Raw genomic sequence first — 86889 nt, 5'->3', positions numbered from 1 at the left:
ATCGCGAACTCTTTGGTGGCTGAACTGACGATCGTGCGGGTCATCTCTTTGCGTCTCCGGATAAAGGCTTCTGTTTTGAAGCCTGTAATTTAATTAATAATAACCATGAAAATTTCATGGGTTTTCATTATACATAAAGATAGGCAGACAGCCTTACAAACGCCTGCGCGACACTTTGTAGCTCAATAACGCTCTTGGTGCAAAAGAGTCCTAAATTAAAAATATTACAAAGCATTCTATTCGTCTGTTTTGGTAGAATTCTGGTTACATTAAATCAGGAAGATCAGCCTCAGCAGGGTTTTGCGCCCAATCATAGCTATCACCGAAACGCTCAACCAAAAAATCAATAAAGATTTTTACTTTCGGTGGAATAAAACGTTGATAAGTATGAACAGCATATAGAGCTGTCATTGCAGGAAACGGAGAGTAATCAGGTAAAAGATCCACAAGCTCACCCTTTGAAATCGAAGGGCCGAGCAGCCAGTCCGGTGATAAAATTAATCCCCGACCATGACGCGCTGCAGTCACAAGCATATTTCCGCTATTTGCACTAAAACCTCCAGAAGCCTGAACTTCAACCACCTTGTTATTATCCGTGAATTTCCAAGTATTGTAACCCGGTTTTCGGCTAAGAGTTAAGCAGCTATGCTTTCCAATATCTTGGGGGCAATTTAACTCAGGAGCCGTCGTTAGGTACTGGGGACTTGCGCACAATCTGCGTTTGACTTCAGCAATTTTACGTACCTTCAATCTTGAGTCAGCTAGATTACCCGCCCTAATTGCGACATCAATCCCCTCCGAAACCAAGTCAGCTTGGCGATCTGTCGAGATAAGTCCAAAACTAACATCAGGCCAACGGCATTGAAAAAGGGAAATAGCAACAACAATATGTTGCTCCAGACTTGCTGGAACAGTGACACGTACAAGTCCAGAGGGATGGCCCTCCATATTTGCAGCGAGCACCCGCGCCTCCTCAAGATCAAGAAGGATTCCTTGAGTTTTTTCATAAAACAGTCGACCAACTTCGGTTAAGTTTAACTTTCTTGTTGTTCGATGAAATAAAGACGCGCCTATCCATCCCTCCAGATCGACAATACGCCGAGAAACAGAGGATGGTGCCAAGTTTGATTGCCTTCCCGCCTCAGAGAAAGATCCCGTTTCTACAACTTTACAAAACAAGGTAATGGCGCCGAGGTGATCCATGATTATCTTCTATTATCAATAAGCAAAATTATTTATGCGTAAACCGCAATAATCATTTCCACATTAGTGATCTAATAACAATCGTAATTTTGACTTAACTTATCGGTTATCAATTACACCACGCTCTCATATACGGTTTCAAAGTAATTATGGAAATTTAATAGGATAACAAAATCATGCCATCCTTCTCAACTAAGCCTCAAATTAAAATTGAAATGATCCATGACATTGTCTGTTCATGGTGCCCAATTGGATACAACAACATGAAAGCGGCATTGGGTCAGGTGAACGGAGAACTGGATGCAAAAATCAATTTTCTGCCCTTTGAACTTAATCCTGACATGCGTCCTGAAGGTGAAGAAATTGAATCACATCTCACACGCCGTAGCGGTTGGACGAAAGAGGAGTTCTTACGCTATCGTACCAACCTTATAGAAACTGCAAAAAAAGCAAATTTGACGTACGATTTTAGTAAAAGAACGCATTACTACAACACATTAAATGCACATAAATTAATTCACTGGGCAGAAAAATTCGACAAGCAAGAAACCGTTAATCAAGCCCTGATTGAACAGTATTTCACCCATGGTATGGATGTTGGAAATATAGAATCTCTTCTTGATCTCGCCGTATCACAAGACCTTGATCGGCAACAAACAAAAGAAGCACTCAGTTCAGATAAGATTGTAAGAGAAATACATGAAAAGCAACTCAGGATAAATCGTCTAACTGTTCGCAGCGTTCCGACCTTTATCATAAACGAACAACACCTTGTCCCAGGGTCAAATTCCAGAGAATTCTTTGCTCAATATTTCACTGATTATATTAACTCAAGCCCCGCACAAAAAGAAATACTCAGTATTTAATACGGCATTTAATTAGTCGCTTATTTCGATAATATCGAGCGTCAAAAAAACTCGTTTGCTAGTTTTAAAGATGAGAGAATAAAAATCTGCGACAAAATATTCATTGCAAGTAAAAACATATATATTATATTCACCTTAATTAATTGGTAGCAGGTTTTTTGAAGATGAATATGCCCTTTGATACCATCACAGATCAAAACATCCATACGATGGTTCATACTTTTTACGGTAAAATTAGAAAAGACGAATTATTAAAGGATGTTTTCAACAACACCATTGGTGATAATTGGGATCCCCATCTAGAAACCATGTGCCGATTTTGGTCTTCTGTATTACTGACATCCGGCCAGTATAAGGGAAACCCAATGATAGCCCATATGAAAATAAAAGGTATCGAGCGACACTTCTTTGAAAGATGGCTGGAGCTATTTCTAGAAACCAATAAAGAGCTCTTCCAATCAGATATCTCTGCTGAGATTCAAATTAAAGCAGAGAGGATTGCCCAAAGTCTGATGTTAGGCATGTTCTATAGACCAGAGAATATCACTTCTAAAAACAGTAAAAACCGTTAAATGCCAGGACGATTTGGCCTTCAAGTTAACCTCCTTAGCCTTATAACGTTTACGAAACAATGGCGCTGATTACATATGTTCAAATCAGCGCCATTGTTTTTATCCCAAATAAATCTTATCCAGCCCTGACTTGTACCAAAAATGTATCAAGACCACTTTGTAATTGCATTGCCTGATCTGACAGAGAACCAGAAAAATCTAACAATGTTTGCGCAGTTTCACCCGTTAAAGACGCGGCTTTTGTCACCTCCTGAATGTTACGTGATACCTCTCTAGTTCCAGCCGATGCTTGGTCTACATTACGGGCAATTTCCTGAGTAGCCGCGGCTTGCTCCTCGACAGCGATCGAAATCGCGCCACCAATTTCATTTACGTCGCGAATTGCATTACCGATTGCTTCCAGTGCTTTTGCAGCTTCCTCTGTAACAGACTGAACGTTGGAGATTTGTCCGCTGATCTCTTCAGTTGCTTTAGCTGTTTGGTTTGCAAGATTTTTTACTTCGCTTGCTACCACGGCAAAACCTTTACCTGCCTCACCAGCTCTTGCTGCTTCGATCGTTGCGTTCAGGGCCAACAGATTAGTTTGTTCCGCAATGCCTGTAATCAGCTCAACAACCTTTCCGATCTCATCCACAGAGCTCACAAGCGTACCCACCGTTTCATGTGCAAGACTTGCCTTATCCACGGCTCCAGCAACAACGTCAGAGGATCGACCTACATGACGACTAATCTCCAATTCGGAGGCCGTCAATTCTTCTGCAGCCGCAGCAACAGTCTGCACATTTGAAGCAGCTAGATCAGAGGCCGTGGCAACAGATGTAGCTTGTTTGGAAGTTGTTTGAGCTGTCGAGGTCAAATTTTGCGCCGAATTTTGCATGCTTACCGCCGCATTGCTGACTTCTCTTATTGTTGAACCGACCTGACTCTCAAAATTATTTGCCAATTCCTGGATAAAGGCTTTTCGTTCTTGCGCAACACGCTCTTCATTCCGTCGTTGATCAGCCTCCATATCACGAATTTTGACGGCATTTTCTTTAAACACCAATACAGCCTTTGCCATCTGCCCAATTTCATTTTGCCAACCGACGGCAGGAATACCAACAGAAAGATCGCCATTCGCCAAGCGAGTCATTGTACTGGTTAATGCCGTCATAGGTTTGGTTAAATGCTTTCCTGACCACCATAAGTTCATTCCTGACATGGCCAGTAAGAACACAAAGATAGAGGTTAACGCGATGCCATTAATATTATCCATAAACGCGATTGACTGTTTTACAGATATATTCACAATCTGGCTCCTCTTAAAGATTTCTGTCCTTAATATTGAAATCGCCATTAGGGCCGTGCCATCATCTATATTTACTGCAGCATCGATTTCACGAGCCGTTTTCCCTGCCGCGGCCATCTTCTGTACTACTGAAATCTTACTCGCATAAATATTAACGACGAATGTTATGTTTTTAAGAGCATCAGCTTCACTTTTATTCACACCAAGCTTTTCGTAAACAGATAATGCCTTACGCGCGTTAGATATATTTTTTTTAATCTTCTCAATGCTGGTGACATCCTGACGGAGGACATAGTTCTTAAACTGGTGAACCATCCCCCCAAAACCCATTGCGCTTTGTAAATCGGTAACCAACTCTAGTTTTGCGTAATCTACTTGATGAAATGTATCCCAGTGCTGACCTACTTCATCGTTGCCATGATGACTTAAATACGTCGTAGTGCCAACAATCCCGACAACGACTAACAAGAGTACAGAAAAAATCATACCCAAATGCTTTATTTGAAAATTATTAATGAACATATGTCACTCTCAATGAAAAATAATACACACTCCATCAGGCGCGTTGTTAAGGCGCATGATGTTCCACGACTTTTCTTCACACCTCAAAGGTGTAAAAAATGATGCAGAACATTCTTTGTTTATAATCAAGGAAAGTATTAATCTTCATTAAAAAATCACCGTGTCACAATGCGACAAAAACATCTTAAAAATTAATATAATTGATATATTTCAATAACTAGTATTAAATTTTTAATATCACAGTATTTTATCCGTGCTCTTTTGCCACAGATAAAAAAGTAAAAAAATTGCTCTGTTTGGAGATTAATATCCATGTTTCAGAGCAATCTTAACGAGAAATCATGCGTTACGATTCAGCAAGTAACTCATCTGCTTTTCGCCGTGATTCTGAGCGCCTGGTAAGATAAGAGGCAACCAAAACACCGATTGTTACAATACCAATCAATATCGTTGATAGAGCATTGATTTTAGGCGTAACCCCCAAGCGTACCTGGCTATATATCTTCATTGGCAATGTCGTCGCTCCAGGCCCAGAGGTGAACGAAGCTATGACCAGATCATCAAGCGAAAGGGTAAAAGATAATAACCAAGCAGAGATAATTGCAGGTGCCATTATGGGTAATGTCACCTTTATAAATGACTGAAAAGGTGTACACCCCAAATCAGTTGCAGCCTCCTCAAGAGAAGTATCAAAGGTAACCATACGCGACGACACTACAACAGCAACATAACACATCGAAAAGGTTATGTGAGCCAGAGTTATTGTCCAAAATCCACGGCTAACACCCATTGCCACAAAAAGAAGAAGTAGAGACAATCCAGTAATTACTTCTGGCATGACAAGAGGTGCGTAAATCATCCCTGAGAACAAAGTACGGCCTTTAAAGCGCCCTGCCCTAACCATCACTACAGCAGCCAACGTTCCGAGAATTGTTGCACACGTTGCAGAAAGCAATGCAACGCGAAAAGTTACAAGAGCAGCATCGAGAAAGGCTTCATCCTTAAAAAGCTCAACATACCATTTGGTAGAAAATCCAGCCCATACTGTCACGAGCCGGGATTCATTAAAGCTAAAGAACACCAATAATAGAATTGGTAGATACAAAAAAACAAACCCAACGGTTAAAGAGGTCGTATTGAACCATGTAAAACGGCCATTCATTTTTCGGCCTCCTGAGCACGCTCTTGTTGTTTTTGAAAGAGGACTATTGGAATGATTAATAACAACAGTAGCAGCACAGCAACTGCTGATGCGACAGGCCAGTCTCTGTTACTAAAGAATTCAGCCCAAAGCGTTTTACCAATCATCTTGGTGTCTGACCCGCCAAGAAGGTCCGGGATAACAAACTCACCAATCGCTGGAATGAAGACAAGAAAAGAACCCGCTATAACCCCAGGTAGCGACAAAGGAAATGTTATCTTCCAAAAGGCTTCGATACTTGTACAGCCAAGATCCTGAGCAGCCTCCAACAATGACCCATCCAACTTTTCCAAAGCTGAATACAAAGGCAAAACCATAAAAGGAAGGTACGAATAGACAATGCCAATATAAACAGCAGTATCCGTGTTCAAAATCTGCAAAGGCTCATCAATCACCCCAACAAACATTAGGAGTTGGTTAAGCAACCCTTCTGTCTTCAATATCCCAATCCATGCGTAAACACGAATAAGAAAGCTTGTCCAGAAAGGTAGAATGATCAGCATCAACAAGGTTGCGCGCCATTCTGAAGGCGCCTTTGCCATGGAATATGCAAGCGGATAACCAACAAGAAGTGTAAAAATAGTAGATATACCGGCAATTCTCAAACTAGATAAATAACTTGTCCAATAAATATCATCTTCTGTCAGCCAAATATAATTCTCAAAGTCCAATTCCGCGATTAAATTTAAAACCCCTTCCCATCCCGCGCTTAAATCAAAAGACGGTGTATAGGGAGGAATAGCGACGGCAACATCTGAAAGAGAAATCTTAAAAACAATACCAAAAGGCACGAGAAAAAGCACGAACAGCCAAACGTAAGGCAGTCCAATGAGAAGTAACCGTCCAAATTTCCTATCCATGATATCCCTCTACTAATTCAGGTATTAATTGGGTCATTAGTCTAGAAGGACACCCGCGGTATTACGCCAGGATAACCAAACCTTGTCTTCCCATGTAAATTCGCGATTAGCTAAACGTCGGCGATTAGATTCCTGAGCTTTGAAAATTTTTCCATTCCCAAGTTTTACATAATAAGTCGATAAATTTCCGACATAGGCAATATCATGAATTTCGCCCCGCACTCTATTATCCGCATCCATTGGCTCTTCACGTGTGACATGGACTTTCTCAGGACGAATTGCAAAACAGGCATTTTCGTCCGCATGACGATCTATATTATTGGCGATAAAAATGTCATCTTGTCCCTCGGCCCACGAAAGTTTAATTCCCTGTTCAGTACGAGAATTAAGTCGGCCTTCGATAATATTCACATCGCCGATAAAATCTGCGACATATCGACAGTTAGGATACTCGTAGATCACCTCTGGTGTAGCGACTTGAATGATCTTTCCATCATCCATCACAGCAATACGACTGGCAACAGTCATAGCCTCTTCCTGGTCATGCGTCACAATAACAAAAGTCATTCCAAGTTTTTCTTGAATATCCATCAGTTCGAATTGAGTACGTTCCCGAAGTTTTTTATCCAGTGCGCCCAAAGGCTCATCAAGAAGAAGTAATTTCGGCTTTTTCGCCAATGAACGAGCGAGAGCAACACGTTGGCGTTGTCCTCCAGAAAGCTGATGCGGCTTTCGCTTGGCAAACTTAGTCAATTGGACGAGCGAGAGCATTTCTTCAACGCGTTCATTAATTAAATTTTTGGGCCACTTATCTTGCTTAAGACCAAAAGCAATATTTGCTTCAACTGTCATATGAGGGAAAAGCGCATAGGACTGAAACATCATGTTTACAGGCCGTTTATAAGGTGGCACCGACCCAATATCTTCGTCACCGAGGAATATTGAGCCTTCGCTTGGAGTTTCAAACCCCGCCAGCATCCGCATCATCGTGGTTTTCCCACATCCGGATGGACCAAGAAGAGCAAAAAATTCTCGCTCATAAATATCCAAGCTGACATTATCGATGGCTGTGAAGGACCCAAATCGCTTGGTCACATTACCAAACCTGACCAGAGGCTCCTGTGCAGGATCTTCCCATGGCTGAAATTTGGTCGATGGTTTTTTAGCAGGTGAGATATTCATGACGTCCTCAATCAGAAGCTCTATGCATACATTAAAACGCCGCCTAAATTTTCATTAGGCGGCGTTTTATTTTAGACTAGCTGCCGCTCTTAACCTTTGTCCAAGCACGTGTAACAACACGTTGAATCTTGGGCTCGTAAGGTGTCAGAGTATAGAGTTTTTGCATAGTACCTGAATCGGGATAAATTGCAGGATCGCCAATAACATCTTCTGCTAACAATTTTTGCGAAGCTAGGTTTCCGTTAGCATAATAAACATAATTTGAAGCTTTTGCCATTACGTCATCACGCATGATGTAATTAATAAACTTGTGCGCATTATCTGAATTTGCAGCATCCGCAGGGATTGCCATTTGATCGAACCACATCAAGGCACCTTCATTTGGGATAGCATAATCCACTGTAACGCCGTTATCTGCATCAGCTGCGCGATCGCGTGACTGAAGAATATCACCAGACCAACCGACAGAAAGGCAAATATCACCATTTGCAAGCGCCGAAATATTTTCAGAAGAGTGGAACTTCTGAATATAAGGGCGGATTGTCATCAATAAGTCTTCAGCAGCTTGAATATCAGCTTTATCATGACTATCCGGATTTTTGCCAAGATAGTTCAAAGCTGCTGGAATCATTTCATCGGATGCATCTAGTAAATAAACACCACAATCTTTTAACTTAGCTAGTTTTTCAGGATTAAAAACAACATCCCAACTATCTATACGATCAATGCCTAAACGTTCTTTAATCATATCAACGTTATAACCAATGCCCGTGGTGCCCCACATATAATTGACAGAATACGCATTACCTGGATCGTATTTTTCAACGCGCTCAGAAACTACATCCCAAAGATTACCGTTATTACTTAACTTGGTTTGGTCAAGTTTTTGAAAAACACCTGCTTGTATCTGTCGTGCCAAAAATGTTCCCGAGGGGACAACTACATCATAACCTGAACTCCCTGCTAGAAGCTTGGTTTCTAAAACATCATTTGAATCAAAAACATCATATACAACCTTAATGCCTGTTTCCTTTTCAAAATCCGCAAGAATTTCTTCGTCGATATAATCTGACCAGTTAAAGACATTCACGACCTCTTCAGCACTCGCTTGAGCACTCAATGCCATCCCCAATGCAACAACACTGGTCAACAAACCACTTCCAAAACTTTTCACGATGTAGCCTCCATTATTTTTAAATTTATCCAGAAAAGCTATGTGGGTACCGAGATCTGTTTTTATGACTCTCCAATACCCACTCCCAGTTATAACTTTCCGAGATCCTTTGCCGTCAAATCAAGGCAATACTTTACCTTATCAAACAACTCATCAATTTCCACCTTAGACATTATTAATGGTGGTGAAAGTACCATTCGGTCCCCACAGGCCCGCATTATCAGCCCATTATTAAAACAATGATCACGACAAATATTACCGATTTCGGAACCATTTTCAAAGAGTTCCCTCGTTTCCTTATTTTTGGCAAAGACAAAGCCAGCAATGAGACCACAACCAACAACTTCACCAACCAACGGGTGTTCTTCAAGCTCCCTTAAACGCTTCTGGAAATAAGGCCCGGTTTCATCCCGTACGCGATCAATAATACCCTCATCACGCAACAAGCGAATATTCTCGATAGCAACGGCACAAGAGGCAGGGTGACCCGAGTAGGTAAATCCATGATAGAATTCACCACTTTTCTCGATAAGGGCATCTGCAACACGATCCCCAACCATCACGGCAGAAATAGGGAGGTATCCAGAAGACATCCCTTTTGCCATAGACATAAGATCTGGCTTAATGCCAAAAGTTTCAGATCCAAACCAATTTCCAGTTCGGCCAAAACCGCAAATAACCTCGTCCGCAACTAACAAGATTTCATACTTTGTACAAATGCGTTGAATCTCTGGCCAGTAGGTTTCCGGCGGCACGATAACTCCGCCTGCTCCTTGGATCGGCTCGCCAATAAAAGCAGCTACTTTTCCCGGTCCAACTTCTAGAATACGTTCTTCTAAAGCCTGTGCTGCTTTTAAACCAAACTCTTCGGGAGAAAGGTCACCACCATCCTTATACCAGTATGGTTGCATGATATGCTCGATACCCGGCATCATAAGGCCACTTTGTTCGTGCATAGGGTCCATTCCACCAAGTGACGCACCGGCGACTGTGCTTCCATGATAGGCATTATTTCGGCTAATGATCACATTACGGTCAGGTTGGCCTTCTACTTGCCAGTAACGGCGGACAAGACGGATAATAGTATCAACGGCTTCTGAACCTGAATTGGCAAAGAAAACCCTGTTTAATCCCTCAGGTGTAACCTCAGAAAGTAACTTAGCAAGTTCTGTTGCAGGAGCATTGGTTGTTTGAAAGAACGTGTTGTAATAGGGCAGTTCCATCATTTGACGCTGTGCCGCATCAACCAATTCTTTTCGGCCATAACCAATATTTACACACCAAAGACCCGCCATGCCATCAAGGACACGGTTACCATCAGAATCCCAAAGGTATATACCGTCCGCCTTTGTGATTACGCGTGTGCCTTTTTCATTCAGACTTTTGGTATCGGTAAAGGGGTGCAGATGGTGCTCCCGATCTAGGTCCTGCCAATATTCTGTACTTTTATTAATATGCTTCATAACAGCCTCTTCACTGCCAAATTTAAAAAATTATTGGCTTTAGACATTTAACAACAGATGTTCGCGTTCCCACGAACTGATAACTTGGTGGTAATTATTGTATTCAACTTCTTTGGTCGCACAGAGCGCTTCCACAAAACGATCTCCGAGAATATCCTTAATCGGCTTACAATCCAGGAGAGACACTATTGCGTCAGATAAATAAAGGGGAAGTCCTCTTGGAAGATCATAAGCACTACCCGTTGTTTCAGGTTCGGCCTTAAGACCTCCAGTCATTCCCAAATAACCACACAATAGACTTCCTGCGATGGCAAGATATGGATTTACATCAGACCCACATAGACGGTTCTCGACACGGCGGCTAATAGGGCTAGAATTTGGCACCCTAAAGCCACAGCTACGATTATCCACCCCCCAATGCGTATTAATCGGCGACTCATCATATCCAAATCGACGATAAGAATTCACGTTAGGGGCAAAGAATGGCATCGCAGCACTAGAGTAACGTTGTAATCCAGCAATAAAATTCTCAAAGAGTTCCGTTGCATTACCATCAGCATCGCTAAAGATATTATCACCCGTTTTAGCATCGATTACAGAATGATGAATATGCATTGAGCTTCCTGGCTCATTCTCCATCGGCTTGGCCATAAAAGTCGCATAGATATCATGTGACAAAGCCGTTTGACGTACAGTGCGTTTAAACAAGAAGACCTGGTCAGCCAAAGAAAGAGGATCTCCGTGTAGGAAATTAATCTCTATCTGCGCGGCGCCCGCTTCATGATTAAGAGTATCAATATCCAAACCTTGCGCTTCGCAATAATCATACACATCTTCAAATACTGGATCGAACTCATTTACAGCATCAATACCATAGCACTGCCGCGCAGTCTCAGGACGGCCATTTTTACCAATCGGAGGCTTAAGTGGTAGATCCGGATCTGTATTTTTTTGAACAAGATAAAACTCAAGTTCTGGTGCAATTACAGGCTTCCATCCTTTTTCTTCATACAAACCAAGTACAGTACGAAGTATCTGGCGGGCATAAATATCAACTGGCTTGCCATCAGGATAAACACAGTCGCAAATAACCTGCGCAGTAGGTTCTTTGTACCATGGAACCGGGCGTATCGTCGAAGCATCAACTTCAAGGATCACATCGTGATCAACAATATTAACCCAAGTATCTTCTTCGGGCCATTCACCTGTAATGGTTTGAATAAAAATACTTTCAGGAAGACGATGCCCGCTACTTCCTATTCCTCGCAAGAATTTTTCTGTAGGCAGGATCTTGCCGCGTGGAACACCCGAAATATCCGGTATCATACACTCGACTTCCGTAATACGGCGATCACTACACCACTGTTCTAATTCCTCAAACGTCATAAATCACCTATTATAATGGCTATTGGCTTTACTTACCGTCGGGTCGCCCGCTCTCGGCATGCATTTCCAAAAGCTCTAAAGATAGCATTGGAAAGTTTGTTATCACTGGCGTTCCATTCCGGGTGCCACTGCACTGCCAGCGCAAATGCAGAAGCCCCGGAGACACTGACGGCTTCGACCAACCCATCTGGGGCATAAGCTTCAACTGCCAACCCCTCTCCCAACTGATCTATACCTTGTGCGTGCACAGAGTTTACAAGAACTTTTTGATCAGGCATCAAACCAGCCAATACGCCACCGGGCACCAGCTCTATTTCATGAGCAAGAACAAAGCGGTCTTCTATAGTCCCCGTCATATCTGCTCTATGATCCATCTTGCCCGGTTGATTTTGAACCTTTTGGTATAGAGTTCCACCAAGAACAACATTTAATTCCTGATACCCTCGACAGATAGCCAGCATAGGTATGCCTTTATCCAATACCTTTTTGATCAAAGGCAAGGTTGTCGCATCCCGTGCGGGATCATGTTGCGTACCTTCTTCGCTGGGCGCACCCCGATAATGATGAGGTTCAACGTTGGAAGGGCTGCCTGTAAAGAGGAAACCATCCAACCGATCCAATAACGCATCGTTATCTAATTGATCACCTAAAGCCGGTATACCCAAAGGCATTACACCCGCAACATTAGCTGCCGCCTCAGAATAATAACGGCTCACACTGTCATACTCATTACCGTTTTTGGGCATACGACAGGTGGAGACCCCAACAAAGGCTTTACCAGTACTCATATTAGAAATAGTCCGACTAAAGGTTGATCGTTATTCTGAACAAAATACTAGTTTGCATTTATGAAAAAGAGAACAAAAAAATGAAACGAACTACATAATAATTTCAATCAGTGACATTATATCGTTATACAACAGAACCTTAATTGTAGTAAAAAATATCGATCAAAAATTAACCACACAAACAAACATCTCATTATAAGCTCTTTTTTTTGGACAAAGCTTGACAAATAGCTGCCGAAAGTGTGCATAATTTCAAAATTCTGGTTTCCATAGGCGTTAAATATCATGACAAGTACAACTGATCATAATTCTGAACACTCTAGTTTTCTTGAGACTCACCCTGAGATTGGGCTCATTGAACTCCTTATCGCAGATGGAAACGGCATCCTACGAGGCAAACGCATTACGCGCGATAAACTCGCCTCTGTTTACGAAGAAGGTATTTTACTTCCCGGCTCCTTGTTTTGCCTAGATACATCAGGCGCGAATGTTGAAGGTGCAGGTTTGGTTTGGACCGATGGTGATGCCGATCGTGTATGTCAGGCTGTTCCCGGCACTTTGAAACCCGTTCCTTGGCACAAAAAAGGATTGGCTCAGATCCTCCTTACCATGTACGAAGAAGATGAAACCCCCTTCTTCGCTGATCCGCGCCATGTCCTAAAGGGTATTATTGATCGTTTTACCGCCATGGGGCTAAAGCCAGTAACCGCAGTCGAACTTGAATTTTATCTTATCGACAAAGAGAGAACCGGAGCAGGTTATCCTCAACCCCCTGTCTCGCCGATCTCTGGACTGCGCCACTCCGCCCCTGCCGTTTACGGCATTGATGAGCTATATGATTACGATGACTTCCTGGAAGAAGTTGCTTCTATGGCCAAGGCACAGGGCATCCCTGCTGATACAATGGTCGCGGAATATGCACCTGGTCAATACGAGGTTAATTTACACCATGTGGACGATCCTCTTCTCGCTTGCGATCAGGCTGTTCTCCTTAAAAGGCTGGTAAAACACGTCGCTCAACGCCATGGCATGGAAGCAACCTTCATGGCAAAGCCCTACACCCAAGAATCAGGCAACGGAACACACATTCACGTCAGCCTTCTTGATGAAAGCGGTAAAAATATTTTCCAAGGTAAAGGCACCAACGAAGAAGACCGCCTTAGTGATGAAATTAAGTGGGCCATTGGCGGTCTTTGTGAGTCTATGGCAGAATCTATGGTACTTTTTGCACCAAATGCGAACTCTTATCGTCGCTTTCAATTAGGATCTTACGCTCCCCACACACCTTGCTGGGGTATCAACAATAGGACTGTTGCTCTACGTATTCCAGCAGGTCATCCTGCAGCAACACGCATCGAACATCGTGTTGCTGGCGCCGATGCCAGCCCTCATCTTGTTATGTCAGCTGTTCTTGCGGGAATGCTGCACGGAATGGAAAATAAAATCGATCCAGGCCCGCGTATTACCGGAAATGCCTACAAACAGAAAGAAGCCACTCTTCCTAATATCTGGCCAGATGCAATTGACGCCTTCGACAATGGGAAAATTTTACCAAAATACCTTGGCCAAGAGTTTTGTAATGTTTTTAGCGCTTGCCGGAAAACTGAGCGAGAAAGGTTTAACAGCTACATCTCGACAGTTGAATTTGACTGGTACCTAAGGACCGTTTGAGATGAGCGCCCAAAACGATACGCCCTCTAGTTTTGATTATACGCCTTCTTATTATACAGAAAGCATGAACCCGTGGCAGGATCATCCAGAATTACAAGGGGAACATGAATGCGATGTCTGTGTCATAGGAGGTGGAATGACAGGAACATCCGCCGCACTTCATTTAGCCGAGCGGGGATATAAAGTTATCTTGCTGGAAGCCAGCAAAGTTTCGTGGGGTGCATCTGGGCGAAGTGGCGGACAGATGATCATCGGCTACAACCAATCTTACCAAGACATAAAAAAGATGGTTGGTAAGGATGATGCAAAAAAACTTTGGGCCATGGGCGAAGAAGCCATGTCTTTGGCCAAGGAACAAATTAACAAACACACCATCCAATGCGATCTCGCCAATGGTCACTATCATGTCAGTACAAAAAAACGGCATATTGCTGAGTTAGAAGAATACCTAGAAGACCTAGAATCTGCCGGCTACCACGGCTGTAAAATCCTCAACAGGGAAGAAGTTCGAAGCACGATTGGCAGTGAAAAATACTTCTCAGGCCTGTATGATCCAAACGGGGGACACCTACATCCCTTGAATTATACACTTGGAATTGCTGGTGCAGCAGAGAACGCAGGCGCAATAATCCATGAACACAGCAAAGTAACCCACATCAACCACGGCAAAGCACCAAAGGTTCATACCGACAAAGGTATCGTTAATTGCAAACACGTTGCTCTGTGCGCCAACGCCTATCTGGACGGTTTGGAGAAAAAAATTGATAACAAGATCATGCCTGTTGGCACTTACATCTTAGCAACAGAGCCCCTTTCCGAAGAGGAAGCAAACAATCTTATTTCCGATAACGCAGCGGTTGCAGATATTCTCTTTGTTCTAAATTATTATCGTCTTTCCGGTGATCGCCGCATGCTGTTTGGGGGTGAAGTAAACTACTCTGGAAAAAATCCAGCAGATATCAGTAAGATTATGCAAAAAAACATGCTAGAATACTTCCCTCAACTCACTGATAAGAAAATTGATTATGCTTGGGGAGGCAATGTTGCGATTACCGTCAACCGACTTCCACAATTTGGTAAAATTGGCCCAACAACATATTTTGCACACGGTTTTTCGGGACACGGTGTTGTTTTGACTGGCCTAGCGGGAAAATTAATAGCCGAATCAATCGCTGGTTCCGAAGAACGTTTTGATGTGTTCAGCAGAATACCGCATAGATCCTTCCCCGGTGGTAACTTATTACGGACCCCAGCCCTTGTCCTTGCCATGGCATATTATCGTTTACGTGACTTACTTTGAGAAAATCTAAAATTGACCCTACGACAAAACACAAGAGGTGAAACCGAAGAGATGTCAACAAGTGTTGGAAAACGTTTAAAAGCACTCCGTGCCATGCATGGCCTATCCCAACGAGAGCTCGCCAGACGAGCTGGCGTAACCAACAGTGCCATCTCTATGATCGAACAAGATCGTGTCAGTCCTTCTATTGATTCTATGACAAAAGTTCTCTCAGGCTTTCCCATTACCATGATCGAATTTTTCTCCATGGAAGCAGAAGACGAAGAGGAAAAAATATTTTTCTCTCGTGATGAGCTTGTTGAAATGTCCGACGGAACAATGTCCGTTCGTCTTGTAGGTGCTACAAAGAAAGATCGCAAGATGCGCGTTCTTCATGAAAAATATCCTGCACAAGGTGATACTGGCGAGAAAATGATCGTCCAAAAAGGTGAAGAAGCAGGCGTTATTATAAGTGGTCAACTTGAAATAACAGTTGGGAATGAAGTTAGCGTGCTAACCGCCGGTGAAGCTTATTATTTTAATGCTGAGATTCCTCACCGTTTTAGAAATCCTGGTGATGAAGAGTGTGAAGTTGTCAGTGCTGCTACACCGCCGTCCTTCTAATATCCCTTGATACTGACAATACTCTCAATTATGGCTTTTATTACCTGACAATAGTCATGTAATAAATCTGTATGTGCTGTGGGTTAAAATAGAACCAAGCTCAAAAACAACCTGGATCAATCTGGAAACAAACAATGACCGATATTTCTGGAATTAACTCTGAAGGCGATCACGCCTTCATGTCGACAAGTCTTTTGGGTACTGAAGTCGAGCCAATGTACTCAGGTGCAACTTCTTTCATGCGTCGCAAATACACGCGCGATCTTACCGAAGCAGATGTCGCAATCTCTGGCATTCCATATGATTGCTCAGTAACAGGCAGATCCGGAACCCGGCTTGGCCCACGCGCTGTTCGTAACGCCTCCGTCAACTTAGCTTGGGCACCCCATTTCCCTTCCGGGCTGGATGTTTTTGAAGTTCTGGCCGTTGCGGATTACGGTGATCTTGTTTTTGATCCCGGTCAGCCAATGTCTGTTCCTGAAGCCATCGAAGCTCATGCCAAATCTATTTTGGACACAGATACCGCCATGGTCACTTTGGGCGGGGATCACTTTGTTACCTACCCAATCCTAAAAGCTCATGCTGAGAAACATGGTCAGTTAGCTCTGATCCAGATTGACGCTCATTCTGATACCTGGGAAGAAGATCAACAACGTATTGATCATGGCACCATGTTCTATCACGCTGCCAAGCAAGGCATCATTGACCCAGCAAGCTCAGCTCAGGTTGGTATCAGGACGCATAATGACAAAACCCACGGCTTTAACATTATTCATGCTCCTTGGGTTCACGAAAAAGGTCCGGAAGCCGTTGTTGCTGAAATCAGACGTATCGTCGGCGACAGAAAAGCCTATCTAACGTTTGATATCGACAGTCTCGACCCAGCCTTTGCCCCCGGCACAGGAACCCCCGTAACCGGCGGCCTCACTCCTCATCAGGCTCTGACCATTTTACGTGGCCTTGAAGGCCTGAATATTGTCGGCGCGGATGTGGTCGAAGTCTCCCCCGCCTATGATGTCGGCGAGATCACAGCCCTTGCAGGCGCAACAATGGCGTTTGAAATGCTCTATCTACTAGCAAGACAAAAACAGGCGAAGGGTTAATCCCGTACGAAGAAAGAATGCAGGTGCAAAAACACGCGCCTGCGTTCTTTCTGATAAATCACATAAAATTCAAGCTTAGCGCTTTTTGTAATCCAGATCGGTTAACCATCAGATCTTCCAGAGTGTATTTTGAAAGCACATCAAAAAAGGCGATAACCGCTTCTTCCAAAATACCTTGAAGCCGACAGTAGCCATCGATCTGGCAGCAGCCTTTTTGTTTATCGAAACACTCAACAATATCTAGGTTATCTTCCATATCCCGAACAACATCACCCAGATTAATTTCAGGTGCAGGTCGAGAAAGTATCATCCCACCGTTCTTTCCCCGGATTGTCTTGAGATAACCATCTTGAGATAACTGGTTCACAACCTTCATCAGATGATTACGGGATATATTATATCTCTCAGCAATTTCCGTGATCGTCGTGAGGTTTTCTCCCTTCAATCCAACAAAAATTAGAACACGTAAAGAATAATCAGTGTAAGTTGTTAACCGCATTCCGGATCTTAGGCCTTTAAAAGGTTAAGCTTCATAAAGTAGCATTTTGAATATATGTATATACTCTAACCAAACAAAAGAAATAATACAACATTGATTTAACCTCTCCTCCCTTCAAGGCTATCCCTTTAGGAAAAATGGTTCCGTGCGCTTTCCAACCACCCCAGACCTGCTTTGGTTTCAACCTTGGGATTATACTCGCAGCCAATCCAACCATCATAAGAGCTTTGCGAAAGCTCAGAGAATATCCAGTTGTAATCCACTTCGCCCCCAGAAGGTTCAAATCTATCTGGTATCCCCGCAACTTGAATATGTCCGACATAGTCGATTTGATGGCGGATAAGAGTTGTCAGATCCCCCTCCATAATTTGAGCATGATAAAGATCCATCTGCAGTTTGAGATTTGGTTGCGCAAGATGGTCGATAACTTTACGCGCCTGCGCCTGATGCGAAAGGAGGTATCCAGGGAAAGCACGCGTATTAATCGGCTCTATTAAAAGCGTAACGCCTGCAGAGTTTGCCTGCCCACATGCATATGCAAGATTACCGAGGTACACTTCGAAACATTGCTCAATCTGCTCTCCTTCGGGGCAAACACCTGCCATAACGTGGAGCCGTTTACATCCTAAATACTCTGCGTACTCAAGCGCAAGCTCAACACTATGTTGAAATTCGCTTTCTCTACCCGGCAAAGCGGCTATACCACGCTCTCCCTTTTCCCAATTCCCCGGTGGCAAGTTGAATAGAACTTGCGTTAATTGCGCCTCATCAAGTTTTTCACGCAATTGCACTTTGGAATAATCATAAGGAAACAAGAACTCCACGCCTTCAAAGCCAGACGCTTTTGCTTCTTTAAAACGATTGAGGAACGGCACCTCGCCAAAGAGCATGCTGAGATTGGCAGCAAATTGAATCATTTATTTTCCTTTTTTACGTTACTTAAGCTCTCAATGGAGCAAATAAACCCGGCCTGATCCAGATCTCCCATATCTGCATCCACCATGTTTTGCCACAGCTCTTGATTTTTCTCCAGCCCAGGCAGGTAAGCGCCGTAATACTCAGCTAACTCCATAGCCTGATTGACATCCTTAAGCTGGACAGTTGCACGCGCTCCCGGATCAAAGGCGCGTTCAATCATTCGCTGTCCATGTAAGTCCAAAATACGACTATCCGCAAATCCACCCATTAATGCCTGACGAACCTTTGATGGATCAGCTCCAGCCGCAGCAGATAGAACCAGCGCCTCAGCGACTGCATCTATTGTCATCGCAACAATCATTTGATTGGCAGATTTAGCAATCTGTCCGGCACCAATAATTCCAATAAGATTTATATTTTTTCCTAAAGCTTCAAATACAGGTCGGGCACGTTGGAAAACGGCTTCTGTGCCACCCACCATAATAGAAAGTGTGCCTTTCTCTGCACCAATAGCCCCACCGCTAACCGGAGCATCAAGATAATCAGCCCCCTTGCCACAAACCAAATCAGCAAAAATACGGGTACTCATCACTTGCGTTGTTCCCATATCAATCACTAACGCGCCAGCCTCAAGCCCAGCCAACAACCCCTTTTTATCTTTTATCACGGCCTCTACGGCGGGAGTGTTGGTGACACAAATGATCACGATACCGGATCCCACTTTCTCAGCGAGATCTAATGGTGAATCACAATATAGAAGCCCCAACTCCTCAAGATCAGCAGCTTTTTCACGGGTCCGTGTATGAATAAACACTTGAGCGCCAACAGCCTTTAAACGGGATGCCATATGCCATCCCATATTTCCCAGACCAATAACACCGATCTTACTGGTCGAAGATATTTTAAAGGTATCTGTCATAAAATTATTTGTCTCTTCAATGCTGTACACCTTCATCGGGTCAAAACATTTTGAAAGAGGAATTATTGAAGGTCAAAGCTTTTAAAGGAAAAACTTATCCAACTCGAGCAACCCTGTCTTCTCTTGGGGTTGAGCCAAAATACCCTCGATAAGCTCTTGAAAAATAAGAAAAGGAGGTAAAGCCGCAGGCTACGGCGACTTCGCTGACAGGAAGAGCCGTCTGACGCAACAAAGAACGGGCCCGTTTTAAACGTAAACGCTTGTAATAACGTTTGGGGCTACAACTTAAGTGACGGGCAAATAAACGCTCAATTTGCCTTTTTGAACTTCCAATTTCATTAGCAATTTCTTCAGCCGTTAATAGAATTTCGAGATTTTCTTCCATGATACGAACTGCTTCAGCAAGCTTCCCAGACATTTTTTGAAGAGTAAGATTGCGTTGTCGCAAAGGTATCGAAGCTCCACCACGAACTTCATAATTAAAAGCCTCGGCTACTTGCCCGGCAATCTCGGTACCACACTGATGCTCAATCACATTGAGCACCATATCAAGACAAGCAGCACGCCCCGTACAGGTGATCCGCTTCCGATCCCAGGAAAACAAAGCGTCCCTGATATCCACAGAAGGATAAAGTTCCTTGAAACTATCATGATAAGCCCACGGCACAGCACATTGGTAACCACTCAACAATCCCGCATTGGCTAACTCGTAACAGGCTCCACCAATTGCACCAATATAAACCCCTTGCCTATCAAGTCTTTTGAGCCAACTGGAAAAGATATCTGACCGTCCTGTACCAACACCCCATTCCCCAAAGACAAGGGTTAAATCTATTGCCTCATCTTCACCGACAGCCATTTGAGGATGAAGAATAAAGCCATCTTCCAAATCAATGGATTCCCCGTCAAGTGTGGCAATCCGCCAATGAAAAACGGCATACCCAGCAACAGCATTTGCACTTTTTAACGCCTGAATAGTTAGGCTCGCATCAAGGGAAGCTGTTCCAGGAAGGACAACGATTACCACACGCTGTAAACGACGTTGCGGGGCTAATCTTTTAGTCTGTGGCTCTGCACTATACACCTTGAACTGCATATTGCTTTCCTCCCTACCTTGATACACTGAAACCTTAGTTAATCGAGACGATTAATAAACTATAACCCAAGAAACATGAGTATTTGACTTGCATCTCTTACCAAACACTCCTTACAAAACATATAAAGAAATCTTTATTTCGTCAACTAAATAAAGATTTCTTTATATTGTAGGTAATTGATATTATTTCTTATATTTTTCAGTGTGTTATATAAATAACAGATAAATTTTCATTTTTTCAGTGTTATTTATTTCAATCAAAACCGACATAATACCAACCAATAACGCCAAATTTATTCTAAAAAATTCCAATTTGAAAATGTTGCGGCTTGCCCATCTGGCTCCGACCCAATAGCAGGCACCGCCCAAATAACAGCATTCTTAATCATAAAGCGTCGTCCAGTACTTGAAACTCTGATACCTTCATAATCGTCAATAAAACCTTTTATACGGGCTTGCTCTAACATAGCAGCACGACCTTCCCTAAACTCACTTTCTGCAGTAAGGCGAGAAGGCGTACCAACAAAGCTGTCCCAAGTCATCTGCCATAAATCCAACGCCACCTGATTGCCGTAATTTAGCTTTGGGTCAGAACCGCCACTATGAGAAACCACAACAAAGGGAGATTCAAATAAACGCTCCCCCAAAGACAGTCCTTCTTGAGCCATACTTTGGAATGGTTCAAGCAAGTCCCGTCCAGTAACAAACTTAAAGCTCTGTACCAAACGTTTGGCATGCTGTTCTTGAAAGTTATTAACTTTTATCAAAGCAGGGTTACCTTCTATTGCTTTACCTGTATTTTTGCCTTACAAGGGTCTTCAAGAGACTTCGGATTATAAGAATACCCACAGTCAATAATTTAGCTGTCAGGTGTTTTTTTGGATGGTTCGTATCTATAGCTAACCATCCATATAATAGCCGATAATATAAAGAATAGTGTCTCCCGAGTACTACGACGTATTAAGATTATTACAAATGAAAATTGTTGTTTAATTTTTATTTTGTTTCTAATAAATTGTTACATTTTGAGATAGATCTCTATTATTTTCTTATTTTTCGTAAGTTTTTAATAGATTTTTTTGGTACGAAAACAAGACGTATTTTTGAATTTCAACAATTCAAAATGCTGTTTCTACTTGACTTTTCCAGAAAATCATAGATAAAGCAAATATGGTTTTAAAAGTCCCGGCCTCCTCTGCCTGCCCTACACTGGTCACTAAAGAAGATTCCCGGCCTTGCCGAACTATTTACCCACGGCCCTTGAGGGTCGTTACTTAAGATATGTAAATTAGGAGTCTCTTTAAATGGCGACTGGCGTAGTAAAATGGTTTAACTCCACTAAAGGTTTCGGCTTTATCGAGCCTGATGCTGGTGGAGACGATGCTTTCGTTCACATTTCTTCAGTTGAGCGTGCGGGCCTACAAGGTCTAAACGAAGGTCAACGCGTTGAATTCGAACTAGAACGTGGCCGTAATGGCAAAATGGCAGTTTCTTCAATCGCGGTTGCAGAATAATGCCATGCATCAATCATTAATTTGATTGATCATACGAAAAAAAGGGTGCCTTTTAGGCGCCCTTTTTTTATTGAGAAACCATTCAAGCTAGGCAGGCTCGTCCCGGCCGAACAGTCAGTGGCATATCTCCGGGGCATAACCCGTGCCTTGATAGGGTAATATTATTCCCAAAGATTAGGCACTTTCATGTGAAGCAAAGCAGGTTGGCCACTTCCTCTTGCTCGCTCAAAGGCCGCCGGAAACTGATCCGCACTATCAACGGTTTCACCGTACGCACCGTAGGCACGCGCCAGAGCCCCAAAGTCAGGATTGTTAAGCCGAGTTGATATTACACGATCGGGATATTCTCTTTCCTGATGCATCCTTATTGTTCCAAAGCAGCCATTATCCACGACAATGATGATCACATTGGCACCATACTGAACAGCGGTGGCAATCTCCTGCCCGTTCATCATAAAGCAACCGTCACCGGCAAAAGTAACAACCACTCGATCTGGTTCGGCTATTTTTGCACCAATCCCCGCGGGTACTCCATACCCCATCGCCCCAGAGGTTGGTGCCAATTGGCTCGGATAAGAGGTAAACTGATAAAACCGCTGCCCCCAAACAGTATAATTACCCGCCCCATTTGTTATAATAGCGTCCGATGGTAAATTCTCACGCAAATAAGAGCTTATTTTGTGCATTGGGAAATCTTTAATTCCCATTTCAACGCCCATAAACGTCAGATAACTTAGCCGCAACGAAGCAACAGCATCTCGCCACACAGGATCGACGACAGGCTTTAAAGCAACAGCCGCTTTGGTAAAGGCTGTCAAATCACTTAAAATAGCAAGTTCCGCACTATAAACCCGGTTCAACTCTTCTGCTCCGGGCAGGATATGTACCAATTTTTGCTGAGTATTGGGACTATTGAGTAAAGTATACCCGCTCGTTGTCATCTCCCCCAAACGTGGCCCCACGGCAATTAACAGATCAGCATTTTTCACACGCTCTGCAAGTGTCGGGTTTGGAGCGATACCAACCTCACCAACATAAAGTTCATGATGGTTATCGAAGGCATCCTGCCGCCGAAAAGCACAAGCCACTGGTAGATGATTACCTTCTGCGAAACGAGTGATGTTTTGGCTGGTTTCAGCACTCCACCCACCACCACCAATAAGCAAAAGAGGATTTTTCGCCTCAGATAATAATGACCTGAACTGCGCCATATCTTCAGGACGGGGCGCAGAAGCAACCTTTTTATAACAAGGCGTATCGGCAACCGATGCCATTTCGGTCAACATGTCTTCAGGTAAAGCCAGAACAACCGGCCCCGGTCGACCAGATGTCGCCGTATGGAATGCCCTATTTAGATATTCTGGGATACGATCAGCCGTTTCGATTTGCGCAACCCACTTCGCCATTTCCCCATACATGCGGCGATAGTCGATTTCCTGAAAAGCCTCACGGTCTTCCTGATGGCGTGCGACCTGCCCTATAAACAGGATCATCGGGGTTGAATCTTGAAACGCCGTATGTACGCCAATCGATGCATTGGTTGCCCCTGGGCCACGCGTTACAAAACAGATGCCTGGGGCGCCTTTGAGCTTGCCGTACGCTTCCGCCATATAGGCCGCGCCGCCTTCCTGACGACAGGTCACAACATTTATATCATCTCGGAGATCGTAAAGGCCATCTAACACGGCAAGATAACTCTCTCCCGGCACACAAAAAACCGTATCCACGCCATGTGACTTAAGACCTTGGGCGAGGATTTCTCCGCCAGAACGTTCACTTACTTTCGTCATCATTTTTCCTATTCAACCTATTGCCTTTAAGCAACCGCGCCGAGATTGCGAAGTTTAGCAATTTCACTATCATCCACGCCAAGAATATCCCTCAAGATCTCATCTGTGTGCTGCCCAAGTATTGGTGGCGGTAATTCAGTACCGGATTTTGATTTTGCATACTTTATTGGGGTCGAGACCAGCTCTTGAGTAACACCACTTGGATGAGTATATTTTTTCAATATTCCCCGCTGTTGAACATGGGGGTCAGAAAATACTTGGGAAATATCATTGATGGGGCCACAAGGAACCTTGACGGTACCCAGTATATCAATCCAATGGGCCGTAGCTTGGTCTTTCAATACAAGTGCCACCTTGGGCACCAATATATCCCGATTTTCTACCCGCAGAGTATTGGTTGAAAAAAGAGCGTCTTCGGCTAATGATGAACAGCCTGCAACATGACAGAATTCCACAAACTGACGATCATTACCGACAGCAAGGATCATATAACCATCTGATGTTTCAAAGACCTCATAAGGAGATATGTTTGGATGCGCGTTGCCTTTACGATGGGGCACTTTATCTGAGACCAGATAATTTGTGGCTTGGTTTGCCAACATGGCAGCCTGACAGTCCATCAATGCAATATCAATATGATCGCCCCGGCCAGTTCTTTGACACTTGTAAAGTGCCGCCAGAATTGCGGATAACCCATACATACCACTAAAGAGATCAACCACGGCAACACCAACCTTCATGGGTTGTCGATCCGCTTCGCCCGTTATACTCATCAAGCCGCCCATCCCCTGAATCATCAGGTCGTACCCGGCTTTTTCGGCATAAGGCCCCTGCTGCCCAAAACCCGTAATAGAACAATAAACCAGCTTTGGATTTATGGCTGATAAACTCTGGTAATCCAGACCATACTTCTTTAGGCCACCTACCTTAAAATTCTCAACAACTACATCACAGTTTTTGACCAATTGATGCAGCAAGTTTTGTCCTTCAGGTTTCGTAATATCAACAGCAAGAGAGCGCTTTCCTCTGTTTGCAGCCATATAGTAGGCTGACTCCCCTGTATCCTTACCATCTAAATCTTTTACAAAAGGAGGCCCCCAGGCCCGGGTATCATCCCCGCAGCCTGGACGCTCCACCTTGATCACGTCACATCCTAAATCGGCCAGAGATTGACCAACCCAGGGACCGGCCAGGACACGTGAGAGATCAAGAACTCTTACCCCTTCAAGAGGGGCAGTTTCTTTTTCAGCATCAGGAGTTTCACTCAATGTTTCTCTCCACGAAAAAACTACATAAACGCCTGAAGACCAGTCTGAGCCCGCCCAAGAATCAAGGCATGGACATCATGTGTCCCCTCATATGTATTTACCGCTTCAAGGTTCATAACATGACGAATGACATGGAACTCATCTGAAACACCGTTTCCACCGTGCATATCACGTGCTGTACGCGCGATATCCAAGGATTTCCCACAGGAATTACGCTTAATCATTGAGATTAATTCCGGTGCTATTTTACCTTCATCAAAAAGCCGACCAGCACGTAGACAGCCCTGAAGCCCAAGAGAAATTTCGGTCTGCATATCGGCTAATTTTTTTTGAACCAGCTGAGTTTGTGCTAATGGACGATCGAATTGTTTACGATCAAGTGTGTACTGACGTCCTGCATGCCAGCAAAATTCAGCTGCGCCCAACGCGCCCCAGGCAATACCATACCGTGCCCGGTTCAAACAGCCAAACGGCCCCTTCAGCCCTTTTACTTCAGGGAACATGTTCCCTTCAGGAACAAAGACCTGATCCATCACAATTTCACCCGTCACAGAAGCACGCAGGCTAAATTTACCTTCAATTTTGGGTGTTGTCAGGCCTTTCATACCGCGCTCCAGTACAAATCCTCTAATAATCCCTTCATCATTTTTGGCCCAAACGACCATAACATCAGCGATTGGAGAATTGGTGATCCACATCTTAGCACCGGAAAGTTCATACCCGCCTTCAACCTTGGACGCGCGGGTCTTCATGCTCCCTGGGTCAGACCCGGCATCTGGTTCTGTAAGGCCAAAACAACCAACGTATTCGCCCGTTGCAAGTTTTGGTAAATACTTTTCCTTTTGTTCATCAGAGCCATAAGCATAAATCGGGTGCATAACCAGCGATGACTGAACCGACATCGCAGAGCGGTATCCACTATCTACACGCTCAATTTCACGCGCTATAAGTCCATAGCTTGTATAGTTTACTCCGGCGCAACCGTACCCATCTATTGTCGCACCCAAGAAGCCGAGAGCACCCATTTCGTGCATAATCTCACGATCAAAAACTTCATTACGGTTAGCGTCAATGATACGCGGCATCAACTTATCTTGCGCATAGGCCCGAGCACTATCACGTATCATACGCTCTTCTTCGTTTAGCTGCTCATCCATTAAGAATGGGTCTTCCCAAACAAATTTTCCCAGTTTTGCAGATGCAGACATTTTAAAATCTTTCTATTGTCTGGCCTTATGGCCTTATGGTTCTTTAGCTTACAAAAAGGTTCTTACGATTTCCGGACACCGATATTCAGAATAATTTTTATATTCATTGTCACCCCCTCTGCCGTGAAAGGCTAACGATATATTTTCCAAACATCATTCATAAAACTCATGACATTGACGCCGCTAAATTATAGACTACACACCCGTTACAATTTTTAAAAACTTGAGCGATTATCCTGTGATATACCGTTACGTGCCCTCCCTTACCGCGCTTAGAACATTCGAATCCTCAGCACGTCACATGAGCTTTACGAAAGCCGCTGAAGAACTAAATGTCACCCAAAGTGCCGTCAGTCGTCAAATTCGCCAGCTAGAAGAAGAACTCGGGATTAGACTTTTTGAAAGAGTTCGACAAAGGTTGGTACTGACAGAGGCCGGAGCCAGTTATGTTCAGGAGGTTCGAAAAGGGCTCGACCAGCTCAAAGCAGCCACCCTTAATCTTCTGGCTTACCAAGGTGTCGGCGGTGAGTTACTTCTAGCTTGCCTACCAACTTTTGGCAGTCGCTGGCTCATACCTCGTCTGGGGCGATTTACTTCTCAGCACCCCGAGATCAATGTTAACTTGGTGACACGGATCGAGGCTTTTAATTTTGAGAGCGAAGACATCGACGCAGCAATCTATTTTGGTGATAGCAACTGGCCAGGGACAATTTCAGACAAATTAATGGGCGAAGAAATGATCCCGGTCTGTAGCCCCAATTTATTTAATGATCGACAGGAAATAAAAACACCCGAAGACCTGCGTCACCATACTCTTTTACAGCTAAGGTCCAGACCCTATGCTTGGCAAGAGTGGTTAAAAAGTAAAAACACTCACGACATTAATCCCGCCGCGGGGCCGAAATTCGAACAGTTTCATATGATTATAAATGCCGCGCTCACTGGATTGGGCGTCGCCCTCCTCCCAGCTTTTCTAATCAAGGAAGAACTAAGTAAGGGCTTATTAGTGCAGCTATTTGATGACAGTGTACGTGGTAAAAATGCTTATTATCTCGTCTACCCAGAAAACAAACGCGGGCTGCCAAGACTGCAAACTTTTCGGCGTTGGCTGCTAAGAGAAGCATCTTGGCATGAGGTAAAGTGAGTTCTAAACCACAACCTTCAGCAGCATCCAAATATACAAAGGCATTGGAACAAGAACCCATATTAGGCTGATCGTTAGTGCTTTAATGAGTAATTTATCAATATCTAATACCATAATTAACTCCTATTTTTTCATATACTTGAAAGATTATTCAAACTAACTAAGTTACCAAATCGAATATGTAGACGGCAGTTCCGACATAGACGATGCTGATCCCAGTAAAGATTGCCCACTTCGCATTTGTTATGAAAAATCGAGTCAAGGGGTCGCGCCTTGGAAAAGCTGCCTTAATACCTTCTTTAATGAAGCCATTTATCATTAGAATGTAATTTACAAACCACAAAACCGTTAATATCTCAGCTGTGACAACAACATATTCCATGATTGTTTTCCTTATCCCATTATCTTCAAATTCCATAAGATGTATTTTATATACTTCTTATGGAATTTTCAATATATATTCTCTTTTTAAGCAGGACACAATGTCGCAGCAGCTTATTTAAAATAATTTTGGATACAGACTTTAACCTTGACGACGCCCCGTTGCTGGAATGGAATAACGCCAAAGCCTTTCTCAGTTGCACAGAAGCATCCACATGAAATACCTGTACGATAGCACCGCCTTTGCGCCTTCAACGGTTGCCGCCAGTTATTGGCGTAATACTGCATCCGCAATCGACGACTTTACAGAACTATCGTCAGATGATCACTGTGACATCGCAATAATAGGTAGTGGTTACACAGGAATGATGACCGCATATCACCTTGCAACACGCTATGGAATGGATGTCAAAATCATAGAGGCTGCACAACCTGGGTGGGGAGCATCAGGGCGAAACGGTGGATTTTGTTGCATGGGAGCCGCAAAGCTGAGTTATCAACAGATGATAAAGCGGTACGGACTTGAGGAAGCAAAGTCTTTTGTGAACACACAAAAGGCATCAGTTTCTTTTGTTAAGTCCTTCCTCACAGATCACAATATCGACGCCGATGTCACCGGCGAGGGTGAAGTATCGCTGGCCCACAGAGCCAATCGCATTAAAGAGTTGCAAGAAGAAAAGTCTTTCATGAAGGCAACCTTCGATCATGACACCACCCTGCTCACCCCCAATGATCTATCTACGATGGGGCTGGCCGGAAATTTTCATGGCGGCCTGCACAACCCAACGGGTTTTGGTCTGCACCCTTTAAAGTATGCCAGGGGCTTGGCTGAAATTCTCCGAAAGGCAAGCATCACGATCTTTGGAAATAGCCCCGTACTTGAATGGTCGCGCCAAGGAAACAAACACCTTCTTCGTTCAGAAAAAGGAACGCTGAAAGCCAAACAAGTCGTCATGGCAACCAACGGATATACTCCTGATGACCTTTCCGAAAGCGCATCGGGTAAATTACTGCCAGCCCTTTCATCCGTACTTGTAACCCGCCCCTTAACCGATCAGGAGAGATCACAACAGGGATGGACCAATACCACCCCCGTTTACGATACCCGCATTCTCTTACATTACTTTCGCTTGCTTCCAGATGGCCGATTTCTTTTTGGTGGTCGCGGCGGAACGGATGCCTCGCCAACAGGAAAAACCCGTGCTGAGAAAACATTAAGGCACGATTTTGAAAAACTTTTCCCCAAGTGGGCACCAATTAATCATACTCATTTTTGGCAAGGGTTTGTCTGTTTAGCCAATAACTTAGTCCCATACGTCGGCCCTATAAACAAAGATCGGACCGCCTGGGCCTCCCTCGCATATCACGGCAACGGTGTTGCCATGTCGAGCTGGGCAGGCCAAGCACTCGCAGACGAAATTGCGGGAAAAGACAAAAAATCAAAGCTAACGACTGTATTATCAAGGCCTTATACAAATTTTCCACTGCCATCTTTACGCCTGCTATACTTAAAAGCCGCCTATAACTATTATCACGTCAAAGATGAATGGTTCTAACTCTATAAGACCATTTCTATTGTTAAAATTATTTACCAAAGTTTCCATCAGAGTTCTTTCCATGCCCTATCCAGATACCTTTTATACCCGCTCAGCAATCAAACACACCAACTATCCTACTCTTACGACAACAGTCGAGACAGATGTTTGCATCATTGGTGCCGGGCTAGCAGGGCTAAGCTGCGCCTTAGAGTTACTCAACAAAGGTAAATCTGTTGTTCTACTGGAATCTCAAAAAATTGCTTGGGGAGCGTCTGGACGCAATGGCGGTTTTGTTTCTTCAGGCTTTGCAGGTGGTCAGGATATCGTCGAAAATCGCTTAGGATTACAATCAGCCAAAAAAGTTTTCGACCTCTCTCTTGAAGGCATAGAGATGGTTAGAAGCAATATTACTGAACTAAACCTGAAGGACGTAAATCCTTCTCCCGGAATGCTCTCTGTCATTCGCTATAACGATCCAGATGGTATGAAACGTTATTGCGACAAAATGGCCAATAGCTACGACCACCACATAGATTTTCTTTCTCAAAAAGACGTCAAAGCTCATTTCCAAACTGAACGTTATTACCAGGGTAACTTTGACAGCAAAGCCTTTCATTTCCATCCACTAAATTATTGTCTTGGCCTGGCAGAGAAAATTCATGCGAGAGGCGGGCATCTTTTTGAAAACTCTGAAGCTATATCTATGGAACTTGAAGCACCCATTAAGAAGATCAAAACACCCCAAGGTCGTGTTAAAGCTAAAGACATCGTTTTCTGTGGCGGCGGGTATGCTGGAAATGTCTTTGACAAAGTAAGAAGATCACTTTTACCGATTTCTACTTATGTTGTTGTAACCGAAAAACTCGGTAATCAGCTTCATGATCTTATAAAAACAAAGGCCGCCATTCTAGATGATCGTTTGGCGTCAGATTATTATCGAATTGTTGACCAGGATCGCCTTCTTTGGGGAGGTCGAATTACAACAAGAACAAGCGAACCCAAACAGCTGGCCCAACTTTTAAAACAAGACATGGTTAATGTTTATCCTGAACTTCAAGATGTTAAGGTAGAAATGGCCTGGTCAGGTCAAATGGCCTATGCCCGACATAAAATGCCATATATCGGCGCGGTAAAGCCTGGCGTATGGGCCTGCACAGCTTTTGGTGGTCATGGCATGAATACTGCTCCGATAGGCGGTCGCCTGATATCAGAGGCCATTACCCAACAATCTGATCGCTACAAAATTTTCAAAGCATTTGATTTTCAGTGGAATGGTGGTTTTCTCGGCCCTCTTGCTGCTCAAAGTGTGTATTTGAGTATGAAAGCCGTCGACTGGTGGCGGGAGACACGTTCTCGTAACGCTTAACTTACAACCAAATATTCAACTTCGGCGGCCTCTAGCGCTGCCTTCAACATTGCGGGAGGTTCTTGATCTGTCACAAGCAAATCCATTTCATCAAGATTTGCTATATGAATAATACCCTTACGCTCAAATTTTGTATGGTCAACAGCCACAATAACACGTTCAGAGCGCTTCATAACCTCCTGACAAAATTCTTTTTCACTCAACCTAAAATCCATCAACCCTTCAGCAGTGACTGCACCAATTGAAAAAACAGCCGTTTTTACACGAAAACTTTTGATGAATTCAATAGCTGTCGGACCAACCGATGCAGCATCATCTGTCCGCAGTAGCCCCCCAGCCATATACACCTCATTACCAACACCGCTCACCAGGGTTCTTGAAATTTCAGCTGAATTTGTCAGAATAACCAAACCACTGTGATCACATAAAGCCCGAGCAACATAATTTGTTGTCGATCCTGGGTGCAAAAAAACAGTTTCATCATTTTCAATCAACCGCGATACCGCCGTAGCAATAAGAACTTTTGCGTCCATATTTTCTTGCATTCGCAAATGGAATGGTGGCTCTTTAACATCATCCGGCATGGTGACCTTACCATGAGTTTTGATAACCAATCCATCGGCAACAAGAATTTTTATGTCTCGCCGTATCGTTTCTTCAGAAACAGAAAGAGACGTCGCGATTTCTGATACAGCGCAGGTGCCTTTTAATCGTATGGCACGTAAAATTTCTTGCTGACGAGAAGAAGCAGACATATCAAACCCCAAGAGAGAACACACCCCATCTTATGGGACTATTAAGCATTCAAATCAAGAATTTTAAATGCATTCCCACAAATATCCCAACAAACCCGTGGTAACAACATTTAACCTTCAAATAAATTCCTTATAAGGATCAAGTATCCGTCACAGAGTTTTCTATATCCGAAACAGACGGCAACTCTTTAATCCTGATATCTTGTTGAGGAAACGGGATCTCAATACCATTTTCTCGTAACTGCTTGAGAATGGAAAACCTGAGATCACTCGCAACACGAACACACTCTTCAACATCGCGTAAAAACACCCGAAGTTCAAAGTCAAGAGAGCTGGCCCCAAACCCCATAAGAAGTACATAGGGAGGTGGACGAGAAATAACGGAAGGATGCTTTTGCGCAATCCCAACCAAAAGATCCCGAACTTGCTCTTCATTGCTATCGTAAGAAACGCCGATCATAACCGTGACCCGACCCGTCTTGTTTTTATGGGTCCAGTTCTTCATCGTTCCTGAGATCAGGTCAGAATTAGGTATAATTACAGATGCCCGATCAAAGGTTTCTATTTCGGTAGCACGGACATTGATTTTTTTAACATAACCTTCCTCGGCCCCAACAACGACCCAATCCCCTTGTTTGATCGGGCGCTCAAATATCAATATAAGCCCGGAGACAAAGTTGTTAACGATCGACTGTAAACCAAAACCAATTCCCACCGATAAGGCACCTGCGATGATCGCAATATTTGAGAGATCAAGCCCTGCCGCAGACACCCCAACTAACACGGCTAGAGCAAGCCCCGCATAACCAACTGAAGCCTTAATCGCAGTACGTACACCAGAATCAAGCTTGGTTTTAGGAAGTAACCTTTCATCCAAGATATTTGCAAAAACCTTGGTAAGCGCAAGCATGCCAATAAAAAGAAGTACCGCAACGGCAATGTCGATCAAAGATATGCGTACCTCACCGATCTTAAACCCGGTAATCGCAGCTTGAATTATACTTAGAAGACGCTGCCCACTCATTCCCCAAATTAAAAATGTGCCAATAACACCAAAAATGACAAGAAGACATCCTACTGAAAAGACAATCCAAAAGGCCAACCGCCCAGCCCCATCGTCATCCAGTTTAAGAGTATTGCGTAAACTACGACCGATTTCGGCATCACCGGATAATTCGTAACGGGCGACCTCATGTATTAAAACATGTGCTGACAACAACATAAGAAATAAACCAAGTGTTGCGACCATATTAAAAATTGCAAAGTGCGCCAAGGGAATAAAACCAATGATACCTGCAGCAATCATCACCACCATAAAGATAACAATGGATTTACGAAATCTTGACCAAAGGGCAGAAACTCGAACCAATTCAACAGGCATGTCCCCTGAGAATTTCCAAAGTTTTTTTCTATGTAACAAGATCACGAGAACGGCCATCGACGTTGCTGTAAAGAAATGTCCAATTAAGTGCTGGCTAACGGACGCTTGTGCAACGGTTCCAATGACACCAAAAAATAAATCAATAGAGAAAAATAGAGCAATAACAATAACAATACCTCTTATCTGAACTGCCGCAGTATCAGACATTGGTAAAACACGCCATTCAGGCCTTTCTGGGAATAGCGTCGCCTTTGTAATTGTTTCAGCGATGATTAAAAAAGAAGCCCCTCTAATAATTGCCCACAAGGCCTCTTCAACTGCAACCTCAAGAAAACCTCCCCAAAGAAAAGTGACCGTTGCGAGGGCAAGAATAGAGAATGAAATTAAAGACCGCCGTATTGCCCGCAAAAAAGCTGCAACGACACGTTTGTGATAATCAGGGTTGATAACGTCTTCCTCAACGCCATAGCGTCGTTTTAGAACCCCTAGGCAAAACAAAATTGCAAATAAACCAACAATAACAACGCCCCAAACTGGGATGATTTGTTCTAATTCAATGTGTAAGCCAATGGTCTCAAACTCATCTTCGACCTGATTGCTAAACTTCCCCCATGCCGTACCTGTTACCTTAAAGGATTCTCGCCACAAGCTCCTCGATATTGGTACGGGTCCTCGAGATAGGACTTCCTCTAGAAACTGTTGCCTTTCAATCTTCGAAAGCCGAGAAAGTAATTCTTCGACCCTTGGTGCAATTAATTCCGCCTGTTTTATTTGGCCACTAATACGAGAAAGTTCACCTTTGAGGTTTTGCCGAATGGTAATAATTTGCTCAATTTCAGACGCTCTGTCCGCTGAAGGTTCCGGGCCTAAGCCTTTTACCTCTCTGAGAATTTGATTTTCAATTGGATTTAACCGGGTCACATATCTTTGAGCCTGGCTTCGAATATTTTCCAAACTCGATCTCATATTCTCGAAATCTCGTTTCCCAAGATTTTGACGCGCTAGATCTTGGGACGTTTCATAAATCACCAATTCCCACGAGGATAGTGCCTGATCAAAATCGAGATCGAGATCAATCCGCGCAAAAGAAGGAAAGCAAGCACTGGTAACCAGCAAAAAAGAGACAACGGCCAAGAGCTTTCGTCTGCTACAACTAACCAGTTTATACATATTCCCCCCTCACTAAAAATTAGAAAGAACTATAACACAATTCGTTTAATCTCGTAATCCTATGAAACCACTATAAAATTTAACGAAAAAGTGTTTTACTCCCATTCGATTAAACTCACCTTTTATGAGCATTGTAATACTAACGCCTCACTCTATTCATTAATGGCTCTCATTTATCAATACAAAAACCTTCCCAGAATTAATTGTCTTTTAATTGACCTATTTTTGTAGTTATAGTTTCATATGAAGGCTATAATTGGTTCAAATGAACCCGGATCACGGGTCTAACTATTTTTTAGGTTTTTTCCACAGGGAGAATTACAATGCTGAAACGTACCCTTACGGCTATCGGCGCGTTATCGTGCCTAGCCACAATCAATGTGGCAAATGCCGCGACCGAAGTTCAATGGTGGCATGCCATGGGCGGTCGACTTGGTGAAGTTGTTGATGAAATCGCTGTAAAATACAATGAAAGCCAAAGTGAGTATACACTCGTACCAACCTACAAAGGTGGCTACGAAGATACCATGACCGCAGGTATTGCCGCTTTCCGTGCCAAACAACAACCTCACATTCTTCAAATATTTGATGCTGGTGCAGCAACCATCATCAACGCAAAAGGTGCAACCGTTGCCGTTGCGGACCTGATGGCCGAACATGGATCAGGCTTTAACAAAGAAGATTACCTCCCCGGGGTGCGTAACTTTTATGCAGATTCTGATGGGAAAATGATCGGCATGCCGTTCAACTCTTCCACACCATTACTCTATTACAACAAAGATGCTTTTGACAAAGCTGGCATTGCAAATCCACCAAAAACCTGGGAAGAGTTTGAAGAGATTGCACCCAAGCTGAAAGAAGCTGGTTATATTGCTCTTGCACAGAGCCATAGCCCTTGGATTTTCACTGAAAACTTCCACAGTCGTCACAATCTTCAAATGGCAACAGCTAACAATGGTTATGACAGCACAGACGTAAAAATCATGTACAATAATCCAGAGTTAAAAATGCACTGGGGAAAAGTAAAATCATGGTTAGATAAAGGCTGGTACGGTTTCTACGGCCGCGCTTGGGGCGATAACCAAGACGCTTTTGTTCAGCAAAAAACAGCCATGTGGCTGGGCTCTTCGGGCTCCTTCGGTGGCCTCACAAAAAGCGCTTCATTCAAATTCGGCGGCTCCTTTCTTCCCTATTGGAAGTCAATTGTTGATGAGCCAAAAGGCACCTTCATTGGTGGGGCAGCCCTCTTTGCTATGGCTGGCCATGAAGATGAAGAGTACAAAGGCGTTGCCGATTTCATGAAGTTTCTAACTAGCCCTGAAATGCAATTCTTCTGGCACAAAGAAACTGGATATGTTCCGATTACTAACGCCGCATACGATCTTGCCAAGTCTTCTGGCTACTACGAGACAACACCTGATGCTGAGATCGGCATTCTTCAGTTGAACCAGCCTGCTGGTGATTGGACTAAAGGGTATCGTCTTGGTTATTACGTTCAAATCCGCGAAGTTCTTTATAAACACTTCGACGATATTTTCGCTGGAAAATCTTCCGTCGATGAAGCTTTCTCTAAAATTGAAGAAGAAAGTAATGATTTGCTAGAGCGCTTCAACGCGACCTACAACTAAATGATTTATGGGCGGTGGCTGACTGGTCATCGCCCATAATTTTTACGACACTTTAGAAGAATACGGAGCGCGGTTTCGACCATGAAACGAGTTCAATTTAGCCACAGCCCGATACCTTATCTGTTCATCGCTCCGCAAATTATTATTATTTGTATATTTTTCCTATGGCCTGCCGCTCAGGCCATTTATCAGTCATTCTTGCTTGAAGATGCTTTTGGCTTATCTTCGCAATTTGTCTGGTTCAAAAATTATGAAGATACAATTTTTAAAGATTCCTGGCTTCAATCTGCTGGGTTTACGATTGTTTTCTCATTTTTAGTTACGTTCCTCTCTCTTGCACTCGCCATGTTACTGGCCGTTAAAGCCAACGAGGTCATACAAGGTGCGCGTACTTACAAAACCCTGCTTATGTGGGCTTACGCCATTGCACCTCCGGTCGCCGGGTTAATGGGGAACCTAATGTTTAATCCCCTTATAGGTGACTTATATTACTTCCTGAATGCTATGGGTTGGGACTTTAACCACAAGCTCAATTCATTTGATGCTGGGTTTGTCGTCGTTCTTATTGCTGTCTGGAAACAAGTCAGTGTGAACTTTATTTTCTTCCTCTCTGGTTTGCAGAGCATTCCAAAATCTGTAATTGAAGCCGCAACAATCGACTGTAAAAGTAATTTCAGACGATTTTGGACAATGACATTTCCACTCCTTGCTCCAACGACATTTTTCCTTGTTGTCATCAATATTACTTATGCCTTTTTTGAAACTTTCGGAATTATCGACACCACAACAGGTGGCGCACCGGGAGGATCAACCAGTACTCTGGTTTATAAGGTCTTTACAGATGGCTTCAGAGGCAACGATCTCGGGGGATCATCCGCTCAATCTGTCGTTCTCATGCTTATGGTTCTAGCACTCACTATTGTGCAGTTCCGTTTAATTGAACGCAAAGTTCATTACTAGGAGGGGAAAGATGTTTAAAACAACTTGGCATACAATTTCCGGACACCTGATCCTTATCCTTGGTGCTCTTTTTATGACGGCTCCAGTTTGGGTTGCCTTTATGTCTTCTACCCACTCAGCAGAGACCCTTTTCAGGGAAGGCCTTCAGGCCTGGCCCGGCGGACACTTTTTCAGCAATTATAACGAAGTACTCTTTGAAGAAGGTGGCGTGATGAAAAGGGTCACCGCCAGTATGATGCTTTGGAACAGCCTAACTCTGGGTATAGGCTTTGCAATAGGTAAAGTTGTCATTTCTATGCTCGCGGCCTATGCCATTGTTTACTTTAGATTTAGATTGGCAGCCCCTCTTTTTTGGGTCATCTTCATGACACTTCTTCTGCCGCTAGAAGTCAGAATTATTCCGTCATACGAAGTTGTTGCTGGCATGGGGTTACTTGATACTCACACCGGATTAATTTTACCACTTATCGCATCAGCAACAGGCACCTTTTATTTCCGTCAATTCTACAAGTCAGTCCCAGATGAACTTCTGGAAGCGGCACGTTTGGATGGCGCCAATGCATGGCGATTTTTCATAGATATTCTGGTCCCGATTTCCAAGACTATGATTGCAGCTATTTTAATCATTATGTTTGTCGTGGGTTGGAACCAGTATCTGTGGCCTCTGATCATGACAACTCAAGAAGATAATTACACCTTGGTAATTGGTATTAAGCAAATTTATCAAGTGTTGTCAGAAGGCGGAGAACTGCCCCAATTCCAAAAAGCATACGCACTTACCATTCTAGCCACACTACCACCGGTTATCGTTGTGTTGGTTTTTCAGAGCTGGTTTGTCAAAGGTTTGGTAGAAAGTGAAAAGTAATGGCCAAAGTTAAACTTACAAACGTAAATAAAACATACGCAAACGGTGCTCATGCGGTTCGCGGTGTTAACATGGATATTGCCGATGGTGAATTTATCGTATTCGTTGGCCCAAGTGGCTGTGGGAAGTCAACGTTGTTGCGTATGGTTGCGGGGCTCGAAACAGTAAGTGAAGGTGACATCTTTATAGATGATGAACGCATCAATGATGTCTCTCCTGCCGAACGTAACGTCGCAATGGTTTTTCAGAACTACGCCCTCTACCCTCATATGTCCGTCCGTGGAAATATGTCCTATGGTTTAAAAAACAGAGGCGATTCCAAAGAAGAAATCGATAGAAAAGTAGTCGCAGCAGCAACAACCCTCCATATCGAAAGCTTCCTTGATCGCCAGCCAAACCAACTCTCTGGCGGACAACGTCAGCGCGTTGCCATGGGGCGAGCAATTGTCAGAAACCCCAAAGTTTTCTTATTTGATGAACCATTGAGTAATCTGGATGCAAAGCTTCGTGTTCAGATGCGCATTGAGATTAAAAAACTACAACGTAAAATGGGTGTTACAAGTATCTATGTTACTCATGACCAAACAGAGGCTATGACACTTGCGGATCGTCTCGCGGTTATCAATAACGGTCAAATAGAACAAATGGGCAAACCCATCGAGCTCTACAAGGATCCCAAAACTTTATTTGTAGCCAGCTTTATAGGCTCGCCTCAGATAAACCTTATCCCTGCTAAGTTTGATGGAAAGGTGCTGAAAAGCGGTTCATTGGAGTTCAAAGGTTTTGATAATCTTCCGGTTGGTGAAAATCTAGTATTGGGTATCCGTCCGGAACATCTGCGCATAAATGACAAGGGCTCGCTTAGTCTCAGTATTGATCTGGTCGAACAGCACGGCGCGGACAATCTCATTTATGGCACCTTGGTTAGCGCCACGACAGAAGATGGCCTAGACCTTGAGATCTGCCTCCGGCTCAATCAAACGCAAGAACCAAAGATCGGAGAAACACTTACTCTTGAGTACGATCAGGCAAGCGTGATGATATTCAATAGCGACAGCGGTCACCGTCTCGTTTGACCCCCCTTAGCAATAGAGTTTGATGCTAATATTTGGTCTGAGGTATAGATCCACAACAATTTGGAATTCTAATCCTCAGACCAAAACGACCCTGCCAATTATGATTTTACATTTATCTAAATAACACGATCAAAAATCGAATAAATAATTACGTTCTGAATTTAAAAACACCCCGAGCAACAGCATACACATACCACTAATAATGGAACTTGGCATGACCATGCGTTTGAGTGAAAGACAGAACAAAATCCTAGAGTGGACAAGCAGAGAAGATACGCTCAGCATTGATGACCTTTCTCAGCATTTTCAACTAAGTACACAAACCATACGCAAAGATATCAATTCTTTGTGCGAGATTGGTTTGCTCCGACGCGTTCATGGCGGTGTTTGTTTACCTTCGGCGATTGAGAACCTGTCCTTCAACACTCGACAGATCATGAATGCAGGAAATAAAGAGCAAATTGGTATTACTGTTGCAAAACAAATCCCTGATGGCTCGACCATATTTCTTGGTATAGGAACAACTGTTGGCTCAGTCGCTCAAGCACTCGTGCATCATCAGGATCTAAGAGTATTAACCAACAACCTCAATGTCGCGGCTATCCTATGCAACAATAATCGTATTGATACACACGTTTCGGGTGGAAAATTACGCCAAAGCGATCACGATCTAATTGGTGTTGAAACTATCCGGTTTTTTTCATCATTCAAGGCAGATTTCGCCATTGTCGGGACAGGTGGACTTGATCCTTCTTATGGCATGATGGATTTCAAGCCTGATGAAGCCTATGTAACACAATCTATTTTGGAAAATAGTCGAAGTAAAATTTTAGTAGCAGATAATACAAAATGGAATCGTCAAGCCAACGTAAAGGTTGCAACTTTTAGCGAACTTGACTTGATGGTTACAGATCATCTCCCTAGCAATACGATTAAAATGCAGTTGGAAATGAATGAACTTCAGGTAATAGAGTGCAGATAATTACCTGATAAGGTTTAGAGTTTTATATGGCACCACCAATCACGAGAAAAGACTCAAGAATCTATAATCATATTAAGAACCTATCTCCCTTCGTATGATTGAAATTACATGAAAGGGCCCGCCTAAAATGACAGGCCCTTTCATGAAAAGTGGAAAGCTTCGATAGAGATCAGGAGTTTTCAACTAGACCGACCCGGCGACCATCCGGATCATTAAACAAGCCAATCTTTGACCCACCTGGTATTTCAAAGGCTTCCAAAATTACAGTTCCACCTTTTTCGACAGCTTTTTTCAACGTCTCCTCAATACTTGGTACTTCAACGTAAAAAGTCAGATGGCTACCAGTATCAAGCATATCGTCACCGATGCCTCCTTTAATCCCGGAATCATCACTCTCGGTATCTACCATCCCGTAATTTAAAGGATTATCTGCGTCAATTTTCCAATCAAATAAATCCCTATAAAATTCTTGTGCTTTCTCAGAATCATCGGAAATAATTTCAAAATAAACAACGGGACATCCCATAATACATTCCTTCAAATATGTTTATGTCATTAAGGTTAGGTATTCAAATTCCATAAAACTATATCCTCTTCGCCATGCAAGCCCAGACCAAAAAATTTATCTGGAAGCCCTGATGGATCGAGAAATAAAATTACATCTGGAATTTGGTTGCTTGTGGACTGCTGTTCCATAATTGGACCACCGAAGATAACGATTTTTTCAATAAATCATCTCCAATGTTAGTCAGATTAATCCGTACACCTGATGGTGCTGACACGGGGTCGACCGCAAACAATTCAGAAGGCGACACTCGCACTCCCCGTTGGCCCAGGGTTTCAGCAAACTCTTCCGCTTTCCATGCCCCCGATAAAGGTATCCAAAGATGTGAAGTTGCTTCATTAAACCGATAAGGCATGCCAACAAGAGCGATATTTGCCTGACGCAGGAGATTGGCCGTAATCGTCGTGCGTTGTTTCTCAAGCTCAGAAGCTGTACCGTCTTTGATCCAGTGACATGCAACCTCAGCCATCAAAGGTGGCGCCATCCAACTTGTAGTTTGGCTTGCAGCAAGAAACTGGGACAACAACCCGTCGGGCGGCATCAATGTCCCCACACGTAAACCTGGAGATATTGTTTTTGAAAGACTGCTGATATAAACGGTTCGCTCGGGATTATAAGCCGCTATTGGCTTAAAGTCAGAGCTTGATGGGCGGGGATTAACATCGTCTTCTATGACGAAAAAACCATAGCGGTCCGCCATATTTGCAATCTCGGCAATGCGTTTTTCTGACATAGTTGCCGTGGTCGGATTGTGTGCAAACGGCATACAATAAAGTGCTTTGACAGAATGTCGAAGGCAGGCTTGCTCTACGGATTCAGGAACCAACCCGCCCTCATCAAGCGATACAGGGACAAGGTTTATACCAAAGAACCGCGCATAATTTTTAATTCCAGGATAAGAAAGCTCTTCAACAAGAACGGTATCACCCGGAGAAGTCAACGCCCCCAGAGCCGCAGTTAACGCCTGTTGTGCACCCCCGGTAATAATGATCCGGGCGGGATCGGCTTTAAAGCCGCGACCATCAAGCCACTCACACAAGATCTCTCTATGGCGTAACAAACCCTGGCTTTGCCCGTACTCCAACATGCCATCGAGGTTACTGTCTTTACTGATTTCCATCAGGGAACGTCGCAACTGAGCTTCGAGGTTAATAAAAGGCGGAGCATTTCGGCTTAAATCTACGGCCCCTGTTTCATCCAAAATTTCGCGAATGTGTTGTGACTTTTCAGTGCTAGAGCGGACAAAACTGCCCCGGCCCGTTTGTTTGACCAAAAGTCCCCTTTGTTCGGCGAGATCATAAGCCCGCAAAACAGTCCCGACAGTAACGCCGAGTTCATCAGCAAGATCACGCATCGGCGGAAGCTTTTGGCCTTCAGACAGACGCCCTTCTTCTATGTCCAACGCAAGACATTCACTGATAGCACGGTATACAGATAAATTTGGATCTAGATTATGTGGAATCCACATTGTTACCCCAACAATGTTTTTATTGACTACACTGATAATAAGAACATTATTCTAACAATAACGGCAACCATAAATATTGTTACCATAACAATTCGAGGCAAACATGACTGTCCTGAGCATAAATTTAAACAAAGTCGCCCTGCTCCGTAATCAACGGAATATCGATTATCCAAGTGTCACAGGAATGGCCCGAATTGCTCTTCAAGCTGGTGTTGGCGGCATCACAGTGCATCCCCGACCAGATGAACGCCATTGTCGTAAGTCTGACGTTTATGAACTCTCGGAGATGCTTGCCAAAGAGTACTCCGCACCAATCGAGTTCAATATCGAAGGCAACCCGACTGAAGACTTTATGGCGCTTGTGGCTGAGACCAGACCACAACAAGTCACATTGGTCCCTGATGATCCCGATCAAAACACCTCTGACCACGGGTGGGACATTCTGGGTAACAAGGAACGATTGACCGAGATCATTGAACGTCTTCATGCCCAAAGTGCCCGCGTATCTGTATTTATTGATCATGAGCCAGAGATCGCACTTGCTGCGGCCGAAATCGGTGCTGACAGGGTTGAGCTTTATACCGGACCTTATTTTGAATGTTATTTCAGAGACGACCGCGAACAGGTTCTCTCCCAATATAAAAATACCGCCATCGCAGCACGGGATGCTGGTCTCGGCGTTAATGCGGGCCACGATTTAAACCTCGATAACCTCGCCCACTTCCTGCAAGCAATTCCCTGGACTGATGAAGTCTCTATCGGTCATGCCTTGACCGCGGATGCACTGATCTATGGTATGGACGGCGCTATCAAAGCCTATCTTGCTGAAATTGCCAAAAAGTAGGATTTCGAGAACTCTTATAGTTGCTTTTGTACAAGAGAGGCATCCCTTGATAAGATTGTCTTTCTTGAGCAACAATCCAGGAAAACCTGAAACGTGCAGATGCCCCACTACCCTTTACCGCCAGCCGTAGAGCTTTGTTATAAAAACTATCCCGAACGGGTACGCGGTAAACTGTTATCCTTGCGTGATCTGATTTTGGAAACGGCAGGGCTTACAGAGGGCGTTGGAAAAATAGAAGAAGCGCTTAAGTGGGGCCAACCGAGTTTCCTCACACCGGAAACAAAAAGCGGTTCAACCATTCGTATCGACCAGACCAAAGCAGACAACGGCCAGTATGCGATCTACTTCCACTGCCAAACCAATCTTGTCGATCGTTTTCGGGAACTTTACCCGCAAGAGATGACCTATGGCGGAAATCGCAGCATTATTTTTGATCAGGATGATGAAGTCCCAACTGCCGCACTACAACACTGCATCGCCATGGCCCTAACCTACCACTTAAATAAGTAATAATCAGCTACAGATACTTTGTAATTTCTTTAAATTCACTCAGGGCATCCGAATTATTTTCGGCCCCATCGCTTTTTCCAAGACAGTGGTCAATGTGGTCATGAATAAGCACCCGTTTCGCCTGCACAACGGCCTTTTCAACCGCATAAAGTTGCTGCGCTACATCCACACAAGAGTGCCCGTTCTCCAGCATATCCATAATCTTATGCATATGCCCATGCGCCCGCTTCAAGCGGTTTAAAACCTGTTTGTGGGAAGTGTGAGCTTCATCCATGTTTATTCCAGTACAAGCCGTTTATCTAAAATGAAGTTCTGTTTCTAAAAATAGACTGTAGATAAAAAACGAAAAGCCGAAAAGCAAAGCTTTCCGGCTTTTCTCAAATACTGAATTCGACACCATTTAATCGAAGACGGATGCGATTTCACCCGAAGAAACACCTTCTTTGCTTTGACGCAAATTATTGTAAGTGACCGCTCCAATAATCAAGTAAATTAATGTGCTAATCGCTTGGATAACAGAATCGACTAATACGCCAACAATGGTCATCCCCATACCAATAAATATGAGAGAGATTTCTTGACTGAGGAAACCAAGTCCAACTCCAATAATAATCATTATTATAAACAAACCCAAAATAGCCCAACGATTACCTTTTGTAAGCTCTGCACTCCGACCAAGGCTCTTAAAAACACCAGGGTTCTCAACAACGACGACAGGTATTACCACAAACAAATGCAAAACCACGATTAGGCCTGGGATAATAACAAAAAATAATCCCGTCAAGATGAATATATAAGAGTTTATACCAGCTAAAACTACTGGAATAAGAACCGAAATACTTTTTGATAGACACTCACCGATACGAATTGAACGGCCCGTAAGCTCCAAAAAAACACCGTAGGTAACAGCAGCTGAGGACGCTAAAGATAATATAATTGACGGGACAAGCATCCAAAGTATTTGAGATCCATGATCTTCAAACAACAATTCAGGATTTTCCAAACCGGTTAAATACATTCCCGATGTACTCATCCAAATAATAATGGGTACTTGAAAAATAAGTACTAATGTTAGTAAGGGAAAAAATCTCCGAAATAACACTTTGAAAGATTTACTTAGTGTATCGCCAATACGAAAATCATTCCCGAGATTCTCATCAATAATCGTCATAACTCCCCCTCAAAAACCTATATAAACAAATATTTTTTCATATAACAAAGACCGAACTACGAATAAAGGACAGGTCATATCTACTTGCCGCCTGGCTTGAGACATTAATCCGGCGGTCCTAATTTCCATTAACAATCTTCACAAACATTAGAGGCCGAAAAATACAATTTTCCGGCCTCTAAATTAGTTATAGCGTCAAGTTACACTATTCGAATACAGACACGATTTGGTCTGTGGAGATGCCTTCTTTTGCCGCCCGCAAATTATTGTAAGTGACAGCATAGAGCACAGGTCCTATTGCCGTGTAAAATATCTGGAAAGCTAAAGAGACAATAAGACCAACAATTTCCATTCCCATTGCTGCTAAAATTCCAGCGATAAGAGAGCCAACAAGACTTACAACAATGACAATAACCATAAAGATTAGCAAAATACCAAAAAGAGCCCAACGGTTGCCTTTTGTAAGTTCTGCACTACGCCCCAAACTTGCAAAAACTCCAGGATTTTCGATAACAACAACTGGTATCGTCACCATTAAAATCATAAAAATGATGACGCCAGGTATAAAAAAGACCATCATCCCCAAGAAACTAAGAACGGCCACCACAATACCAGCTAAAATGGTTGGAACCGCAACGGTAAGACCGTGAGAAAACGATCCTGAAAAACTTACAGGCTTCCCAGTTAAATCTTGAAAAACACCGTGGGTGATTGCTGCTGCCGATACAAAATAGAAAACAAAAGTCAAAATAACAGCAAGTAAAGCTATGATACCTAGAGCGGTACCCACCCCATCAATACTATTACCATAAGACAGAACATCCGTGAACAAAACCAATACCAGTATTGGTGCTGCGATAATTAAAACCAGCAAATTAAAAGGTATAAAATTCCGGAAATACACCGAAAAAACCTTACTTAGCGTATCGCCAATACGAAAATCGTTTCCGACATTCTCATCAATGGTAGTCATGTTTCCCCCCTCGAGAAATATAACAATAATTAAAACACTTTTTACGAGAAGAGAACACTACTCGAAGACCCAATAAATATCAAACAAACCGTACACAAGAAGAATTTCCTCAGCTTCTGTCGTGTTTGTTTTCCCGACGCTTACCAAACAGCATCTTGGCTTCCAGTCGCCTCCGAAGAGCTGCATAATAAGCCTTAAGAAAAGCGATATCTTCTTCGGTTTTCCCCTTAGTGGTTTTCCAAAGGTAGGATTTAGAGCCATCAGAATTACGTTCGACCCATTTGATCTTGGTTTTGATCCGATGAGTGACTTCCTGGATGGTTTTTGGGGCAACGGCAGTTTTTCGCAAAAGCTCTTCAAGGGTTTGCAGTTCATAAATCCCGTAGGCATCCACCTGTTCATCTGTAAAGATGTAACGTTCTGATTGCTTTTGCTCTTTACCTTTTAAGAAAGACTCAGCCGGTAGTCGGGTTCTTTCCTGTGCAATGTCCCCCATTAAAACCGTCTTTGGAATTTTCACCACCCAGGTACCCGCAATCATATCGCCTGCACGCAAGCGGTCTTTGTTAAAGAACGGTATGCAGACAAACAGCCCCACCCAGATTATCATCAACAAATCCGTAAGGCCTTCACTTCCGGACCCAAAGGGGGAAAAGAGAATTGAAAGCGGCAAAAATAGTTCCAGTTCCCGCATAAGATTACGGGCAAAAACCGCGTCTACTCTCAACTGGCCACCGTGCCGGTCAACCACCTTAATCCCCAAGGCCCTTTTACCCGGCGTTCTACCCTGCCACTTAATTTCAAAGAAGGTAAAATAAAAATTATACCAAAGAAAAAGTATGACATTACTGACGGCAAAGAGAATCTGTAGTGACCCTTTATTAGCTTCCAGCGAGGTCCAAATGGTAGAAAAGGCAAAGGCAATGATCAGAACAACAGGTACTCCATAAACGATCATGAGATCGAGTAACAAGGCCGCGAAACGGTCTCCTCGAGAAGCCAATTCAAGCCGCACAGGAACGCCTTCGGGGGTGATAACCCGACGCCAAGCCCCTTCGACTTTCTTTTGCTTTTTTGTCGTTTGCATGCGCTGTGGTTTTTGCAGAGAAGGGCGGTTTTGTGGAGGGATTAGTGTCTTTGACATATTTTCCGCCCCCAATATCCCAAATAACCAAGCCAGAAAACCAGCATCAAGCCCCCAATGGTAAAGCGCGTCGATATATCAACGATCCACTGACGGCCGAAACCCTCCAGTATCGCAGCAACCAAAAGCATTAAAACCGCCCCAATGACAACTTTAGCGGCCTGTTTCCCTTCACTTGCAAGATTGGAAAGACGTGTTTTTCGACCTGGGGAGATAATCCCCTTTGCCAACCCCAAACCGGCCGCACCACAGAGTATAATTGCAAAGATCTCAGTTGTCCCATGTATCCATAACCAACCAGCCACATCCGTACCAAGTCCCCGACTGGTATAAAGCGCCACAAAAGACCCAAGCACTAAGCCATTGTAAAATATTAGAATAAAGGTTGGGACCCCCAGAGCGAAACCAAGAGCGAACGAGAACATACCAACAGAAGAATTATGTGAGAAAAGCCCCGACGCAAAATTGTTTAATTCTTGAGCACTTATTTCTCCCCCGTCATAAAGTCCTTTGCGTAGATCTTCGGTTGCACTTGCGGGTGTGCGCCCACTGGCCATACCGTCACTCACGATCGTGTAGTACCATTCTTCATTACCAATGGTGAGGTAATAAGCAACAAGCCCTCCGGCCAGCATAATGATGCTCGTCAATAAAACGCGCCAACGGGCGTTCCATACGGCCTCGGGAAAATCCTCAAACAGAAACTTGAGAACGGTGCTGCCAAAACTCGCATGTACGCCATAGATACAGTAATAAGCCCGGGTTGATAACAGCTCGAGGTATTCCAGCATATTCCGATCAAGCGACACGCCCCGGGCCACTGATAAAGAAGAGAGCGTGAAACGATAGAGATTGGGCAAGCGTGTAAGTTCTTGAGCAGAAAGAGCTTTAATTCCCTTTTTTTCGATAACTTCAACGAGGTGCTGAAGCTCTTTCCAGGACCCTTCCCGCTCTTTTCGAAATTGAGAACTCTTGAGGACACCATCTGACATTTAACTACTCTCTCCCCTGCTCAGATGAGCTCCTGATGCTTGATTTCCAGATAACGCTCAACCAATGCCGCACTTACCGACGCAGCAGGAGCCTGAAGGCAGTGCACACCTAGGCGACGAAGCCGTTCAAAGACGATCTGCCGATCTCTGATAAAATCGTCAGCAACCACAGACTTGGCAATATCATGAATGGATTTTGGCCTTTGATCTGCGACCTCAACGAGTTCACGATCTTCAAGAGTTACGAATATAACCAGATGGCGTTTTGAAAGCCGTGTAACGTTTTCAATCATCAATTCTGCGGTAACCGTGTCAACAAAGTCTGTATAGAGGACAATAAGAGAACGCCGTTGCAATTTTCCCATCAGGTTCGAAAGCCCGAGGGTAAAGTTGGTTTCGTTGTATTGATAATCAAGTTCGGCACAGTTTGCCTGCAGGTGATTAAATGCCTGATTGCCCCCAAGCGGTTCCGCGTGGATACGGATCTTGGCATCAAAACCATAGAGACCAACCTTATCGCCGCCTCTCAGGGCCATAAACCCCAAAAGTAACCCGGCATTAATCATATGATCGAGTTGCGGAAGGCCTTCGAGCGGTCGGGTCATCAGGTGTCCGGTATCAAAGGCCAAAATCACATTATGATTACGTTCGACCTGAAACTCTTTACAAACCAACTTACGGTGTCGGGCAGAGTGTTTCCAATCAATCGAGCGTAAATCAAACCCAGGAACATACTCTCTAAGCGCATCAAATTCGGTGCCATCTCCCCGTTGTTTTTGGATCTTGCTCCCATGAAAGGCATCCCGGCTGTTAATCTGCAAGGCTGCCGCCTTAACAGCGTGCACGTTTGGCAGGATGGATACATTATGATCCACAGGCCATACGGTCTGTCTTTGTACAAGTCCCCAGGGACTGTACCATCGCGCCCAAAGTGTCGATATGTTTGCCGTGCCCCGGCGCTTCACAATCAGAGGAAAGGCCACCTCACCTTCTTGGCTACGATCAAGTTGCTTGATTTTTGCAATATCTGGCCTGACAAGATATTCATCATCAACCTCAATCAAAGCCTCCAGACCATAAGCCTTGTGCCTGCTACCAACCGAGAGAGAAAAATAGGCATAATCATCATGCCCCGCATAGAGTACCGAGGTAATGTTTTGAGACAGAGAAACCCTTGATGGTGCCAAGGAGTTCAGAAAATCCAACCCCATGAGTAAAAGCACCAAAAACAAATAGACGATACCAAACAACCAATAACTCTCGTCCCAAATAATAAGAACAAGGCTTAGCGGTATCCCAAGAGATATCAGTAAGGCAGCACGCAGGGTCGGTCTCATTATCTTGGCGCGGCCGTTTGCTCTAGAATTTCATTAATCACACTGGTGGTTCTTATCCCCTCGATCTCTGCACTCGGAGACAAAACAACACGATGATGCAAACCGGGAATAGCGATAAACTTCACATCATCCGGTATCACATAATCCCGCCCTTGTAGGGCCGCATAAGCCCGAGATGCCGCAGCCAGCATTGTTGCTGAACGCGGCGATCCCCCGAACTGAAGAGATGGATGTTCGCGGGTTCCCCGAACGACAGAAACGATATAGTTGACAATTTCATCACTCAGCTTTACCGCACTTACAACAGCGCGCATTTCTTCCAACTTGGCCAAGTCGGCAACACCTTGAACACCGAACTCGTCCAGCTTTGGCATAGAGGTCTGATGGCCATGCCGGGTGACAATGGATCTTTCTTCAGCTTCGCTTGGGTACTCCAATACATACTTGAACATAAAACGATCAAGCTGTGCCTCAGGTAACGGATAGGTGCCTTGCTGTTCAATCGGGTTCTGAGTGGCAATAACCAAAAAACCTTCACCAAGGTTGTGACTGGTGCCATCAATCGTTACCGTCCGCTCACTCATGGCTTCAAGCAGTGCCGATTGAGTTTTGGGCGGGGTACGGTTGATCTCATCAGCCAAAAGAAGGTCCGTGAAAATCGGCCCCTTGGTCAAGGAGAACTCATTGGTCTGAAAATTAAACAGGTTCGTCCCCAACACATCCCCAGGCATAAGATCCGGTGTGAACTGAATGCGCCCAAAATCAAGGTTTAATGCCTTAGAAAAAGACCGCACCAATAAGGTTTTTCCGGTTCCAGGTACGCCCTCTAAAAGCAGATGCCCTTTACACAGCAAGCTGACAAGCATCAGGTCCAAAGCACCTTCTTGCCCGATAATGGTACGACGGACTTCTGTTTTCAAACCGTTACTAATGGTCCGGATTTCATCCAGTTCCATGCAACATCTCCTGTTTCCAACGATGAATATCCTGCGCGGACTTTATTGCCGCCAGAACATTAAATGAATTTGATGTGTAGTGTTGTTCAGCTTTTTTAATGACATCGCTGCCCTTAAAACTTAATCCACGGGCATGACCGACCCTGTCGAGCCACACCAAAAGCGCCGGGCCTTCAAGTTCCTTGGGGGCGTGGAGATTGGTTGCGACAGAATGCAATGACCTGTCGACATAATGGCGTAGCATTAAGGCCCCGTGCCCGCCGAAAGCCAACAATTCGGCCGTATTTCCAATCAAAAATTCTTTACCAGCCTGATAGGCTTTGTCCGTTTTTTCCGGCGCACCAAACCTAGACATGGAGCTCCAAGCCAACAATAAGACGGAACAGAGAGCTATAAGCGTGACGACAGCAAAGGGGAATTCCAACATTTTGCGCCACAAGCTTGGTTCTGATGCAAAACCGTGTGACGTTTCATCAACGATGACCCCGCCCACTTTATTCAGCGTTAAGGCATCAAGCACAGAAATCATGAACGCAGCATTGCCCCCATTATCTAAGCCATGGTTGGACAAGACATCCGGATCACTTAAAATCCATGTTCGATCGATGTCATAAAGAAAACCGGGCTTAATAACTTCTGCCAATAAGACACCGTTATCATTGTATACCAAGGGGCGAATGAGATCAGAATCACCCGCGATCAGTTGTGGTCCAAGTAAGGTTATCTGTTCATTCAAAGTAAATGTTTCTGTATCCCAGGTAAAATTCTCGGCTTGGACATCCAGCCCACTTCGAACAAGTTCGATATCGGTTGAAATGTAATCGATAACATTTTCGACCTGTGAAGGATCGCGCAGTTCAACGAGTTTCACCCACTTACGAATTTCCGGGTCCTGTTGGGCACGCCATTTCGGTAAAACAATGAGGGACCCTACGCCGCTAAACCCGGACAAAGCATCAGATAATCCGGTCTCGCTTTCAGGCTCTATAACAAGTTTTACATCCGAAAAGTTAAAACCGCTGCGGGTCTGCTGGCTAATCCTGACACGAAAATCTAACTGCTTTAAGAGCTTGGTGAAGGCCTTGTGGCCAATGGCTGATTCCGAATAAGAATTTGCCCCGTAAGAGCTAAGCTGAATGAGCTTATCTTGATAGACGGAGGCAATAAAAGCGCCCGCAAAGGATAAGATCCCGATTAATATCAACCAGAACAGGGTCCGTTTCGAAAAGATCCGATCATCCATCAGATTGCGGCCCTCTCAACTGTCACTGAAGAGGTTCGTGGTCTCACAAAAATATGGAAAGCTTCTCTGCATGCGTTAAATTCTTGTTCCCCTGCTGATCGCCCCCCGAATTCGGTAAGTTCTTCTGCATCAACAATAACACCCATTTTCTGTCGAACATCGGATGGGAGCCAATCCGATTTCAAAATTTCCCTATTGGTCAAAGCCGCAGGAAGTGTCGAGTGATAGCTTTCACGGACATGTTTAAGACAACAAAACAATAAAGCGCGAATTGCCGCTTCGAATTGCCCCTTTTGAGCCAATTGGTCCGCATACTCCAAAGTTTCCTTACTCAACTCCTCTGGCATATCAGTTACCCGAGAGTAGGAAACAGGCTTGTCCTCGAGAACCGTTTTATTTTGAGGGCGCCGTTTTAGGTCATTGAGGTAATTAAATATAGCTTTACCCAGTAATACGATCACCAATATCAAAAAGCCATAGATTAAGATCTTACCCAGAACTTCCAAACCCGTAAAATCTAGCTTTTCCGGTTTCTTTTTCTTCAGTGGGGGGGCTTTTTTTTCAATCTTGGGTTCTTTTATTTCAAGAGGAAGTTGTTTTTGATAGCGGTCATCGGAATATACACTATCAAGCGCAGCCTCAACTTCTGATGGAGTCTTGGAAAGCGCTTCAGAACAAAGGACACCAAAAGATAAAAAACAACAGAAAAAGCCTCCTCGTATAAATCGAAAAAGCTTGTTTGTTGTACATATTTTTCCAGAAAGCAGCACTGGATTAAGTAACCCCCAACATATACCTGAAACCACAACCTAACTTATTGGCGGTTCAAAAATTACTGCACTTAACGCCGCAACCCCATAACCTTAACGAGCATTGATCGAACAATGACACAGCCATAGGAAATCTGTCTAGAGATTTTATCTTAATGAAAAAAAGTCAGAGGATTATTGTTCCCGATTTTTATTTCGTGAGCTTTATCAATTTAGAACAAAGTCTTAGATAGAAATCTTAAATGATAAACTCTTCTTTAAATTCAAATTAATTCCTGAGATACCAAGTGATCAAAAGTCTCCAAACCATCCAACGAACGCGCCACGATGAGGCCCCCTTCAAGCAACGCAAGAAGACGTAAAGAATTTTGCCGCGCCTGTTCAATCGAGAAGCTTTCCCCCTCTTTTGAGAGATAAATCTTATCCAGCCATAAAAGATTTTTTACAAAAAACTCCTTAGAGACAATCGTCATGCTCTCTGGTAGAGATGAAACCTCTGCACCAAGCATGCCACACAAACACATTTGATCCCCCGCAGAATAGGAAGATCGAAAGGCTGCGATATAACGCGTTATTTGTTTTGTATGGTTATAAGCGTCTGGCGGTCCCAGATGTTCAAGAAATCGCTCGGTATATCGTTCCGTCACGGCAGCGCCGAGGTCCGCTTTGGATGGGAAATGGTAATGGATACTGGCCGTTTTAATACCTATATCCGCAGCAATATCACGAAAACTAAAGGCGTTATATCCCCTTGTTCGCATATACCCTTCTGCCGCATCCATAATTTTTGTCGATGTGTCTGCTGTATTACTCATCTGCACCTCTTATCTACGACTTGATAGATAACCTCTTGCAGAATTAATTTAAAGCCCTAACTATAGACTCAAATGCCTACCTATTGATAGATTGAAAGCAAATTTCATAATGCGCCTCAATGCCGACTTCACACAAACCATCATCGTCAAACCAGAAAACACAAACTGGTCGCCCTCACCAGCAAAAGGTGTTGAACGTATTATGCTTGATCGAATTGGCGAGGAAGTCGCCAGAGCAACAACCATTGTGCGCTTTGCAAAAGATAAATATTTTCCAGAGCACCAGCATGATGGCGGCGAAGAGTTTTTTGTCCTTGAAGGTGTGTTTTCTGACCAATATGGAGACTTTCCCGCCGGGACTTATGTGCGAAATCCTGTTGGAACCAGCCATTCTCCTCATACAGTTAAAGGCTGTATAATTTTTGTAAAACTCTGGCAATTCGATCAAGGCGATGACAAACAATTCTCTATTAACACCAATACAGCACAGTGGATTTCCAGCACGAACCCGGATCAAAAAATACTGCCACTTCACCACTTTAATGATGAGATTGTACAGATGGAAAAATGGGCGTCAGGCTCATTCATCCATCGTGTAGCCCCCAAAGGTGGGGTGGAAATTTTGGTTCTGGAAGGAAGCCTTCAAGATAACAACGAACGCTACCCCCAAAGAACGTGGCTTCGCTACCCTGAAGCAGAGATCCTCAACTTCACTGTGACGGAGGATTGCACCCTACTTTGTAAATCGGGACACCTCCCCAATACTGAAGCCGATGACTAAGTTTATAAAGACGAGCAAATCAGGCACAGGAAATTTTTATCAAAAAATTTGTAAAAGAAGATCGTCATTCTGTCTTCTTTTTTGCTAGGGTAGTATAGAAGAAAAACCACCTTATTAGCCCCATAGGTTCCCAATGCTTACAGAATTCAACCCTTCTGTCCCGCTCGCGTTTCTACCAACACCGCTTCAACCCCTGAACCGCCTATCCAAAAAATTAGGGGGACCGCTGATTTACATGAAACGCGATGACTGTACTGGCCTTGCTGGCGGCGGCAACAAAACGCGCAAGCTGGAATTTTTGATTGCCGACGCGCTTGATAAAGGGGCTGATTGCGTGATTACAGCGGGTGGATTGCAGTCCAATCACGTCAGGCAAACCGCCGCAGCGGCGGCACGCTACGGACTAGATTGCCATTTAATCCTGGTCCGGAATGTCGCTTGGGATGATCCAGCCTATCAAACATCAGGAAATATCGTTCTTGATCACCTGCTAGGGGCCAAGACTTCAATCCATCCTGCCGGGGCCGATCGCGACCAAATCATGGAAAATTTGGCCCAAGAGCTTATTGGGAAGGGACAATCCCCTTATATTATCCCGGTTGGCGGATCCAATGCGGTTGGAGCGTTGGGGTATGCGTCGGCAGCCATCGAAATTTTCGAACAATGTCGCAATCTTAAAGTATCACCTTCGGCGCTCTACCACGCCACATCCAGCGGTGGCACCCAGGCCGGATTAATTGCAGGCTTGATAACTGCCAAACGCCCCTTCCCCGTGATTGGCATCGAAGTCGATGGCAAAGCAGGGCCTGTAACAGAAGCGATTGAGAGCATCGTTCCCCGCGCATTGGAAAAACTCGGCCGTTTTGAAATCTGGAATCCGGACCCAGACTTGAATGTCATTACGGGCTACGGGGGCGAGAACTATGGCATCCCGACCTCATCGGGAAAGGAAGCGCTTGAACTGGTAGCCAGAACAGAGGGTATCCTCTTAGATCCCGTCTATTCAGGCAAGGGTTTTGCCGGACTGATCGATCACATCCGTCAAGGCAAGTTCACCAAGGACGAAAGCGTTATTTTCCTCCATACTGGGGGCGCCCAAGCCATTGGGGCCTACCCATCAGTATTCTCGTAAATCTCCAGCAGGTACGATAAAAATGAAACGGGTTTGTTTTATTGGCGCCTCCATAATGGAAGGCATGAGCGATGAAGGTAAATTGGGAATGCCGGGACGTCTTGCCCTGCTTGAAGCCTCAGGCGACACCCCCTTTATTCATTATAACCTTGGTGTTAGAGGGCAGACCCTCCGCGAGATATCAGCACGCGCGCTTAATGAATGCAAAGTGCGTGTTATAGACCCCAAAAGTGACTTTATTGTTTTTGCAACGGGATCAAACGACTTTGCCATAACGGAAACAGGCATTCCCAGAACACCGCGACACCGGGCAATGAAACATTTTCAAGAACTTATTGAAGAATTAAAAGAATTTATCCCACTTTTAGTGCTGGGCCCCACACCAGTTGACGAAGAAAAGATGCCCTTTTTATCGATCCAAACCGGAATGAACTTTGATTTTAAAAACAATGACCTTCTTGAGGGAACCAACGAGTATCAGGACATCTGTTCAAAACAACGAATTCCGTTCTTGAATTTGCATCAAGAACTTATTGTCTCCCCCGATTATATGAGTGGTTTAAAAATGAACGACGGCCTGCATTCAACCGGGATGGGTTACCAAGCTATGGCTCTAACAGTTCACCGATCCGATCAATGGCAAGAACTTCTTTCGAGATAATAAATAGAAAATCTGATTTAAATCGGAATTTCCAATCCAACCTTAATCTTTTCCATTACAACCGTGGTCTCAAATTCTTTGATGGTTGGCTTGTCAAAAAACACTCTTCGGGTGAACCGTTCGTAGGCTTCCATGTCTTTGGCAGTGACAATTACAACAAAATCGAAAGCCCCCGTAACATTATAGCATTGTTGAACTTCTGGCTCAGCGACCAAATCTCGCTTTAATTGATCTAGGATTTCAGCTCCGCAGCGCCCGATAACAAGCTGCACGATTAAGGTAACAGGCCTCCCGGTGATCTCAGGGTTTAATATAGCAACCTCTTTGGTAATGGCCCTTGAATCTCTCAAACGTTTGATGCGACGCTGACATGCAGTTGCAGAAAGTCCCACTTTTTCTGCTATATACTCTGACTTAAAGCGAGTGTTCTCTTGTAAACAGCGCAATATCGCTTTATCGAATTTATCCATCGTCATACCCAATTTTCCAGGCTTACTTTTCTTAATGTTTTAGATGCACTTAGAAGAACGGGTCAATAATATTCACCAAATGATCTTTTATGCAGTTTTTATACCCATAAACCCAATATTTTGCAGCCGTTCTTTTTGTATTTTCACTAAGATGCCTCCTTCGTAAAGGACTATTCTTCTACAAAGATCGGTAAATCAGGACCAAGTAATGTTAAATACTCTCAAAGCAGATCAGAACACCCTAACCATGGGGATCATATATGGTCTTATGGCAGCACTTCTTTGGGGGGCTTGGCCCGTCGTCTCTAGCCTTGGACTTAAGGGAAACACTCTCACCCCATATGACATAACCGCTTTACGGTTCGCCGTATCGGGAATTGTTTTACTCCCTCTTATTTTACGTAAGGGCGTGAAAGGGATTGGTTGGCCCGGTGCTTTGCTTTTTGCATTTGGCGCAGGTGCACCGTACATGCTCCTCACGGTAACCGGTTTGAACTTTGCACCAGCCAGCCACATGGGAATTGTCGCACCAAGCTGCATGATGACAATTTCAACAATAGGAAGTTGGTTTATTCTAGGGGATCGTCCCAGTAAAAATCGCCTCTTTGGACTAGGCATCGTTATACTCGGTGTCGCAATATTGGGGTGGAAGGGCTTGAGTTCATCCGGTGAAAACCAATGGATGGGTCACTTACTGTTTGTAGCTGGCGGTGGTTGTTGGGCTTGTTATACGGTTGGAACAAAGTACTTTAAAGCTGATCCTTTACATGCAACTGCTCTGGTTGCCGTCTTATCAATGGTACTTTACCTCCCCCTATATTTTTTATTTGGAGACCCTCAGGTTTTCACAGCCCCGCTAGAAGAAATCCTGTTTCAAGGTATTTTCCAGGGTTTTGGCTCAGCAATTCTTGCGCTTTTGTTTTACACAAAAGCCGTCGCTTTGCTTGGTGCATCTCGCGGCGCAGTTTTTGCTGCACTTGTACCGGGAATTGCAGTCATCCTGGCTCTCCCTGTTCTTGGAGAAGTCCCAACTATCGCCGAGATTATTGGTGTCTGTGTTGTCACTCTTGGTATGGTTGCCGCACTTGGCTTAATAAAACTCAAACCAAGCTAGGGTTTTAATTCATAAAGAATTTTCCTATTTGCGCCAAACACCCTCGTCGTTTTTAGTGAAGCATCTGCCCCAGTAATTTGCTAGGTCTTTCGCTTTACAGGATTTTTTAAGGATACTGAATAATGTTATTGGGGATCGATACCGGAGGAACTTACACCGACGCTGTACTTTTTAATGAGGAAGTCGGTGTCCTTCGAACAGCAAAATCCCTAACAACAAAACACAACCTGTCCCTTGGGATCTTCGACGCAGTAAATACCATTTTGGATGACGAAGGAGACCAGATCCGAATGGTCTCCCTCTCCACTACTTTGGCAACAAATGCGATTGTTGAAGCCCATGGCAGCCCTGTTTGCCTTATTCTCATTGGCTATGACAAAGGGGCGCTTGAACGGTCGAATCTTGGGGACGCAGTAGGTAAAAATCCGTGTGTTTTTATCCGTGGAGGGCACACCCCTATGGGTGATGAGCTTGCTCCGCTTGACCTTGCTAACGTCATCGACACTGTCAAAGAACATGCGCCATCTGTTTCTTCTTTTGCTGTTGCTGGGTATTTCTCGGTCAGAAATGCAACCCATGAAGAAACCGTCCGAGATATTATTTTGAAAGAAACAGGGCTTCCAGTTTCTTGTGCCCACGAGCTTTCTTCTAGTCTTGACGCACCGAGAAGAGCATTAACAGCCCTCTTAAACGCCCAGTTAATCCCCCAACTCCAGCAATTAATACTCGCAGTAGAAACCATGCTGGATCAGAAATCTATTCGCGCACCTTTAATGGTGGTCAAAGGTGATGGCTCTTTAATCACAGCAAAAACGGCTCTTTCCCGTCCGGTTGAAACCATTCTATCCGGTCCTGCAGCTTCCGTTGTTGGTGCTCACTATCTATCCGGCGAAGAAAATGTATTTGTTGTCGATATGGGCGGCACCACAACAGACATTGCCGTTTTAAAAGACGGTGAACCCCAACTAAATAAAGACGGTGCGATTGTCGGAGGATGGAAAACAATGGTCGAGGCTGTTGCTGTTCATACTTTTGGCCTTGGAGGCGACAGTGAAATTGCGCTAAGCCCCTCCTCAAAATCTCTTACAATTGGTCCTCGTCGGGTTCAACCTATCAGTCTTTTGGCGATGCAATATCCGGAAGTTCTCTCCGTAATGGAAAAACAACTTCAAAACAGTCGGATATGGCCTGGGGATGGACGATTTGCTCTAAAGTTACGTGCCCTCGATGCTGGTCTTTCAAGCTTATCAAGATTAGAGCAAGAAATATGGGAAGGCCTTCAATCCGGCCCCGTTGCCCTGAACATGATATTGGAGAGGCCAGCAATGGCACGCCCTCTACAGCGGCTTATTGATCGAGGCCTCGTCATTATCTCCGGGTTGACGCCAAGTGATGCAAGTCATCTTCTTGGCCTACAAAGTTCATGGAATACAGACGGTGCAAACCTATCTGCCCAGCTTTTTATAAGGCACTCTGAGAAAGAAGGTATTCTTTTGGGCCTCACACCAGAAAAACTTGCTAAAATGATCTATGAAAAGACGGTTACAGGCTCAGCCACAACGATTGTTGAAACTGCTTTATCAGAAATCGGCTACACCCCCCTGAGCGACAAACAAAAGCTTGGGCATGATCTATTTAATAGCGCACTCAGAGATAAAATCACAGAATCCCACTCCCCTGTAATAGATTTCTCCATTAACCTTGGGCGCCCGATTGTTGCCACAGGGGCCCCTGCAACAACTTATTATAAAGATGTTGCAATCCGCCTAAACGCTTCCCTTAACCTTCCTGAACATTCAGAGGTTTCCAATGCGGTAGGCGCCGTGGCTGGCGGTGTTGTCCAAAAAATATCCGTACTGATCTCTTCCCCAGAAAAAGGCCGATTCAGGGCCCATATCGGTAAAAAACAAGTTGATTTCACAGATAGTGAAGAAGCGATTAACTACGTTCTATCTTATGTCGAAAAGCAGGTAAAGCAACAGGCACAAGAGTGTGGTGCAACTGAAATTACAGTACAAACCAGCCGTCATGACAAAATCATAACTGACGCTGGTGGCGATCAACTTTTTATCGAAAGTCGTATATTTGCGACAGCAAAAGGCCGCCCAAATTTGGCGGCCTGATGTAAATAAAATTTAATGATACAAACTATCTAAGTCGACCAAGGACGATCTTTTCCAGAGTATTAAAATCCTTGTTACCAATGTTTACAAAGCGAGCGCCCAGCTTACCATCAGCATGGTCAGCTCTACGGATTTCAATATCAATTGAAAAAGAGTCTGCCGTTTTTAAGAAAATTTCCAAAGACACAACATCACCAACAGAAAGTCCTAAAGCTTCGATGTTTAGCTTTTCACCGTCATCGAGAACAACGTCCATATCTGCATAATCATCAAGATCATCTTCCTCACCTGCAATCCCAACACCGCCAGGGCTAATATCCTTGATCGTTACATCTTTGTTGTTAAGCCGTGCGTCAAAACCGTTTAATTTGGCAGCCAAATGTACTGCTCGACGATGATCACGCCTTCTGTCTTTATTATATACGGCAACAATTTTCGCCATAGATTTCGTCGTCCTAGTCTAAATTTTAAATATCAATCTGTTAGCAATAACATGAAAATATTCAGAAAGCATTTACAAAACCCATAGTTAACGCATTATGGGTACAAAATATACATTCCAAGCTACGGCGGCCCAATGCCTGATAAATCACTTAATACCCCTATAGACACCACTGTTGAGATTAAGTGGAACCATGTTTCGGTCAAAGAATGGCGAAAGTTGGTTCGTAAAGTTGAAAAATCAAATTTATTACAAAGTTGGCCTTATGCTCAAGCCGCATTGGTGACGGAGCGTATGGTCGGTAAATTTGCCACCATTCATTACAACAACCGTATTGTTGGGATTTGTCAGGTCCTTGAACAACGTATGTTGAAGGTCTTTCACAAAGTTCGACTTTATCGTGGCCCTCTTTGGATCGAAGACAATATTCCAGATCATGTTCAAGATGCTTTCTGGACGGAAATTCGTAATAAATATCCAAAGCGTCCTTGGAGATTCACTTACTTTTTACCCGAGATAAGTGCATCTGAAGAACATCATTCGAAACTTGAGGAACTTGGACTTAGCCGAATTGACACTGATGGGTATTCGTCAATATGGCTCGACCTTGACAAGTCAGAAGACGAGCTCAAAGCCAATTTAAAACCTAATTGGCGTAATCCTCTCAACCAGTCTTACAAAAAAGGATTGTCTCTCGAAGTAGATACACAAGGGGTTCACCTTGCTTGGTTATTAGCCCTCAATGAGATGGACAAACTTTTAAAAGAATTTAAAGGGCCCAGTCCCGCTCTACTTTCCAGTTTAAAACGTTTCACCAAAGATCGTAATGACTTTTTGTTACTCAGAGCCATTGAGAAGGGAACACCAGTCGGGGCCATTTTAGTCATACTCCATGAGGCAAGCGCGACTTACCTTGTTGGGTGGAACAGTCCGGACGGCCGAAAGCTGAAAGCTCATAATTACCTGATATGGAACGCCGTACTGGAACTAAAAAAGCGTAATATTAAGTGGCTAGATCTTGGTGGCATAAACACAAAAGAAGCTGCTGGGGTTACGGCTTTCAAAAGAGGTCTTGGCGGGCAAGAATTTACCCTTACGGGCAGCTATAACTGACGACTTGGTAACAACTTAAAAATTGATTTTCTTGCGAAGCCCCACGCCAATAAAATTCCCGGCAAGGGCTGTAACAAGCCAAAGCCAACCATGTAGACTTCCAGAAGCGACACCGCTAAAAAAAGCCCCAATATTGCATCCATAAGCCAGGCGAGCACCATATCCCAGCATCAACCCACCGATAAGGGCCGTCAAAATTCCCTTCACAGTCATGTTTTGGGACTTTCCAAACTTTCCAGCTAAAAATGCCGCACTCATCGCTCCTGCTATAATACCAATATTCGTCGCCGATGAATCACTGCGAAAAAGAGAGCGATCCAGTGCTGACATGGATCCTTTCCAATAAGGTATCCCAGAAAGGTCAGCGCCAAAGAAGGTAACAAGTTTCCCTCCCCACAATGTGATCCCAGATGTTACGCCCCAAGGATGCCCAAGGCTAATCAGCATTATAAAATTCAATAACGCCAACGAAACGCCCCCTAAAACCAGCGGCCAAGGACCTTGTGTCATTCGAACAGAAAAAGGGAGCTGCCTAAGGTTATCAGATTCAGAAATCAACTCTTTCTTTTCCACCTTTCTGACCAACAAGTACAAACCAAGAAAAACGAAGAAATGAAGAGCTAATGCGAGTTCCCACCCCCAAAGAGTTACCATGGATAAACGATCAAGCTGAGGAAGACTGCGCCAGAAGGGTAAGTTAATCGTGGCGATCACCGATCCCAACATAAAAGTGAAAAGCGTCACCACCATCCGGATACTGCCTCCACCTATTGTAAACAATGTGCCGCTTGCACACCCGCCGGCGAGCTGCATACCAATTCCAAAGATAAATGCACCCACCGCAACTCCGATGCCTGCAGGATTGACAAACCCTCCGACCCGATGACCAAATATTTCACCGCTTTCCAATACAGGAAAAAACAGTGTCACAACGACTGCCAACATAATTATCTGAGCTTTTAACCCTGCCCCCCATCTGTCAGTCAGGAAACGACGCCATGCTGAAGTAAAGCCAAACGCGGCATGATAAAGACTTATGCCTAATGCCACCCCTAACCCCGTTGCAATTGCAGCACGCTCACTCACACTAAAATAAAGATACAGGACAACACCTAATGACAGAACCAAGGGGAGGAACCGATTTAATGGCATAATTGTTTTAGACTGGACGAGCATAGATAAAGCCTCAAATTAAACGAATCACACATCATCTTAAGCGGGATTGTCGCCCACTTCCTTTCACATTATTGTCAGATAACTGTGTGCACTGTTTTCCCTGCGTACAATCAAGTGTTAAAAATCGCTTCTTTTCTGCCATTCCTTCCAAAAAAAAACGATCACAGAGATCACAACCTTCCAAAACACTCAAGTTTGATACCTTTTGAGCACTGGAAACAGACAGTACTTACGTGCCATATGAAATTTAATAATTATCATTTCATGTAATAACTGCGAGGGAGGCATACAGTGTTGTTTGATTGCCGTGGACACGAAGTAACAGCATTAAATCAAAACGCCGTTGATCATTTCGACAACACAGTCTCTCTCTTTTTGGCGCATTCAAAAAAAACGCCCGAAGCCTTAGTACGATCACTTGATACCGATCCACAGATGATCATTGCGCTTGTCACAAAGGGTTTCTTCTACAAGATGCTTGCTAAGGTGACCATGGACCCAATTGCTCTTGAGGCCCTCTTTAAAGCGAAGTTAAGTATCAGAGAGCGCGGGGCCAACCATAGAGAGCGTGAACTCCTTCAGGCACTTGACGATTGGTGTTACGGAGACTTAGACAAAGCCATCTCACGCCTTGATAGTCTTCTTGATGTCTATCCATTAGATGCTTTAACGGTAAAGTTAAATCATGCCTGTCAATTTCTTCGTGGCCAAAATCATTCCATGCGAGCCTCTACAACTAAAATTTTACCCGCTTGGAACGAAAGTATACGAGATTATGGCTTTATTCTTGGCTGTCATAGCTTCGGACTTGAAGAAACGGGCTCTTACTCCGAATCAGAAAAAACGGGTAAATACGGCGTTGAACTTGCTCCAAATGATGCCTGGGGAACCCATGCCGTCGGGCACGTCCTAGAAATGTCAAATCGCCCTTCCGAAGGGTTAAAGTGGCTTTCCCAATACCAAAACGAGTGGGAACAGTGTAATAACTTCTCCTATCATATGCATTGGCATAAAGCCTTATTCCATTTGGAACTCGGTCAAAAAGATGAAGTGCTCAATCTTTATGATCAATTTATTCGTAAGGATCATACCGACGATTTCCGCGATATTAGCAACGGTGTTTCGCTGCTCTATCGATTGGAACTTGAAGGTGTGGACGTTGGTAATCGTTGGGAAGAGATGGCAGTTTTATCTGCCAATCATGTGAACGATCACAGCCTTGCATTCGCAGATGCCCACTATCTCTTGGCGATTTTAAGTAGTGGAAACCATAATGCCGCCGATGCCTTTATAGAAACCATGCAACAAAAAAGCTTGGGTGAAGGAACGTCACAACAGATATTCCGTGACTTTGGGATGCCGCTTGCCCAAGCAATTCGTGCGTGTAAAGTAGGCGATGATAATACTTGCGTTGATCTTATGTTACCGTTTTTTGATGACCTGCAACAAATCGGAGGCAGTCATGCTCAACGTGACGTATTCCACAGATTATTGATTGATGCAGCCATTCGCTCTGGCCGGAATTCAACAGCAAAAAAACTACTAAACAGTAGACTTCAAGCACGCCCAGAGAACGTATGGGCTTTAAACCGAATGAAAAAAATATCTACTTCCGAAAATATAACTTCAGATGAACAAACGGAAATCTCGGCATAAGAACAATCTTATAACGCTCTAAATTTATAAGGACTGTATAAAGAGAAAACGCGGCAGTTAAATTTAGTACGAACGCCGCGGTTAAAACGTCAATTGATGTCCCATTACGGAACCGACTTAGCAAAAAGCTTTTCAAGCCGTCCCTATTCGGATTTTCTTTAAAAGGAAGACTTACCAACTTTGAAATATATTCTTGTATGTATTTTAATATCTGAACAAACAGTCGATGATCGGTTAAAAGGTTACAAACTCGAATGAGCAAGGGTACGTTATTCTTATCACCCTTTAGGCTTGTTAACTTAAAACTCTTGGTTATTTCTATTTTTATTCATCCTATGTTTACGCCAACAAAACTTGCATTATTCATTTACAGCATTATTTTAGCATCTGAAATAATTATAGTTTTCCGCATACTCTTAAAAGCACAACAGATGAAACCTTTTATACCAGCTAAACTTGAGTTCATTTTCTTTGGATTTCTTCTATCCGGAATGATGTCAAGTATCGTGACCTTTATTGCAATAGTACAAACTATCGGATTCACTCATGGACTTTTCATTACATGGTTAGAAACTTGGTTATCTTCATGGGTTGTCGCATTTCCTGTCGTATTGGTGGTTGCCCCTCTGGTTCGAAAAACCATACATAAACTCGTTGTTTCAACGAATTAATACCCACTTACAAGCATAAGAACAAACTCTCAGATAAAACATGTAGGGTAACAATTTGCACTTAAAACTGTTCTTATTAAGGATATTTTACGAGAAGCATTTTACCGGAAACATAAAGTCGATTTGTTATTATTAATGATCGTTTCAACAGCCACGTCTTGGTCCATATCTTTGAACACCAATGATCTTTGTATTGCAGGTGACAGTTGTTCATTGAGGAAAATTAAAACTCGCTCAATTTCTCTGGACCAGAGTTTCCAATTATGATTCCCATCTGTAACTCTCAGCTCCACGGGTATTTTTTGACTTTTTAGATGTTGATAAAAAGAAAATGTACCTGCGTATAAACCAAACCAATCGTCATCCCCGACAGTTAAATAAATTGCAGGAGGATTGGAAATTGTTTTTGCGAGGGTAAATACGTTTCTTTCATTATATTTATCACTTGAGAAAGGTTCGTCAAACGCCCCCGCAAAGAGCTTAAGTTGAACAGGTTTAAACGCATCTTTGCCAACTACATTAGGGAATATTGCCGGGCTCAAAGCTGCAACAGAACCAAATTTTTCAGGCGATCGGAAAGCAAACCGCAAAGCTCCATACCCTCCCATTGAGAGTCCTGCAATGGCCCTACCTTCTCGCACTTTCAAACTATGAAGGTTGGCCTCTAATAACTTGGGGAATTCCAGTAAAAGTGCCGTTTCAAATTGCCCGTGCTTTGATGAATTTACATACCAGGACTTCGAAGCGGATGGCATCACAACTATCAATGGCGAAATTAGTCCATTGGCAATCAGCCTATCAAGCGTTTTGACAACACTGCCACCATTTAACCAATCACGATGACTTCCTCCGTATCCATGTAAAAGATACAGAATTGGATAAGACAAGTTTTCCTCGCAATACCCGTCTGGAAGGTACAGAGAATACTGCATTGGATTTTTCAACGAAGGTAGATCAATTGATTGATCTTTAACAACTAAACCTCCGGCAAGAGCACTAAAAAAGACACTCCAACAAACAAAAATTACGGATATCAGGGTGCCAATTTTTATCATTTCCTCAAACGAGCCTCATCAGGCTCCTCCCCTTTACAAAATCACCCAGCAGGCTGAACTGCTCTATCTCGAACAGTTGTTTCTTCCTCTTGCTTTGGAAAGACCGTATTCACGGATTTCGCTCTCCATGGAGAAGACTTTGTCCATGCCATGACATAGGCAAACCCAATTAATATGGCGACCCCACTTACGTTAACCAGTGTGAGACCGAAAGCATCTCGCCCAATTTGATCGAGAATAATTCCCCCAATCCATGAAAGCGTCATGCTCAAAAGGAAGACAGGCAATGCCTGCTGTCCGCATTTAATGATCGGATCAAAGTAGCGGCTTTTAAGTTTATATTCATGCCCTTTAAGTAAGGAGACACAGATATAAGCTAAAGCAAGGAAATGAAGCCAACGCAGAAGACCAAAATTAGTTTTTTTAAATCCATACACCAGTTCCGTTCGAATTTCTTTTAGTACCGGAAACTCACGCATGAGGGGCCAGTTACTGATAGGGACAAGGGCAAGCACAAAAATAACACAGGCGATAAGAAGATATTTATTTGGGGTCGGAGGTTTTATCCATCCCGAAGAAATCGCAAAACCGGTAAAAAATAACAATTGCCAGGCCAAAGGGTTAAAGAACCAAGGGCGATCAGAAAAAGGTTCCGCTGGAAACTGCAACTGCCAGTACCATGTCACAATATAGAGCCCAATTGAGAAAACAGGCACCAATAGTGGGTTTACTCTTGCCAATAAAATGACAAGAGGAATAAGAGCAAGAACGCCAATATACATTGGCATAATGTCAAAGAAGTTTGGTACGTAGGTTAAAGTAAATAAACCGGCTAAGGCCTCGCCTGTGTTGGTATCAAAATATCGAAGATTCAGTTTTCCGATATAGTCGAACCCAACGAAATAATCTGTTGCGACGTAACATACTGTTATCAGTACGAAAAATAATCCTAAGTGTGCCATGTAAATTTGAACACACCGAATGACAATACGCGCAGTCCCCATAAAAAAGCCAGAACGTCGAAAAGTACCACCAAAGGCAATAGCAGCTGCAAAACCAGAACAAAAAACAAACATTTCAGCAGCATCACTTGGCCCAAATCGTGCCGGAATAAACTTTGCCCAATAATTTCCAGGAACATGTGCGACAAAGATTATCAACATCGCCATTCCCCTGAAAAAATCTAACCTTGGGTCACGTTCTTTTTTCATAACAGTGGCCGCCTGAGGCTGAGCTTGCTCGGCAGATAGTATTCTATCTTTCTTCATTTACTCATAACTCGGTTCATTTTCGTAGTTATTTAATCGTTATCGCCTTCTCTAGCTCTTAAATGATACCGGATCAATGCCCTTTACAGTAAACCCTGTTCGCGAAGTTGTGATGAGGATTGTATACCCCGCCTCTCGCAGAAAGATTACAAAAAACCAATCTAACATTAACAGAAGAGTGAAATTTCAAGGAACAAATATATGAAAAAATTGCAATGTCACAGAAATAACCCTTGAAAAATTATTACATTTCAGCGACTTCCTCTGCAACATAACTGACATAGAACAAGAACTGATGAACCGTAGAGATTTTCTTCTTACAACAATATCATTTACTGGAGCAGGACTCATATCTGGCTCACTAGCTAAAGCAACGACTAACGGTGCTTTAGCTAGTTACGACGACGTCATTTCAAAGGCTGAGAAACTTGCACAAAATACCTACTCAAAACCTCAGAATGGACTCAGTGATTTTTGGAAGAATATGTCCGTAGAACAGTTTTCAAAAATTTATTACAACCCTAAAAAACCTCTTTGGAAGGATGACGGTCCTTATCAGCTTCAGTTCTTCCATCCTGGCGGGCCATATTTTCATGACACTGTTGATATAAATTTACAAAACGATGGTAAACAAACTGCGCAAACTGTCCAACCAGAAATGTTTTGGTATGAGGGAGAACAACCTACAGATAAAGATATGGAAAATCTCCATTTCTCAGGATTTAGGGTTCATCATCAACTCAATAGTGAATATTACGACGAACTCATTTCGTTCCTGGGGTCTAATTACTTTCGTGTGCTCGGTGCGGACCAACAATATGGTCTTTCTATAAGAGGTCTTGCTATTGATACTGCAGAGCCGACAGGAGAAGAATTTCCTATATTTAAAGAGTTTTGGATAGAAAAACCCACCACTAATTCATTAAAAATCAATTCAGCAGAAAAAGTTGCACCCATTGTCATCATGGCTCTCCTAGATAGCCCAAGTATTACTGGAGCGTATCGCTTTATTGTCCAGCCCGGTAAAAATACTGTTATAGATATTGAAGTTTCGCTCTTTGCGAGAAAAAACATCAACAAACTTGGACTGGCTCCACTCACAAGTATGTTTTTGTTTGGGGAGAACACGAAAGGATTGGATGATTACAGATCTGAAGTACATGATTCTGATGGCATGATGGTTCAAACCAGTGCTGGAGAGTGGATTTGGCGTCCCCTTAGTCGCCGTAAGAACCTCACTATCTCATCTTTTAATGATATCGGGCCAAAAGGCTTTGGTTTATCTCAAAGGGATCGGAGTTTTACCCACTACGAAGACCTCCAGTCTCGTTATCAGATTAGACCCAGTATTTGGGTTGAACCAAAAGAAAACTGGGGGCCTGGTCATATCGAATTGGTAGAGATCCCCTCCGATCTGGAAGAAACTGACAACATTGTTTCCTATTGGGTCTCAGAAACACCTCTAAAAGCAGGATCATCCCATCACTACAGTTACCGCCTAACCAGTTACCTTAAATCTGAACAATGGCCCCCGACCGGAAAAACCATGAGTACCAGAGTTGGGCCAGCAAACAGGGTTGGTTTCTCCTATGGCCATTCTTCTGATGCCCGTTTTTTTGTCGTAGAGTTCGAAAGCACTCAACTTAAATCAATCCCAGATAACAGCCCTATAGAAGCCATATTCACATGCGAGAATGGTGAAATCTATGATGTTAAAACTTTAAAAAATCCTGAAAACGGCCTTTGGCGTGTAGAATTCAACATGAAGCCAACCAACGATCAACCTTGTGATTTACGAGGATTTTTAAAGCTGGATGATGACACTCTGACAGAGACTTGGACTTATCTTTATACAGCGAAATTTGCCTGATGCAGGACACATTAATGAATAAAATCACGAGCAAATTGAACAAAAATAATTTTTCAACTCTTCGGTTTCGAAGAAGGTTGCTCTTTGTTTTATTACTCACATTAACCGTAAGCGCCCTCACAACTAACCTTACTCATAATTTATTTGAAAACGGCCTGAGCCTTCTCGAAGCCATTTATATATTTTTATCGACGATAGCTTTTCTTTGGATAAGTCAATCCTTCTGGACATCGGTTATAGGCTTTCTTTTTCGCCTGTTTTATTCCAACAAGGCAGCAGCTATTGTTAGTCCTCTTACCCAAGATCTAGATCCGACTTCTTCCCCCAAAGGTAAAACGGCAATTGTCATGCCCGCTTATAATGAAGATCCAGAGTTGGTGTTCTTGGGAATGGAGCAAACATTACGATCTGTGCTGGCCACAGGGCATGGTTCTTCTTTTGATTTCTTCATTTTAAGTGACACAACAGATACTAATATTACAGAAAAAGAAGAAACTCTCGCCCAAGAACTCAATCACCGTTATGGCCTACATGGAAAATTCCACTATCGCCGCAGAGAAATTAATACAGGACGAAAAGTAGGTAACATAAAAGATTTTTGTAACCGCTGGGGTTCGGATTATGACTATATGGTCGTTCTGGATGCTGATAGCATCATGTCTGGTACAACCATTCTCAACATGACCCGCATGATGGATAACAATACTGGAACAGGCCTTATTCAAGTTCTTCCTCGAGCAATGGGGCAAAAAACTCTTTTTGGTCGCTTAACCCAGTTCAATATTAGGTTGACAGGTGAGTTGTTCGCAACAGGCCTAAGTTATTGGACGATGAATGACGGCAATTATTGGGGGCACAATGCAATCCTCCGATTGGCCTCTTTTATTGAACACTGTGATCTTCCTACCCTGTCAGGAAAAGGGCCGTTGGCAGGAGAAATCCTCAGCCATGACTTTGTCGAAGCAGCCTTATTGCGTCGGGCTGATTTAAATGTATGGATCTATCCAGAAGGTAAAGGAAGCTATGAGCAAGTCCCAACCAATATTCTCGATCATATTGTAAGAGATCAAAGATGGTGCCAAGGAAACTTTCAACACATGCGCTTGCTTGGTACAAAAGGCTTAAAAACTGTCAGCCGAATTCACATGCTAATGGGCGCGATGAGTTATGCATCATCCTATCTTTGGATGATGCTCTTGCTCATGAGTGCATTTCTTGTAACTGAGCGTACCATGCCAATTAGCCCGGTGTTTCCACTACTTTATGACTGGTCTATATTTACGTCTTATACAGCATCACCGTTAAGTCTGTTCATTATTGTGATGAGCATGTTGTTTGCCCCCAAAATTTTTGCATTATTACTCGCCTACCGGGAAGCAAGCTCTTACGGTGGCTCAGTCAAACTGACCATAAGCTGTTTGATAGAGATCATATTCTCCGCGATTACAGCCCCCGTTTTAATGATATTCCATGTAAAGATAATCTCAGCACTATTGCTTGGAAAAACTGTAAAGTGGGATACTCAAATCCGGAATGGCCGCGCGATTCCTTGGGGAGAAGCCTTTAGACAACACCAAGCCCACTTAATCGCAGCTTTGGTTTTAGGCGTCGTATATTTTAACCAAGCACCTGAGCTACTACTTTGGCTAGCCCCAATCCTTACTGGGTTAATATTGGGGGCACCTTTGGCGATCGCTTTTGGACAGGAAAATATTGGCCTCTTTCTTCAACGCCATGGTTTGTTACTCATTCCTGAAGAAACGAGACCGCCAGAAGAGTTACCATTGATATTTACCAAATTCATACAACAGTCCACCGGCTTTGATGATACCAACCTAACTCAGAAAGCTGCGGAATAACTACGAACATGAGTAAAAAACATATGCTCACCAGTGTATTGGTAGGTTAGAATTTTGTTAATAAATTATCAGGCCTTAACTCCCGATGGCTCATTCTGTTTTAATCAATAGATCTTGGTAAATAAATCGTTGCATTAAGTCCCTGCACAGGCTGATTGATTAACTCAAAAGTTCCTTGATGCGATTCAATAACGCTGCTTACAATAGAGAGACCAAGGCCACTACCTCCGGTTTCTCTATTTCGGGATTTCTCAAGACGGTAAAAGGGCTTCAAGACATTCCCCATCTCGTCATCAGGAATCCCAGGCCCCCTATCGATCACTTCAATCAACGCCCGCGCTGGCTCTATCGTCAAACATACTTTGGCTTGAAAGCCATACTTGATTGCATTAGCAACTAGGTTTGTGATCGCTCGCTTCAAAGCCCTTGGACGTCCTTTCATAACTCCCTTTGTCAAACTATCCAAAGGCACAGATTTCTCCTGAGTGCTAAAAACAGTGCCCGTTGTTCGTAACGTTGGATACTGAATTGGCATAAAGGTCACCGGCATACCAACATCAGAGAAATCGTCACAAATAGATTGTACCAAGGAAACAATCTCAAAATACTCTTCTTCTTCAGCTTCAAGACCACCCTTGAGAAAGTCAATCGCATCTCGTGTCATTGCCAACATCAAATCAAGGTCAGCCAGGATCTTATTTTTAAGTTCTTCATCCTCAACAAATTCAGCCCGTAACCTCAACCTTGTTGCCGGAGTTCGTAGATCGTGAGAAATCGCAGTTAACATCCGCGTTCTTTCTTCAATCACTTCTACTTTCTCTTCTTGTTCAAGATTAAGCCGCTTTGCAATTTCGCGTGCTTCTTTTGGCCAAGAGCTTTGAGTGAAAGCCTCTTCTCCTATTACGGCGCCTTCAGCAAGAAACCGAAAAGGGCGTAAGATTTTTCGGGTTCCTAAAACATATAGAAATGCTGAGAAAATCATGCCCGATATCAAAATTAATAACCATTGAACTTCCGTGTACCGATCTCGCCAATACTTAGGGCTGGATACGATCAGTTCATCTCCATTTGGCATCGTTAGAAATAGTTTGGAGGATTTATCATGTCGGGCTACCGCTGAAACCAGAAACGTTAATCGTGCGGTTAGATCTTCAGGAGGATGATTTGTTTTTAATAACCTCGACCTGGGTTTGCCCCCATAAACAGTAAGTATAATTTTTGGTGTTCGCCATAAAATCGAAGCATTTGTCACGACCTTGGAACTTCCCAAAGATCCGATCAAACTTGTATCTGCAGGATTCACTTTATTTACGAGCTTGAATTGGACCGCATCTGCACGATTAAAATTCTCTGTCGCAAAAATTCGTCTCTCTTCAGGTACGTGAGAGAGTTCTTCATATACCCGCGCAATGACCGGTCCAATCCAAGTTGCCTCGGCAATTTCAGCACGACGATTGATAATTGCTCCAACGCCAATCGCGGCAAATGATGTCGCCAACAATCCACAGCAAAATCCAAAGACAAGAATACGTAAGCGTACTTTTTCAGGAAAATAGTTATTGAAAAGCAGATTTAAATATTTCACTTAAGTCCGACCTTTTACAGTGCTTATATCCACCTTCTCCGCAAAAATATATCCTTGGCCTCTTACTGTTTTGATCAGTTTGGGTTTATCATAATCACCTTCAAGTTTTTTGCGTAATCTACTAACCTGAATATCAATACTACGATCAAAGGCAATGGCTTCAACACCCCTCGTTGCATTAATCAAATCATCTCGGGTCATGACTTTTTGGGGATGTTCAAGAAAAGCCACAATCAATGCAAATTCACCTGATGAAAGATGTACCACAAATTTATCTGGTGACCGCAGTTCTCTTTTACCTTCGCTTAAAATCCAACCACAAAACTTAAAAGTCCTGTTCGAAATTTTTATTCCGTCATCCTCATCATCGGGCGTATTTCCAGATACACGGCGAAAAATAGCCTTCATACGTGCAAGTAACTCTCTTGGATTAAACGGTTTTTCGAGATAATCGTCCGCTCCAACTTCAAGCCCTACAATACGATCAGAATCACCCGTAACCGCTGTGAGCATTATTATTGGGACATCTGATTTTTCTCTTACAGATTTACACAGACTTAAGCCATCTTCGCCGGGTAGCATAATATCCAGGATAATTAAATCGATAGACCAACGTGCGAGTTCGCGACGCATTTCTTCACCACCACCAGCAACAGAGACTCTAAATCCTCGCTGGGTTAGAAAAATTGTGAGAAGCTCTCTGATCTCTCCATCGTCATCCACAATCAGGAGATGTTTCGCCTTTTCCATAGTTATCCCTGTAACATTTCGCGCGTGCGGCAACTCACTGAAAAATATATATTTATTATTCTTATTGTATCCGTTTGTAACAACAGACCAACTTTGCAATCTTCTGTTACCCTAAAAAGATCGCATATCTTGCCCGTAGGAGTTTAACTAAACCTATCGAAACCAAAGTACCCTGAACAGCTAACAATAATTTATGGGGTGCTGCCTGGTTCTTTGTCAACAACACACGGGGAGGAAATCGGGAATGAAGAAACTAACTCATAAACTTGCGGTAACGACCGCTCTTGTCAGTACACTTATTCTTGGCGCGGCCAACGTTCAAGCACAACCAACAGCAGAAGTGCTTCACTACTGGACATCCGGTGGCGAGGCTAAAGCTGTTAAAGCCCTAAAAGAAGATTTTGAAGCCAACGGTGGCAAATGGGTTGATGCTCCTGTTGCTGGCGGAGGTGGAGATGCACAAGCTGCCGTCTTACGTTCGCGTGTACTCTCTGGTAATCCACCTGCAGCAGTTCAAATCAAAGGTCCAAACATTCAAGAGTGGGCCGAAGCAGGCGCATTAGGTGATTTAACCCAACTTGGTAAACAAGAAGGGTGGGATAATGTCCTTCCACCTTTACTTCAGGATATTGTAAAACATGACGGAAAATACGTTGCAGTTCCTGTAAATATACACCGTGTAGACTGGATTTGGATCAATCCCGAAGCACTTGAGAAAGTTGGAGGCAAGCCTCCTCGTACTTGGGATGAATTCAATACCCTAGCTGATAAACTCCAAGCAGCAGGAATCATTCCACTCGCACATGGCGGGCAACCTTGGCAGGATGCAACCGTATTTGAAACCGTTGCGCTCGGCATCGGTGGTGCAGAATTTTTCAACAAAGCCTTTGTTGAACTAGATGCTGATACACTGAAATCCGACACTATGGTCAAAGTGTTTGACCAGATGCGCAAAATGCGCGGTTATGTCGATGCCGACTTCCCTGGACGTGACTGGAATTTGGCAACAAGTATGGTTATGCGTGGTGAAGCCGGGATGCAGATTATGGGTGATTGGGCAAAAGGCGAATTCATAGCAGCTGGTAAAAAACCAGGAAAAGACTTTCTTTGCATCCCAACACCATCCAATGGCGGTTATATATTAAACTCAGACAGTTTTGCCATGTTCAATGTTACAAACGAAGATGACAAAGCCGGGCAAACTCTTCTTGCAAGTCTTATCCTTGGCGAAAAATTCCAAGAAACTTTTAACCTCTTCAAAGGATCAATTCCTGCTCGCATGGGGGTTTCTCCTGACAAATTTGACGAATGTGCCGTCAAGTCCATGGTTGATCTTCAAGTTTCTTCAAAAGCTGGATCTCTTGTTGGCTCTGTCGCCCACGAAATCGCGGCTTCTGGTGCTGTGCGTGGCGCCGTACTTGACGTGGTAACCGAACATTTCAACTCTGACATGACTTCTGAAGCCGCTGTTGCGCGCCTGGCAGAATCTATAGAACTCGCCGAATAATCCTTCCGGCGATGGCGGTGCGTCTCCCAAGGAGCACCGCCACTTTTTCAAGGACGGGCACTTAATAAATATTGCTCGCAATTTAAGGCTTAATTCAAAGAAACACAGTTCTTGTTAAGCTTTATTTTTTTTACCTAGGGCACCAAATATCTTTGAAGATGTTTCGGTTTAAATGCTCTATAATAGATGACGAGCCTCATGACTCAGAAATCCATACCCGTTAAACAACCACTTCTAGATTGGTTGCGCCGGAACGTGGCAAAACTGGTGGTGGCACCAACCTTTGCATTGATGATATTTTTTGTTTACGGCTTTATCGCTTGGACAGGCTACATCTCTCTTACTAAGTCAAAGATGTTACCAACCTATTCTTTTGAGGGGTTTTACCAGTATATCCGTCTATGGAAAATGACCCCTTGGAACGTTGCCATGGAAAACCTGCTCATATTTGGCAGTCTTTTCATTCTCATCTCTATCGTCTTAGGGTGTCTCCTTGCAATTGCTCTCGACCAACGCGTACGTGCAGAAGGTTTTTTGCGTACAATCTACCTTTATCCAATGGCCATCTCCTTCATCATCACAGGTACAGCTTGGAAATGGATACTAAACCCCGGCCTCGGCATTCAAAACACTGTGCGGTCATGGGGTTGGGAAAGCTTTTCATTTGATTGGCTTATCAACAGTGAAATGGCTATCTATACACTCGTCATCGCAGCGGTATGGCAATCTTCCGGTTTTGTCATGGCCTTATTCTTGGCAGCCTTACGAGGCGTAGATAGTGAAATAATAAAAGCAGCTTATTTAGATGGCGCTTCTCTATCACGCATTTATCTCGTCATCATTCTCCCCACCTTACGCCCTGTGTTTTTGAGCTGTTTCTTTATCCTCACTCACTTGGCAGTAAAAAGCTTTGATCTTGTCGTGGCCCTAACCGGTGGCGGACCGGGATATAGTACAATATTACCTGCAAATTTCATGTACGAAATGACCTTTAGACGTAACCAAATTGGCCTTGGTGGTGCTTCAGCCATCATGATGCTCGCAACCGTTATGGCAATCGTCATCCCTTATCTCTATTCCGAATTAAGGGAGAGAAAACATGACTGATATTACTGCTCTGCCCGGCGGCAAGAGCCCTTGGCAGTCGGCTGCACGCTTTGGTCTCTATACACTTCTTTTGCTCTTTGCTGCTTATTACATACTGCCCCTGATTGTTGTTCTTTCCACGTCTATGAAAGATCTCGACGAAATCAGAAATGGAACTCTTCTATCCCTTCCTGCTGAAATTAATTTTGAAGCATGGGGCTATGCTTGGAATGAAGCTTGTATCGGAGTCAGTTGCACCGGATTAAAGCCCTATTTCTGGAATTCCGTAGCAATGACTATTCCTGCGGTAACAATTTCGACCTTACTTGGTGCTCTAACGGGTTATTCTCTGACAAAATTCAGATTCAGAGGTGCCAATTTAATTTTTGCGCTGATCCTCTTTGGCTGTTTTATCCCTTTCCAGGTTGTTCTCTTGCCTATGGCACAATCCTTAGGTTTTCTTGGAATAGCGAATACAGTACCAGGATTGGTACTGGTTCATATTGTTTACGGGCTTCCGTTCACGGTTCTGTTTTTTAGAAACTACTACGTCAATATTCCAGACGATCTTATAAAAGCAGCCACAATTGATGGCGCAGGCTTTTTCATGATTTTTTGGCGGATCATGTTGCCACTTTCCCCCCCTATCATTGTGGTGACAGTCATTTGGCAGTTCACCCAGATCTGGAATGACTTTCTATTTGGCGCATCCTTTACAACAGGTGGCGGACAGCCTGTCACTGTTGCTTTGAACAATCTTGTAAATACGACGACTGGCGTCAAACGATACAACGTTGATATGGCCGCGGCTCTGATTACCGCGGCGCCAACACTGGCAGTATATGTGCTGGCTGGTCGTTACTTCGTACGCGGTTTAACCGCTGGCTCAGTTAAAGGGTAAGGAGAAATATCCTCATGGCATCCCTATCCATTCAAAACGTCAAAAAATCATACGGTTCAGTAGAAGTCCTCAAGGGCATCGACCTCGACCTTGAAGATGGCGAATTCCTTGTTCTTCTCGGCCCATCAGGCTGTGGTAAGTCCACCTTGCTCAATATGATTGCAGGTTTGGACACCATTACGGGCGGTGAAATTCTTATCGATAAAACCGTTGTTAACGATGTTCATCCTAAAGACCGCGATATCGCAATGGTCTTCCAAAGCTACGCCCTTTATCCCAACATGTCTGTTGCCCGGAATATCGGATTTGGTCTTGAGATGCGTAAAGTGACCAAGGAAGAGCGTGAACGCCGAGTAGAAGAAGCTGCACGCATGCTTCAGATCGACCACCTCAGCGACAGGAAACCAGCTCAGTTATCAGGTGGTCAAAGACAGCGTGTCGCCATGGGCCGTGCTCTGGTTCGCGACCCTGAAATATTCCTCTTTGATGAGCCACTTTCCAACCTCGACGCTAAGCTTCGTGTTGAAATGCGCACCGAGATCAAGAAGCTTCATCAACGCCTTGGCACCACGATGGTCTATGTCACCCATGACCAAATCGAAGCCATGACCCTCGCCAGTCGCATTGCTATTCTCAAAGAAGGAGAAGTCCAGCAATTCGCAAGCCCACAAGAGGTTTATGAAAGACCGGCCAACATGTATGTCGCAGGATTTGTCGGCTCACCCCCCATGAATTTCGTACCCGCTGCGGTGGTAAGTGAAAATGATAAGATTGGTGTTTCAATTGAGAGAACTGCAAACGGAAGCCGAAGTTCCGTCTTTCTTCCCCTACCTGAGGATCGTCAAAACATCAGCGAATGGGTAGGAAGAGATGTATTCTTGGGTATTCGTCCTGAAACACTAACCCACCGTTCCGACGCAGAAATGTCTCTCAACACTAGATTACAAGCCTTTGATTGTCAGGTCGAAGTATTGGAACCTACAGGGGCCGATACTCTAACCTATATAGAGCTTGGCGGGCGGGAAGTCATCGCTAGGGTGAACCCTTATAATACCACCGAGCCTGGCCAAACCATGGCCTTTATGGTGGATATGGGTAAAGCTAGTCTCTTCGACCCCAAAACAGAAATGCGTATATAGGTGACAAATGGAACAGGGCTACAAGATCGAGAAAATTTGGATAGGTCCCGCTTTATTGGGGGAGTCTCCTCTGTGGGATCACCGTGAAAACTGCCTTTACTGGTTAGATATCGAAAACGCCCTGCTCTATCGGCAAAATGGGGATGGAAGCAATCAAGGTGCCATCTCCCTTCCGGCCCCCGCAGGATCAATTGCCCTGTGGCAAGAGGGAGGCCTTATCGCAGCTCTCGGTCAGGGACTCTCTCACATTGATACAAAAAGCGGGATCGTTACACCTCTTGTGCCCAGTCTCGAGATTGATCAATGCCTGATGAATGACGGTAAGGCTGATCGCGCCGGAAACTTTATATTTGGTGCAAAGCACTTGTTGGAAAGCAGTGCAATTGCCGGGTCGTGGCGATATCAAGCCGGTGAAATCATTCAGGGAAATCAAAAGTTCGTGGTCTTTAACGGCCCAGCTTTCAGCCCAAAAGGGGACCGGATTTATTTTGCGGACTCGCCCTCTCAAAAGATCATGACCGCGACCTATAGTCCAGACGACGGGATCACCAGCAGGCCAGAAATCTTTACCCAACTATCTGAGGATGACGGTTATCCTGATGGCATGACAGTCGATCAGGAAGGCTGCCTCTGGAATGCACAATGGGATGGTTGGGGCCTTACCCGCTATCGCCCCGACGGTACAGTAGAGCGGAAAATAGATATGCCCGTTAGACGACCAACGTCGTTATGTTTTGGTGGCGCCGATTTTAAAACTCTCTTTATCACCTCAGCATCGACGAGAATCACACCGGAAGAACTCGCACAAAACCCAGATGCAGGTGCCTTGTTCAAAATTGACCTCGATATCGCTGGCATCGCAGAAAATATTATTAACTCAATAAATTAAAGATCATAATTATGCTTTTGAAAAATAAAGTTGTTTTAATAACAGGATCAAGTAGTGGGATTGGCCGCGCCATTGCCCATGAAGCTCTGATCGAAGGTGCCAACGTTTTCCTTCATGGCTTGCGCGCACAACTTGTCGCCAACGCTATCGAGGAATTGAGTACAGAGTTTGGCCAAGAGCGGGTAAGCGGTTTGGCTGGCAATATTGCCGCCCCCGATTTCCCCCAACAACTTGTCGGAAAATGTGTCGATCATTTTGGCTCTTTGCACGGACTGGTTAACAATGCGGGCATTTCACCCCGGCATAGTATAGATAGTACGTCTGCCCAAGACTTTGATCATGTTATGGCCATCAATTTACGTGCTCCCATGTTGATGATCCAAGCGGCAATGAACAGCTTTCGAAATCAAGGCTATGGGAGCGTCGTCAACATCGGCTCTATCAATGCCCATTGTGGTCAGCCAGACTTGTTGATCTATTCCACGACCAAAGGGGGCTTGCAAACTCTTACCCGTAATTTGGGCGATGCGCTTGGCCCTGAAAAAATACGTGTAAACCAAATCAATGTTGGCTGGACCCTCACAGAGAATGAGCACAAACTGCAACTCGCAGAGGGCAACGCTGAAAACTGGTTACAAAAAGTCTCCCCTCTCTCAGCACCATCAGGAACAATATTAAAGCCCAAACAGGTGGCAAGCCACGTTATCTTCTGGGTATCGGATAAATCTGCGCCCGTAAGTGGAACCGTTTTTGAAGTCGAGCAATACCCCCTTATCGGTCGTAACCGTGTAACAGGAGGACAAAACAATTAACCTCTCCCCAAAACCTACCATCAGTAAATTAACCAGAGTACGCTAGATTGTAAAAATATGCGCAACGGTGCCCCAGAGTGTCTAGCATTCATTAGCTCATAGAAGGTGTCGTACACTGTTAATCGACCAGGTTTCTCTAAATTTTAATCCTTACTTTGTAACCTGGTAATTACGAACCAATGATAAGAAGGAGTACCATAACCCTAGAAGAAACGTTTTTGAACATCACTTATGTCCACCATAAAGTACATAAGTACATAATAATAAATATTATACTGGCTCATGAGATCTGTTCTGGATAGAATTATTGACTTGTTACGACATTACTTCTGCTTGCCTAAAACAGATAAGGATTAGATCACGTGATCTCTATAGGAATTATCGGCGAATGCATGATAGAGCTTTCACGTGCTGAGGGATATGCAGCCGAGCTTGATCTCTATAAAAAGCGGTACGGTGGTGATACTTACAACACCGCTTACTACCTTGCCCAGTGTAGTAAAATGAATATCGATCAGAATATAACTGTTAATTACATTACTGCATTGGGTGATGACGATGTTAGCAACCATATGATCACCACTTTTAGTAAAGCGGGCGTTAAAACGGATTTAATTGAACAGGTTCCCAAAGCCGTTCCAGGTCTTTATGCCATTCAAACGGATGATCAAGGAGAGCGTAGCTTCCTTTATTGGCGCTCAGAAGCACCTGTGCGAAAATTATTCCAAACGGAAGGGGCAGAACAATTAAAGTCCTCTCTTTTGAAACAGGATTGGTTATATTTTTCTGGTATAACCTTGGCGGTTCTTTATCCGGAAGGCCGCCATCAACTTTTTGAGCTTTGCAAAAAATTTCGCGCAAAAGGCGGGAAGGTTGCCTTTGACATAAACTATCGTCCGCGTCTTTGGGATAGCACCAAAATCGCACAAGAAGTGATCAATCAAGCTTATGACGTGTGTGACCTCGCTCTCCCTTCCTATGATGACGAAAAACTTTTATTTGATGTCACGACCCCAAGCCAGGCGATCGATCGGATACTCAGTTATGGGGCAGAAGAAATTGTTCTCAAAAATGGCTCCGATAGCATTACTGTTTATTCTTATGGGGTGTCTCAAGAAATCTCTGTTTCTCCTGCAAAGGAGGTTAAAGATACAACCTCGGCAGGCGACAGTTTCAACGCGGGTTACATTTACGCGAGGCTTATGAATAAACCCGTCACAGCAGCCACCGACATTGGCAGACAGTTGGCCAGTCAAGTCATTGGAAAAATCGGGGCGATTGTCCCAGTTACTTCTATTACTCTTTAAATAGCTCCCCCTTAACGGGCGCCACTTTAACTCCAAAGCAGAAACTCAAATTATGTCTCAAGAGCAAAATCAAAAATACCTCAACAATACGCTCGAACAAGCAGTTATCTTGCCGGTACTTGTTATTGAAAACGTTGAAGATGCAGTGCCCCTTGCCGAAGCCCTTCTTGCGGGGGGATGTAACTCTGTTGAAGTCACGCTTCGAAGTGCGGCAGCTCTCGGAGCATTAGAGAAAATCGCCAAGGCTCTTCCAGAACTTGCTCTTGGTGCCGGGACACTGCTCGAACCAGAGCAATTTAAGCAAATAAAAGATGCAGGCGCGCGCTACGCTCTCAGCCCGGGAACGACTAAAACTCTTGCTCAAGCCGCCGTTGAAGCAAATGTGCCATATGTTCCAGCCGCAGCAACGCCATCAGAAGTACTGGAACTCCGCGCGCTTGGTTTTAAGGTCCAAAAACTCTTTCCAGCCGGAGCCTCTGGCGGGATCGAAATGCTAAAATCTTTGGCCAGCCCCATTGCAGATGTTCGTTTTTGCCCCACAGGAGGTGTATCCACCTCCAACGTCAACGATTACCTAAATCAACCCAATGTAATTTGCGTTGGCGGCAGCTGGCTTGCTCCTAAAAATCTCGTCGCTGAAAAAAAATGGACCGCAATTAGCAAAATTGTTCGTGAGAGTTTGGCAGCCGTAAGTTAACAGCTGCCCCAATACAACTCCGTAAATCAGCCTGTCATCAAGGATAAGGCTCTGGCTTCGGCCTTTTCCGCTTTATCCAGCTGACCAAGCCCCTTATGCGCTCTGGCAACATACTGCCAATTTTGCACCGACGTCTTTTTCAAAGCACAGCGTTCATTTGCCAACGCGAGAGCGACGTTGAACCTTTTGGCCCGTAAAGCAGCTTCCAAAAGTGTCCAGCCAATAATATCTCGCTGGGCATGGCTCCCCCCCAGACGATGGGTCCGATAACGTACTGCCAACAATCGATCGACACAGGAACTGTATTCTTCGTTTTCAAAATCCTGCAATGCCAGACAGAAAGGGAGCCCGATTTCCCTGCTCATTGCGGTATTTGCATCTGTCGCATGATGAATATGGCGTTCGTTGGCGCTGAGCAATGTCTTGGCCGCGTCGGCACGTCCATCTGATACAAAGCTCATCATGGCATGGACATCGTTAAATGCATAGAGCGTGTCAGCTGCACTTGGCTCCCACTTATCAGCAAGAGAACTCCATCGATCCCCGACATCAATGCCAAGAAGTTTTAAACGCCAAAGTAAAGCCGCAGCATCCAGTTCTTCGTATTTATCAGCTGTTTGGTGAGGCGTTCTCAGACTGTTATCGTAAATATCAAAAACGCGATCCACCTGGCCGACATCCAAATGGAAAAGAGACAAGTGCCACCAGAGATGATTGGCAAAATGGCTTTTAGACCAACTCCCAGCTCTATCTCTCATAAAATTAATGCCACCAGCCTGACGTCCTTGCATCTCCATCACATGAGAAACAGCATGAACGGCATAGGGGTTGTCCGGTCTAATTGCCAAAGACATCCGCCCCAGTTCTTCTGCCTGGAGGTAATCTGCATTCTCTTCCAGCCCGAATGAATAAAAACCAAGCACGAATTCATACCCGGGAGTATCTTCAGCCCACAAAGCAAACACGCGCGCAACACAATCGCGTTGTCCAGCAATGTCCCCAAGAAGAACATCTGTAAGATGGATAAGTTGAAGAGCAAAAAGGTCAAATGGGTTTCTTGTCAGGATTTTTTCCCACTGTTGAACAGCGCCAAAGAAATCACCATCAATCCAAGCACGCACGGCTCGAATATGACCTCGTTCACGCTCATTGGCCTTACTCCAGAGAGCCTCTGCTGCTCCTAATGCAGAAACCATCCGATCATAGATCCGCGTCTCCAGTGTTTGGGTCAACCAAGCCGCTTTGAAGCAATGTCCCATAACAAAATCAGGGTGCTCTTTTAGAACTTTATTGATCATTCCGATAGGATCACCAGTGAAATCCATGGTGCAGATATGAGCCTGTTCCATGGCTTCGATAGCGCTGCGGTTATCGTAGGAAACGGATACGCCTCTACAATCTTTTAAGGCCATATTTTACTCTCTAGATACACTATTTTACACCAATAAAATTATACGTTGTTCAGTCTAATATTTTGCGATCAAAACGTTCCGCTGCTTTAGAAATCCAATGATCACTAATGCGATAATGATCAAAGAGATCAATCAAGTCCCCGCACTGACCAAAAGAGTTTATCCCAAGCGGCGCAACAGCATGGCCTCGTACTCCACCGACCCAAGCCAAGGCCGCAGGGTGACCGTCAATGACCGTCACAATTCGAGCATCCGATGCCAAAGGCTTTAGAAGATCTTCAATGTGAGCCGTTTTCCCCCCATCAGAGCCAATCAACCGCGCTCGCTCCAGGTCTTGCCATTCATTATAAAGTCGGTCAGTCGATGTCACGGACAAAAGTCCAATATCAGGTATTTTTGCCTTCAGATCATCAAAAGCTTTTAAAGCCTCTGGTGCAATAGCCCCGCTAAACACAATTATTTTACTTGTTCCAGAAGCAGGAGGAACGAGCCAGTAACCTCCCCTTACAATATCGTCTTTGGTTTTATCATCCAATGTCCGATTTGGCTGGTCGAGTTGACGCGTAGACAAGCGCAGATACACCGAACCGCCCTCGTCTTCATCTTGCATATGCGCAAAGCTCCAACCCATAATAACAGGAACTTCATCTGCAAAAGCTGGTTCAAATGAGGTCAAGCCGGGTTGCCCCATACCGATTAGAGGCGTCGATATCGATTGATGTGCACCACCTTCTGGCGCAAGTGTTATTCCCGACGGTGTCGCCACCAGCATAAACCGGGCATCCTGATAGCAAGCATAATTCAGGGCATCCAAACCACGGGAAATAAAAGGATCATACAAGGTACCAATTGGCAATAACCGCTCACCAAAGAGAGAACCCGCAAGTCCAAGAGCCGCCAAATTCAAAAACAGATTGTTTTCAGCAATGCCAAGCTCAACATGCTGACCTTTTGGGTGTCGATCCCACTTTTGCATGGAAGGAACCTTATTGGCCCGAAAAGCATCATCTTTACGTTCGCGGCCAAACAATCCTTGATGATTAACCCAACCGCCTAGATTGGTCGAAACAGTTACATCAGGTGATGTGGTAACGATCCTGTCGGCAAGATCACCACCCGCTTTCGCCAAATCATTTAAAATGCGCCCAAAGGTTTCCTGAGTTGATGCCTTATCCGTCTCGGTGAAAGGCAGTTCTTCTGGCAGTACTACTTTGCGGGCATGTTTGTGTCCTGCCCCATCACTGACAAGAGAAGCATCCTCAATAATCTGCTTAATTTCTTCCAGATCACCTTTTAGGCCAGCAAAATGCGACCACTCATCACCTTCTGGAACGTCACAACTCTTCTGGAACTCTGCAAACTGTTGCGAGTTCATAAGACCAGCGTGATTATCCTTGTGCCCTTGGAGCGGCAGACCGTATCCCTTTACAGTGTAACAAACAAAAGTCGTTGGCTTGTCATCAGGTACAGATGCAAAGGCTTCGATCAGTGTTTCCATACAGTGACCACCAAGATTGGTCATCAGCTTTTGAAGATCATCGTCCCCATAGTTTTCAATCAGCTCAAGAAGTGCCGCATTATCCGGTTGATCTTCTCTTATCTTCTTGCGCCAAGCAGCCGCTCCCTGAAAGGTCAAAGCGGAATAGATATCGTTTGGACAAGAATTAATCCAGCGACGCAAAGATGATCCGCCGGGCTTTGCAAAAGCAGCACGCTGTAGCTTCCCGTACTTTACAGTTATAACATTCCAACCAACTGCCCTGAAAAACCGCCCGATAATTCTGAAAAGATCTTCATTGACCGGTCCGTCTAAACTTTGACGATTATAGTCAATAATCCACCAAACATTCCGAATGTCATGTTTCCAAGTATCAAGTAAAGCCTCATAGATATTACCTTCATCCAGTTCGGCATCCCCCACCAAGGCAATCATGCGTCCAGGATCTTCTTCACTTGAAATAATATCTTTATGGCGCAAATAATCCTGAGTGAGTGCAGCAAAATTGGTTACCGCAGCACCCAACCCAACAGAGCCCGTTGAGAAATCTATCATTGAGCCATCTTTAGTGCGCGACGGATAGGATTGCGCGCCCCCAAAGGCCCGAAAACCAGCAAGCTTTTCCTTTGTTTGATTTCCCAAAAGGTATTGAATAGCATGCAGGACAGGACTTGCGTGAGGTTTTACCGCAACCCGGTCTTGAGCGCGGAGTTCGTGCATGTAAAGTGCCGTCATGATGGTCGTAATAGAGGCACAACTCGCCTGATGCCCCCCGACTTTCAGACCGTCTCGACTTTCACGAAGGTGGTTCGCATGGTGGATTGTCCAGGTCGCAAGCCAGCGCACTTTGTCTTCAATTTCCAACAACGCACGCGTATGCTCGTTTTCACCATCCCACGCATTATCGTACCTTACATTTTCCGCTAACTTTGCTTGCATGAACTCGTCCCCGTAAAAACCGCTTTAATTTTGATTTATTGCCCTGCCCTCAAAAAATTTTATATTCTTGAGGGCAGGTATTTTTAATTACGCGCTTTTAGACATCACTCTAATATTGCTTCCACTACCTGCGATACCCAAAGCCTGTTCCAGATCAGAAAGAATATCTTCTTCCTCTTCCAGACCAACGGAAAGACGCACCAAACTATCGGTGATATCGTATTTCGCACGCTCTTCTTCGGTGTAGGTTGAGTGTGTCATTGTTGCTGGATGCTGAATGAGTGTTTCTGCATCACCAAGGCTAACAGCACGGACAATCATCTGACAGGCGTCGATAAAGTTACGCCCCATATCCAGACCGCCCTTGAGTTCCAACGCAATCATGCCGCCAAAATCTGACATTTGCTTTTTAGCAACATCGTAGTACTCAAAACTCTTAAGACCCGGGTAGTATACTTTGCTAACCAAACTGTGACTTTCAAGGTAACGTGCGACTGCTAAACCTGATTTACAATGGCGATCCATACGTAAGTTCAAGGTCTTTAAACCACGTAAAATGAGGTTTGCATCTTGTGCTGAAAGCACGGCCCCCGTCATGTCCTTTAAACCAATAAGGCGAATATCGTGCATGAGTTCTGCTGAGCCAACAACAACACCCGCCATTAAATCACCATGTCCGCCAAGATATTTGGTCGCAGAATGCACGACGAGATCAGCACCAAGTTCCAAAGGGCGTTGCAGATAAGGACTGCAATAGGTGTTATCAACAACAACCGTGGCGCCTTTACTGTGTGCTACTTCTGAAATAGCTGCGATATCCACCACACGCATATTTGGATTTGCAGGAGTTTCAAAATATACGATACGGGTCTTATCACTAATAACTTCTGCCAATTTAGCAGGATCGGTTAGATCAACATGCCGGATTTTCACACCAAAACGTTCAAGGCCATGATTAAAGAAAGTGAACGTGCAGCCATAGAGTGTTCGATCAACAATGATCTCGTCACCGGGATTAACCAATGTCCAGAAAACGGAGGTTATCGCGCCCATACCAGATGAGGTGACCAACGCTGCTTCGCCACCTTCTAGAATTGCCATCCGCTCTTCGAGTAATCCAAGTGTTGGGTTAGAAATCCGGCTATAGATATACCCACCTTCTTCTTCTTGAAAACGACGTCCACCTTGAGCCGCGGAATCAAAAGCAAATGTTGACGACATATAAACAGGTGGATTTAAGGCCCCTTGGTGATCCAACGGATTATAACCATGGTGAATAGCGCGCGTTGCAAAGCCTTTTTTACCTGTGACATCAGACATTTAATTATTCTCCCAGAATAAGAACTTTGTTATATGTTATGTTTCACCTTCACAATAGCAACAGTTGTGCCAATTAAATTTCACAATAATTTCAATTACTTAGAATAACTAAGACAAAATATGTGTAAGATTTTATTTACAAAAATAAACTCACGTAAACGCGTACCCTTATTTTCTATTGATTTCAGTAGAATAACATGGTGTAAATATATTCTTACGTAAGGATTATTTTACAATGCGAGTACAACTCACAGGCGACAATCGATTAGGCATTACTCAAGAAGTATTAACCGTTCTGGTAAAGTCTGGTCTGGATATTCGTAACCTGGAAGTCACGACACACTACATATATATGGATATTCCAGCGTTGAAAAAGCCGGGCTTAAAAGCCCTGGCTGATGCTGTGAAAAAAGTTTCTGGCATTCATGATGTTTCCGCTATTGATTTACTCCCCACTGAGAGGCGACGCCTTCAACTTCATGCCGTCCTCTCCAGCTTACCTGACCCCGTAATTGCCATTGATACCCAAGGATTTATTACGCAAACCAACGAAGCCGCACAAGAAATCCTGCAAAAGAGTGAAGCCAAACTCCGTTGCTTTCCCTTAGACAAATTACTGAACTCTCCCATAACCGAGTTATTGCAACAGGCGGCCTTTCAAATTCCCGAAACAGAGATGGCCCTCGGTGCTGAGACATTCCTGCTTCACGCTGAACCCATTACTTCGCGCGACAAAAACGATACAGAAATATCCGGAAGTGTTTTGATTTTTCAACGCCCAGCAAGGATTGGACGTGCCTTTAGTGCTCTAGACACTCGCCAAGCCACCAGGGGCTTTAGCGCTATTCTGGGCGACACCGATGTGATGAAACACATCAAGGCCAAAGCACTTCGATTATCAAAAGTTGACGCACCTCTCCTTATCCTTGGAGAAACAGGAACAGGTAAAGAGCTGTTCGCGCGCGCTGCACACGAAGCAAGCAACAGAAACAAACATTCATTCCTTGCCCTTAACTGCGCAGCATTACCCGAAAACCTAGCCGAAAGTGAACTCTTCGGTTATGCATCAGGCGCCTTCACTTCTGCAGCCAAAGGCGGTAAGCCCGGATTACTCGAGCTTGCGGATACAGGAACTGTTTTCCTCGATGAAATAGGAGAACTCTCCCCTTATCTACAGGCAAAGCTCCTTCGCTTTTTCCAAGATGGAACTTTTCGCCGCGTTGGTGGC

At 44.0% G+C, this 86889-nt stretch carries 78 protein-coding genes (1 of these 78 only partly in view); 36 read left to right on the top strand and 42 right to left on the bottom strand.

Annotated elements, in window-relative coordinates; translation table 11 throughout:
- Nucleotides 1-264: 264 nt before the first annotated feature.
- Nucleotides 265-1203, bottom strand: a complete 939-nt coding sequence (locus ACFSKO_RS06955) for a LysR family transcriptional regulator (protein WP_380249852.1) — start codon at nucleotides 1201-1203, stop codon at nucleotides 265-267.
- Nucleotides 1204-1379: 176 nt separating this feature from the next.
- Here ACFSKO_RS06955 and ACFSKO_RS06950 point away from each other — a divergent pair, with 176 nt between their 5' ends.
- Both ACFSKO_RS06950 and ACFSKO_RS06945 read left to right on the top strand, forming a co-directional pair.
- Nucleotides 1380-2069 carry a DsbA family oxidoreductase gene (locus ACFSKO_RS06950; RefSeq protein ID WP_380249850.1) on the top strand — a complete coding sequence of 230 codons (690 nt, stop codon included), beginning with the start codon at nucleotides 1380-1382 and terminating at the stop codon, nucleotides 2067-2069.
- Nucleotides 2070-2233: 164 nt separating this feature from the next.
- Nucleotides 2234-2641 (top strand): group III truncated hemoglobin, encoded by a 408-nt coding sequence (locus tag ACFSKO_RS06945; protein WP_380249847.1) that lies wholly within the window; start codon nucleotides 2234-2236, stop codon nucleotides 2639-2641.
- A 115-nt stretch (nucleotides 2642-2756) separates the two neighbouring features.
- Here the strand turns inward: ACFSKO_RS06945 and ACFSKO_RS06940 are convergent, their stop codons facing one another.
- The 8 genes from ACFSKO_RS06940 to ACFSKO_RS06905 form a co-directional block, all read right to left on the bottom strand.
- Nucleotides 2757-4451, bottom strand: a complete 1695-nt coding sequence (locus tag ACFSKO_RS06940; protein WP_380249845.1) for a methyl-accepting chemotaxis protein — start codon at nucleotides 4449-4451, stop codon at nucleotides 2757-2759.
- A gap of 346 nt (nucleotides 4452-4797) precedes the next feature.
- Nucleotides 4798-5613, bottom strand: a complete 816-nt coding sequence (locus ACFSKO_RS06935; protein WP_380249843.1) for an ABC transporter permease subunit — start codon at nucleotides 5611-5613, stop codon at nucleotides 4798-4800.
- Nucleotides 5610-6512 carry an ABC transporter permease subunit gene (locus tag ACFSKO_RS06930; protein ID WP_380249841.1) on the bottom strand — a complete coding sequence of 301 codons (903 nt, stop codon included), beginning with the start codon at nucleotides 6510-6512 and terminating at the stop codon, nucleotides 5610-5612. Before ACFSKO_RS06930 ends, ACFSKO_RS06935 begins: the two co-directional genes overlap by 4 nt.
- 36 nt (nucleotides 6513-6548) lie before the next feature.
- On the bottom strand, nucleotides 6549-7694 hold the full coding sequence (locus ACFSKO_RS06925) for an ABC transporter ATP-binding protein (RefSeq protein WP_380249838.1): 1146 nt from the start codon (nucleotides 7692-7694) through the stop codon (nucleotides 6549-6551).
- A gap of 76 nt (nucleotides 7695-7770) precedes the next feature.
- Nucleotides 7771-8868, bottom strand: coding sequence for a polyamine ABC transporter substrate-binding protein (locus tag ACFSKO_RS06920; protein WP_380249836.1), 1098 nt, complete (start codon nucleotides 8866-8868; stop codon nucleotides 7771-7773).
- A gap of 89 nt (nucleotides 8869-8957) precedes the next feature.
- Nucleotides 8958-10331, bottom strand: coding sequence for an aspartate aminotransferase family protein (locus tag ACFSKO_RS06915; RefSeq protein ID WP_380249834.1), 1374 nt, complete (start codon nucleotides 10329-10331; stop codon nucleotides 8958-8960).
- Between the two features lie 39 nt (nucleotides 10332-10370).
- Entirely contained in the window at nucleotides 10371-11717 is a 1347-nt protein-coding gene (locus ACFSKO_RS06910) for a glutamine synthetase family protein (protein WP_380249832.1), read from the bottom strand.
- Between the two features lie 32 nt (nucleotides 11718-11749).
- On the bottom strand, nucleotides 11750-12505 hold the full coding sequence (locus tag ACFSKO_RS06905) for a gamma-glutamyl-gamma-aminobutyrate hydrolase family protein (RefSeq protein WP_380249830.1): 756 nt from the start codon (nucleotides 12503-12505) through the stop codon (nucleotides 11750-11752).
- A gap of 285 nt (nucleotides 12506-12790) precedes the next feature.
- Here ACFSKO_RS06905 and ACFSKO_RS06900 point away from each other — a divergent pair, with 285 nt between their 5' ends.
- From ACFSKO_RS06900 to speB, 4 genes are all read left to right on the top strand, one after another.
- Nucleotides 12791-14176 (top strand): glutamine synthetase family protein, encoded by a 1386-nt coding sequence (locus ACFSKO_RS06900; protein ID WP_380249828.1) that lies wholly within the window; start codon nucleotides 12791-12793, stop codon nucleotides 14174-14176.
- 1 nt (nucleotide 14177) lies between these two features.
- Entirely contained in the window at nucleotides 14178-15476 is a 1299-nt protein-coding gene (locus ACFSKO_RS06895) for an NAD(P)/FAD-dependent oxidoreductase (RefSeq protein ID WP_380249826.1), read from the top strand.
- 51 nt (nucleotides 15477-15527) lie between these two features.
- A complete protein-coding gene (locus ACFSKO_RS06890) occupies nucleotides 15528-16079 on the top strand; it encodes a cupin domain-containing protein (protein ID WP_380249824.1) in 552 nt (183 codons plus the stop codon).
- Between the two features lie 134 nt (nucleotides 16080-16213).
- Nucleotides 16214-17182, top strand: coding sequence for an agmatinase (gene speB / locus ACFSKO_RS06885; protein WP_380249822.1), 969 nt, complete (start codon nucleotides 16214-16216; stop codon nucleotides 17180-17182).
- A 58-nt stretch (nucleotides 17183-17240) separates the two neighbouring features.
- Here speB and ACFSKO_RS06880 read toward each other — a convergent pair whose 3' ends face one another.
- From ACFSKO_RS06880 to ACFSKO_RS06860, 5 genes are all read right to left on the bottom strand, one after another.
- On the bottom strand, nucleotides 17241-17681 hold the full coding sequence (locus ACFSKO_RS06880) for an Rrf2 family transcriptional regulator (RefSeq protein WP_380249820.1): 441 nt from the start codon (nucleotides 17679-17681) through the stop codon (nucleotides 17241-17243).
- A 128-nt stretch (nucleotides 17682-17809) separates the two neighbouring features.
- Nucleotides 17810-18598 (bottom strand): 2-oxo-tetronate isomerase, encoded by a 789-nt coding sequence (gene otnI, locus ACFSKO_RS06875; RefSeq protein WP_380249818.1) that lies wholly within the window; start codon nucleotides 18596-18598, stop codon nucleotides 17810-17812.
- Complete coding sequence (locus ACFSKO_RS06870) at nucleotides 18595-19518, bottom strand: NAD(P)-dependent oxidoreductase (protein ID WP_380249817.1); 924 nt, start codon at nucleotides 19516-19518, stop codon at nucleotides 18595-18597. Before ACFSKO_RS06870 ends, otnI begins: the two co-directional genes overlap by 4 nt.
- Nucleotides 19519-19612: 94 nt before the next feature.
- Entirely contained in the window at nucleotides 19613-20614 is a 1002-nt protein-coding gene (locus ACFSKO_RS06865; RefSeq protein ID WP_380249815.1) for a GlxA family transcriptional regulator, read from the bottom strand.
- Between the two features lie 293 nt (nucleotides 20615-20907).
- Nucleotides 20908-21381, bottom strand: coding sequence for an MEKHLA domain-containing protein (locus ACFSKO_RS06860; RefSeq protein WP_380249813.1), 474 nt, complete (start codon nucleotides 21379-21381; stop codon nucleotides 20908-20910).
- Nucleotides 21382-21918: 537 nt separating this feature from the next.
- Between ACFSKO_RS06860 and ACFSKO_RS06855 the strand changes: the two genes are divergently transcribed.
- Nucleotides 21919-22128 (top strand): cold-shock protein, encoded by a 210-nt coding sequence (locus tag ACFSKO_RS06855; protein WP_380249811.1) that lies wholly within the window; start codon nucleotides 21919-21921, stop codon nucleotides 22126-22128.
- A 161-nt stretch (nucleotides 22129-22289) separates the two neighbouring features.
- On the opposite strand, the gene ACFSKO_RS06850 is transcribed toward ACFSKO_RS06855, so the two are convergent.
- From ACFSKO_RS06850 to ACFSKO_RS06840, 3 genes are read right to left on the bottom strand one after another with little or no spacing between them, the layout of a single operon-like run.
- Nucleotides 22290-23918, bottom strand: coding sequence for a thiamine pyrophosphate-binding protein (locus ACFSKO_RS06850; protein WP_380249809.1), 1629 nt, complete (start codon nucleotides 23916-23918; stop codon nucleotides 22290-22292).
- 26 nt (nucleotides 23919-23944) lie between these two features.
- Nucleotides 23945-25186, bottom strand: coding sequence for a CaiB/BaiF CoA transferase family protein (locus tag ACFSKO_RS06845; protein WP_380249807.1), 1242 nt, complete (start codon nucleotides 25184-25186; stop codon nucleotides 23945-23947).
- A gap of 20 nt (nucleotides 25187-25206) precedes the next feature.
- The gene (locus tag ACFSKO_RS06840) at nucleotides 25207-26394 is read right to left on the bottom strand and encodes an acyl-CoA dehydrogenase (RefSeq protein WP_380249805.1); all 1188 of its coding nucleotides are present in this window, start codon (nucleotides 26392-26394) and stop codon (nucleotides 25207-25209) included.
- Between the two features lie 238 nt (nucleotides 26395-26632).
- On the opposite strand from ACFSKO_RS06840, the gene gcvA reads away from it, so the two are divergent.
- A complete protein-coding gene (gcvA, locus tag ACFSKO_RS06835; RefSeq protein WP_380249803.1) occupies nucleotides 26633-27538 on the top strand; it encodes a transcriptional regulator GcvA in 906 nt (301 codons plus the stop codon).
- Between the two features lie 160 nt (nucleotides 27539-27698).
- On the opposite strand, the gene ACFSKO_RS06830 is transcribed toward gcvA, so the two are convergent.
- Complete coding sequence (locus ACFSKO_RS06830) at nucleotides 27699-27920, bottom strand: hypothetical protein (RefSeq protein ID WP_380249801.1); 222 nt, start codon at nucleotides 27918-27920, stop codon at nucleotides 27699-27701.
- Nucleotides 27921-28134: 214 nt separating this feature from the next.
- Here ACFSKO_RS06830 and ACFSKO_RS06825 point away from each other — a divergent pair, with 214 nt between their 5' ends.
- Together ACFSKO_RS06825 and ACFSKO_RS06820 are read left to right on the top strand one after the other, a co-directional pair.
- Nucleotides 28135-29475 (top strand): NAD(P)/FAD-dependent oxidoreductase, encoded by a 1341-nt coding sequence (locus ACFSKO_RS06825; RefSeq protein ID WP_380249799.1) that lies wholly within the window; start codon nucleotides 28135-28137, stop codon nucleotides 29473-29475.
- Nucleotides 29476-29536: 61 nt separating this feature from the next.
- Nucleotides 29537-30823, top strand: coding sequence for an NAD(P)/FAD-dependent oxidoreductase (locus tag ACFSKO_RS06820; RefSeq protein ID WP_380249797.1), 1287 nt, complete (start codon nucleotides 29537-29539; stop codon nucleotides 30821-30823).
- Here ACFSKO_RS06820 and ACFSKO_RS06815 read toward each other — a convergent pair.
- Nucleotides 30820-31578 (bottom strand): DeoR/GlpR family DNA-binding transcription regulator, encoded by a 759-nt coding sequence (locus ACFSKO_RS06815; protein WP_380249795.1) that lies wholly within the window; start codon nucleotides 31576-31578, stop codon nucleotides 30820-30822. The two genes, ACFSKO_RS06820 and ACFSKO_RS06815, sit on opposite strands and share 4 nt — an antisense overlap.
- A gap of 139 nt (nucleotides 31579-31717) precedes the next feature.
- A complete protein-coding gene (locus ACFSKO_RS06810) occupies nucleotides 31718-34129 on the bottom strand; it encodes a DUF3772 domain-containing protein (RefSeq protein WP_380249793.1) in 2412 nt (803 codons plus the stop codon).
- Between the two features lie 323 nt (nucleotides 34130-34452).
- On the opposite strand from ACFSKO_RS06810, the gene ACFSKO_RS06805 reads away from it, so the two are divergent.
- From ACFSKO_RS06805 to ACFSKO_RS06785, 5 genes are all read left to right on the top strand, one after another.
- On the top strand, nucleotides 34453-35757 hold the full coding sequence (locus ACFSKO_RS06805) for an extracellular solute-binding protein (RefSeq protein ID WP_380249791.1): 1305 nt from the start codon (nucleotides 34453-34455) through the stop codon (nucleotides 35755-35757).
- 81 nt (nucleotides 35758-35838) lie between these two features.
- Complete coding sequence (locus ACFSKO_RS06800; RefSeq protein WP_380249789.1) at nucleotides 35839-36717, top strand: ABC transporter permease subunit; 879 nt, start codon at nucleotides 35839-35841, stop codon at nucleotides 36715-36717.
- Nucleotides 36718-36727: 10 nt separating this feature from the next.
- Nucleotides 36728-37582, top strand: a complete 855-nt coding sequence (ugpE, locus tag ACFSKO_RS06795) for a sn-glycerol-3-phosphate ABC transporter permease UgpE (RefSeq protein WP_380249787.1) — start codon at nucleotides 36728-36730, stop codon at nucleotides 37580-37582.
- Nucleotides 37582-38658 carry a sn-glycerol-3-phosphate ABC transporter ATP-binding protein UgpC gene (gene ugpC / locus ACFSKO_RS06790; RefSeq protein ID WP_380249785.1) on the top strand — a complete coding sequence of 359 codons (1077 nt, stop codon included), beginning with the start codon at nucleotides 37582-37584 and terminating at the stop codon, nucleotides 38656-38658. Before ugpE ends, ugpC begins: the two co-directional genes overlap by 1 nt.
- A gap of 214 nt (nucleotides 38659-38872) precedes the next feature.
- Nucleotides 38873-39640 carry a DeoR/GlpR family DNA-binding transcription regulator gene (locus ACFSKO_RS06785; RefSeq protein ID WP_380249783.1) on the top strand — a complete coding sequence of 256 codons (768 nt, stop codon included), beginning with the start codon at nucleotides 38873-38875 and terminating at the stop codon, nucleotides 39638-39640.
- 169 nt (nucleotides 39641-39809) lie between these two features.
- Here the strand turns inward: ACFSKO_RS06785 and ACFSKO_RS06780 are convergent, their stop codons facing one another.
- Together ACFSKO_RS06780 and ACFSKO_RS06775 are read right to left on the bottom strand one after the other, a co-directional pair.
- Nucleotides 39810-40166, bottom strand: a complete 357-nt coding sequence (locus ACFSKO_RS06780; RefSeq protein WP_380249781.1) for a VOC family protein — start codon at nucleotides 40164-40166, stop codon at nucleotides 39810-39812.
- Nucleotides 40167-40296: 130 nt separating this feature from the next.
- Nucleotides 40297-41673, bottom strand: coding sequence for an aminotransferase-like domain-containing protein (locus ACFSKO_RS06775; protein WP_380249779.1), 1377 nt, complete (start codon nucleotides 41671-41673; stop codon nucleotides 40297-40299).
- Nucleotides 41674-41776: 103 nt separating this feature from the next.
- Here ACFSKO_RS06775 and ACFSKO_RS06770 point away from each other — a divergent pair, with 103 nt between their 5' ends.
- The gene (locus ACFSKO_RS06770; RefSeq protein ID WP_380249777.1) at nucleotides 41777-42517 is read left to right on the top strand and encodes a pyridoxine 5'-phosphate synthase; all 741 of its coding nucleotides are present in this window, start codon (nucleotides 41777-41779) and stop codon (nucleotides 42515-42517) included.
- Nucleotides 42518-42616: 99 nt separating this feature from the next.
- Nucleotides 42617-43027, top strand: coding sequence for a DUF1801 domain-containing protein (locus tag ACFSKO_RS06765; protein WP_380249858.1), 411 nt, complete (start codon nucleotides 42617-42619; stop codon nucleotides 43025-43027).
- A 7-nt stretch (nucleotides 43028-43034) separates the two neighbouring features.
- Here ACFSKO_RS06765 and ACFSKO_RS06760 read toward each other — a convergent pair whose 3' ends face one another.
- The 10 genes from ACFSKO_RS06760 to ACFSKO_RS06715 all read right to left on the bottom strand — a co-directional run bounded on the left by ACFSKO_RS06760 (nucleotide 43035) and on the right by ACFSKO_RS06715 (nucleotide 52428).
- The gene (locus ACFSKO_RS06760; protein WP_380249775.1) at nucleotides 43035-43301 is read right to left on the bottom strand and encodes a metal-sensing transcriptional repressor; all 267 of its coding nucleotides are present in this window, start codon (nucleotides 43299-43301) and stop codon (nucleotides 43035-43037) included.
- Between the two features lie 126 nt (nucleotides 43302-43427).
- Nucleotides 43428-44198, bottom strand: coding sequence for a DUF7847 domain-containing protein (locus ACFSKO_RS06755; RefSeq protein ID WP_380249773.1), 771 nt, complete (start codon nucleotides 44196-44198; stop codon nucleotides 43428-43430).
- Between the two features lie 205 nt (nucleotides 44199-44403).
- Entirely contained in the window at nucleotides 44404-45171 is a 768-nt protein-coding gene (locus ACFSKO_RS06750; RefSeq protein ID WP_380249771.1) for a hypothetical protein, read from the bottom strand.
- 109 nt (nucleotides 45172-45280) lie between these two features.
- The gene (locus ACFSKO_RS06745) at nucleotides 45281-46315 is read right to left on the bottom strand and encodes an RDD family protein (RefSeq protein ID WP_380249769.1); all 1035 of its coding nucleotides are present in this window, start codon (nucleotides 46313-46315) and stop codon (nucleotides 45281-45283) included.
- Nucleotides 46300-47307: a stage II sporulation protein M gene (locus ACFSKO_RS06740; protein ID WP_380249767.1), complete on the bottom strand. Its 1008-nt coding sequence runs from the start codon at nucleotides 47305-47307 to the stop codon at nucleotides 46300-46302. The genes ACFSKO_RS06745 and ACFSKO_RS06740 overlap by 16 nt, the downstream gene beginning before the upstream one ends.
- A 20-nt stretch (nucleotides 47308-47327) precedes the next feature.
- On the bottom strand, nucleotides 47328-48644 hold the full coding sequence (locus ACFSKO_RS06735) for a DUF58 domain-containing protein (protein ID WP_380249765.1): 1317 nt from the start codon (nucleotides 48642-48644) through the stop codon (nucleotides 47328-47330).
- Nucleotides 48644-49600, bottom strand: a complete 957-nt coding sequence (locus tag ACFSKO_RS06730; protein WP_380249763.1) for an AAA family ATPase — start codon at nucleotides 49598-49600, stop codon at nucleotides 48644-48646. Before ACFSKO_RS06730 ends, ACFSKO_RS06735 begins: the two co-directional genes overlap by 1 nt.
- The gene (locus ACFSKO_RS06725) at nucleotides 49587-50843 is read right to left on the bottom strand and encodes a hypothetical protein (protein WP_380249761.1); all 1257 of its coding nucleotides are present in this window, start codon (nucleotides 50841-50843) and stop codon (nucleotides 49587-49589) included. Before ACFSKO_RS06725 ends, ACFSKO_RS06730 begins: the two co-directional genes overlap by 14 nt.
- Entirely contained in the window at nucleotides 50843-51613 is a 771-nt protein-coding gene (locus ACFSKO_RS06720; RefSeq protein ID WP_380249759.1) for a hypothetical protein, read from the bottom strand. The genes ACFSKO_RS06725 and ACFSKO_RS06720 overlap by 1 nt, the downstream gene beginning before the upstream one ends.
- A gap of 263 nt (nucleotides 51614-51876) precedes the next feature.
- Entirely contained in the window at nucleotides 51877-52428 is a 552-nt protein-coding gene (locus ACFSKO_RS06715; protein ID WP_380249757.1) for a TetR/AcrR family transcriptional regulator, read from the bottom strand.
- 109 nt (nucleotides 52429-52537) lie between these two features.
- Between ACFSKO_RS06715 and ACFSKO_RS06710 the strand changes: the two genes are divergently transcribed.
- The 3 genes from ACFSKO_RS06710 to ACFSKO_RS06700 all read left to right on the top strand — a co-directional run bounded on the left by ACFSKO_RS06710 (nucleotide 52538) and on the right by ACFSKO_RS06700 (nucleotide 55002).
- Nucleotides 52538-53209 carry a cupin domain-containing protein gene (locus ACFSKO_RS06710; RefSeq protein ID WP_380249754.1) on the top strand — a complete coding sequence of 224 codons (672 nt, stop codon included), beginning with the start codon at nucleotides 52538-52540 and terminating at the stop codon, nucleotides 53207-53209.
- A gap of 133 nt (nucleotides 53210-53342) precedes the next feature.
- A complete protein-coding gene (locus ACFSKO_RS06705; protein WP_380249752.1) occupies nucleotides 53343-54341 on the top strand; it encodes a D-cysteine desulfhydrase family protein in 999 nt (332 codons plus the stop codon).
- Nucleotides 54342-54363: 22 nt separating this feature from the next.
- Nucleotides 54364-55002 carry an SGNH/GDSL hydrolase family protein gene (locus ACFSKO_RS06700; protein WP_380249750.1) on the top strand — a complete coding sequence of 213 codons (639 nt, stop codon included), beginning with the start codon at nucleotides 54364-54366 and terminating at the stop codon, nucleotides 55000-55002.
- Nucleotides 55003-55019: 17 nt separating this feature from the next.
- Here ACFSKO_RS06700 and ACFSKO_RS06695 read toward each other — a convergent pair whose 3' ends face one another.
- Nucleotides 55020-55478 (bottom strand): Lrp/AsnC family transcriptional regulator, encoded by a 459-nt coding sequence (locus tag ACFSKO_RS06695; protein ID WP_380249748.1) that lies wholly within the window; start codon nucleotides 55476-55478, stop codon nucleotides 55020-55022.
- Nucleotides 55479-55680: 202 nt separating this feature from the next.
- On the opposite strand from ACFSKO_RS06695, the gene ACFSKO_RS06690 reads away from it, so the two are divergent.
- Both ACFSKO_RS06690 and ACFSKO_RS06685 read left to right on the top strand, forming a co-directional pair.
- Nucleotides 55681-56586, top strand: a complete 906-nt coding sequence (locus ACFSKO_RS06690; RefSeq protein WP_380249746.1) for a DMT family transporter — start codon at nucleotides 55681-55683, stop codon at nucleotides 56584-56586.
- 122 nt (nucleotides 56587-56708) lie between these two features.
- On the top strand, nucleotides 56709-58709 hold the full coding sequence (locus ACFSKO_RS06685; RefSeq protein ID WP_380249744.1) for a hydantoinase/oxoprolinase family protein: 2001 nt from the start codon (nucleotides 56709-56711) through the stop codon (nucleotides 58707-58709).
- A 25-nt stretch (nucleotides 58710-58734) separates the two neighbouring features.
- On the opposite strand, the gene ACFSKO_RS06680 is transcribed toward ACFSKO_RS06685, so the two are convergent.
- The gene (locus tag ACFSKO_RS06680) at nucleotides 58735-59151 is read right to left on the bottom strand and encodes a PilZ domain-containing protein (RefSeq protein WP_380249742.1); all 417 of its coding nucleotides are present in this window, start codon (nucleotides 59149-59151) and stop codon (nucleotides 58735-58737) included.
- Between the two features lie 135 nt (nucleotides 59152-59286).
- Between ACFSKO_RS06680 and ACFSKO_RS06675 the strand changes: the two genes are divergently transcribed.
- Entirely contained in the window at nucleotides 59287-60264 is a 978-nt protein-coding gene (locus ACFSKO_RS06675) for a lipid II:glycine glycyltransferase FemX (RefSeq protein ID WP_380249740.1), read from the top strand.
- 15 nt (nucleotides 60265-60279) lie between these two features.
- Here the strand turns inward: ACFSKO_RS06675 and ACFSKO_RS06670 are convergent, their stop codons facing one another.
- Nucleotides 60280-61440, bottom strand: coding sequence for a YeeE/YedE family protein (locus ACFSKO_RS06670; RefSeq protein ID WP_380249738.1), 1161 nt, complete (start codon nucleotides 61438-61440; stop codon nucleotides 60280-60282).
- A gap of 291 nt (nucleotides 61441-61731) precedes the next feature.
- On the opposite strand from ACFSKO_RS06670, the gene ACFSKO_RS06665 reads away from it, so the two are divergent.
- Together ACFSKO_RS06665 and ACFSKO_RS06660 are read left to right on the top strand one after the other, a co-directional pair.
- Nucleotides 61732-63096: a tetratricopeptide repeat protein gene (locus ACFSKO_RS06665; RefSeq protein WP_380249736.1), complete on the top strand. Its 1365-nt coding sequence runs from the start codon at nucleotides 61732-61734 to the stop codon at nucleotides 63094-63096.
- Between the two features lie 254 nt (nucleotides 63097-63350).
- Nucleotides 63351-63767, top strand: coding sequence for a DUF2798 domain-containing protein (locus ACFSKO_RS06660; protein WP_380249734.1), 417 nt, complete (start codon nucleotides 63351-63353; stop codon nucleotides 63765-63767).
- Between the two features lie 101 nt (nucleotides 63768-63868).
- On the opposite strand, the gene ACFSKO_RS06655 is transcribed toward ACFSKO_RS06660, so the two are convergent.
- Together ACFSKO_RS06655 and ACFSKO_RS06650 are read right to left on the bottom strand one after the other, a co-directional pair.
- Complete coding sequence (locus tag ACFSKO_RS06655; protein WP_380249732.1) at nucleotides 63869-64822, bottom strand: alpha/beta hydrolase; 954 nt, start codon at nucleotides 64820-64822, stop codon at nucleotides 63869-63871.
- A gap of 41 nt (nucleotides 64823-64863) precedes the next feature.
- Entirely contained in the window at nucleotides 64864-66090 is a 1227-nt protein-coding gene (locus tag ACFSKO_RS06650) for an OpgC family protein (protein ID WP_380249730.1), read from the bottom strand.
- Nucleotides 66091-66385: 295 nt separating this feature from the next.
- Here ACFSKO_RS06650 and ACFSKO_RS06645 point away from each other — a divergent pair, with 295 nt between their 5' ends.
- Both ACFSKO_RS06645 and mdoH read left to right on the top strand, forming a co-directional pair.
- The gene (locus ACFSKO_RS06645) at nucleotides 66386-67960 is read left to right on the top strand and encodes an OpgD/OpgG family glucan biosynthesis protein (RefSeq protein WP_380249728.1); all 1575 of its coding nucleotides are present in this window, start codon (nucleotides 66386-66388) and stop codon (nucleotides 67958-67960) included.
- Nucleotides 67961-67974: 14 nt separating this feature from the next.
- Nucleotides 67975-69819, top strand: a complete 1845-nt coding sequence (gene mdoH, locus ACFSKO_RS06640) for a glucans biosynthesis glucosyltransferase MdoH (protein ID WP_380249726.1) — start codon at nucleotides 67975-67977, stop codon at nucleotides 69817-69819.
- A gap of 100 nt (nucleotides 69820-69919) precedes the next feature.
- Here the strand turns inward: mdoH and ACFSKO_RS06635 are convergent, their stop codons facing one another.
- Together ACFSKO_RS06635 and ACFSKO_RS06630 are read right to left on the bottom strand one after the other, a co-directional pair.
- Nucleotides 69920-71404 carry a sensor histidine kinase gene (locus ACFSKO_RS06635; RefSeq protein WP_380249724.1) on the bottom strand — a complete coding sequence of 495 codons (1485 nt, stop codon included), beginning with the start codon at nucleotides 71402-71404 and terminating at the stop codon, nucleotides 69920-69922.
- Nucleotides 71405-72154, bottom strand: a complete 750-nt coding sequence (locus tag ACFSKO_RS06630) for a response regulator (RefSeq protein ID WP_380249723.1) — start codon at nucleotides 72152-72154, stop codon at nucleotides 71405-71407.
- Between the two features lie 244 nt (nucleotides 72155-72398).
- Here ACFSKO_RS06630 and ACFSKO_RS06625 point away from each other — a divergent pair, with 244 nt between their 5' ends.
- The 8 genes from ACFSKO_RS06625 (at nucleotide 72399) to eda (ending at nucleotide 80492) form a co-directional block, all read left to right on the top strand.
- A complete protein-coding gene (locus ACFSKO_RS06625; RefSeq protein WP_380249722.1) occupies nucleotides 72399-73661 on the top strand; it encodes an ABC transporter substrate-binding protein in 1263 nt (420 codons plus the stop codon).
- Between the two features lie 198 nt (nucleotides 73662-73859).
- Entirely contained in the window at nucleotides 73860-74768 is a 909-nt protein-coding gene (locus tag ACFSKO_RS06620) for a carbohydrate ABC transporter permease (protein ID WP_380249720.1), read from the top strand.
- On the top strand, nucleotides 74761-75648 hold the full coding sequence (locus tag ACFSKO_RS06615; RefSeq protein WP_380249718.1) for a carbohydrate ABC transporter permease: 888 nt from the start codon (nucleotides 74761-74763) through the stop codon (nucleotides 75646-75648). The genes ACFSKO_RS06620 and ACFSKO_RS06615 overlap by 8 nt, the downstream gene beginning before the upstream one ends.
- A 14-nt stretch (nucleotides 75649-75662) precedes the next feature.
- A complete protein-coding gene (locus ACFSKO_RS06610) occupies nucleotides 75663-76787 on the top strand; it encodes an ABC transporter ATP-binding protein (protein ID WP_380249716.1) in 1125 nt (374 codons plus the stop codon).
- A gap of 7 nt (nucleotides 76788-76794) precedes the next feature.
- Nucleotides 76795-77676 (top strand): SMP-30/gluconolactonase/LRE family protein, encoded by an 882-nt coding sequence (locus ACFSKO_RS06605; protein ID WP_380249714.1) that lies wholly within the window; start codon nucleotides 76795-76797, stop codon nucleotides 77674-77676.
- An 11-nt stretch (nucleotides 77677-77687) separates the two neighbouring features.
- A complete protein-coding gene (locus ACFSKO_RS06600) occupies nucleotides 77688-78488 on the top strand; it encodes an SDR family NAD(P)-dependent oxidoreductase (RefSeq protein WP_380249712.1) in 801 nt (266 codons plus the stop codon).
- A gap of 362 nt (nucleotides 78489-78850) precedes the next feature.
- A complete protein-coding gene (locus ACFSKO_RS06595; RefSeq protein WP_380249710.1) occupies nucleotides 78851-79795 on the top strand; it encodes a sugar kinase in 945 nt (314 codons plus the stop codon).
- A gap of 52 nt (nucleotides 79796-79847) precedes the next feature.
- Complete coding sequence (eda, locus tag ACFSKO_RS06590) at nucleotides 79848-80492, top strand: bifunctional 4-hydroxy-2-oxoglutarate aldolase/2-dehydro-3-deoxy-phosphogluconate aldolase (RefSeq protein WP_380249709.1); 645 nt, start codon at nucleotides 79848-79850, stop codon at nucleotides 80490-80492.
- A gap of 26 nt (nucleotides 80493-80518) precedes the next feature.
- On the opposite strand, the gene ACFSKO_RS06585 is transcribed toward eda, so the two are convergent.
- From ACFSKO_RS06585 to ACFSKO_RS06575, 3 genes are all read right to left on the bottom strand, one after another.
- The gene (locus ACFSKO_RS06585) at nucleotides 80519-81904 is read right to left on the bottom strand and encodes a tetratricopeptide repeat protein (protein WP_380249707.1); all 1386 of its coding nucleotides are present in this window, start codon (nucleotides 81902-81904) and stop codon (nucleotides 80519-80521) included.
- Between the two features lie 49 nt (nucleotides 81905-81953).
- Nucleotides 81954-84341, bottom strand: coding sequence for a transketolase (locus ACFSKO_RS06580; RefSeq protein WP_380249705.1), 2388 nt, complete (start codon nucleotides 84339-84341; stop codon nucleotides 81954-81956).
- A gap of 87 nt (nucleotides 84342-84428) precedes the next feature.
- Nucleotides 84429-85661: a methionine gamma-lyase gene (locus ACFSKO_RS06575; RefSeq protein ID WP_380249703.1), complete on the bottom strand. Its 1233-nt coding sequence runs from the start codon at nucleotides 85659-85661 to the stop codon at nucleotides 84429-84431.
- A 235-nt stretch (nucleotides 85662-85896) separates the two neighbouring features.
- Here ACFSKO_RS06575 and ACFSKO_RS06570 point away from each other — a divergent pair, with 235 nt between their 5' ends.
- Nucleotides 85897-86889 carry the 5' portion of a sigma 54-interacting transcriptional regulator gene (locus tag ACFSKO_RS06570; protein ID WP_380249701.1) on the top strand. It continues 606 nt past the right edge of the window, so the window shows 993 of its 1599 coding nt (coding positions 1-993); its start codon is at nucleotides 85897-85899; its stop codon lies off the right edge, out of view.

Origin of the sequence: Kiloniella antarctica (genome assembly GCF_042682825.1) — a bacterium.
Lineage (GTDB): Bacteria > Pseudomonadota > Alphaproteobacteria > Kiloniellales > Kiloniellaceae > Kiloniella > Kiloniella antarctica.
Note: the sequence above shows the minus strand (reverse complement) of the source record. Positions and strands in the feature narration are given on the sequence as shown.

Excerpts from the sequence above, each read along its gene's own strand:
- ACFSKO_RS06955 (WP_380249852.1), bottom strand. The coding sequence starts at position 1,203 with ATGGATCACCTCGGCGCCATTACCTTGTTTTGTAAAGTTGTAGAAACG.
- ACFSKO_RS06950 (WP_380249850.1), top strand. The coding sequence starts at position 1,380 with ATGCCATCCTTCTCAACTAAGCCTCAAATTAAAATTGAAATGATCCAT.
- ACFSKO_RS06945 (WP_380249847.1), top strand. The coding sequence starts at position 2,234 with ATGAATATGCCCTTTGATACCATCACAGATCAAAACATCCATACGATG.
- ACFSKO_RS06940 (WP_380249845.1), bottom strand. The coding sequence starts at position 4,451 with ATGTTCATTAATAATTTTCAAATAAAGCATTTGGGTATGATTTTTTCT.
- ACFSKO_RS06935 (WP_380249843.1), bottom strand. The coding sequence starts at position 5,613 with ATGAATGGCCGTTTTACATGGTTCAATACGACCTCTTTAACCGTTGGG.
- ACFSKO_RS06930 (WP_380249841.1), bottom strand. The coding sequence starts at position 6,512 with ATGGATAGGAAATTTGGACGGTTACTTCTCATTGGACTGCCTTACGTT.
- ACFSKO_RS06925 (WP_380249838.1), bottom strand. The coding sequence starts at position 7,694 with ATGAATATCTCACCTGCTAAAAAACCATCGACCAAATTTCAGCCATGG.
- ACFSKO_RS06915 (WP_380249834.1), bottom strand. The coding sequence starts at position 10,331 with ATGAAGCATATTAATAAAAGTACAGAATATTGGCAGGACCTAGATCGG.
- ACFSKO_RS06910 (WP_380249832.1), bottom strand. The coding sequence starts at position 11,717 with ATGACGTTTGAGGAATTAGAACAGTGGTGTAGTGATCGCCGTATTACG.
- ACFSKO_RS06905 (WP_380249830.1), bottom strand. The coding sequence starts at position 12,505 with ATGAGTACTGGTAAAGCCTTTGTTGGGGTCTCCACCTGTCGTATGCCC.
- ACFSKO_RS06900 (WP_380249828.1), top strand. The coding sequence starts at position 12,791 with ATGACAAGTACAACTGATCATAATTCTGAACACTCTAGTTTTCTTGAG.
- ACFSKO_RS06895 (WP_380249826.1), top strand. The coding sequence starts at position 14,178 with ATGAGCGCCCAAAACGATACGCCCTCTAGTTTTGATTATACGCCTTCT.
- ACFSKO_RS06890 (WP_380249824.1), top strand. The coding sequence starts at position 15,528 with ATGTCAACAAGTGTTGGAAAACGTTTAAAAGCACTCCGTGCCATGCAT.
- speB (WP_380249822.1), top strand. The coding sequence starts at position 16,214 with ATGACCGATATTTCTGGAATTAACTCTGAAGGCGATCACGCCTTCATG.
- ACFSKO_RS06880 (WP_380249820.1), bottom strand. The coding sequence starts at position 17,681 with ATGCGGTTAACAACTTACACTGATTATTCTTTACGTGTTCTAATTTTT.
- otnI (WP_380249818.1), bottom strand. The coding sequence starts at position 18,598 with ATGATTCAATTTGCTGCCAATCTCAGCATGCTCTTTGGCGAGGTGCCG.
- ACFSKO_RS06870 (WP_380249817.1), bottom strand. The coding sequence starts at position 19,518 with ATGACAGATACCTTTAAAATATCTTCGACCAGTAAGATCGGTGTTATT.
- ACFSKO_RS06865 (WP_380249815.1), bottom strand. The coding sequence starts at position 20,614 with ATGCAGTTCAAGGTGTATAGTGCAGAGCCACAGACTAAAAGATTAGCC.
- ACFSKO_RS06855 (WP_380249811.1), top strand. The coding sequence starts at position 21,919 with ATGGCGACTGGCGTAGTAAAATGGTTTAACTCCACTAAAGGTTTCGGC.
- ACFSKO_RS06850 (WP_380249809.1), bottom strand. The coding sequence starts at position 23,918 with ATGACGAAAGTAAGTGAACGTTCTGGCGGAGAAATCCTCGCCCAAGGT.
- ACFSKO_RS06840 (WP_380249805.1), bottom strand. The coding sequence starts at position 26,394 with ATGTCTGCATCTGCAAAACTGGGAAAATTTGTTTGGGAAGACCCATTC.
- ACFSKO_RS06830 (WP_380249801.1), bottom strand. The coding sequence starts at position 27,920 with ATGGAATATGTTGTTGTCACAGCTGAGATATTAACGGTTTTGTGGTTT.
- ACFSKO_RS06825 (WP_380249799.1), top strand. The coding sequence starts at position 28,135 with ATGAAATACCTGTACGATAGCACCGCCTTTGCGCCTTCAACGGTTGCC.
- ACFSKO_RS06820 (WP_380249797.1), top strand. The coding sequence starts at position 29,537 with ATGCCCTATCCAGATACCTTTTATACCCGCTCAGCAATCAAACACACC.
- ACFSKO_RS06815 (WP_380249795.1), bottom strand. The coding sequence starts at position 31,578 with ATGTCTGCTTCTTCTCGTCAGCAAGAAATTTTACGTGCCATACGATTA.
- ACFSKO_RS06810 (WP_380249793.1), bottom strand. The coding sequence starts at position 34,129 with ATGTATAAACTGGTTAGTTGTAGCAGACGAAAGCTCTTGGCCGTTGTC.
- ACFSKO_RS06805 (WP_380249791.1), top strand. The coding sequence starts at position 34,453 with ATGCTGAAACGTACCCTTACGGCTATCGGCGCGTTATCGTGCCTAGCC.
- ACFSKO_RS06800 (WP_380249789.1), top strand. The coding sequence starts at position 35,839 with ATGAAACGAGTTCAATTTAGCCACAGCCCGATACCTTATCTGTTCATC.
- ugpE (WP_380249787.1), top strand. The coding sequence starts at position 36,728 with ATGTTTAAAACAACTTGGCATACAATTTCCGGACACCTGATCCTTATC.
- ugpC (WP_380249785.1), top strand. The coding sequence starts at position 37,582 with ATGGCCAAAGTTAAACTTACAAACGTAAATAAAACATACGCAAACGGT.
- ACFSKO_RS06785 (WP_380249783.1), top strand. The coding sequence starts at position 38,873 with ATGACCATGCGTTTGAGTGAAAGACAGAACAAAATCCTAGAGTGGACA.
- ACFSKO_RS06780 (WP_380249781.1), bottom strand. The coding sequence starts at position 40,166 with ATGGGATGTCCCGTTGTTTATTTTGAAATTATTTCCGATGATTCTGAG.
- ACFSKO_RS06775 (WP_380249779.1), bottom strand. The coding sequence starts at position 41,673 with ATGTGGATTCCACATAATCTAGATCCAAATTTATCTGTATACCGTGCT.
- ACFSKO_RS06770 (WP_380249777.1), top strand. The coding sequence starts at position 41,777 with ATGACTGTCCTGAGCATAAATTTAAACAAAGTCGCCCTGCTCCGTAAT.
- ACFSKO_RS06765 (WP_380249858.1), top strand. The coding sequence starts at position 42,617 with ATGCCCCACTACCCTTTACCGCCAGCCGTAGAGCTTTGTTATAAAAAC.
- ACFSKO_RS06760 (WP_380249775.1), bottom strand. The coding sequence starts at position 43,301 with ATGGATGAAGCTCACACTTCCCACAAACAGGTTTTAAACCGCTTGAAG.
- ACFSKO_RS06755 (WP_380249773.1), bottom strand. The coding sequence starts at position 44,198 with ATGACGATTATTGATGAGAATCTCGGGAATGATTTTCGTATTGGCGAT.
- ACFSKO_RS06750 (WP_380249771.1), bottom strand. The coding sequence starts at position 45,171 with ATGACTACCATTGATGAGAATGTCGGAAACGATTTTCGTATTGGCGAT.
- ACFSKO_RS06745 (WP_380249769.1), bottom strand. The coding sequence starts at position 46,315 with ATGTCAAAGACACTAATCCCTCCACAAAACCGCCCTTCTCTGCAAAAA.
- ACFSKO_RS06740 (WP_380249767.1), bottom strand. The coding sequence starts at position 47,307 with ATGTCAGATGGTGTCCTCAAGAGTTCTCAATTTCGAAAAGAGCGGGAA.
- ACFSKO_RS06735 (WP_380249765.1), bottom strand. The coding sequence starts at position 48,644 with ATGAGACCGACCCTGCGTGCTGCCTTACTGATATCTCTTGGGATACCG.
- ACFSKO_RS06730 (WP_380249763.1), bottom strand. The coding sequence starts at position 49,600 with ATGGAACTGGATGAAATCCGGACCATTAGTAACGGTTTGAAAACAGAA.
- ACFSKO_RS06725 (WP_380249761.1), bottom strand. The coding sequence starts at position 50,843 with ATGGATGATCGGATCTTTTCGAAACGGACCCTGTTCTGGTTGATATTA.
- ACFSKO_RS06715 (WP_380249757.1), bottom strand. The coding sequence starts at position 52,428 with ATGAGTAATACAGCAGACACATCGACAAAAATTATGGATGCGGCAGAA.
- ACFSKO_RS06710 (WP_380249754.1), top strand. The coding sequence starts at position 52,538 with ATGCGCCTCAATGCCGACTTCACACAAACCATCATCGTCAAACCAGAA.
- ACFSKO_RS06705 (WP_380249752.1), top strand. The coding sequence starts at position 53,343 with ATGCTTACAGAATTCAACCCTTCTGTCCCGCTCGCGTTTCTACCAACA.
- ACFSKO_RS06700 (WP_380249750.1), top strand. The coding sequence starts at position 54,364 with ATGAAACGGGTTTGTTTTATTGGCGCCTCCATAATGGAAGGCATGAGC.
- ACFSKO_RS06695 (WP_380249748.1), bottom strand. The coding sequence starts at position 55,478 with ATGACGATGGATAAATTCGATAAAGCGATATTGCGCTGTTTACAAGAG.
- ACFSKO_RS06690 (WP_380249746.1), top strand. The coding sequence starts at position 55,681 with ATGTTAAATACTCTCAAAGCAGATCAGAACACCCTAACCATGGGGATC.
- ACFSKO_RS06685 (WP_380249744.1), top strand. The coding sequence starts at position 56,709 with ATGTTATTGGGGATCGATACCGGAGGAACTTACACCGACGCTGTACTT.
- ACFSKO_RS06680 (WP_380249742.1), bottom strand. The coding sequence starts at position 59,151 with ATGGCGAAAATTGTTGCCGTATATAATAAAGACAGAAGGCGTGATCAT.
- ACFSKO_RS06675 (WP_380249740.1), top strand. The coding sequence starts at position 59,287 with ATGCCTGATAAATCACTTAATACCCCTATAGACACCACTGTTGAGATT.
- ACFSKO_RS06670 (WP_380249738.1), bottom strand. The coding sequence starts at position 61,440 with ATGCTCGTCCAGTCTAAAACAATTATGCCATTAAATCGGTTCCTCCCC.
- ACFSKO_RS06660 (WP_380249734.1), top strand. The coding sequence starts at position 63,351 with ATGAGCAAGGGTACGTTATTCTTATCACCCTTTAGGCTTGTTAACTTA.
- ACFSKO_RS06655 (WP_380249732.1), bottom strand. The coding sequence starts at position 64,822 with ATGATAAAAATTGGCACCCTGATATCCGTAATTTTTGTTTGTTGGAGT.
- ACFSKO_RS06650 (WP_380249730.1), bottom strand. The coding sequence starts at position 66,090 with ATGAAGAAAGATAGAATACTATCTGCCGAGCAAGCTCAGCCTCAGGCG.
- ACFSKO_RS06645 (WP_380249728.1), top strand. The coding sequence starts at position 66,386 with ATGAACCGTAGAGATTTTCTTCTTACAACAATATCATTTACTGGAGCA.
- mdoH (WP_380249726.1), top strand. The coding sequence starts at position 67,975 with ATGAATAAAATCACGAGCAAATTGAACAAAAATAATTTTTCAACTCTT.
- ACFSKO_RS06630 (WP_380249723.1), bottom strand. The coding sequence starts at position 72,154 with ATGGAAAAGGCGAAACATCTCCTGATTGTGGATGACGATGGAGAGATC.
- ACFSKO_RS06625 (WP_380249722.1), top strand. The coding sequence starts at position 72,399 with ATGAAGAAACTAACTCATAAACTTGCGGTAACGACCGCTCTTGTCAGT.
- ACFSKO_RS06620 (WP_380249720.1), top strand. The coding sequence starts at position 73,860 with ATGACTCAGAAATCCATACCCGTTAAACAACCACTTCTAGATTGGTTG.
- ACFSKO_RS06615 (WP_380249718.1), top strand. The coding sequence starts at position 74,761 with ATGACTGATATTACTGCTCTGCCCGGCGGCAAGAGCCCTTGGCAGTCG.
- ACFSKO_RS06610 (WP_380249716.1), top strand. The coding sequence starts at position 75,663 with ATGGCATCCCTATCCATTCAAAACGTCAAAAAATCATACGGTTCAGTA.
- ACFSKO_RS06605 (WP_380249714.1), top strand. The coding sequence starts at position 76,795 with ATGGAACAGGGCTACAAGATCGAGAAAATTTGGATAGGTCCCGCTTTA.
- ACFSKO_RS06600 (WP_380249712.1), top strand. The coding sequence starts at position 77,688 with ATGCTTTTGAAAAATAAAGTTGTTTTAATAACAGGATCAAGTAGTGGG.
- eda (WP_380249709.1), top strand. The coding sequence starts at position 79,848 with ATGTCTCAAGAGCAAAATCAAAAATACCTCAACAATACGCTCGAACAA.
- ACFSKO_RS06585 (WP_380249707.1), bottom strand. The coding sequence starts at position 81,904 with ATGGCCTTAAAAGATTGTAGAGGCGTATCCGTTTCCTACGATAACCGC.
- ACFSKO_RS06580 (WP_380249705.1), bottom strand. The coding sequence starts at position 84,341 with ATGCAAGCAAAGTTAGCGGAAAATGTAAGGTACGATAATGCGTGGGAT.
- ACFSKO_RS06575 (WP_380249703.1), bottom strand. The coding sequence starts at position 85,661 with ATGTCTGATGTCACAGGTAAAAAAGGCTTTGCAACGCGCGCTATTCAC.